General features: G+C 62.0%; 104 protein-coding genes and 1 other RNA gene (1 of these 105 running past the window's edge). 27 read left to right on the forward strand and 78 right to left on the reverse strand.

From position 1 onward, the window contains the following. The 12 genes from DLM86_RS22660 to DLM86_RS22715 form a co-directional block, all read right to left on the reverse strand. Positions 1-2678, reverse strand: a 2678-nt coding sequence (locus DLM86_RS22660) for a VWA domain-containing protein (RefSeq protein WP_110842356.1), incomplete at its 3' end; no start/stop codon positions are given. Beyond that, complete coding sequence (locus DLM86_RS22665; RefSeq protein ID WP_110842357.1) at positions 2662-4626, reverse strand: vWA domain-containing protein; 1965 nt, start codon at positions 4624-4626, stop codon at positions 2662-2664. The genes DLM86_RS22660 and DLM86_RS22665, both read right to left, overlap by 17 nt. A 33-nt stretch (positions 4627-4659) precedes the next feature. Continuing rightward, entirely contained in the window at positions 4660-5562 is a 903-nt protein-coding gene (locus DLM86_RS22670; protein ID WP_110842358.1) for a DUF58 domain-containing protein, read from the reverse strand. After that, positions 5559-6548: an AAA family ATPase gene (locus tag DLM86_RS22675; protein WP_110842359.1), complete on the reverse strand. Its 990-nt coding sequence runs from the start codon at positions 6546-6548 to the stop codon at positions 5559-5561. Before DLM86_RS22675 ends, DLM86_RS22670 begins: the two co-directional genes overlap by 4 nt. A 19-nt stretch (positions 6549-6567) precedes the next feature. Continuing rightward, positions 6568-8286 carry a coiled-coil domain-containing protein gene (locus DLM86_RS22680; protein ID WP_110842360.1) on the reverse strand — a complete coding sequence of 573 codons (1719 nt, stop codon included), beginning with the start codon at positions 8284-8286 and terminating at the stop codon, positions 6568-6570. Positions 8287-8345: 59 nt separating this feature from the next. Next, positions 8346-9185: an ABC transporter permease gene (locus tag DLM86_RS22685; protein ID WP_110842361.1), complete on the reverse strand. Its 840-nt coding sequence runs from the start codon at positions 9183-9185 to the stop codon at positions 8346-8348. After that, a complete protein-coding gene (locus DLM86_RS22690; RefSeq protein WP_110842362.1) occupies positions 9182-10108 on the reverse strand; it encodes an ABC transporter ATP-binding protein in 927 nt (308 codons plus the stop codon). Before DLM86_RS22690 ends, DLM86_RS22685 begins: the two co-directional genes overlap by 4 nt. Next, on the reverse strand, positions 10105-12507 hold the full coding sequence (locus tag DLM86_RS22695) for a DUF4350 domain-containing protein (protein ID WP_110842363.1): 2403 nt from the start codon (positions 12505-12507) through the stop codon (positions 10105-10107). The genes DLM86_RS22690 and DLM86_RS22695 overlap by 4 nt, the downstream gene beginning before the upstream one ends. 246 nt (positions 12508-12753) lie before the next feature. Continuing rightward, positions 12754-13428, reverse strand: a complete 675-nt coding sequence (locus DLM86_RS22700) for a TerC family protein (RefSeq protein ID WP_110842364.1) — start codon at positions 13426-13428, stop codon at positions 12754-12756. Between the two features lie 212 nt (positions 13429-13640). Next, positions 13641-14849 (reverse strand): tRNA uracil 4-sulfurtransferase ThiI, encoded by a 1209-nt coding sequence (gene thiI, locus DLM86_RS22705; protein WP_281272183.1) that lies wholly within the window; start codon positions 14847-14849, stop codon positions 13641-13643. Further along, positions 14846-15991, reverse strand: coding sequence for a cysteine desulfurase family protein (locus DLM86_RS32805; protein WP_245954837.1), 1146 nt, complete (start codon positions 15989-15991; stop codon positions 14846-14848). The genes thiI and DLM86_RS32805 overlap by 4 nt, the downstream gene beginning before the upstream one ends. 136 nt (positions 15992-16127) lie before the next feature. Continuing rightward, positions 16128-16820, reverse strand: coding sequence for a lytic transglycosylase domain-containing protein (locus DLM86_RS22715; protein WP_110842367.1), 693 nt, complete (start codon positions 16818-16820; stop codon positions 16128-16130). A 217-nt stretch (positions 16821-17037) separates the two neighbouring features. On the opposite strand from DLM86_RS22715, the gene DLM86_RS22720 reads away from it, so the two are divergent. Beyond that, positions 17038-18126, forward strand: coding sequence for a sulfate permease (locus DLM86_RS22720; protein WP_110842368.1), 1089 nt, complete (start codon positions 17038-17040; stop codon positions 18124-18126). Between the two features lie 72 nt (positions 18127-18198). Then, positions 18199-18393, forward strand: coding sequence for a hypothetical protein (locus DLM86_RS22725; RefSeq protein WP_110842369.1), 195 nt, complete (start codon positions 18199-18201; stop codon positions 18391-18393). 69 nt (positions 18394-18462) lie between these two features. On the opposite strand, the gene DLM86_RS22730 is transcribed toward DLM86_RS22725, so the two are convergent. The 3 genes from DLM86_RS22730 to DLM86_RS22740 all read right to left on the reverse strand — a co-directional run bounded on the left by DLM86_RS22730 (position 18463) and on the right by DLM86_RS22740 (position 19778). Next, positions 18463-18894, reverse strand: a complete 432-nt coding sequence (locus tag DLM86_RS22730) for a hypothetical protein (protein WP_110842370.1) — start codon at positions 18892-18894, stop codon at positions 18463-18465. Positions 18895-18933: 39 nt separating this feature from the next. Beyond that, entirely contained in the window at positions 18934-19149 is a 216-nt protein-coding gene (locus tag DLM86_RS22735) for a DUF1540 domain-containing protein (protein ID WP_110842371.1), read from the reverse strand. A gap of 128 nt (positions 19150-19277) precedes the next feature. Then, entirely contained in the window at positions 19278-19778 is a 501-nt protein-coding gene (locus DLM86_RS22740) for a YpuI family protein (protein WP_110842372.1), read from the reverse strand. 199 nt (positions 19779-19977) lie between these two features. Here DLM86_RS22740 and DLM86_RS22745 point away from each other — a divergent pair, with 199 nt between their 5' ends. Then, a complete protein-coding gene (locus DLM86_RS22745; protein ID WP_110842373.1) occupies positions 19978-21804 on the forward strand; it encodes a S8 family peptidase in 1827 nt (608 codons plus the stop codon). Positions 21805-21966: 162 nt separating this feature from the next. On the opposite strand, the gene rnpB is transcribed toward DLM86_RS22745, so the two are convergent. The 18 genes from rnpB to yqfC all read right to left on the reverse strand — a co-directional run bounded on the left by rnpB (position 21967) and on the right by yqfC (position 38425). Further along, an RNA gene (rnpB, locus tag DLM86_RS22750) (RNase P RNA component class A) lies at positions 21967-22378 on the reverse strand. Between the two features lie 97 nt (positions 22379-22475). Then, positions 22476-23591, reverse strand: coding sequence for a Nif3-like dinuclear metal center hexameric protein (locus DLM86_RS22755; protein ID WP_110842374.1), 1116 nt, complete (start codon positions 23589-23591; stop codon positions 22476-22478). Next, a complete protein-coding gene (locus DLM86_RS22760; RefSeq protein ID WP_110842375.1) occupies positions 23555-24328 on the reverse strand; it encodes a tRNA (adenine(22)-N(1))-methyltransferase in 774 nt (257 codons plus the stop codon). Before DLM86_RS22760 ends, DLM86_RS22755 begins: the two co-directional genes overlap by 37 nt. Before the next feature lies 1 nt (position 24329). After that, a complete protein-coding gene (locus tag DLM86_RS22765; RefSeq protein ID WP_110842376.1) occupies positions 24330-25154 on the reverse strand; it encodes a hypothetical protein in 825 nt (274 codons plus the stop codon). A 116-nt stretch (positions 25155-25270) separates the two neighbouring features. Then, positions 25271-26386 carry an RNA polymerase sigma factor RpoD gene (rpoD, locus tag DLM86_RS22770; protein WP_110842377.1) on the reverse strand — a complete coding sequence of 372 codons (1116 nt, stop codon included), beginning with the start codon at positions 26384-26386 and terminating at the stop codon, positions 25271-25273. Positions 26387-26442: 56 nt separating this feature from the next. After that, positions 26443-28284 carry a DNA primase gene (dnaG, locus tag DLM86_RS22775; protein ID WP_110842378.1) on the reverse strand — a complete coding sequence of 614 codons (1842 nt, stop codon included), beginning with the start codon at positions 28282-28284 and terminating at the stop codon, positions 26443-26445. A gap of 39 nt (positions 28285-28323) precedes the next feature. Then, complete coding sequence (locus DLM86_RS22780) at positions 28324-28785, reverse strand: YaiI/YqxD family protein (protein ID WP_110842576.1); 462 nt, start codon at positions 28783-28785, stop codon at positions 28324-28326. Positions 28786-28882: 97 nt separating this feature from the next. Further along, positions 28883-29701, reverse strand: a complete 819-nt coding sequence (locus DLM86_RS22785) for a pyruvate, water dikinase regulatory protein (RefSeq protein ID WP_110842379.1) — start codon at positions 29699-29701, stop codon at positions 28883-28885. A gap of 120 nt (positions 29702-29821) precedes the next feature. Then, positions 29822-30571, reverse strand: a complete 750-nt coding sequence (gene recO, locus DLM86_RS22790; protein WP_110842577.1) for a DNA repair protein RecO — start codon at positions 30569-30571, stop codon at positions 29822-29824. 46 nt (positions 30572-30617) lie between these two features. Beyond that, positions 30618-30761, reverse strand: coding sequence for a YqzL family protein (locus tag DLM86_RS22795; protein WP_110842380.1), 144 nt, complete (start codon positions 30759-30761; stop codon positions 30618-30620). A 92-nt stretch (positions 30762-30853) separates the two neighbouring features. Next, positions 30854-31750: a GTPase Era gene (era, locus tag DLM86_RS22800; protein WP_110842381.1), complete on the reverse strand. Its 897-nt coding sequence runs from the start codon at positions 31748-31750 to the stop codon at positions 30854-30856. 123 nt (positions 31751-31873) lie between these two features. Continuing rightward, positions 31874-32299, reverse strand: coding sequence for a cytidine deaminase (gene cdd, locus DLM86_RS22805; protein WP_110842382.1), 426 nt, complete (start codon positions 32297-32299; stop codon positions 31874-31876). 25 nt (positions 32300-32324) lie between these two features. Then, complete coding sequence (locus DLM86_RS22810; protein WP_110842383.1) at positions 32325-33017, reverse strand: diacylglycerol kinase family protein; 693 nt, start codon at positions 33015-33017, stop codon at positions 32325-32327. Then, positions 33014-33565 (reverse strand): rRNA maturation RNase YbeY, encoded by a 552-nt coding sequence (gene ybeY, locus DLM86_RS22815; protein ID WP_110842384.1) that lies wholly within the window; start codon positions 33563-33565, stop codon positions 33014-33016. Before ybeY ends, DLM86_RS22810 begins: the two co-directional genes overlap by 4 nt. Before the next feature lie 12 nt (positions 33566-33577). Next, positions 33578-35821: an HD family phosphohydrolase gene (locus DLM86_RS22820; protein WP_110842385.1), complete on the reverse strand. Its 2244-nt coding sequence runs from the start codon at positions 35819-35821 to the stop codon at positions 33578-33580. A 41-nt stretch (positions 35822-35862) separates the two neighbouring features. Further along, positions 35863-36831 (reverse strand): PhoH family protein, encoded by a 969-nt coding sequence (locus DLM86_RS22825; protein WP_245954838.1) that lies wholly within the window; start codon positions 36829-36831, stop codon positions 35863-35865. 62 nt (positions 36832-36893) lie between these two features. Next, positions 36894-38084, reverse strand: coding sequence for a sporulation protein YqfD (yqfD, locus tag DLM86_RS22830; RefSeq protein WP_110842387.1), 1191 nt, complete (start codon positions 38082-38084; stop codon positions 36894-36896). A 62-nt stretch (positions 38085-38146) separates the two neighbouring features. After that, positions 38147-38425, reverse strand: a complete 279-nt coding sequence (gene yqfC, locus DLM86_RS22835; RefSeq protein ID WP_110842388.1) for a sporulation protein YqfC — start codon at positions 38423-38425, stop codon at positions 38147-38149. 357 nt (positions 38426-38782) lie between these two features. On the opposite strand from yqfC, the gene DLM86_RS22840 reads away from it, so the two are divergent. Next, the gene (locus DLM86_RS22840) at positions 38783-39196 is read left to right on the forward strand and encodes a DoxX family protein (protein ID WP_110842389.1); all 414 of its coding nucleotides are present in this window, start codon (positions 38783-38785) and stop codon (positions 39194-39196) included. 83 nt (positions 39197-39279) lie between these two features. Here DLM86_RS22840 and DLM86_RS22845 read toward each other — a convergent pair whose 3' ends face one another. The 10 genes from DLM86_RS22845 to DLM86_RS22890 form a co-directional block, all read right to left on the reverse strand. Further along, entirely contained in the window at positions 39280-40479 is a 1200-nt protein-coding gene (locus tag DLM86_RS22845) for a PQQ-dependent sugar dehydrogenase (protein WP_110842390.1), read from the reverse strand. An 18-nt stretch (positions 40480-40497) separates the two neighbouring features. Continuing rightward, positions 40498-40941, reverse strand: a complete 444-nt coding sequence (locus tag DLM86_RS22850; protein WP_110842391.1) for a hypothetical protein — start codon at positions 40939-40941, stop codon at positions 40498-40500. Between the two features lie 36 nt (positions 40942-40977). Then, the gene (gene floA / locus DLM86_RS22855; RefSeq protein WP_110842392.1) at positions 40978-41970 is read right to left on the reverse strand and encodes a flotillin-like protein FloA; all 993 of its coding nucleotides are present in this window, start codon (positions 41968-41970) and stop codon (positions 40978-40980) included. 51 nt (positions 41971-42021) lie between these two features. Continuing rightward, complete coding sequence (locus DLM86_RS22860; RefSeq protein ID WP_110842393.1) at positions 42022-43422, reverse strand: NfeD family protein; 1401 nt, start codon at positions 43420-43422, stop codon at positions 42022-42024. 189 nt (positions 43423-43611) lie between these two features. Beyond that, entirely contained in the window at positions 43612-44055 is a 444-nt protein-coding gene (locus tag DLM86_RS22865; RefSeq protein ID WP_110842394.1) for a GatB/YqeY domain-containing protein, read from the reverse strand. Between the two features lie 22 nt (positions 44056-44077). Next, entirely contained in the window at positions 44078-44251 is a 174-nt protein-coding gene (gene rpsU / locus DLM86_RS22870; RefSeq protein WP_010491812.1) for a 30S ribosomal protein S21, read from the reverse strand. A 121-nt stretch (positions 44252-44372) separates the two neighbouring features. Then, positions 44373-44720: a histidine triad nucleotide-binding protein gene (locus DLM86_RS22875; protein WP_110842395.1), complete on the reverse strand. Its 348-nt coding sequence runs from the start codon at positions 44718-44720 to the stop codon at positions 44373-44375. Positions 44721-44750: 30 nt separating this feature from the next. After that, positions 44751-45518, reverse strand: a complete 768-nt coding sequence (locus DLM86_RS22880) for a hypothetical protein (RefSeq protein ID WP_110842396.1) — start codon at positions 45516-45518, stop codon at positions 44751-44753. Between the two features lie 209 nt (positions 45519-45727). Continuing rightward, positions 45728-47275, reverse strand: coding sequence for an L-glutamate gamma-semialdehyde dehydrogenase (gene pruA / locus DLM86_RS22885; protein ID WP_110842397.1), 1548 nt, complete (start codon positions 47273-47275; stop codon positions 45728-45730). Between the two features lie 58 nt (positions 47276-47333). Then, a complete protein-coding gene (locus tag DLM86_RS22890; RefSeq protein ID WP_110842398.1) occupies positions 47334-48254 on the reverse strand; it encodes a proline dehydrogenase family protein in 921 nt (306 codons plus the stop codon). A gap of 181 nt (positions 48255-48435) precedes the next feature. Between DLM86_RS22890 and DLM86_RS22895 the strand changes: the two genes are divergently transcribed. Further along, a complete protein-coding gene (locus DLM86_RS22895; RefSeq protein WP_110842399.1) occupies positions 48436-49761 on the forward strand; it encodes a sigma 54-interacting transcriptional regulator in 1326 nt (441 codons plus the stop codon). Positions 49762-50128: 367 nt separating this feature from the next. Here the strand turns inward: DLM86_RS22895 and DLM86_RS22900 are convergent, their stop codons facing one another. From DLM86_RS22900 to DLM86_RS22920, 5 genes are all read right to left on the reverse strand, one after another. Next, entirely contained in the window at positions 50129-51247 is a 1119-nt protein-coding gene (locus DLM86_RS22900; protein WP_158289622.1) for a M24 family metallopeptidase, read from the reverse strand. Beyond that, the gene (locus DLM86_RS22905) at positions 51168-52172 is read right to left on the reverse strand and encodes a DMT family transporter (RefSeq protein WP_110842401.1); all 1005 of its coding nucleotides are present in this window, start codon (positions 52170-52172) and stop codon (positions 51168-51170) included. The genes DLM86_RS22900 and DLM86_RS22905 overlap by 80 nt, the downstream gene beginning before the upstream one ends. A gap of 196 nt (positions 52173-52368) precedes the next feature. Continuing rightward, the gene (locus DLM86_RS22910; protein ID WP_110842402.1) at positions 52369-53919 is read right to left on the reverse strand and encodes an extracellular solute-binding protein; all 1551 of its coding nucleotides are present in this window, start codon (positions 53917-53919) and stop codon (positions 52369-52371) included. 57 nt (positions 53920-53976) lie between these two features. Beyond that, positions 53977-54852, reverse strand: coding sequence for a carbohydrate ABC transporter permease (locus DLM86_RS22915; protein ID WP_110842403.1), 876 nt, complete (start codon positions 54850-54852; stop codon positions 53977-53979). Positions 54853-54880: 28 nt separating this feature from the next. Continuing rightward, a complete protein-coding gene (locus DLM86_RS22920; RefSeq protein WP_110842578.1) occupies positions 54881-55801 on the reverse strand; it encodes an ABC transporter permease in 921 nt (306 codons plus the stop codon). A gap of 346 nt (positions 55802-56147) precedes the next feature. On the opposite strand from DLM86_RS22920, the gene DLM86_RS22925 reads away from it, so the two are divergent. Next, a complete protein-coding gene (locus DLM86_RS22925; protein ID WP_146250274.1) occupies positions 56148-58466 on the forward strand; it encodes an AraC family transcriptional regulator in 2319 nt (772 codons plus the stop codon). 68 nt (positions 58467-58534) lie between these two features. On the opposite strand, the gene DLM86_RS22930 is transcribed toward DLM86_RS22925, so the two are convergent. Both DLM86_RS22930 and DLM86_RS22935 read right to left on the reverse strand, forming a co-directional pair. Next, positions 58535-59188: a FusB/FusC family EF-G-binding protein gene (locus DLM86_RS22930; RefSeq protein WP_110842405.1), complete on the reverse strand. Its 654-nt coding sequence runs from the start codon at positions 59186-59188 to the stop codon at positions 58535-58537. A 271-nt stretch (positions 59189-59459) separates the two neighbouring features. Further along, positions 59460-60236, reverse strand: a complete 777-nt coding sequence (locus tag DLM86_RS22935) for a class I SAM-dependent methyltransferase (protein ID WP_110842406.1) — start codon at positions 60234-60236, stop codon at positions 59460-59462. Between the two features lie 227 nt (positions 60237-60463). Here DLM86_RS22935 and DLM86_RS22940 point away from each other — a divergent pair, with 227 nt between their 5' ends. The 4 genes from DLM86_RS22940 to DLM86_RS22955 all read left to right on the forward strand — a co-directional run bounded on the left by DLM86_RS22940 (position 60464) and on the right by DLM86_RS22955 (position 63446). Then, on the forward strand, positions 60464-60697 hold the full coding sequence (locus tag DLM86_RS22940) for a hypothetical protein (protein ID WP_110842407.1): 234 nt from the start codon (positions 60464-60466) through the stop codon (positions 60695-60697). Positions 60698-60877: 180 nt separating this feature from the next. Then, the gene (locus tag DLM86_RS22945) at positions 60878-61855 is read left to right on the forward strand and encodes an ABC transporter ATP-binding protein (protein WP_110842408.1); all 978 of its coding nucleotides are present in this window, start codon (positions 60878-60880) and stop codon (positions 61853-61855) included. Further along, complete coding sequence (locus DLM86_RS22950) at positions 61852-62655, forward strand: ABC transporter permease (protein ID WP_110842409.1); 804 nt, start codon at positions 61852-61854, stop codon at positions 62653-62655. Before DLM86_RS22945 ends, DLM86_RS22950 begins: the two co-directional genes overlap by 4 nt. A 5-nt stretch (positions 62656-62660) precedes the next feature. Next, positions 62661-63446 (forward strand): ABC transporter permease, encoded by a 786-nt coding sequence (locus tag DLM86_RS22955; RefSeq protein ID WP_110842410.1) that lies wholly within the window; start codon positions 62661-62663, stop codon positions 63444-63446. A 65-nt stretch (positions 63447-63511) separates the two neighbouring features. On the opposite strand, the gene DLM86_RS22960 is transcribed toward DLM86_RS22955, so the two are convergent. Continuing rightward, positions 63512-64219 carry a class I SAM-dependent methyltransferase gene (locus DLM86_RS22960; protein ID WP_211326576.1) on the reverse strand — a complete coding sequence of 236 codons (708 nt, stop codon included), beginning with the start codon at positions 64217-64219 and terminating at the stop codon, positions 63512-63514. A gap of 80 nt (positions 64220-64299) precedes the next feature. Beyond that, positions 64300-64950, reverse strand: coding sequence for a DedA family protein (locus DLM86_RS22965; RefSeq protein ID WP_110842412.1), 651 nt, complete (start codon positions 64948-64950; stop codon positions 64300-64302). A gap of 211 nt (positions 64951-65161) precedes the next feature. On the opposite strand from DLM86_RS22965, the gene DLM86_RS22970 reads away from it, so the two are divergent. Further along, positions 65162-65350 carry a uracil-DNA glycosylase gene (locus tag DLM86_RS22970; RefSeq protein ID WP_110842413.1) on the forward strand — a complete coding sequence of 63 codons (189 nt, stop codon included), beginning with the start codon at positions 65162-65164 and terminating at the stop codon, positions 65348-65350. A gap of 45 nt (positions 65351-65395) precedes the next feature. Here the strand turns inward: DLM86_RS22970 and DLM86_RS22975 are convergent, their stop codons facing one another. Together DLM86_RS22975 and DLM86_RS22980 are read right to left on the reverse strand one after the other, a co-directional pair. Beyond that, entirely contained in the window at positions 65396-65719 is a 324-nt protein-coding gene (locus DLM86_RS22975) for a hypothetical protein (RefSeq protein ID WP_110842414.1), read from the reverse strand. Between the two features lie 162 nt (positions 65720-65881). After that, complete coding sequence (locus tag DLM86_RS22980; RefSeq protein ID WP_110842415.1) at positions 65882-67651, reverse strand: glycoside hydrolase family 35 protein; 1770 nt, start codon at positions 67649-67651, stop codon at positions 65882-65884. A 210-nt stretch (positions 67652-67861) separates the two neighbouring features. On the opposite strand from DLM86_RS22980, the gene DLM86_RS22985 reads away from it, so the two are divergent. The 4 genes from DLM86_RS22985 to DLM86_RS23000 all read left to right on the forward strand — a co-directional run bounded on the left by DLM86_RS22985 (position 67862) and on the right by DLM86_RS23000 (position 73782). After that, on the forward strand, positions 67862-68773 hold the full coding sequence (locus DLM86_RS22985) for a helix-turn-helix domain-containing protein (RefSeq protein ID WP_110842416.1): 912 nt from the start codon (positions 67862-67864) through the stop codon (positions 68771-68773). A 124-nt stretch (positions 68774-68897) separates the two neighbouring features. After that, positions 68898-70805, forward strand: a complete 1908-nt coding sequence (locus tag DLM86_RS22990; protein WP_211326577.1) for an FAD-dependent oxidoreductase — start codon at positions 68898-68900, stop codon at positions 70803-70805. Positions 70806-71192: 387 nt separating this feature from the next. Continuing rightward, positions 71193-73004, forward strand: a complete 1812-nt coding sequence (locus tag DLM86_RS22995; RefSeq protein WP_110842417.1) for a putative bifunctional diguanylate cyclase/phosphodiesterase — start codon at positions 71193-71195, stop codon at positions 73002-73004. A gap of 220 nt (positions 73005-73224) precedes the next feature. Further along, on the forward strand, positions 73225-73782 hold the full coding sequence (locus DLM86_RS23000) for a glutathione peroxidase (protein ID WP_110842418.1): 558 nt from the start codon (positions 73225-73227) through the stop codon (positions 73780-73782). Between the two features lie 115 nt (positions 73783-73897). Here the strand turns inward: DLM86_RS23000 and DLM86_RS23005 are convergent, their stop codons facing one another. Genes DLM86_RS23005 through addB form a run of 3 tightly spaced genes read right to left on the reverse strand, consistent with a single transcriptional unit; the run spans position 73898 to position 82655 of the window. After that, positions 73898-74974 carry a permease gene (locus DLM86_RS23005; protein ID WP_110842419.1) on the reverse strand — a complete coding sequence of 359 codons (1077 nt, stop codon included), beginning with the start codon at positions 74972-74974 and terminating at the stop codon, positions 73898-73900. Positions 74975-75032: 58 nt separating this feature from the next. Further along, the gene (gene addA / locus DLM86_RS23010; RefSeq protein WP_110842420.1) at positions 75033-79037 is read right to left on the reverse strand and encodes a helicase-exonuclease AddAB subunit AddA; all 4005 of its coding nucleotides are present in this window, start codon (positions 79035-79037) and stop codon (positions 75033-75035) included. Between the two features lie 24 nt (positions 79038-79061). Then, complete coding sequence (gene addB, locus DLM86_RS23015; protein ID WP_110842421.1) at positions 79062-82655, reverse strand: helicase-exonuclease AddAB subunit AddB; 3594 nt, start codon at positions 82653-82655, stop codon at positions 79062-79064. Positions 82656-82782: 127 nt separating this feature from the next. Here addB and DLM86_RS23020 point away from each other — a divergent pair, with 127 nt between their 5' ends. Further along, a complete protein-coding gene (locus DLM86_RS23020) occupies positions 82783-83013 on the forward strand; it encodes a cold-inducible protein YdjO-related protein (protein WP_110842422.1) in 231 nt (76 codons plus the stop codon). 189 nt (positions 83014-83202) lie between these two features. After that, positions 83203-83667, forward strand: coding sequence for a YdeI/OmpD-associated family protein (locus DLM86_RS23025; protein WP_158289623.1), 465 nt, complete (start codon positions 83203-83205; stop codon positions 83665-83667). Positions 83668-83978: 311 nt separating this feature from the next. Here DLM86_RS23025 and DLM86_RS23030 read toward each other — a convergent pair whose 3' ends face one another. From DLM86_RS23030 to DLM86_RS23040, 3 genes are all read right to left on the reverse strand, one after another. Next, positions 83979-84989: a LacI family DNA-binding transcriptional regulator gene (locus DLM86_RS23030; RefSeq protein ID WP_110842424.1), complete on the reverse strand. Its 1011-nt coding sequence runs from the start codon at positions 84987-84989 to the stop codon at positions 83979-83981. A 197-nt stretch (positions 84990-85186) separates the two neighbouring features. Continuing rightward, positions 85187-87223 (reverse strand): ABC transporter ATP-binding protein, encoded by a 2037-nt coding sequence (locus DLM86_RS23035; RefSeq protein ID WP_245954843.1) that lies wholly within the window; start codon positions 87221-87223, stop codon positions 85187-85189. A 4-nt stretch (positions 87224-87227) separates the two neighbouring features. Beyond that, the gene (locus tag DLM86_RS23040) at positions 87228-88985 is read right to left on the reverse strand and encodes an ABC transporter ATP-binding protein (protein WP_110842425.1); all 1758 of its coding nucleotides are present in this window, start codon (positions 88983-88985) and stop codon (positions 87228-87230) included. Positions 88986-89164: 179 nt separating this feature from the next. Between DLM86_RS23040 and DLM86_RS23045 the strand changes: the two genes are divergently transcribed. From DLM86_RS23045 to DLM86_RS23065, 5 genes are all read left to right on the forward strand, one after another. Then, entirely contained in the window at positions 89165-89998 is an 834-nt protein-coding gene (locus tag DLM86_RS23045) for an aldo/keto reductase (protein ID WP_110842426.1), read from the forward strand. A gap of 234 nt (positions 89999-90232) precedes the next feature. Then, positions 90233-91021, forward strand: a complete 789-nt coding sequence (locus DLM86_RS23050) for a prolipoprotein diacylglyceryl transferase (protein ID WP_110842427.1) — start codon at positions 90233-90235, stop codon at positions 91019-91021. Next, positions 91011-92420 (forward strand): radical SAM protein, encoded by a 1410-nt coding sequence (locus DLM86_RS23055; RefSeq protein WP_110842428.1) that lies wholly within the window; start codon positions 91011-91013, stop codon positions 92418-92420. The genes DLM86_RS23050 and DLM86_RS23055 overlap by 11 nt, the downstream gene beginning before the upstream one ends. A gap of 13 nt (positions 92421-92433) precedes the next feature. Further along, positions 92434-92880, forward strand: coding sequence for an HIT family protein (locus tag DLM86_RS23060; RefSeq protein WP_245954845.1), 447 nt, complete (start codon positions 92434-92436; stop codon positions 92878-92880). Between the two features lie 39 nt (positions 92881-92919). Then, entirely contained in the window at positions 92920-93306 is a 387-nt protein-coding gene (locus DLM86_RS23065; protein WP_110842429.1) for a hypothetical protein, read from the forward strand. A gap of 12 nt (positions 93307-93318) precedes the next feature. Here the strand turns inward: DLM86_RS23065 and bshB2 are convergent, their stop codons facing one another. Genes bshB2 through DLM86_RS23085 form a run of 4 tightly spaced genes read right to left on the reverse strand, consistent with a single transcriptional unit; the run spans position 93319 to position 96266 of the window. Next, positions 93319-93972 carry a bacillithiol biosynthesis deacetylase BshB2 gene (gene bshB2, locus DLM86_RS23070; protein ID WP_110842430.1) on the reverse strand — a complete coding sequence of 218 codons (654 nt, stop codon included), beginning with the start codon at positions 93970-93972 and terminating at the stop codon, positions 93319-93321. Positions 93973-93998: 26 nt separating this feature from the next. Beyond that, positions 93999-94349, reverse strand: coding sequence for a YojF family protein (locus DLM86_RS23075; RefSeq protein WP_110842431.1), 351 nt, complete (start codon positions 94347-94349; stop codon positions 93999-94001). A gap of 57 nt (positions 94350-94406) precedes the next feature. Continuing rightward, on the reverse strand, positions 94407-95783 hold the full coding sequence (locus DLM86_RS23080; protein ID WP_110842432.1) for a class I SAM-dependent rRNA methyltransferase: 1377 nt from the start codon (positions 95781-95783) through the stop codon (positions 94407-94409). A 51-nt stretch (positions 95784-95834) separates the two neighbouring features. Next, entirely contained in the window at positions 95835-96266 is a 432-nt protein-coding gene (locus tag DLM86_RS23085) for an NUDIX hydrolase (RefSeq protein ID WP_110842433.1), read from the reverse strand. A 223-nt stretch (positions 96267-96489) separates the two neighbouring features. Between DLM86_RS23085 and DLM86_RS23090 the strand changes: the two genes are divergently transcribed. Next, the gene (locus tag DLM86_RS23090; protein ID WP_110842434.1) at positions 96490-97458 is read left to right on the forward strand and encodes a Na/Pi cotransporter family protein; all 969 of its coding nucleotides are present in this window, start codon (positions 96490-96492) and stop codon (positions 97456-97458) included. Positions 97459-97492: 34 nt separating this feature from the next. Here DLM86_RS23090 and deoC read toward each other — a convergent pair whose 3' ends face one another. The 6 genes from deoC to DLM86_RS23120 form a co-directional block, all read right to left on the reverse strand. After that, the gene (gene deoC, locus DLM86_RS23095) at positions 97493-98191 is read right to left on the reverse strand and encodes a deoxyribose-phosphate aldolase (RefSeq protein ID WP_110842435.1); all 699 of its coding nucleotides are present in this window, start codon (positions 98189-98191) and stop codon (positions 97493-97495) included. Continuing rightward, complete coding sequence (locus DLM86_RS23100) at positions 98188-98622, reverse strand: NUDIX hydrolase (RefSeq protein ID WP_110842436.1); 435 nt, start codon at positions 98620-98622, stop codon at positions 98188-98190. The genes deoC and DLM86_RS23100 overlap by 4 nt, the downstream gene beginning before the upstream one ends. An 86-nt stretch (positions 98623-98708) precedes the next feature. Continuing rightward, positions 98709-100058: a tRNA (N(6)-L-threonylcarbamoyladenosine(37)-C(2))-methylthiotransferase MtaB gene (mtaB, locus tag DLM86_RS23105; RefSeq protein ID WP_110842437.1), complete on the reverse strand. Its 1350-nt coding sequence runs from the start codon at positions 100056-100058 to the stop codon at positions 98709-98711. Positions 100059-100063: 5 nt separating this feature from the next. Continuing rightward, on the reverse strand, positions 100064-100828 hold the full coding sequence (locus DLM86_RS23110; protein WP_110842438.1) for a 16S rRNA (uracil(1498)-N(3))-methyltransferase: 765 nt from the start codon (positions 100826-100828) through the stop codon (positions 100064-100066). Positions 100829-100982: 154 nt separating this feature from the next. Then, positions 100983-101657, reverse strand: coding sequence for a site-2 protease family protein (locus tag DLM86_RS23115; protein ID WP_110842439.1), 675 nt, complete (start codon positions 101655-101657; stop codon positions 100983-100985). Beyond that, entirely contained in the window at positions 101658-102692 is a 1035-nt protein-coding gene (locus DLM86_RS23120; RefSeq protein ID WP_110842440.1) for a 50S ribosomal protein L11 methyltransferase, read from the reverse strand. Positions 102693-102981: 289 nt separating this feature from the next. Between DLM86_RS23120 and DLM86_RS23125 the strand changes: the two genes are divergently transcribed. Next, positions 102982-103194 (forward strand): hypothetical protein, encoded by a 213-nt coding sequence (locus DLM86_RS23125; RefSeq protein ID WP_110842441.1) that lies wholly within the window; start codon positions 102982-102984, stop codon positions 103192-103194. 43 nt (positions 103195-103237) lie between these two features. Here DLM86_RS23125 and DLM86_RS23130 read toward each other — a convergent pair whose 3' ends face one another. Beyond that, on the reverse strand, positions 103238-105211 hold the full coding sequence (locus tag DLM86_RS23130; protein WP_110842442.1) for a sensor histidine kinase: 1974 nt from the start codon (positions 105209-105211) through the stop codon (positions 103238-103240). Positions 105212-105419: 208 nt separating this feature from the next. Between DLM86_RS23130 and DLM86_RS23135 the strand changes: the two genes are divergently transcribed. Beyond that, positions 105420-106007 carry a guanylate kinase gene (locus DLM86_RS23135; RefSeq protein WP_110842443.1) on the forward strand — a complete coding sequence of 196 codons (588 nt, stop codon included), beginning with the start codon at positions 105420-105422 and terminating at the stop codon, positions 106005-106007. 107 nt (positions 106008-106114) lie between these two features. Here the strand turns inward: DLM86_RS23135 and cls are convergent, their stop codons facing one another. The 3 genes from cls to DLM86_RS23150 all read right to left on the reverse strand — a co-directional run bounded on the left by cls (position 106115) and on the right by DLM86_RS23150 (position 110343). Beyond that, positions 106115-107557 (reverse strand): cardiolipin synthase, encoded by a 1443-nt coding sequence (gene cls / locus DLM86_RS23140; RefSeq protein ID WP_110842444.1) that lies wholly within the window; start codon positions 107555-107557, stop codon positions 106115-106117. A 48-nt stretch (positions 107558-107605) separates the two neighbouring features. Further along, a complete protein-coding gene (locus DLM86_RS23145) occupies positions 107606-108703 on the reverse strand; it encodes an AI-2E family transporter (RefSeq protein WP_245954847.1) in 1098 nt (365 codons plus the stop codon). A 176-nt stretch (positions 108704-108879) separates the two neighbouring features. Continuing rightward, positions 108880-110343, reverse strand: a complete 1464-nt coding sequence (locus tag DLM86_RS23150; protein WP_245954849.1) for an MDR family MFS transporter — start codon at positions 110341-110343, stop codon at positions 108880-108882. A 127-nt stretch (positions 110344-110470) separates the two neighbouring features. Here DLM86_RS23150 and DLM86_RS23155 point away from each other — a divergent pair, with 127 nt between their 5' ends. After that, positions 110471-111034 carry a PadR family transcriptional regulator gene (locus tag DLM86_RS23155; RefSeq protein WP_110842446.1) on the forward strand — a complete coding sequence of 188 codons (564 nt, stop codon included), beginning with the start codon at positions 110471-110473 and terminating at the stop codon, positions 111032-111034. A gap of 12 nt (positions 111035-111046) precedes the next feature. Here the strand turns inward: DLM86_RS23155 and DLM86_RS23160 are convergent, their stop codons facing one another. Continuing rightward, positions 111047-112456, reverse strand: a complete 1410-nt coding sequence (locus DLM86_RS23160; protein WP_110842447.1) for an MFS transporter — start codon at positions 112454-112456, stop codon at positions 111047-111049. Between the two features lie 25 nt (positions 112457-112481). Continuing rightward, complete coding sequence (locus DLM86_RS23165; RefSeq protein WP_110842448.1) at positions 112482-112760, reverse strand: HesB/YadR/YfhF family protein; 279 nt, start codon at positions 112758-112760, stop codon at positions 112482-112484. Between the two features lie 299 nt (positions 112761-113059). On the opposite strand from DLM86_RS23165, the gene DLM86_RS23170 reads away from it, so the two are divergent. Further along, positions 113060-113563, forward strand: coding sequence for a GNAT family N-acetyltransferase (locus DLM86_RS23170; RefSeq protein WP_110842449.1), 504 nt, complete (start codon positions 113060-113062; stop codon positions 113561-113563). A gap of 89 nt (positions 113564-113652) precedes the next feature. Here DLM86_RS23170 and DLM86_RS23175 read toward each other — a convergent pair whose 3' ends face one another. Then, on the reverse strand, positions 113653-114414 hold the full coding sequence (locus DLM86_RS23175) for a DeoR/GlpR family DNA-binding transcription regulator (protein WP_110842450.1): 762 nt from the start codon (positions 114412-114414) through the stop codon (positions 113653-113655). 24 nt (positions 114415-114438) lie between these two features. After that, a protein-coding gene (locus tag DLM86_RS23180) for a rhamnulokinase (protein ID WP_110842451.1) crosses the window boundary here: on the reverse strand, positions 114439-115343 show its 3' portion. 568 nt of this gene lie beyond the right edge of the window; 905 of the gene's 1473 nt are visible here — the last part of the coding sequence; the start codon falls outside the window, past its right edge; the stop codon is at positions 114439-114441.

Here is a 115343-nt window from a genome sequence, read left to right on the forward strand (position 1 = left end):
GGGCGCGCGGCCGTCGCCGGCGGGGCCGCTTCGGCGGCGCGCGAGCGGAGCCGCGCAAGCGCGGCCGCGGCGGTGCCGGAGGCGGCGGGCGCCGCGGAGCGGGCGCCGCGCGCCGGCGCGAGCGCGCGGGCGAGCCGGCGCCACGGCACGTGTAGGCGCCGCACGGCGACGTCCGCGAGCCAGAGCGCCAGCGCGGCCGCGAGCAGCGCGCGCGACAGGTCGCGGACGGTGCGCTTCGGCGACGCGGAGGCGGCGAACGCCTCCTCCGGCTTGTCGAGCGCGAGCACGCGGCCGCCGGTCAGCTCCGCCAGCTTCGCGAGCTTCTCCGCCCCGCCCTCCAGCCCGCCGATCCGGTATTCCGGAGAGTACGGGATGACGAAGCCGGTCGTCACGCCGGCTCCGGTCCGTTCGCCCCCTTCCCCGGTCCGTTCGATGCTCGTCAAGTAGACGCCGGGCTTCGCCCCCGGCAGCGTGCCGCCGTATTCGCCCGGCGCCGTCGGCTCGAGCGCCACCTCCGTCCGGTTCAGCTCCTCGTCGGTTACGATCGCCTTCAGCTCGCCGTCGTAGCCTTCGCCGCCGCGCACGTCGAGCGTCGCCTCGCCGCCGTTCAGACGGTTCGTCACCTCGTAAGGGGACGATTGGAACTGCGGGAACGTCCACTTGACGATCCGGCTGAAGACGTCCGGAAACCGGCCCCAGCTCACCCAGTCCCCCGACCACTTGCCGGTCAAGTCGCTCGTCCACGCGACCGCCTTGCCCGCCCCGTACTGCCAGCGGGCGAGCAGCGGATCCGGCTCGGGACTGGCAAGCGCCACCTCGGCCGTTTCCTTCGGCGTCGTCGCGATGTACGCGTTGATCGTCGGCAGGCCGCCGGCGAACAGTCCGTTCCATTCCGCCGCCTGGCCGATCGCCGGGACGAACGGCTGGTCGACGATGTACGTGCGCGAGACGAGAACCGCCTCCCGGCTGAAAATCGCCGGTACCGTGCTCTGATCGTTCGTGAAATAGTAGCGGCCGTTCGCGAGCTGCGCAATCTTCTCCAGCAGCTGCGTGTCGGCGCCGTCGCCGATCGCGACCGACGACAAGGTGATGTTGTCGCCGACCATGTTTTCGGCCAGCGCTTCGTAGCTTTGATTCGTCGCCGACTGGCCGTCGGTCAGCAGGATGATATGTTTGCGCTGCGCGTCGACGTCCCGCAGTTTCGCGTACGCCTGCTCCACCGCCGTATATATCTCCGTTCCGCCGTCGGCGGCGATCGAGTTGATCTTATCCGTCACCGCCTTCGGGTCGGTGAGCCGCTGCGGCTCGACGACCCACCACGGCGCCGAGTCGAACGCCAGCACGCCGATCGTGTCCTTCTCCCGCATCAGCTGCACGGTCCGCGACGCCGCCTCCTGGGCGAGCGCGATTTTGTCGCCGGCCATGCTGCCCGATTTGTCGATGACGAGCATGAGCGCGAGCGACGGGATTTCCCGCTTGCCCCGCAAATCCATATAGACGGGCAGCGCCCGCTCGATCGGCGTCTTGAAATAACCGCCGAGCCCGAAGCTGTGCTCGCCGCCGGTCATGACGAGCCCGATGCCGTAGTCGCGCACCGACTGCTCGATCATCTCCATCCGCTTCTCGGACAGCCTCGTCGCCGGAACGTCGGCCAGCACGATCGAATCGTAGCCCGTGTAGTCGGTCAGCTCCTGCGGGAGCATCTCCGGCGGGACGACGTCGTACGGGACGAGGCCGGAATCGAGCACGCCGGCCATATTCGCCGCGGCTCCGGGCGTTCCTTCCACCAGCAGCACCTTCGGCGGGCCGGCCACCCGGCTGAACGCGTACGCCGCGTTGTTCGACGATACTTCGTCGCCGTCCGCGTACAGCTCCGCCCGGTACCGGTGAAGGCCCTGCTCCTTCGCCAACCCGCGCAGGGCGAACCGGTTCGTCCCTTTCTCGAGATCGACCCGCTCGGCGGATAGTTCCCGGTTGTCCTCGTAAATCCGCAGCGTCCCGGTCCCCGCGAACGTGCTCGTCACGGTCGCCTCCAGCGCATACTGCTCCGCCTGGTACAGCTTCTCCGGCAGCGTCAGGGCGTCTACCGAGGCGTCGCGGCGCTCCTTCGGCGGCAGCGGGACGACGTCGACGGGTATGCCTTTATCCCGCAGCAGCTTCCCCTGCCTCAGCACGTCCCCCACGTTCTCGCCGCCGTCGGACAGCAGAACGATGCGAGGCGACGCGTCGTCCGGCAGCATCGTTTCCGCCAGCTGGAGCGCCCCGTCCAGACGGGTGAACGTCTTGTCGACCGCGCTGCCGAACGCGAATCCGGCGACGCCGGTCTCGTCCGGGCTTTTCTCGATCGCCGCGTCCAAGCCGGCCGATACGACGCCGGCCGCGTCGTCGTCCGCTTTGGCGGCGCCCGCGTGACGGATCCACGTCTCGATTGCGGCGTCGTCGGCTATGCTGTCCGACCGGTCGGCGACGAAGACGACCGCCTGGCGCTCGATCGTGGAGAAGCTTTGCAAGCCGGCGAGCGCGAGGACGAGAAGAAACGCGACGGCGCCGCGCAGGCCGACGGCGATCCGTTTGCGCCATCCGGACAGCCGGGTCGCCGTGCGCCACACCCAGACGATATAGGCGGCGGCCGGCGCCAGCAGCAGCAGCCATAAAGCCGATTCAAACCGAAGCCCCACGCCGGTACACCCCCCATTCCCATACGACGAAAGCGAGCGCCAGCACCGCAAGCCAGCGCCAGAGCGCGTACGGCGCCCCACGTTCGGCCGTCGAGTCCGTCAAGTCCGCCGCTCCCGTCCCGTTCGTCTCGCCGCCGTTTGACGCATCGGGACCGAACGACAGCGGCGCGGCCGCCCGCCCCGATTCGCCCGGATCCGGCATGACGCCGAGCCACCGGGTTTGGACCGTATGGCCGGCTTCATCCTTCTCCACGAGCCGGTAAAGGCCCGGGATAGCCGGTACCGGCTGGACGGGCGACGGCCGGCCGGACGACGTTTCGATCTCGGTGCCGGCAGCCGCTCCCCCGTCCTCCGCGACCCATTCGGCGGAGGCGGCGCGCGGCGACACGGCGATTTCTTTGCGCTCGCCCGCGACCGCGCGTCCCAGGCTGCCGCCTTGGGCCGAAGTGAGCCATTCGAGCGCGTTTTGCACGAATACGGGAAACTCGGGCCGCAGCGGCCAATCGGTCCGCTGAAGCGCGAACGCGAGCGCGATGCGCGGCAAGCCGTTCTCCTCGCCCGCGTAAACGAGCGGCACGTTTTGCGCCGATACGATCGGCTTCCCCCAGGATAGCGACTTCGGGAGAAGCGCGGAAGCGACGTGGGTGTCGCGGAATTTCAAATACCGGGTCGCCGGATGGTCGCCGACCGTTATCGCTCCCGCCGGCACCGGCACTTCCGTGCCTTCGAAGCCGGATTGGACGTACAGAACCGGCTTCGACGCCAGCAGCTTTTGCCAGGACTCCGAGGCGAGAACGGACGCGTCCACGGCATCGATCGCGATCGCGTCCGGTCCGTTTCCATCCCTCGCCGTATCGATCCATGCTTGCGCGTCGTCCGGGGCGAGCTTCGTCACTTCGGCGCCGGCCAGCTGCAGCGCTTTTTCGAGGAACAGGTTGCCGGTTCCGACGCTCAGCACCTTCTTGGGCCGATCCCCTTCGAGAAACGCGTAGGACACGTCGTCCGCGCGCATCGCGTCGGCGCCGCCGGCGTCCAGCTTGTACCAATCCGCCGCTACGAGCCGCTCGAAATAAACGGACGCCGTCTTGCCCGGGTCGACCGTCGCCTTTCGGACTTCGGCCAAGCTTCCGCCCGCGTACAGGGAAAGCTCGACGGCGGCGGGCGCGTCGCCCCAATTTTTAATCGTGGCGACGGCCGTGACCGCGGTCTCCCCGCTCTCGGACGTCGGGGCGCGCTTCACCCCGAATTGGGCGACCGACACGTTGCCGGGCGCGGCCTTCCCCGCCTCCTCCGTCGACACGACCGTTACCGGCACGTCGAACGACAGCCCCGTCGCCGGCTCCGCGAACTGCCCGTCCGTAAACACGCGAATTTCCGCGTCCGCATCGCCCCGGGTCAACGCGGCCGCAAGCGACATCGCCTCCTTGTACGCCGTCTTCCCGTAGGACGGCTCCACTCCCGCGATCGTTTCGCGAAGCGTGCCGATGTCCGTCTCCCTCGTCAGCAGCACGTCCGCCTGCCCGCCCATCGCGATGACGGTAACCGCGCTTTCCGACGCGTCGCTCTCGATCCAGTCCGTGACGAGCCGCTTCGCCCGCTCGAGCCGGCTTTCCGGCTCGCCGCCTTCCGCTGCGGGGGCTGCGGCCGTCATGCTTGCGGACCGGTCCAGCACGACGACCGCATGCCCCTTCGCCTTCCGCTCCGACCATACCCACGGCTGCATCAGCGCGAGTACAAGCATCGCCGCGACGAGCAGCTGGACGATCATAAGCAGCCGGGAGCGCAGCTTCTGCCACGGCCGGTTCGCCTCCAATTCTTTCAGCACGCGGTTCCAGAGCAGATGGCTGGAGACGGGCGTATCGATATAATTGCGCTTGAACAAGTAAAGCAGCACGATCGCCGGCAGCGACAAGCCGAACCATAAGGCGGCGGCGGAATCGAAATGCATGGGCGACTACCTCCTTCCGGACGGGATTCGGGACTATTGCAGCACGCCGCTCTTGCGCATCGTGACGGCGAGCCATTCGAGCGCGGGAACGTCGGTCGGCGCGATCGCGTACGCGATGCCCCGTTCGTGACAAAACCCGCGCAGCGATTCCGTGTACGCCCGGAGCGCCTCCCGGTACGCTCCGAGCACGCCGCGCGACATCGCGACCTCCTTGCCGATGCCCGTCTCGACGTCGATCAGCCGCAAATCCCCCTCGTACGAAGGACGCAGCTCCTCCGGCGACAGCACCTGCACGACGACGACCTCCTGGCGGGCGGCGAGCAGAAGGCGAAGCGTCTCCCGAACGCCCGATTCGTACAAGAAGTCGGAAAACAGCCACGTCATCCCCGGCCGCCGGGGAAGCTCGCCGGGCTGCGACAGCGCCCGGTGAAGGTCGCCCTCTCGTCCCGCCGGCGCATCCGCCAAGAAGCGGAACAGCCGGTGGGCGGACGACTTGCCCCGCATCATCGGCAGCGTCGCGGCGACGCGGTCGCCGAACAGCCCGGCGCCGACCCGGTCGTACCCGGCCAGTGCCATGTAGCCGATGCACGAGGCGAGCGTCTTCGCATAACGCAGCTTGTTGGCCCCTCCGGACGACTCGCCTCCCGTATCCATCGATGCGGACACGTCGACCCACAGCCGCACCTGCAGCTCCTGCTCGTCGTGAAACAGCTTCACGAACGGCTTGCCGCTTCGTCCGTACGCGTTCCAGTCGATTTGGCGAATATCGTCGCCGGGCGCGTACAGCCGGTAATCGGCAAAATCGAGCGACGCCCCTTGCTGACGCGACCGGCGCCGGCCCTGCATCGTTCCGCGGACGCGCGTTTTGGCCATAATCGACATCCGCTCCAGCCGGACGAGCATCTCCGTGTCCAGTCCGAGCGCCTCGCCGCTCATCGGCGGGACTCCAAGGCGGCGAGCACGTCGCGCAAGATCGCGTCGGTCGATTTCCCGGCCGCCTGGCCTTCGAAGTTGAGAAACAACCGATGCCGCAGCGCCGGAACCGCCACCTGCTCCACATCGTGGAACGAGACGTTCAGCCTGCCCGCGCACAGCGCCCGCACTTTGGCCAGCGATACGATCGACTGGATGCCGCGCGGACCGGAGCCGTACTGGACGTACCGCTTGACCGATTCCGGCGAATCCGGCTCGTCGGGATGCGTCGCCATCAGCAGCCGGACCGCGTAATCGAGCACGTCGTCGGCGACGAGCATATGCTTCGCCGTCTCTTGAATCGCCGCGATCGCTTCCCCGTCCGCGGCTTTTTCCGCCCGCACCGCCGTAGGCGACGTCGTGCGCAGCACGATTTCCTTCAATTCGTCCTTCGTCGGGTACGAGACGTTGATTTTGAGCAGGAACCGGTCGAGCTGCGCTTCCGGCAGCGGGTACGTGCCTTCGTTCTCGAGCGGATTTTGCGTAGCGAGCACGAAAAACGGCTTCGGCAGCGAATACGTTTCGGAGCCGACGGTCACCGTCTTCTCCTGCATCGCCTCGAGCAGCGCGCTCTGCGTCTTCGGCGTCGCCCGGTTGATCTCGTCGGCCAGCACGAGGTGTCCGAACAGCGGTCCCCGCTGGAACCGGTACGTCGTCTCGCCCTGTCCGCCGAACTGGATGACGTTCGTGCCGGTAATGTCGGCGGGCATCAAGTCCGGCGTGAACTGGATGCGCGAGAACGACAGGTCGACCGCGTCGGCGATCGTCCGTACGAGCATCGTCTTGCCGAGTCCCGGTATGCCCTCCAGCAGAGCGTGTCCGCCGGCGAACAGGCACCACAGCATCTGCTCCACGATGTCCTTCTGGCCGACGATGACGCGGCCGATTTCCCGACGGATCGCCTCCACCGTCTCGAGCTGCCGCCCGAGCTGTTCCTTCGATTCGATCATGATCGATTCGCTCCCCTCGTCACCGGTTCGGTTGAATTTCCGTAAAATAGTCGCGCACGAGCTGCTGCATCGTCTGCGGCAGCTCGGACCGGCCGAGCGACCGCGTCGCTTCCGTCTCGTATTCCTTGTACACTTCCTCGTATGGCCGCGAAACGCCGTCGACGGCGGGGGCGGACCCGCCTTGCTGGATGTCGCCGACGCCCGTTCGCGACGGGCCGCCGTCGACCTGCGTCTCGCCGCCTCCGGTAGGGGTGCGCGGCGTGCTCACGAGGCCGCGCGAGCCGCTGCCCGTACCGCCGGCGAGTCCGCCGACGCCGCCGCCCGCTCCCCCCGGGGTGCCGCCGGCACCGCTGCCGCTGCCCGAGCCGCCGCCCGTACCCGTGCCGCTCCCGGAGCCGCTTCCGCTGCCGCTGCCCGAGCCCGGCTGCGCGCCGCCGCCGCCCCCTTGGCCGGGCGTCGCGCCGCTGCCGGCGCCGGGGACGGCTTGCCCGCCCGCCGGCGGAGCCGCCGCGGCGATGCCGGCGGCCATACCGCCCGCGCCCCAAGCGGACGGCGGGGCGATGCCCTGCGCCAACATCTGCTGAGCCGCCTGCAGCCCGGCCTGCGCGATTTGGCCGCTCAGCTGTCCGGCCTGCGCGGCAAGCTGCAGCTGCGAAAGCTGCGAGGCGATCGATTGCGCAAGCGCTTCCTGAAGCGCCCGCAATCCTTCCTCGCTCAAGCCCGCTTCCGCGCCCGCCCCGCTTTGCTCCCGCGCTTCCGCGGCCAGCGCCGCCAGCGCCTCCTGCAGCTTGCGCCGCACCTCTTCGTCGGTCGCCGCCGCCGTCGTCGCCAGCTTGTCGAGCGCATCCGCCAGCTCCCGCTTCTGCTCCGGCGTCATCCGCGCCGCCTCCCGTCCGAACGCGTCCAGCGCGGCGTCGAGCCCTTCGCGGTTCAGCGACGCGAGGCTGGCGCCGGCTTCCTTCAAAGCCGGGTTCGCCTCCCACGCCTTCGCCCACTGCTCCGCCTGCCGCATCTCCTTCTTCCAGGCGTCCTCCTGCTCCTTCAGCTTCTTCATCGCCCGCTCCATCTCGTCGAGCGCTTCCTTCGCCGTATCGCTGTCGCGCAGTCCTTGCTCGAGCGACTCGAGCTCGCGGCCGAGCTTGTCGAGGCCGATCGGGGGCAGCTGCTGCGACTTCAGCTCCTCGCGCTTCTGCTCCGCCTGCTCGGCCTGCTCGGCGATCCATTGCTTCTCCGCCTGCCGCTTCGCGATCGCGTCGTCCATCGGATTCGGCCACGCGAGCAGCAGCACGAGCGCGACCCCGAGTGCCGCGGCCGCCCCCGCCGTCTTCGGCTGGCGGGGAAGCGGCAGCCGCGCGGACGCCTCGCGGGCGAACGTCTCGGCGAACCGAAGCGCCTCCTCCCGCTGCAGCCGAGCGACCGGCGAATCCGATCCGCGGTGTGCGAGCGCCGTGCCGATCCGCTCCTCCAAGCCGCCGACCCGGTCCATCACGCCGGCGGCCTCCCTCTCTCCCGGAGGACGGAACGCCGCTCCGACAATACCCGCCGCGACGCCGATCGCGACGAGACCGGCCGCCGCGTAGCGGACGTGGGCGATCGGCGCGAACCGACCGACCGTCGCGAGCGCGACCGCCGCCGCGGCTCCCGCGAGCAGGCCGATCAAGGCGAACCGGACGACGCGCAGCACGATTAGCCGTCTGCGCACGCGGGCGACATGCTGCAGCAACTGTTCCGTATGCATGGGACATCTCCTTTCGAGCGTACGGCTTGGTCAGACTCGGCTTGGCCCGAAGTCCGCGATTACAGCGTCCGCTTCTTCCCGCGCGGCCGCAGGAAGCGGATCGCGAGCAAAATCGCGACGATCGAGATCAGGACATGGAACGGCACGAACAAATGCCACAGCTTCAGGCCGGCCCAGCCGTTGCGAAAAAATTCCTCCGAGAAATTCGGCTCGAAAATGCTGATCATCGCCGCCATCGGATTCACTCCGATCAGCAAACCTGCAAGCTCTCTTGCCGAACTGTTCGTCACCGCCATGATGAAGATCGCCGCCAGCCCCGTAAACACGTACAGGAACAGCCCGACGCCGTACGTGACGATGAGCGAGACGACCGTCTTTTTGAGCAGCGTCGAGAACAGCACCCCGATCGAGCCGAGCGCGATCATGACGAGCACGTAAAAGGCGAACACGGACACGAGCTGCCCGGGCGATATGCCGCCGAACAAAAACACGATGCTGTAAACGGGCAGCGTCGCGAACACGATCAAAAACATGAAGCTGAGCGCCGAAAACAGCTTACTCAAAATAATCGTCGCCGAGCTTTGCTGCGTCGTCAGCAATATGTTCAGCGTCTGCTTCTCCCGCTCTCCGCTAATGACGCCCGCCGTCAAGCCCGGCGCCATGAAGCAGACGAGCACGAGCTGGGCGCCGCTCAAAAAGTAAAACAGCATCCGGCTCGACTCCGGGTTGAACCCGCGGACGCCGCGGTTGTGCATCTCCATATAAATGTACCCGAGCGCGAGAAGCCCGATGACGATCAAATAGGCGAGCAGCGCAAGCGGCGAACGGATCGTGCGCATGCGCAGCCGGAATTCTTTTTCGAGCACGGGATTGATCCACTTTTGCCTCCAGGCGCTCATGCCCGCACCCCCTTCGTAATTTCCAGAAAGACGTCTTCCAGGTCCGTCTGCGCCTCGCTGAACGACAGCACCTTGTAGCCGCCGGAGACGAGCAGCTTGAGCAGCTCCCACTGCTCCTCGTCCCGACCGCCGAAATGAACGTGCACGCCCAGCTCGTCGTGCAGGACGAGCGATACGAGCGGCAGCTCCTTCAAGAAGGCGACCGCGTCCTCCTCGCGGTCTACGAACCGGATATGCAGCACCCGGTTCGCCCGCATCCGCTGCTGGATGTCGGTTACTTTCCCTTTCGCGAGCAGCACTCCGTTCTCGATAACGCCGATTTCGTCGACCATCTCGGCGAGCTCCGGCAAAATGTGCGACGAGATGATGATCGTCTTGCCCATCGTCTTGAGCTCCTTCAAGATTTCCCGCATCTCGATGCGCGCCCTCGGGTCGAGACCGGACGCCGGCTCGTCGAGAATGAGCAGCTCGGGATCGTGGACGAGCGAGCGCGCCAGACAGAGCCGCTGCTTCATGCCGCGCGAGAGCGAATCGACGTAGAAGTCCGCTTTATCGGTCAAATTGACGAGCTCGAGCAGCTGCGGAATGAGCTTGAGCCGTTCGGAACGCGGAATGCCGTAGCTGGCGCCGTAAAAGTCCAAATACTCCGTCGTTTTGAAATTGTCGTAGACGCCGAAGAAGTCCGGCATATATCCGATCAGCCGCCGCACTTCTTTCGGGTACTCGGTCACCTCGTACCCTCCGACTTTGGCCGTCCCCGAAGTCGGAAGAAGCAGCGTCGCCAAGATGGACATCGTCGTCGACTTGCCCGCCCCGTTCGGGCCGACGAAGCCGAACACCGTTCCTTTGTCGATCGTCAGATCGAGACGGTTGAGCGCGGTAAAGTTGCCGTACGTTTTCGTCAGCTCCCGGATTTCGATCATCGCTTGACAGCTCCTTCCACGGTCAAATCGGGGTAATTGAACCGGCCGCCGTTTTGGCTGTTCGTTACTTTAAGACGAATGCCGTTGCCGCCCGTCAACGCTTCCTTCAGCTGCTCGGCGGTCAGCTCCGTCTTCCCTCCCTGCAGCGGGGCCCACGATTGCTTGCTCTCGTTCCACAGCTCCACCGCGAACGACGGCTGCTGCGCCATCGACAGCGTCGCCTTTTCGAACTGCCATTCTTTTCGTTCGGGAAGCCGGAACACGATCGTAAAGTCGCCCTTGCCCACGTCGATGCCCCCGTTAAAGTACGAGCTCATATGCGTGACGTTGCTCGTCTCCACGAACGGCGTAAGAATGCCGCGCGGGATGAACACCCGATCGCCTTGCACGAAATCGAGCTTGAGCCGCTGCACGAACATGTCGATCCGCTCGCTCGCGACCGGCTTGCCGTCGATTTTGAACAACGCTTCCTTCGACTTCGCGAAACCGATCAAAGTCGGCTCGAGCTGACGAGAGTTGACGGGGCCGTTCCATTTCGACTGGGAGTAGCTGTTCAATAGCGACCGCTCGCGCTGATTCATATCCCGATTGCCTTGATAAGGAAAAACGTAGTTCCCCCAATCTCCACCCGGCATGCCGGGGGAAGCGGCCGGCGACAATTGGAACGGCTTCTTCTCGCCCGGCTTCATGTCGCCGATGCGAACCCATTGCGAGCCGAAGAACAGTCCCGCTTCGTACAGATCGCCTTTTGTCAAGTTCGTCACTTCGCCCTTGACGCCCGAAGCGTCGATAGAGATCGAATAGTCGAACTTGCCGGCATCGGACACCGCTTCCTGCGCGCCGAACGCCTTGCGCACCGACCAGAACGGCACGTTCTCGAACGAGGCTACCGTCCGTTCGGCGTCCGTGCGAATAATCATGTCGGCGTTGCCGCCCTGCAGCGTGCGTCCGTCGTTGACCATAAACGGCGAAATGCTCCGTTTGCCGCTCCATTCGATCTCGTAGTCGCCCCCGCTCGGGACGAATACGGACGAGGCGGCCATCCGCGTCGCGCTGCCGGTCCCCGAAAGCTCGTTGACGGCGAGCGTCTGAGCGAGCGTCGAGCCGCGGTCGGAGGCGCCGACGGCATAGATGAGCACGCTCGTCACGACGGCGATGGACGGGATGGCGAACCACGCCCATTCCCGGCGGTCGATTCGTTTCAGCACCAAATAGAGCGCGGGCGCCACCACGATCGCATAGACGAGAAACAGCAGCGTCAGCACGCCGTAAGCGGGAGGGACCAGCTCCGGGAACTGTTCCAGCGCGTTGTTCAGCTCCCACATATTGTCCCACGCCCCCATGGGGCCTCTGCTCGCTCCGTTCGATACGAGGGAGCCCGACAGCAGCCGTTCCCATATCGCCGGGTTCCCGGTCCACGAGGCGACGGGTTGAAGAGCCAGGTCGTAGGCGACGTATGTAATCGAACCTTGACCATGCCGCTTTTCGACGATGAGCGGAACCCCTTTCTCCGCATACAGCGTCTCCCCATCCTTCACCGTCGCCGACGACACCGTGAACGCACCGTTCAGCGGCAGCTCCTTCCCCGTCGCCCTTGCGAACTCGTCCAACGTCGTGACGGCCGTCGTCCCCGACACGGTGACGGGCGACCATTCGCCGAACGCCGCCGCCGTCTTCGCATAGCCGGCCCCGCCGGCGAGCACCAGCCTGCCTCCGCGCTCCGCCCACGCCGCGATTTGCTTCGCCTGCTCCGGCTTCAGCGCGTCGGTCGGCGCGTCGTTGAACGCGATGACGTCGAGCCCGTCAAGCATCGTCGCTTCCCACGGGAAGTCGGCGATCGGCAGCCTCACGGTCTGGACCTGGTACCCTTTCTGATTCAGCAGCGACAAAAAGTTGAGCGTATCCGGATCGCGCGCCACGACGCCCACGAAGAGCGTTTCGGGCGATATCGGCTTCGTCTCGATCGATACGTTGCCTTGCGAGAACGGAACCGGCGAGCCTTGATCGACCCCTTTGTCGTAAAAAAGGACGATATTGTTGTTGGCATTCATCATTTTGCCGGGCAGCGTCATCCAGACGACCTTCGTCGTTTGCCGCGGCAAATCGACGTGCTGCGCGTATACGACGCTTCTCCCGCCGTTCGGGTCTCCCGTCATCCGCACGGCCAGCTCGCCGGACACGTCGTCACCCTTGTTCGTCAACGTAAACTTGACCGGAAACCATTTTCCGTTTTTCATTTTGCCGTCGATGCCGGGCTCGACAACGATGTCGATCGGCCCTTTTTGCGCGAAAGCCGTTTCGACGGCGGCAGCGGCGAACGCCGCCCATAGAACCGCGACCATCAGCGCGGCTCCGATCCAGCGGGCCCACCGGCTCCGCCCGTAGATGCGATTATCCACTTCGGTTCCCCTTTCCGTTTCCCCTGCCGTTCTTCCTCCATTATAGACGAAGCCGGCGCGAAAAGGTTACATGGGCGGACAACCGTATCCGTAATCCGACAAGTGCGAAGCCGTGTCCGCCCTGAACGGGGTTCGAAGCCGCCGTTGTGCCGGGCGCGGACCATGACGTCGGTTGGGCCGACGAAGCCGCGAAGCAAAAAAAACAACCTCCGGACAGCTCCGGAGGTTGTTTCGCTTCGGGAACGCTCAAGCCGGCCTGCCAGCGGCCGAATGCGTCCGTTTCCATATGAAACCGGCGAGAATGACGAATACCGTCGTCACGACCGGGATGACCCAATGCGCGGTGTTGTTGTGATGCAGGACGTACTGCTGCATTTTCTCGTCGCTGACGAACATTTCGCCCGACGTATAGCCGAGAATGCCCGCGCCCGCGTAGACGAGAATCGGGAACCTGTTCAGCAGGTTCATGACGAGCGTGCTGCCCCAAATAATGATCGGAATGCTGAGCCCGATCCCCAAAATGATGACCGGGATGTTCCCTTCGGCCTTCGCCGCGATCGCCAGCACGTTGTCGAGGCTCATGACGAAGTCGGCGACGATGATCGTCCAGATCGCCTTGCCGAGCGATGACGCCTCCTTGACGTGTGCGTGGCTGTCGTCGTCCGCCAGCAGCTTGACGGCGATCCAGAGCAGCAGCAGCGAGCCCGCCGCTTGGATGTAGGGCACGGTCAGCAGGTAGACGGCCACGACCGTCAAGACGAGACGCAGGCCGATCGCGCCGAACGCCCCCCACCAAATCGCCTGCTTCCGCTGATGCAGCGGCAAATTTTTGCTGGCGAGCGCGATGACGACCGCATTATCCCCGCTCAGCACGATATTGATCAGCATAATTTGCAGAAACAGCAAAAACCAATCCAACATGAGCAATCCTCCCGCTTTGAATCGCATGAAAGCATAAGCCGCCGCCGACCCCCGCCGGCGAACGGGAAGCTATACCGGAACCGTACGGCCGCGACGCGAAAACGTTTCGTCGGATACGACGGAAAATCGCATACATTGTACCTTATTCGACGCGGGTACAGGCTATGCGAATGAAATCGTCCTCGGAACCGTCCACGGAATCGCCGACCTCCTCAAAACAACCGGTCTTCCTCGGACGACTTGTCGTCGGGCTTGATCCACATCGTCTCCGTCTTGTCCACCGCCTGGCGAATCGCCTCCGGAAGCCAATCCTCCATCCATTCCTCCTGCCGCTCGACCACCTTCAGACTCGGATTCGTCGAAGGCGATTTCGGCACGAACAGCGTGCAGCAGTCTTCGTACGGAAGAATCGAGATCGGAAACGTTTCGAGCTTCTCGGCGATCGTCATAATGTCGATTTTGTCCATCATGACGAGCGGCCGCAAAACCGGGAGCGTCGCGGCGCGTCCGATCACGTTCATGCTGGCGAGCGTCTGGCTGGCCACCTGTCCCAAGCTTTCGCCGGTCACGATGGCGAGCGCCTCGCGCTTCTCGGCCAGCTGCTCCGTAATGCGGAACATCGCGCGGCGCATTAGCGTAATGAGCAAATTTTCGCGGCACGTCTCCTTCAGCCGGGTTTGAATGTCCGTGAACGGGACGAGATGGAGCATGATCGAGCCCGCGTAATCGGACAGCACCCGGGTGAGGTCGATCACCTTCTGCTTCGCCCGTTCGCTCGTATACGGGTAGCTGTGGAAATGAACCGCCTCGATGCGCAGCCCCCGCTTCATCGCGAACCAGCCGGCGACGGGGCTGTCGATGCCGCCTGACAGCATGAGCATCGCTTTGCCGTTGCTGCCGAGCGGGAAACCGCCCGGTCCGGGGACCGATTCGGAATAGACGAACGTTTCGTTTTGGCGTATTTCGATGCGCAGCTCGACGTCGGGATCGTGCACGTCTACCTTGAGCCCTTCGACATGCTGGAGCACGTGTCCCCCGACAAGCCGGTGCATTTCGAACGTATCGTGCGGAAATTGCTTGTCGACGCGTTTGACGCTCACTTTGAACGTCTCCGGCTTGACCGGCAGCCGGCTCATCGCCCGGAGCGCCGCCTCCCGGATCGGTTCAAGCGCGGACTCGGTCTTGATCGCCGGACTGAACGACAGAAGGCCGAACACCTTTTCGAGCGCCTTCGCCGCAGCCTCGAACCGCTCCCCGTTCAGCTCGACGTACATGCGCCCGTACGATTCCGTCCGCAGCACCGCGTTCGGGAGCGGCTTCAGCACCCGTTTGATTTGCTGCACGATTTGGTTTTCGAAGCGGGCCCGGTTTCTTCCTTTCAGCATGAGCTCGCCGAAGCGGAGCAATATAACGTCGTTCACCGGTACCTCCTTAGCTGTTCCACCGTTTGCTGCAGCGCATCCGCCAGCCGGTCGATTTCGGCCGCCGTATGGTCGGCCGACATGCTGATGCGCAGCCCGCTCGACGCCCGCGCGCGATCCGCCCCGCAGGCGAGCAGGACGCGGCTGGGCCGGTCTTCGCCCGACGAGCAGGCGGACTTGGTGGAAATATAAATGCCGTGCTCTTCCAACGCATGCACGACGACCTCGGACTTGAAGCCCGGCGCGGAAACGTGCACGATGTGCGGGGCCATGTCCGTCTCGGTCGCGGAGCCGTTGTAGACAAGATCCGGAATCGATTGGAGACGGTCCAGCAGCTGCCGGCGCAGCTCCATTAGCCGGGCGAACGCCGCCTCTCTTCGTTCCATCGTCATCCGGAACGCTTTGGCGAGCCCGACGATGCCCGGCACGTTTTCGGTGCCGGACCGGTCTCCCCCTTCCTGCCCGCCGCCAATCAGAATCGGCTGCAGCGTAACGCCTTTGCGCCGGTATAGGAAGCCGTTTCCCTTCGGTCCGCGAATTTTGTGAGCCGACGCCGAGAGCAGATCGATGCCCCATTCGGCCGGCTGCACCGGAATTTTGCCGACGCTCTGCACGGCATCGACGTGGAACAGGACGCGCGGCTTGTCGCGCAGCGCGGCCCCGATTTCGCGGACCGGCTGGATCGTGCCGATCTCGTTATTGACATGCATGACGCTGACGAGAATCGTGTCGTCGCGCACCGCGCCCAATACGTCCTCGGCGGTTACCCGCCCCGTCCCGTCCGGGGTCACGTACGTCACCTCGTAGCCGAGACGCTCGAGATAAACGCAGCATTCAGATACGGAAGCGTGCTCGATGGCGGTGGTGACGATATGTTTGCCCCGTCCTCCGTGCTGCAGCGCCGTTCCGATTACGGCCAAGTTGTTGCTTTCGGTGCCCCCGGAGGTGAACACGATTTCGTCGGGATGCGCTCCGAGCAGCCTGGCGACTTGTTCTCTAGCCTTCGCGAGCAGACGCTCGGCGTCGATCCCGATCCGATGGATCGAGGACGGATTGCCGAAATGGCGATCCATCACTTCCCGCACCGCATCGACGACTTCCTCGTATGGAGGGGTTGTGGCGCAATGGTCGAAATATAGCATCCGTCTTTCTCCTTTATTTCACTCGAAATCCGCGGCCCTCGCCCGAGACCGACAGCAAAAAAGACGATCGAGCCGGTTTCGAGAAAAACCGGTCGATCGCTCCTCGCCCTCGGCCCGTCGCACGGTCCGCTTATGGCTATAGCGCCGCATACTGCAGCTTCGTATCCAATACCCGGCGGACGTAGCGCTGCGTCTCCTGGGGGAGCAAATGCAGCTTGTCCCGCAAATCGGCGTCCGTCCGGATGCCGAGCCTGTCGACTCTGCCGGGGCCCGCGTTGTAGGCGGCCAGCGCTACCGCTTCGTTGCCGTCGTATTTGCGCAGCAGGCCGGACAAAAACCGGGTGCCGCCATCTATATTTTGCGCCGGATCGAAAGGATCGGATACGCCGAGCCCTTCTCCCGTTCCGTCCATTAGCTGCATAAGCCCTTTCGCCCCCGCCGACGAAACCGCGTAAGGATTAAACGACGATTCGTGATGGATGACCGCCTTGATCAGGCTGGGCTCGACGCCGTACTTGGCGCCGGCTTCCGCCACCAGCGGATCGTAGGCGCCCGGCCTCGACGGTCCGTAAGCGGAGCGCTGCATGCTGTGCAGCGCCGTATTGGCCGTATAGGCCGCCATCGGCAAGCCGGCCGCACCGGCGCGTCCCCCGTTCGACGCGGAGGCGTTCCCCGCCGACGGCTCGGCCGACGCGGTCGCGAGCAGCGAGTCGAGCAGCGTCAGGAAGTCGGAGGAATCGGCGGAGGTACCGCCGGATGACGACAGCGGATTGCCCGGTTGGAACTGAAGCCGCAGCAGCTGTTGGATCATTCTCGGATCGATGCTCATGGTCCAGCCTCGTTTCGACAAGTAAGTTCTCACCTATTGTACACCGTTTTCGTCCGGACGAACAGTCCGTAGTTCGGAGTCCGCTTATGGAAATGCCGCTTTATCAGTTTTTCTTATCGATTCGTAAAAATAGGCTGATCCGCGTTCACCCGGTAGGCGACGTTCCCATATCGTAACTAAGGAACCGGTAAACCGGACCGAATAGGAGAGGATTGCTGTGGTGCTTGGCATTATTGCGTTTGCAACCGCCTTTTTTTTCGCGGCCAACATAGGAGCGAGCGGTACGGCAGCCGCCATGGGAGCGGCATACGGGGGAGGCGCGCTGCGAAGCCGGACCGCGGCCGTATGGCTTGTCGCCGCTTTCGCGGTAGCGGGAGCGATGCTGGGCGGCGGCGAAGTCGTCACGACGATCAGCAAAGGGATTATCCCGGAATCGATGATCTCGATCGAGGCGAGCGTCGTCATCCTGCTGTCCGCCGCGATCACGCTGTTTTCCGCCAATCGGATCGGGATCCCGCTGTCGACGAGCGAGGTGGCCGTCGGCAGCATCGTCGGCGTCGGGATCGCGTTTCGGAACGTGTATTGGGGAAACGTCGCCTTTATGGTCGCGGTCTGGATCGTCCTGCCTTTCGCGGCGTTCGCTATCGCCTACGCGCTCGGCCGGGCGTCGCGTCCGGTCGAGAGACTGCTCGCCCGCCTTCTGCCCGGCGCGGCGCCGAAGCTGCTTTCGGCTTGCCTCATCGCGATGGGCTGCTACGAAGCGTTCTCGGCCGGCATGAATAACGTCGCGAACGCGATCGGGCCGATCGTCGGAGCGGGGCTCATTGGAACCGGCGCGGGAATCGCGCTCGGCTCGCTGTTCATGGCGGCGGGAGCGATTGCGATGGGCGGCCGGGTATTGGAGACGAACGGCAAAAAAATTACGAAGCTGACGCTCATGCAGGGCAGCGTCGTTTCCTTCACCTCGGGGACGCTCGTCATTATCGCCTCGATGTTCGGCCTTCCCGTTCCGCTGACGCAAGCGACGACGATGGCGATTATGGGCGTCGGCACCGAGTCGATCGGCACCTCCCTGTTCCGGCAGCCGATCGTCAAGCGCATTTTCCGGGTATGGCTGTACTCCCCTTTGATCGCGATGATCGTGTCGCTGCTGTTGATGGAGACGGTGCTCCACGGCTCGTTTTGGTTAGCCTTCGCCATCGTAGCGTCACTCGCCTTCACGCTCGCGCTGCTGCTGCGCAAAACGAAGCTGCCCGCCGAAACGGCGGAATGTTACGCGCGACAAGCGGAGAAGCCGCTTCCTTGAAAAGGGAATACCGGCGGCATCGATGGCGCATACTGGTAGTAGCTCGATTCGCGCGCAAAGGTGGGAACAGCCTTGCTGGAATGGATAAACCGGATCAACCTGCTATGGACGTTCGTCTTTTTGCTTGCCGGCCACGCCTTGCTGTATTATTCGTTAGGCAACGCCGATTGGTTTACGCTGGCGCTGCTCGCCGCCCTTGTCGATACGGGCGTCGTAGCGGTCATCCAGACGCTCGGGCGCATTACCCGGAAGCAGTCGAACGATTGAGTTTCGCCGCGGGAAGCGGCACACGACGAAAAAGCACCGAAATCGGTGCTTTTTGCGTTCCACGAATCGCTACGTATAATAAGGAACCAACACGAGATACGAAATGAGGGCGATACCGCCGATAACGACCGACCATGCGCCGAGCGAGCGGCTCCCCTGCACGTAAGCGATGATGCCCAGGACGATCGCCGTTCCGCCCATAAGCGCCGGATAAACGAACAGCGAAGCGATCGCCAGCGCCAGCGCGATCCAGCCGATCGTCTGACCGCCCGTTCGCACCGTCGAGCCTTCCTCGGAGCGGGTGGCGACTTGCTGTACCGGCTGAACCGGTTCGGCGTCGGTCCGGTTGAGCGCGTTCCGGTTCGCCCCTCCGAGCATCGCGGGAGGCGCGACTTCCGTCGCGTATTCCTCGTCGTACGATCGTCCGGATTCCCGGCCGATCTGCTCGCGCTTGTTGTTGTTCAGCGCGTCGTCGAATTCGTCGAAACGTTCGTTATCCATGGAGCCAACCTCCCGAAAGACGCCGCTTGAAGCTCGTCTTTATTTTTTCGGCTTGAACGTATGGCAGCACGTGGCGGATGAAGCGGGAGCGTGATCTTGATGATCCGAATCGAAGCTTTCCCCTGCGAATTCTTCGTCGAACGTCGCTTTTGCGTGCCGGTCGATTTCGATCATGATCGCGTCGGCCTGGCAGTTGTTGTTCTCTCCCCAGAACGCGCAGTTCGAAACGCTGCATTTCACCAATGGCTTTGCCATCGATCCTCACCTCCATTCACAAGGTTCCCGAACGGAAGCCCCCCTATCCGAGGAGGTCAATCCCAACTTCGCCGCCCAACAAAAAAAGACGCGGCCAGATCCGCATCTTTCGCCTTTCTTCTATTCGATTATACCCGTTCGCCCTGCATCCGGCGCTGCGTCATATAATCCGTCTCGTAGTAGGACAAGTCCTCGCGAAGCTCCTCGAAAATTTTGGACAGCTCGATCGTCAGGTTGCGCGCTTCGCGGCTCGGCTTTTTGCGGAACCGGATCGCATCCTGACCCGTGTACGCGTACCGGCCGTCCTCGGAATAGCATTCGTTCTTCGGATAAAAGAAGCCGTTCACGCAGTTGTGGTACACGTCGTACAGCGTCCGTTCGGCGAAATCTTCATTGAAGTTCGGCCGGCGCAGGCTGACGCCGAGCTTCTCGTAGGCGACTTCGCAGAAGACGAGCAGGTGGCGCGTATCCGACAAGTAGCCGCGGTAAAATTCGTCCATCGCCGGATCGTTCTCGGTCAGCAATTGCGGCAGGCTGTAATGGTTCAAGAAAAGCTCCATCTTGGCGATGGCTTCTTTTAATTTCGTCCGGGACGTTTCGCATAAATTTTTCACTTGGCCCGTTGTCATTTCATTGACCTCCTCATATGTCGGAACGGTTCGCGGGGAACACGTTTGCTAGCACACGCCATTTCTTTCATCGTATCATAATTCGCCCTGAAAAGTAAGCCGATGCTGCATCCAATTTACCGCCAAGAGCGGCCATGCATAATTCGAATTCGACAGCCTCACCTTAAAGAAAATAGCTGAATTAGGAGGACGCCGATCCATGTGGAAAAAAGTAGCATCCGCTTCTTTCATTATCGTATGCGCGCTGTTCCTGTTCTCTTCGGCCAACCGGACGCGGTCGCCCGATTCCGCCAATCCTTCTCCCGAGCGCGAGCTGCAGATCAAGCAATCGATGCTCGAGCGGGACGTAAGCATGACGGAACAGCTATGCCGGACGCAATGCTCTCTCGACTTCAAAGAGACGCTTCATCAATTAAAACCCGGATCGACGGGCGATGTCAAGTCCGCCTTGGACGACATGCGGAGCCACCACAAGCATATGGAATATTTGGAATGGAGCGGCCCCGCCGGAACGGCGCCCGTCGGTTCGGGCCATGTTCCGGAATCGGTACGGGAGCCCGTCGAAAAGGCGCTTGACGAAGCAAGGAAAAGCGTCAAGGCGGGCAAGCCGTACCAGTCGGACAAAATCGGCGAAGGCGGCGAGCAGCAATACGTCGTCATGGGCGAGCCATCGGCCGACGGCTCCTCGTCGCTCGTCGGGCTCGTACATCAAGATATTTTGCAGAAGGTTGCGATCGACGCGCGCAAAAATTTGCGCATCGTCCCGTATCCGAGCGATAAACGGTGGAAAATCGAATCGGTCGATTCGAATACGCTGAAAGATGTGAAGGTCGATCACCCCGAAGATAACGAAGGAACGAGCCATTACCACGTCAATCAGATCGTCGTCAAGTTCCGCCGCGAGCCGACCGAAGCCGAGTTGAAGCAAATCGTCGCGGAAATCGGCGCCTCCTCGAAGGAAAAGCTCGGCTATACGTACGTTTTCGAATCGTCGCATATGGAAGCGAAGCAGCTGATGGACTATTTTCAGAAATGGAACGTCGAATACGCCGAGCCGCACTTCCTTTACTTGACGAACGAGGCGGTCGAGCCGAACGACATGCTCTACTCGCGTTACCAATGGAACTTGCCGGCCATCGAAACGGTGCCGGGCTGGGACGTGACGCGCGGCAGCGAGGAGGTGGTCGTCGCCGTCGTCGATACGGGCGTCGACCTGAACCATCCCGATTTGAACGGACGCACCGTCGAAGGCATCAACATCGTCAGTCCGAACAGCCTGCCGATGGACGACGTCGGTCACGGCACCCACGTCGCCGGGGTCATCTCCGCGCTGGTGAACAACCGCGAAGGCGTCGCGGGCATGTCTTGGTACAACCGGGTCATGCCGGTCAAGGTGCTGGACGAGACGGGCGCGGGTTCGACGTATTCCGTCGCGCAAGGAATCATTTGGGCGACCGACCACGGGGCCAAGGTGATCAATATGAGCTTGGGCAACTATGCGGACGCGCAGTTTTTGCACGATGCGGTTCGGTACGCGTACGACCGCGACGTCGTGCTCATCGCGGCGAGCGGCAACGACAATACGGAGCGGCCCGGCTACCCCGCCGCCTACCCGGAAGTGTTCGCCGTCGCCGCGACCGATGCCAACAACCAGAAAGCGTCGTTTTCCAACTACGGCGACTACATCGACGTCGCCGCGCCCGGCGTCAATATCGCCAGCACGTACCCGGACAACCATTACGCCGCGCTGTCCGGCACATCGATGGCGAGCCCTCACGTCACCGCGCTCGCGGCGCTCATCCGCTCCGTCAACCCGTTGCTGACGAACGAAGAGGTGATGGACATCATGCGCCGTACGGCGAACGATATCGGCGACAGCGGCAAGGACCGATATTACGGCTACGGCCAAATCGACGTCGTCAAGGCGGTGTCCCAAGCGGCTCAGACGCGTGAGTCGCTTACCTTTTGGCCGGAATGGTTCGAGCGCGAGGCGGCACGGCTCGCCCGCAAGTACAAGGAATCGTAACGCATCGTGCGAATAGGTACCGCAAACGCGGAAAAAGGCGGCCGACGGCCGCCTTTTTCCTCTATGTATCCGGCAATTAGAGTGGCGCGATGCCGCTCCCTGCCGATGAATCGTCGCGAGCAAGAGCGATGGATCGCTCGTTCTCGTCTTCGTCGTGGCATGCCGGAAAGTTTGCCGTAAGCCGGGTTCTGTACTTCCGGTGGTCGTAACGGGCACCACAACCCTCCCACCATCGAAGTGACAATCATCTATCTAGGTCCGGCATTGCTGCCGGACTCCAGCGACCAACCCGAACGCGCCTCGGGCAAAGGCTGCGGAATCGGCCAAGCCGTCCGCCGCGTTCTCTTCGGTCTTGCTCCAAGTGGGGTTTACCAGGGAATAAGTCGCCATATCCCCTCGTGGTCTCTTACACCACGGTTCCACCCTTGCCTGTTCGCCTTGCGGCGCCATCGGCGGTCCGTTTCTGTGGCACTATCCTTCGGCTCGCGCCGACTGGACGTTATCCAGCACCCTGCCCTGTGGAGCCCGGACTTTCCTCCCGTGCGAATGCACCGGCGATTGTCTGTCAAACTTTCCGAGACTTTTCCTAGTATACCGAACGGCGGCGCGCGCCGCAACCCTGTTTTGCTGTCAATGGAGGCGAATGCTGCTAATCGGACGTACCGGCCGCGTCACATCAGCCGGAACGTCTCGGTATCGACGGCCGAAGCGACGGCGCGCGTCGACGATTTCATCTCGTCGAGCCGGGCTTGCAGCCATTCGGCGACGTGCTTCTTCAATATTTTCTCCGCATTGTGGCCGGGGTCGACGATCGCCAGTCCCGCCGCCAAGGCGTCCTGCGCCGTATGGTAGTCGATATCGCCGGTGACGAGCACGTCCGCGCCCGCGAACATGGCGTGGCGAACGTACCGGCTTCCCGAGCCCCCCAGCACCGCGACCTTCTTCACCTCGCGCGCGGGATCGCCGACGACGCGGACGAACGGCACGTCGAACGCCTGCTTCACCTGCTCCGCGAACGCGTCGAGGCGCGCCGGGGAAGGCAGCCTCCCGACTCGTCCCAAGCCGAACGTCCGGCCGGTCAATTCCATCGGATACAAATCGTACGCCACTTCCTCGTACGGGTGCGCCTTCAGCATCGATTGAACGATGCGCTTCTCGGCGCTTTGCGGGACGACCGTCTCGATGCGCACTTCCCGGACGCGCTCCAGCTTGCCCGGCTTGCCGATGAACGGGTCGGTGCCCTCCGAAGGCAAAAACGTGCCCGTGCCCGGAATGTTGAAGCTGCAATGACTATAGTGGCCGATTCCTCCCGCTCCGGCGGCGAACATCGCTTCGCGCACCTGCTCCTCGTGCGTTTCGGGGACGAAGACGACGAGCTTCTTCAGCTTGTCCGTATGGACGTCCTCGAGATGGCCGACGACGTCGAGGCCGAGCGCCCGCGCCATCATGTCGTTGACGCCGCCGTCCGCCACGTCCAAATTCGTATGCGCGATGTAAACGGCGATATCGTGCTTGATCAGCTTCTCGTACAGCCGGCCGGCCGGCGTGTCCGTCTGGAGATGCGCAAGCGGCCGGTAAATGATCGCATGATGCGCCACGATCAGCTCGGCCTTCAGCCGGATCGCCTCCTCGACCACCTCGTCGGTGACGTCGAGGGCGACGAGCACCGTCGTGATGTCTTTGCGCAGCGAGCCGAGCTGGAGCCCGATTTTATCGTCGGGCACCGCATAATGTTTCGGCGCCAGCTTCTCTACGAGCTGGACGACGGTTTGGCCTTTTGCAAACATCGCATAACCTCCTTGATCCGGTCGCGTTCGGCTTCGAATTCCTTCCGCCGCTGCGCCGCCGCTTCCGTACCGCCCCGAGCCATCCCTTCGGCAATCCGGTCCAGCTTGTCGGCTTCGGACGCCCATTTGCGGAAAAACACGTCGTTCGGCCGAAGGGTCAAATAAGGGCCGAAACGGACCAGTTCGTCCGACTCCAGCATGCCGCATCCTTCCAGCGGACGCGGACGGTACAGCTCGGCGTTGGCGTGTAACGGCTCGGGATGACGAACCGCCGAAAGCACCTCGTAATATTTGCCGTCCTCTTCCACAATCGTCTCGTCCTCGAGTACCCAATCGTGAGCGGTCAGCCAGCGCCGGACTTGGTCCTCGGCCACGTTCGGCTGCAGGACGAGCTTGCGAACGCCGGCCAGCTTCGCCGACCCTTCCTCCAAAATCGTCGCGATCAACGATCCGCCCATGCCGGCGATCGTGACGACGTCCGCTTCCCCGGGCCCGATGACGGCAAGCCCGTCTCCTTGGCGGACGCTTACGACGGAGCCGAGTCCCGCCAGCTTCACTTGCTTATCCGCGGCCGCGAGCGGTCCCGCGTTAATTTCACCCGCCACCGCGAACGAAACGCGCCCCCGCTCGGCAAGGTACACCGGCAGCAGCGCGTGATCGGATCCGATATCCGCCAGCCTGGCCCCTTCGGGGACGTAGCCGGCTATCGTTTGCAACCGTTTCGACAATTTCACCATGTCATAAAACCCACTCGATCCATTTTTTTCGTAATGTAAACAGCACGACGCCGGCTACGATCAGCTTGCCCAAAAACAGCAGCTGCAGCAGCGAGCCGTCGGCCGCCCCGGCGTACAGCGAATACGCCTCCGGCATCCACCAAAGCGTAAAGCAGACGAGCAGCAGCACCGCTCCCGTCGATTTGCTCGCCCGATGAAGCAGCCAGCCGAGCCAGCCGAAGACGACGCAGACCGGCAGCCAGCTGAGCTGCGCGCCGATCCAATCAAGCTCCGTGCGGTCGCGAAGCACCCAGGCGTAGACGAGCATCAGACCGGCCCAGCCGCAATAATGGAACAGTCCCATTCGCGACGAGAGCCCGACGATAATCCAGACGAAGCTGCAAAATGCGACGTATGCCAGCAGAAGCGGCGGCTCGTCCATCCCGTATGCGCGTAGCAAATAAAACCCGGCGCCAAGCAGCGCAACCGATCCGAGGCCGACAAGACCGTAGCCGATCACCGGATTGTCCTTCCCTTTCCAGAGCCCGTACCCGTAGCAGCCGGCCACGATGGCGACCGCCGCGGCCATTTGCAATGGAAATCGAAAAGAGTTAAAATGAAGAACAATAAAGGCAACGAGAGCCATCAGGCCGAATCCGAAAAACCAAATTTTCCAATTGCTGTTTTTGATGGAATTTTTCGAAACGCCCAGCTTGTGCGAGTCGCGCTCCCCCGGGTTGTCGTCATACAGATTCAGCAAAAAATCGCAATAATGCTCGGGCAGCAGCCGGCTACGCCGCCAATGCTCGATTTCGCGAACGATGATTTTTCGTTTGTCCTGTTCCATTTCGGGTCAAGCGCCCTCCCACGATCTCAAGCATCCCCGCCGGGGTGAAGCAACAAAGACCTCGCTGTAGCTGTTCGTTACAGAAAGGTCTCCGGAGTACGTCCTGTCGCAATCGTTTATTCCAAAAAGTCTTTCAACCGCTTGCTCCGGCTCGGATGCCGCAGCTTGCGCAGCGCCTTCGCTTCGATTTGGCGAATGCGCTCGCGGGTGACGCCGAACACTTTGCCGACTTCCTCGAGCGTTCGCGTCCGGCCGTCGTCGAGGCCGAACCGAAGACGAAGCACGTTCTCCTCCCGCTCGGTCAACGTATCGAGCACGTCCTCCAGCTGTTCCTTCAGCAGCTCGTAGGCGGCGGCATCCGCCGGCGCGAGCGCTTCCTGATCTTCGATGAAATCGCCGAGGTGCGAGTCGTCCTCTTCCCCGATCGGCGTTTCGAGCGAAACCGGCTCCTGCGCGATTTTCATAATCTCCCGCACCTTCTCGGTGCTCAGATCCATTTCCTTCGCGATTTCCTCCGGCGTCGGCTCGCGGCCGAGCTCCTGCAGCAGCTGACGCGATACGCGGATCAGCTTGTTGATCGTCTCCACCATATGGACCGGAATCCGGATCGTGCGCGCCTGGTCGGCGATCGCCCGGGTAATGGCCTGCCGAATCCACCACGTCGCGTATGTGCTGAACTTGAACCCTTTCATATGGTCGAACTTCTCGACCGCCTTGATCAGGCCCATGTTCCCTTCCTGGATCAGATCGAGGAACAGCATCCCCCGTCCGACATACCGCTTGGCGATGCTGACGACGAGACGCAAGTTCGCTTCCGCCAGCCGGCGCTTCGCTTCCTCGTCCCCTTTGCCGATCCGCTTCGCCAAATCGATCTCGTCGTCGGCCGAGAGCAGCGGTACGCGTCCGATTTCTTTCAAATACATACGAACCGGGTCGTTGATCTTAATGCCGGGAGGCAGCGACAAATCGTCGTCCAGATGAAAATCGTCGTGCTCGTCTTCCTGGCCGATCACCATGTCGTCTTCCGCCTCGTTGCCTACATCGATGCCAAGTTCGGACAGGTGCTCGAAAAATTCATCCATTTGCTCGGGATCCTGATCGAACGGAGCCAGTTTCTCCATAATATCTTTGTAAGTCAAAGAAGACCGCTTTTTCCCCAATTCGATCAGCTGTTCTTTGACCTGCTCGAGCGTCAGTTCCGTTTCCAGTTCGGTATGTTGATCGTTCGCCATATCCAAGCTCCCTCCTCCCTAAAATGATCAACGCTCCAACCGGTCGCCGTGAAAGGTTACATCGCTTTCAGTTGATTCTTTAGGGCTATTATCTCTATTGCGATCCGCGCCGCGCCGATGACATCCCCCGATTTCTCGACACGTACGCGCTCTTGTTCCATGCGCTCAATCGCTTGCTGCTGCCGATGCTTGCGAATTTCTCTTATATAGTCCTCGATCACTTGCTCGTTGATCCCCTGGTCGGACTCCGTCATCAGAATCGAGCTGGCGAGCCGCTCCAGCTTATCGTCCTGAAGCGCCGTCAAGTACCGGCTGGCGTCCGGCTCGAATCCTTGCGCGTAGTAGGCATATAAATAAGCAGCCATCGCTGCATGAGCTTCGTCGTTGAAGGCGTCTCCGAGCCGCTCCTGAACTTGCGCCGCCACATCCCGGTCGTGCATCATCACGTACAGCAGATGCCGTTCGGCTTTGTCGTACGCAGGCTTCAGCTTCGGCAACGGGACGGAATCGGTCCCGTCATTCATAACAGTATTCCACGAAAAATCGTTATTATCCCCGCTTCGGCGCTTTTTTTGCTGCTCCTCACGGATCTCGTTCGTCTCCTGCTTCATCGTTTCGAACGACGAAATCGAGCTGAATTCGTTCGCCAGTTCCTTCAAATGATGCTCGCGGACGGTCGGGGATTCGATATGGGCGATCACTTCGCGGATGGCGGTCCGGACGTACCGAAGCTTCGCTTCGTTATCCTGCATGTTGAAGTTGCGCCGCAGGTGAATCAGCTTGAACTTGTCGGTCGGCACCGCGGCCTCGATGATGTCCCGGCGAAATTTCTCCGCTCCGAACGATTCGATATACTCGTCGGGATCGAGACGATTCGGCAGCAGCGCCACTTTGATGTCGAGACCGGCCTTGGCCAGTATGTCGAGATTTTTGTAGGCGGCTGCCTGCCCCGCTTCGTCGCCGTCGTAGCAGATGACGACCTGCTCCGCCGAACGCCTCATCATGAGGGCGTGGTCTTCGGTCAGCGCGGTTCCCATCGTCGCGACGCCGTTATGAACGCCGGCCGACCAAGCTTTGATGACGTCGGCGTACCCTTCGAACAGGACGATGCGCGACGTTCGCTTGATCTCCGCGCGGGCCGCGTGGAAATTGTACAGCACCCGGCTTTTGCGGAACAGCGACGTCTCCGGACTGTTCAAATATTTGGGCTGCTCGTTGCCCATCGTCCGTCCCGCAAAGGCGATGACGTTGCCCCGGGCGTCCCTTATCGGAAACATGACGCGATTCCGGAACTTGTCGACGTAGCCGCCGCCGGACGATTTGGCCGCAATCAGCGCCCCTTTCTCCATAAGGGGCAGCGAAAACTGCCGCTGCTCGAGATATTGCGCCAATACGTCCCATCGCGGCGGCGCATAGCCGATCTGGAACGTCTCGATCAGCGAATCGGTAAATCCTCTCGACCGCAAGTAGTCGAGCGCGGCTTTCCCTTCGGCCGAGTTGTTCAAAATATAATGGTACAGCTTCGCGGCGAATTCGTGCCCTTTGACGATTTGGTCCCGTTCCTGCTGCCGTTCGGCTTGCTCCGGCGTCTGCTGCTCCCAGCCGAAGTCGATGTTCGCCTCCTCGGCCAAGTGGCGCACCGCTTCGCCGAACGTATAGCCCTCGATCTCCTGGATGAAGCGGATGACGTGGCCTCCGATACCGCATCCGAAGCATTTGAAAATTTGCTTCTCCGGATTGACGTTGAACGAAGGCGACTTTTCCGAATGGAACGGGCACAGCCCTTTCAAGTTCCGTCCGTGCTTCGTCAAATGCACGTACTTGCCGATTACGTCGACGATGTCGTGGTGCTTTAGGACTGCCTCGATGATGTCTTCGGGAATGCGTCCGCTACTCATCCTAATCACCTTCTTGCAAAGTACACGTATACGTATTCGCTAAAATGCCCCATTTTCCTGCAACCGAGACAAAACTTTTGTCAAAGTTTGTAGAAACGATTGCCGGTCCTCGTCGGTGAACGGACGAGGGCCTTTGCCGTACTTTCCCGACCTTCTCTGCTTGGCCCGCTCGTGTCGGGTTTCCAGCAAAAAATCGATCGTTCGGTCGGAGTAAATCTGCCCCCGGTTGGACAAAACGATCGCCTTCTTCGCCAGCCCGATCGTCGCCAAGCCGAAATCTTGCGTCACGAGGACGTCGCCGGCGGAAACGCGGTTCGCGATGTACAGATCGACCGCCTGATCGGACCGGTCCACTTGAACGACGGAAACCCCTTCCCCCGGCTCGAGCCGATGGTCGTAAGACGCGACCATGACGACCGGGACCCCGAATCGGGCCGCGGCTTCCGTAATTTCGGCCTTGACCGGACAGGCGTCCGCGTCTACGATAATGCGAGCCCCGATAATTACCACCAATTTCCTTTCGTTCTCTTCCGTAATATTATATACGATGAAGAAATAAAAAATCCTGCTTCGCTTTTCAATTTGCGTTTCAAGCCGATTACCGGCGCAGCATGCCCAAAATGATGCCGGCCGTCTCCTCGACCGCCTTGTTCGAAACGTCGATCACCTTGCAGCCGACCTTCGCCATAATGTCGCGGGCGTAGGCCAGCTCCTTGTTGATCCGCTCCACCTGGGCGTACAGGGCCGTGTCCGACAGCCCCAAGCTTTTGAGCCGTTCGCGGCGAATCATGTTCAGCTTGTCCGGGTCGATGACGAGCCCGATCACCTTGTCCGGCGATACGGTGAACAGCTGCTCCGGCGGCTGCAGCTCCGGCACGAGCGGAACGTTCGCCACCTTGAACTTGCGGTGGGCCAAATACATCGAAAGCGGCGTCTTCGACGTGCGGCTTACGCCGACGAGGACGATGTCGGCGAGCAGGACGCCGGTCGCGTCCCGGCCGTCGTCGTATTTCACCGCGAATTCGACGGCCTCCACCTTTTTGAAATAATCTTCGTCCAGCTGATGAATCAGTCCGGGCTGATGAAGCGATTCCCGATTGAACGCCTTCTCCAGCGTCGTAATGATCGGTCCGAGCAAGTCGATCGAGACGAGCTTCCGCTTGCGCGTCTGGGCGATCAAATAATCGCGCAGCTCGGGCACGACGAGCGTGAAGACGACGATCGCCTGCTCCTTGGCGGCATCCGCCACGACGCGGTCGAGACCGGCCCTGTCGACGACATAAGGCGCCCGGCGAATGTCGACCGGATTCGGGTGGAACTGGATGGCGGCCGCCTTCAGCACCGATTCGGCCGTCTCGCCCGCGGAATCGGACACGACGTAAACGATCGGCTTCGGATTCGGATGAGTTCGGTTCATGGCATCACCGTTTCGCAAAAAAATCCCGCCTGCCGAAGACAAACGGGTTGAAATAAAAACGTTTTCGAAAAATTGTATCAAATCGTACGAAAAAAAGCAAATTCGGCGTAACCGGTAACGCTATAGTCCGTACTTCTCCATCTGGTCGAGAAAATGCCGCGCCTTCCATTTCACGTCGAGGTGCGCGTCCAGCAGTTGGCGGATGCACTGCTTCAGCTGGCTTTTCGTCGACTCCTTCACTTCGGTGCGGCCGAGCCGGCGCACGTCCATGCCGAGAAACAGCCGGAGCAGCTTGAGCGTTCCTTCCGGCAAAGGAATCGCCGACACGTCGGCGCTCCGGCAGCGCCCGCACACCGTGCCGCCCATCGATACGCTGAGCCACATCGGCCCGTCCTTCGCCCCGCATGAAACGCATTCGTCGAGCACGGGCCGGTAGCCCGCGATGGCTAGCATTTTCATTTCGTAGATATGTAAGACGATTTGCGGATCTTTCCCTTCGTCCATCGCGTCGAGCGAGCCCTTCAGCTGCTCGAACAGCGAGGCGTTCGGCTCGTTGTCCCCGACCGTCTTTTCGGTCAGCTCCATCAGATACGACGCGTATGCCGCCTTGTTCAAATCTTCCCGAAGCCGATGATACGCGTTCCATATTTCTCCGGCGTTGAGCGAGCCCATCTGCTGCCCCGTGCGGAACAGGACGAACTCGCCGTGCGTAAAGGGCTGGGCGATGGCCGTATGGCGGCTTTTCAGCTTTTTGGCGCCGCGCGCCATCACCCCGATTTTGCCCGCTTCCTTCGAGAACAAGGTCAATATTTTGTTGCCTTCCCCGTAGTCCATGCTGCGGATTACGATGGCCTCGACCCTTACCAGCACAACCATTCCCTCTTCCCCGCGAGAGATCGCCGTCACGCTTGTATGATCAGCTCAATAATTCCAAGTCGTCCGGAATGATGTCTTCCTCTTCCTCCGGCTCCACTTTCGATTGATGGTCGATTTCCTTATAAAGCAGATACGATTCCACATCTCCAGTCATCGTAAAATACTTCCACGAAAAGTCGCGCATTGCGTATCATCCTTTCAATGAGGAAATATTCTGCTATATACCCCATAGGATGATCGTTACGCGTCGGGAGTATCCATGTAAAAACTGGCGGGTCAGTCGAGCCGGAAGCCGAGATCCTTGAGCACGTGCTCGCGGTTGCGCCAATCCTTCTTCACCTTGACCCACAGCTCGAGAAAAATTTTCGAGCCGAGCAGCGCCTCGATGTCGCGGCGCGCCTGCTGGCCGATTTCCTTCAGCATCGCTCCCTGCTTGCCGATGACGATCCCTTTCTGCGAATCGCGCTCGACGAAGATGATGGCGCCGATGCTGACGACCCCGTTGTCCTCCACCTTCATGCTTTCGATGGCGACCGCGATCGAGTGCGGAATTTCTTCGCGGGTCAGGTGCAATATTTTTTCGCGGATCAGCTCGGCGCAAATGAACTGCTCCGGGTAGTCCGTCACTTGATCGGCGGGATAATATTGCGGCCCTTCCGGCAAATAGTGGCCGATTTGCTTCAGCAAGGTCGACACGTTGTTGCCCTGCAGCGCGGAAATCGGGACGATTTCGGCGAAATCGTACAGGTCCTTATACGTCGCGATGATCGGCAGGAGCGCTTCCGGGTGCACTTGGTCGATTTTGTTCAGGACGAGCAGGACCGGCGTCTTCACGCCTTTCAGCTGCTCGATGATGAACCGGTCGCCGCCGCCGATCCCTTCCGCCACGTCGACGAGGAACAAAATCGCGTCCACCTCGTGAAACGTGTTTTCCGCCACCTTCATCATGAAGCTGCCGAGCTTCGATTTCGGCTTATGGATGCCGGGCGTGTCGAGGAAGACGATTTGCATCTCATCCGTCGTATAGACGCCTTGAATTTTGTTGCGGGTCGTCTGCGGCTTGTCGGACATGATGGCGATTTTTTGGCCGATGACCTGGTTGAGCAGCGTCGACTTGCCGACGTTCGGCCTGCCGATGATGGCGACGAAGCCGGATTTGTGATTGTCTTTCATAGGGTCCTCCCATCAGTTGATCGATCGTTATCCCCGCCCAGGAGGAACATTGTCGTTGTCGTCGTATTCGCCGCGCGATCGAGCGGTCGGTTTTAGAATGCCCAAACGCGCGCCGATGCGCCGCTAGGTGACTTTCCCCAAATCGCGCGGACCGAAAGCGCCCGGGAGCAGCGCGCCGACCGTCGTCTCGGCGATATCGCCCTTCACGTTCGCCATATAGACGGGCATGTCGGGCGGGCACAGCTCGATCATCACCTGCCGGCATACGCCGCAGGGAGAGATCGGGCCGGACGTGTCGCCGACGACGGCGATCGCCCGGAAGCTGCCCGGCTTGCGCCCGTCGGCTACGGCGCGGTGAAGCGCCGTTCGCTCCGCGCAATGGGTCGGGCCGTAGGCGGCGTTTTCCACGTTGCAGCCGTAATGGATCGCGCCTTGATCGTCCAGCAGCGCGGCGCCGACGCGGAAGCCGGAATACGGCACGTAAGCGCGCTCTCTCGCCTCGAGCGCATGGCGGATCAGCTCGCGTACGTCCGGCGTTTCGTTGCTCATCGTCGAAATGCCCCTTCCCTATCGTTTACACCAAATAAAAAGCCAACGCCGTCATCGCCGATCCGATGACCGCCCCGGCGGCAAGCGACGGCAAATGGCGGCTTTGCTTGTCGTACAAGACGAACAGGAGCAAAATCGACAAGCTGTAGCCGAGCAGTGCGATCAGCGTATTCGCCGTCAGCAGCGCGATCCACGTCGCGATGGCGAACGACACGGCCGCCAGCAAGCTTGGCCGCAGCGGCAGCCGTTTCTCCGAAAATCGCGTCTGCGCCACGATGACGGTCAACGCGACAAGCGCGATAAGCGTCCATATCAGTCCCGGCGTCAGCTCGCTTTCGGCCGTGCCGGCCTGCCGGATGAGCCGGTCGATCGGCTCGTAGAAGACGACCATGCCGACAATAGCGGCAAAAACCGCCGATACGAGAACGGCGGCCGCGGCTACGTCTTTGGCGATTTTCGCCAGCGGATGCCGGTCGGGCATCGCCAGGTCGACCGCTTTTTCGACGGCGGTATTGATCAGCTCGCAGACGATCACGAGCGTTACGGCAAGAAGCACGAACAAAATTTCCGTCTTCGGCAGCTTGAACACGATCGCCAAAACCAGCGAAAGAACCGCCACCGAAAAATGAAACTGCATGTTTTGCTGCGTTGCCAAGGCGTATTTCAACCCCTCGTACGCATACCGGAAGCTTCGGCGAAACTTTCGGACGTCTCTCACCGCGTCAGTCCCGCCTTCTGCAGAACCGCCTCCTGCTTCCCGAACATGATGCGCTCCGACTCCGCGTCGGCGTGATCGTAACCGATCAAGTGGAGGAAGCCGTGGACGAACAGGAAGCCGATCTCCCTTTCGACCGAATGCCCGTATTCCTCGGCTTGCGCGATCGCCCGCTCCGTCGAGATGACGATATCGCCGAGCGGTTCGACGAACGTATCGTCGTCGTCGTTCCCGTCATCCGCTTCGTCCGCTTCTCCGCCGATTCGCTCGTATTCGTCGTCGCCGTCATCGCCGCCGTATAAAATTCCCGGCTCGTCCTCCACGCTCTCCACCATCGAGAACGACAGAACGTCCGTCGGCTTATCCAGGTTCCGGTAGTCGCGATTAAGCGCGCGGATCGCTTCGTCGTCGACGAAGCTGAGCGCGACCTCCCCGCTTTCGACGCCTTCCGCTTCGGCCGCAAGCTTCAGCAGCTCGTTCAGCCTGGCGACCAGCGGCTCGCCGATCTCGAGGGCGTTTTGTTCGTCGTTCCATACCAATCTTACCGTCATCCGCGATTCTCCTTACGCTTGTTTGACTTCCTTGCTTTCCGTTTTGGCCGGCGCGTCGGCCGGATATTCGATGCGGGAATGAAAAATGCCGAGAAGCGTTTCGTTCAACGTTTTGGCGATCGTATCGAGCTCTTTCAGCGTCAAGTCGCATTCGTTGAATTGGCCGTCGTCGAGCCGGTCCTTAATAATTTTGCGCACCATCGTATCGATCTGCTCGATGGACGGATTGCGCAGCGAGCGGACCGCCGCTTCGACGCAGTCGGCGATGCCGACGATGGCCGCTTCCTTGGACTGCGCCTTCGGCCCCGGATACCGGTATTCCTCCTCGGGAATCGGCTCGGCGCCTTCCTCCTGCTGCTTCTTCGCCTTGAAATAAAAATATTTCAACAGCGTCGTGCCGTGATGCTGCTCCGCGATATCGCGAATCGGCTTCGGCATGTTGTATTCCTTCAACATTTCCGAGCCGTCCCGGGCGTGGGCGATAATGATCGATTTGCTCAAGCTCGGCTCGATATGATCGTGCGGATTTTCGATATTCGTCTGGTTTTCGATGAAATAACTCGGCCGCTTCGTCTTGCCGATGTCGTGGTAAAACGATCCGACCCGGCACAGCAGCCCGTTCGCGCCGACCGATTCGGCGGCGGCCTCCGACAAGTTGCCGACCATGACGCTATGATGGTACGTGCCGGGCGTCTCCGTCAGCAGCTTCCGCAGCAGCGGATGGTTCGGGTTGGACAGCTCGACGAGCTTGAGCGGCGACAAAATGCCGAACGATACTTCGAAAAACGGCATTAAGCCGATGACGAGCACCGCCGTCAGCAAGCCCGAGGCGACGGCGAAGCCGAACGACAGCATAATTTCGTTGCGCGTGTATACGTTATCCAGGAATATGAGCGACACGATCGTCACCGCGCCGAACAACGACACCATGACGCCTGCCTTCAAGATCGACGCCCGCTGGTTCGCCCGCTGGATCGCGAATACCGACGTAATGCAGACGACGAGCGCCACGAGGCCGTATCGGAAATCGAACAGCTCCTCGCCCTTTACGTTGTATATGACGCTCGACAGCAGCGCGAACAGGATCGAGGAAATGAACGCGATCGGCATTCCGATCAGAATGGCGATCAGCATCGCGCCCATCGCCACCGGCGCCAAATAGCCGATGTTCGCATATTCCAAGTTTTGCCCCAGCGCCACGATCTTCATTCCGGTCACGTTCAACACGTAGATCAGCACGAGCATGAGCAGCTGCACGTTGTTGTGGCGGATCGGCTGCTCGCTTTGGCGAACGTACATATACAAGGCGAGCACGAACAGCGCGCTCATCATGGCGAGGCCGAGCTGCGGCCAATAATTCACTTTTTCCTTGAGCAGGTCCATATCTTTCAGCCGGCCGTACGTCTCCTCGGTAACCCGCTCTCCCTTATGGACGAGCACGTCCCCTTTGTTGATATAGACCGGCTTCGTGTTTTCCCGCGCTTCCGCCCGTTCTTCCTCGGTCGCCTTCTGATTCGAAAACTTGTTCGGCGTAATGACGAAACGGGCGATCTCCTGTACCATCTCGCGCGACGTGTTCTTGGTCAGCGGCGACGTATTGACGAGCTCGGCGACGCGCGTGCGCGCCGTCTGGGCGTTCGTCAGCTGGTCGTTCATGAGGCGGACGACGACGTCCCGCGCGACGGGCTCCATCGCGTCGAGATCTTCCTTCGTCAGCCGCGGAAATTTGAAGTACACTTCCTCGGGAATCCGGTACTGCTGATCGCGCAGCGCCGTCTTCACCTCGTTCAGCAGCCCTTCGTTCCCCGGCTCCCCGACCTTGATCGACGCGTACAGCATTTCGGCGTGATCGTTGTACATCGTCGGGAACACGTTGCGGAATACGTTGACTTTATCGGTCGTGGACAGCTGGTCGTCCGCGTTGATTTGCCGCAGCTTCTCGAAAATCGCTTCGACCAGCGTTTCGTTTTTCATCGGCAAAATGGAATAGACGGGCTGCACCCGTCTTGCCGCTTCTTCCTTCGCTTTTTGCGTTTCGATCGCATTTTCGATCTGTTTCGTCGCGTAAATCGTCTTCTCGCTGACCGAGCCGATCTCGATATCGTACGTTTGCGGAATCAACCGGTTGGCGACCGCCATGTAAAACAACAGCCCCAACAAAACGAACAGCAGCAAACGGATGCCGGCGCTTGTTTTCCAGCCGTCCGTCCGATGCGCAGGCTTCCCTTCGATGGAAATCCGCTCGTTTCGAACCACTCTTCGTTCAGTCCTCTCTTTCCCACGGAACGATAAGCCGATCAACCGTTGGATTCTTTTTCTTGCTGGTAGGCGACGATAATCTTTTGGACGAGCGAATGGCGGACGACGTCCTGTTCGTCGAATCGGACGATGCCGATCTCCTCGATCGGCTTCAGGATGCGCTCCGCTTCCACGAGTCCGGAGCGGGTGCCGCGCGGCAGGTCGATCTGCGTCTTGTCGCCGGTGACGACCATCTTCGAGCCGAAGCCGAGCCGGGTCAAAAACATCTTCATCTGCTCGGGCGTCGTATTCTGCGCCTCATCGAGAATGATGAACGAATCGTCCAGCGTCCGACCGCGCATGTAGGCGAGCGGCGCGATCTCGATCAAGCCGCGCTCGAGCGATTTGGCCACCTGCTCCGGCCCGAGCACGTCGTTAAGTGCATCATACAACGGGCGCAAATAGGGGTCAACCTTTTCCTGCAGATCGCCCGGCAGGAAGCCGAGGCTTTCCCCCGCCTCGACCGCGGGCCGCGTCAGCACGATCCGTTTCACGTGTCCTTCCTTCAAGGCGACGACCGCCAGCACGACGGCCAAATACGTCTTCCCCGTTCCCGCCGGCCCGATGCCGAAGACGATGTCCTTCTTGCGGATCGTCGAGACGTAATGGCGCTGGCCGATCGTCTTGACGCGGATCGGCTTGCCGCGGTACGTCGACGCGATCTCGCCCTTGAACAAGTCGAGCAGCTGGTCGGCCTTCATCTCCTTCGCCAGCTCGATCGCGTACAGGACGTCCCGTTCCGTGAGCGGGTATTGATTGCGGATAAGCGTCAGCAGCACGTCGAACAGCTGCTCGAGCCAGCGCAGCTCCTCCGGGGAGCCTTGAACCGCGAGCTCCGCTTCCCGCGTATAAATGGTCGCGTTCGTTTCTTTTTCGATCAGGCGCAAAAACTTGTCTTGCGGTCCGAACAGCGCAAGCCCCTCCGCCACGCTGTTCAAGGTGATTTTCAACCGGTTCCCGTTGTCCAAAAAAGCCTCAGTCCCTTTTGTCGTCGTAGTCGCATGCATCAAGACCGCCCCGGCCGTCCGCCTTACGGAACGATCGGCAATTCGACGGCGATCGGTTGCTCGATTTCGAAAAGCACTTTCATATAAACTTTACCATTGTCCGACTTTTCATGCAAAATAATCTTTTCCCCGCGCCATACCGCGTCCGCTCCGGCCGCCGCCACGACTTCCGCCCGCGCCTGGTCGAGCGCGATCGTTTTCGCCGTTTCCGGATCGAGCGGGATTTCCTCCAGCCGCGATTCGAGCAGCGTCTCCTTGAGCCAGCCGACGGGCAGGCTCCAGCCGCGCCATTGGAGCGTCTTGCGCTCGGGAATCGTCTCGAATTGCGGAAACGCCGGGTCCCCGTAGCCGGACAGCTGCAGTCCGCGGTTGCCGATGACGAGGTACGACCGTTTCTTCGATTCCCCCGTATACACTTTCCGCTTGAGCACGAGCGGAATTTCGACCGTCGCTTCCTCCCAGACGATGCCGCGCACCGTACCTTGCGCCACGACGGTTTGCCGGTTCGCATCGTCGCCGATATAGCCGGATATGAGAATGTCGCCTTTGCTGACGTTCGTATTCGGGCGGACGAGCGGCTTGCCCTTCTCCGCCAATATTTGCGTGACGAGCGCGTCTTTCGCCGCGACGAGATGTCGCGGGCTCATGAGCGGCCGTTCGTCCGGGCGGGCCGACTCGACGATTTTGATATGGACGCGCGTCCCCTGCACGTCGACGCCGACCCACGACGTGCCGGGCAGCTTCAGCTGCAGCTCGCGGGAGAGCCTGTCCGGATCGGGGAGGCGGAACTTCCATTGGAACCGGTATATGCCGTATTCGCGAGCCGCCTGCACGATGTCGCTCCGGGCGATCTTGTCGTTCCCTTCGATATCGACGCGCCAGACGAGCATCGAGAGCACGTAGATGGCGGCGAAGAAACCGACGATGCCCGCGATGAACATTTTGCGTCGGCCCAGCTTGTCCAGTGCGAAAGGAAGCCCGTACCGCTCCCGGATGCGCATCCGGGCCCGGCTGCCCGTCCGCTTCGCGAGCGAGCGAAGCTTGAAAAAGTCGCGGACGAGCACGCACAGCTCCACCGCGTCTTGATCGGTGCGGCGAATGTCCCAGACGCCGAACCGTTCCGTCGTCAGCGCGTTCAACAGCTTTTCCATGTTTCGGCCGCGAAGCTCGAGGCGGACGTAGCCGCGCAGCCGGTTGAGCAACGTCGATTTCACGGAGGCTCCTCCTTTGGGTAAGCCCGTCCTTGAGAACGGGCGAAACGTTTTTGGGCTTAAAATCAATCCGAGTATCGGATATCCGATATGACTCCCTCGATAAACACTTCTTCCGGCAGGATGGCGCGAATGACGAGCTGCTTCCCGCGTATTTCCAGTTGTCCTTGGGTAAGGCCGAGCTTGAGCGTATCGCTGGAGAAATGGAGCACGCCGCGATGGTTCTCGATATACAGCTGTCGGTTGCCGATCATCGTGAAGCGGGGAAGATCCAACACGACGTCTTGGGGCAGGTCGAGCAGTTTGGCCGTTAATTTGCTGAAGCGCCGGTTCCATTGCAGCATGTTCCGCGGTCCTCCTTGCCGTATAACCGTAGCTTCTACCACCATATGCCGGAGCGGGCGAAAAAAGACCCCGACGGGCGCAGCGGCGTCTCCAGAACAGCCATACCGCGCTTTCCGACCCGACGTTCTGCGCTGCGATCGAAGCGGCTTCGGGACGGCTTTCTCCGACGGGGAGGACGGGGACTGCAGCTTTTCTCAAATATTCCTTGACAGGAATATTCCTAATGGGGTATATTAAAGGTGTGAAAAGGCACAACGCCGCGAAGAAAGGAGGAATCGGGGCGGAACGGCGGCGTCCGGCCGAAGGAAATCGGCAATGCAAAACTTTAACCATTCAAAATCAAGGAGGAATTTCCAATGAAAAAAACGAATGTTTCGTACTGGTGCTTTACCGGATTGTTGTCCATCCTGATGGGAGTCGGCTCGATCCCGGATATACTGGCCGTTCCCGACGCCGTCGCCTTGTTCGAACGGTTAGGGTATCCCGTCTACTTGCTCCCGTTTCTCGGCATCGCCAAATTGCTCGGAATCGCCGCGATTCTCGTCCCCGGCTTCGCCCGTGTGAAAGAGTGGGCTTACGCCGGACTCACCTTCGATCTTCTCGGCGCCATGTACTCCAGCATCGCCTCGGGCGACCCCGTGCTCGGCTCACTGCCGTTCCTCGTCGGCTTCGCCTTGATCGCCGGCTCCTACACCCTCTCGCATAAAAGAAGACGGGACCGCTCCGCGGCAACCGTCGAAGCGCAAGAGCCCCGGCTGCAGACGGCATGATAGGACAAATGAAAAAGGACGCTGCATCCTCTGCAGCGTCCTTTTTCATGTTCGTTCGTCGCCGCCTTGCGGGCGGAAACCGGTCATTCGGGTCGGAAGCGGAGAAGCTTGTCGTCTCCCGGCTTCGGCGTACCGCGGCCGTCGCGGTTGTTGGTGAATACGTACAGCGAGCCGTCCGGCCCTTCCACGACGTTGCGCAGGCGACCGAACCGTCCTTTCCACAGCGATTCCGTCCGCTCGACCTTCGGCTCGGAGCCGGGGTCCAGCGTAACCATGAGCACCTGCTCGCCGCGCAGCCCGGCCACGAGCAGACGCCCCTTCCACGGCCCTTGCGTGACGAACGTCATGCCGGACGGAGCCCACGAATCCGAGCCCGAATGGACGAGCGGCTTGCGCAGCGGCGTTCCCGACGGAACCGGCTGCTTCGGCTCGGTCTGATCGCCCTCGATGAGCGGCCAGCCGTAGTTGGCGCCCTTCTCGATGACGTTGATCTCGTCCTTGTACGTCTGGCCGTGCTCGGAGCTGAACAGCTTGCCGGCGCCGGGCTGCCAGGCGAGCCCTTGCGGGTTCCGGTGGCCCATGCTCCAGACGGGCGATTTCGGGTCCGGGTTGTCCGCCGGAACCGTCCCGTCGGGCATCAGCCGCAATATTTTGCCGGCCAGGCTCCCCGGCGCCTGCGACAGCTCGCGCTCCTCCGCGTCGCCGACCGTCACGTACAGCATGCCGTCCGGTCCGAACCGGATCCGGCCGCCGTCATGGTTGCGCTGTCCGGGCAAATCCGCCAGCAGCACGCGGTCCAGCCTCGCCTTGCTCCCTTCGACGACGAGCCGAAGCACGCGATTTTTCATCGCGCCGTTCATCTCGTACGAATGGTAGGCATACAGGTACCCGTTCTTCGCGAAGTCCGGGTCAAGCGCGAGCCCGAGCAGCCCCCCCTCCCCGCGGCTGACGAACGGCGGCTCGGTAAAAGCGAAAACCGGCTCCGCCTGCAGCTTGCCGTCGGACGCCAACAGCCGGATCGCACCCGGCCTCTCGGTGAAAAAGAGGCGGCCGTCCGGGGCGAACGCCATATCCCACGGCACGTTCAGCTTGTCGGCGACGATCTCGGGCTCCTTGTACGGGATCGCGCCATCCTGCCGCGCATCCGGCGAACCGGACGCGGGCGCGTTCGCGACGGGGGCCGGCGCCGGTGCCGCATCCCGCTTCCATTCCATGCACCCTGTCAAAGCGAGCAGCGCCGCTACCGCCGAGACGCCGCGCGCCTTCCATCCGAATCGGTCCATGACCGCCCTCCCTTTCCGTTACCGGATTTTCGTTCCGAACGGCCTCTTGGCGCGCGGCGGGCCGAGCACCTCCGCCCACATCATGCCTCGGACCGCTTCCTCCTCCGACAACGGCGCCGCTTCCGAAGCGCCTCCTTGAGCGGGCGAGTCCGCGCGAGCCGCGGAGACGGACGCCGCGCCGCCACCGCGGGGCTCCGGCCGCTCGTCGTTCTCCGAATCGGAGCGAGCCGCCGGTCCCGGCCGGAACGTTTCCTCCGCCGCGCCCTCTCCGCGCGACTCCTTGGGACCGTCATACCGGGGCGACCCGCCGAACGTCGGCATCATCGGATTCGGCTTGCCGGACGACGGCCCTCTCGCTCCCCCGCCGTTCGCGCGTCTCTTGGCGAGCGCCGTCAGCAAAAATCCGCCGACGACGACGATCATCCCCAAGTAGTCCTTTACGAACTCGAACAGCCGTTCCATTCGATAGCGCCCTCCCTTCCGGTTACCTGCTTAGGCTTACATCGAATCTTTGTCGGTTTTGTCGGGCTGGCCCATTTTGCCGAACGAAGACCGCATTTGCGTATCCGCATCGAGGTTGCGCATGTTCATGTAGTCCATAACGCCGAGCTTGCCTTCGCGCAGCGCCTCGGACATGGCGAGCGGCACCTGCGACTCGGACTCGACGACTCTCGCTCTCATCTCGACGACGCGCGCCTTCATCTCCTGCTCCTGCGCGACCGCCATCGCCCGGCGCTCCTCGGCTTTCGCCTGGGCGATCCGCTTGTCCGCCTCGGCCTGCTCCGTCTGCAGATGGGCGCCGATGTTTTTGCCGATATCGACATCGGCGATGTCGATCGACAAAATTTGGAACGCGGTGCCCGCATCGAGCCCTTTCCCGAGGACGGTACGGGATATCATGTCCGGGTTTTCCAGCACTTGCTTGTGGGTGTCGCTCGAGCCAACCGACGTGACGATCCCTTCGCCGATCCGGGCGATGACCGTCTCTTCGCCGGCTCCGCCGACGAGCCGGTCGATGTCGGCCCGCACCGTCACCCGCGCGCGCACCTTCACCTCGATGCCGTCCTTCGCCACGGCGGACACCATCGGCGTTTCGATCACCTTCGGATTGACGCTCATCTGGACGGCCTGCAGCACATCCCGGCCGGCCAGGTCGATCGCCGCCGCCCGCTCGAACGAAAGCGGAATTTGCGCCCGCTGCGCGGCGATCAGCGCATTGACGACGCGGTCGACGTTGCCCCCGGCCAAATAATGGCTCTCGAGCTGGTTCGTCGAAATCGGTAGCCCCGCCTTATGCGCCTTGATGAGCGGATTGACGATCCGGCTCGGGATGACACGGCGCAGCCGCATCGCGACGAGCGTGAAAATGCCGACACGCACGCCGGACGCGAGCGCCGATATCCACAGCATGACCGGCACGAAGCTGAAAAAAACGGACAGCACGATGATCGCGAGTGCCGCGATCAGCAGCACGAACACATAAGATTCCATTGTCGGTTATGTCTCCTCCTCGAAGCATGCCGGGAGTTCTCCCCCAGCGCTTCATACTGGTTTGACGACTACGCGGTTCCCTTCGATCTTGACCACTTGAACGGCTCGGCCCGGCTCGACGAATTCGCCATCGGTCTCGACGTCGACCCGTTCGCTCCAAAATTCCGCCGTGCCCGCCGGCCGGAGCGGCGTGACGGACGTGCCGAGCGCCCCGAACAAGTGCTCCTTCGAATCGTGCGACACGTAGCCGAGCTCGGACTTCAATTCGTCGCGCAAAATAAACTTGTTCCAAATGCCCCGCCGCTTGAACAGCCTGGCGACGATGTAGACGACGACGGCGGCCAGCACGGTCGAGATGCCGAGCGACAGCAGCGCATGCCCCGTGTCGAATGCGGCCATGACGACGCCGCCGATAATCGACACGATGCCGAGCACGCCCAATAGGCCGAAGCTCGGGACGAACATCTCCGCGACGAGCAGAACGACGCCCGCCACGAACAGCACGATATGCTCGATGCCGGCGAATCCGGCCACGTAATGGCCGAAAAAGTAAAGCGCGAAGCCGGTCAAGCCGAGTATGCCGGGCAAGCCGAAGCCGGGGACGAGCAGCTCGATGGCGACGCCGGCGATGCCGACGAGCAGCAGCACGGTCATGACGACCGGGTGAACGAGAAAGCGGGCCAGCTTCTCCGCGCCGCTCGGCTCGAATTCGACCACCGTCGCTCCTTTCATCCCGAGAAACGCGATCGCCTCGTCCAACGTGTCGGCGATCTTCTCGGCGTATCCGACTTTCACCGCCTCTTCCGCCGACAGCGAAACGATCTCGCCCTTGCCGGCCGTCCGGCCGATCGGCGGCATGTCGACGACGGCGTTTTTATCGACCATTCCTTCGGCGATGGCCGGGTTGCGTCCGCGCAGCTCGGCGGCGGCGCGCATTTCGCTCGCCCAATGCGATACGACTTTGGCGCTCTCCACCTCGTTGCCCGCTCCGTCCACGACCGCCGCCGCCCCGAGCGTGCTGCCGGGCGTCATGACGATCGTCTCCGCGTTCAGAGCGATGTAGCTGCCGGCCGATACCGCCCTGCCGTTCACGAAGGCGGCGGTCGGGATCGGGCTCGTGCGGATCAGCTCGCCGATCTGCTCGGCGGAATCGAGACGTCCGCCGAGCGTGTCGATGTCGAGCACGACGAGCGAAGCCGCGGATTCGATCGCCTCGGCGAAAGCGCGTTCGAGAAAGCGCTGCAAGCCGCTTTCGACCGTCTGCTTGACGGGGACGACGTAGACGAGTTTGCCGGACGAGGCCGGCAGCGACTCGGCCAGCGTAGACGACTTCCCCGAGGAAGCGGCTTGCACGCCGATGCCGAGCAGCACGCCTCCCGCCAGCACGACCGCGACGAGGGCGAGCGCGAGCAGCATCGGCCGCGGCGGGCGCCGCGATAACCGGTTCGACATGGCTCCTCCTTCCATGGCGGCTCGAAACCTGCTACCGCCATTATGCACATCCTTTTGGTTTGTTCTACGTACGCGAGAGCATAATGTTTCAGCGAATCGCCGGAACGGATGACGGATTAAACAAAAAAACACCCCGGATGGGAGTGTTGTTTTTGCTTTTGGTCGGTATAGGTCTAGCTCATCCGGCTATCAAGAAAGAAGCTGCTGCACGAGCTGATTTACCAGCTTGCCGTCGGCACGGCCTTTCACCTTCGGCATCAATGCGCTCATCAATTTGCCCATGTCCGCTTTGGAAGATGCACCGGTTTCTTGGATGGTCTGCTGCACGATAGCATGAATTTCTTCCTCGGTAAGTTGCTGCGGCATGTATACGGCAATGACTTCGATTTCTTTCTTGACGGTCTCGGCGAGATCGTCCCGGCCCGCTTTTTCGAATTCTTGGAGGGAGTCTTTGCGCTGCTTGATCTCGCGATTCAGAATATCCAGCACTTCGTTGTCGTCCAGCGTCTTCTTTTGATCTATCTCAACGTTTTTAATCGCCGATCGAATCATACGGATGACGGAGAGTTTGAACTTGTCCTGATTCTTCATCGCTTGCTTCATATCTTCGTTCAATCGTTCGCTTAAGCTCATGAAAACGAAATCCTCCTAGAACTTAAAACTTTCTTTTGCGCGCGGCCTCCGACTTCTTCTTGCGCTTCACGCTAGGCTTCTCATAGTGTTTGCGCTTTTTGACCTCCGCCAAGACGCCGTCTTTCGCAATGGAACGCTTGAAGCGACGAAGTGCAGCATCGATGGTTTCATTTTTGCGAACACGAGTTTCGGACACTAGTTTTCCCTCCCTCCGAACAGACCGTCCAAGACGAAAACACGGTTTATCAAACTACATTATATGTTAAACCGAAAGGGGGTGTCAACCTGCCCGGATGTACCCAGATGTTGGCCCCGTTTTACGCCTTGACGTTCAAGCCTCCGAGCTTCTCTCCGCCCAGGATGTGCACGTGGATATGGTACACGACCTGGCCTCCGTTCGGCCCGACGTTGTTGACGAGACGATAGCCGCTTTCGGCGATGCCGAGCTCGGCCGCCACCTTCTTCGCGGTGAGCAGCAGCTCCCCGAGCAGCTCGGCGTCTTCGTCCTGCGCCTCGTTCATCGAGGCGATATGCTTCTTCGGTATGACGAGCACGTGGGTCGGCGCCGCCGGCTGAATGTCGCGGAAGGCGAGAACGCGGTCGTTTTCGAAAACTTTTTGGGACGGGATGTCCCCGTTGACGATTTTGCAAAAAATGCAGTCCATGGCGGCGCTCCTTTTCGTTCGACTCGATTATTAGAACAAGCGGATGATGACCTGCGACAAAAACTCCATCTCCAGACGCTCGGTCATGAAATCGACGATCAGCTTTTGCTGGCGCTGCGTCGTCGCTTCGTCCTCTGGATTTTGCTGCAGCTTCTGCTCCGACTCGATCAGCTGGTCGCGCAGCCAGACGAGCTCCTCCTGCTGCTCCTGCACCGTTTTGACGAGCTTTTCCAAATCCTCCGTCTCGAGGACGAGCTCGGTCATGTAGTTGTAGCAGCCTCCGAACAAGTTCTCGTCCTTGTAGAACGCTTCGTCCGGATATTGCGTACGCACGTACTGCTGCAGCGCCAATCCGATGAAATGCGCGGTCACGTCGGGCTTGCAGTTCATTTTCAAGTAGCGAAGGAAGCCTTGCGGCGAATTGCCGTCCGGGTTGCTCAAGTCCGGCTCGTGCCCGTACGACTCTTTGTAGATCCACGTCAAAATTTTGAGCTCCGACCCGGTATAGATCCGGTGAACGAGCAGCTCGTGCAGGTCGTCGCGCAGCCCCTCGATGCTTTCGATCGAATCGCAGTAATGGACGAGCTGGTTGAACAGCAGGTTTTTATAGTTAAGCAAATCCTGAAAATCTTTCTCGTGTTCGACGCGCGAAAGCAAATTGAACAAGCTCTGCTTCAGGATGGCGACGTTCGAGCTTTCGGCGAAAATCGGATTGTTCACCATATGCTCGTCGTTCGCCATAAAATAATCGACGACGTCGTTCACGTCCTGGACGCCGGTATACGTTATGTTAGCCATGAAAAACGGAGACTCCCTCCCGGTGGATTGGACAACCAATTCCAATGATAACAGAAATCGGTCGCCCGTGCAGCAAATGTTCCGGCGATTCGCCCTTTGGCGATCCTTCCCGTAGTGTACCCCGCCGCGTCCGTTCCGTTGCAACCGCACGAAATCCCCGGCCGCGAGCCCGCGTGCCGGGGAAACGATTCGATGACCGACGATCGGCTTTACAGTTTTTCGGAAACGACCTTCGCCTGCAGGAACAGCTGCAAATAGTCGCGTCCTCCGGCTTTCGAATCGGTGCCGGACATGTTGAACCCGCCGAACGGGTGGACGCCGACGAGCGCCCCGGTGCATTTCCGGTTGAAATACAGGTTGCCGCAATGCATATGGCGCCGAGCGTACTCGAGCTGGCTCCGGTCCGACGAGAAGACGGCGCCGGTCAAGCCGTACTCGGTATTGTTGAAAATGTCCACCGCCTGCTTGAACGACTCGGCCCTGCACACCGCGAGCACGGGTCCGAATATTTCCTCCTGCATGATGCGGGCGCCGCTTGCGACTTCGGCGAACACGGTCGGCTCGATGTAGTACCCTTCCCCCGCCGCTTTGCCGCCTCCGGCGACGAGCCGTCCTTCCGTTTTTCCGATTTCGATATAGTCCAATATTTTCTCGTACGCCCGCTCGTCGATAACCGGACCGATCGCGGCGTTCGTCTCCGGAAGCCCGACGGCAAGCGCCTTCGTCTTCTCGACGATGCGCCGAAGCACGTCGTCGTACACGTCCTGATGCACGATGGCTCGCGAGCCGGCGGAGCATTTCTGCCCTTGGAAGCCGAAGGCCGACTGGACGATCGCCGTCGCCGCTTCTTCCGGGTCGGCGGAGGCGTCGACGACGATGCCGTCCTTGCCGCCCATCTCGGCGACGAGACGTTTGATCCACAGCTGGCCCGGATGCGTCTTGCCTAGCCGCTCGTGGATGCGCAGTCCGACGTCGCGCGAGCCGGTAAACGAGACGAACCGGGTGTGCGGATGGTCGACAAGATAGTCGCCGATTTCCGCCCCCGAGCCGGGAACGAAATTGAGGACGCCGGCGGGAAGCCCGACCTCGCGCATCAGCTCGACGAACTTGGCGGCGATAACGGGGGACGTCGAGGCCGGCTTGAGCAGCACCGTATTGCCGGTCGCGATCGCGGCCGACGTCATCCCGGCCATGATGGCGAGCGGGAAGTTCCACGGCGAGATGACGATGCCGACGCCGAGCGGAATGTACGTCAGCCGGTTGTCCTCGCCCGGCAGCGGGACGAGCGGCTGGTCCTGCCCGAGCCGGATCGCCTCCCGGCCGTAAAATTCCAGGAAGTCGATCGCTTCGGCCACGTCGGCGTCGGCTTCCGCCCAGTTTTTGCCGACTTCGTAAACGAGCCAGGCCGCGTATTCGAATTTGCGCCGGCGCATGATCGCCGCCGCCTTGAACAAGTAGCCCGCGCGGACGGACGGCTCGACGAACCGCCACGTTTCGAACGCGTAGCGGGCCGCGCGCATCGCGTTCTCGGCGAGCGTCTTGTCGGCCTGGGAGACGACGCCGACCACTTGGCTCGTTTGCCCCGGGTTTTTCGAGTCGGACGTCCGTTCGGTAAAGACCGCTTCGCCGTCGATGTAGAGCGGGTATGCGCGTCCGAGCCCGGCTTTGACCGATTGCAGCGCGCTCTCCATCGCCCGGGCGTTGGCCGGTACGGTAAAGTCGGTAAACGGTTCGTTGCGGAATTCGATCATGCTCATGCGGAAAACCTCCCTTGGTTTAGGAAACGAATTCGTTATTAGGAAAAGAAACATCCCGTTACGATTTGAACATCGATTTCATGACGAACGCGACGTTGGCCGGGCGCTCCGCGAGCCGGCGCATGAAGTAGCCGTACCAATCGTTGCCGAACGGGACGTACACCCGCATCGTATATCCCGCGCTCGCCAGCTCGAGCTGGCGCTGCGGCCGGATGCCGTACAGCATCTGGAATTCGAACTGCGACAGCGGAATCCGGTTGCGGGCGGCGAACGCGATCGTATGCTCGATCACGTTGTCGTCATGAGTCGCCACCGCCGCGTAATGACCGTTGGCCAAATGGGTTTCGATCAGCTTGATGAAGCTGCGGTCCACGTCCGCCTTGTCGGGGTAGGCGACCTCGGGCGGCTCCTTGTAAGCGCCCTTCACGAGCCGCAGGTTGGGCGCATAGACGGAAAGCCGCGCCAAATCGGCTTCGCTTTTGTACAAATACGCCTGAATGACGAGGCCGACCGTATCTCCGTACCGCTCCCTCAGCCTGCAGAACAGCTCGATCGCCGGCTCATTGTGCGCGTAGTCCTCCATGTCGATGCGGACGAAATTGCCGTAGGCCGAAGCCCGGTCCAAAATGCGGCGCATGTTGGCGAGGCACAGCTCCGGCGACAAGTCGAGCCCGAGCTGCGTCAGCTTGAGCGACAGGTTGGAGCGCACCCCCGAGCGCTCGATTTCGTCGAGCGTGTGCAAACACGCCTCGGTCGAAAGCTCGGCCTCCTCGACCGTGCCGACGAACTCTCCCAAATGGTCGAGCGTCGCGACGATGCCCTGCTCGTTCAGCCGCTTCACCGTCCCGATCGCTTCGGAAACGCTTTCACCCGCGACGAACCGCTTCGCTCCGAAGCGCAGGCCGTATTTTTTGGCCGTCCGGTTGGCCATCCGGTTTTTGGACAAATAAAGAAGCGCGTTTCTCATCATCGACTCCATCGCGATCCACCTCGCACTCTCTCGTTGTGATTAAAATTGGACACGTATTCGTGTATGTGTTTAATTTTAAACATATTATGATTATATTTTACACACATGTCACCGAACAATCAACCCCAACTTGCGGCGTTCTCCGTTTTTTGCCATAATCGATTCAAAGAACGGCGGGAGGAACGGATGTATGGACGATATTTCGGTCGTGCCGAAGCGGGCGGACCCGTTTTTCGCCGCTTTGCTCGAATCGGTCGGCGACGCGGTGACGATGGTCGATCCGAACGGCGTCGTGCTGCATTGGAACGAAGCGGCGGAGCGATTTTACGGCATCGCCCGGGGGGATATCGTCGGCAGACGGATCGGCGATTTTTTCCGCAAGGAATCGGTCATGCTGTACCAAGTGATGGAGAGCGGCGCACCCGTGCGCGACGTGTATCATGAGCCGAAGCCCGGCGTCCACGTCATCTTGAACGCGGTGCCGGTAACGGACGAGACGGGCGCGCTTCTCGGGGCGGTGTCGATCGAGCGGGACATTACGAATTACGTGAGGATGAGCGAGGAGCTGTACCGGAAGCCGGACGCGGAGTCGAACGGGCTCGATACGGTGCTGCCGTCGTCCGGCGACCGGGACGAGCAGGTGCGGCTGATGGCGGCCCACGACGTGCCGCTTCTGCTGTCCGGCGAGGCGGGAGCGGGCAAGCGTTCGATCGCGATGTGGATTCATCGGCGGAGCGGAGCGAACGGGCCGTTCGTCGCCGTCGCCTGCGGTGCGGTGCCGGGCGGTTTGCTCGAAACGGAGCTGTTCGGCTACGCCGGCGGGCCTTACGGCGACGCCGGCAGCGAGCGTCCCGGCAAGCTGGAGGCGGCGGCGGGCGGGAGCGTCTACATCAAGGACATCCACCTCATGCCCGCGCCGGCCCAGGAGAAGCTCGCCGCGGCGCTGTCCGAGCGTGCCTTCGCCCGGTCGGGCGGCTCGGAGACGCTCCCGCTGACGTGCCGCATCTTCGCTACGGTGCCGGACGATGCGGAGCGGTTCGTCGAGGAGGGTACGCTGCTGGCGAAGCTGTTTTACGCGTTCCAGCTGTATCGCGTTCCCCCGCTGCGCGAACGGAAAGCGGACTTGCCGCAGCTGTGCCATCTGCTTCTGAGCGAAGCGGCGAAGCAGATGGAGAAGCCGGTCCCGACGCTCCATCCCGAGGCGATGGCGGCGCTCGCGATGTACGACTGGCCCGGCAATTTGCCGCAGCTCAAAAACGCGATGGAGCACGTCATGATCGTCGCCCGCGGCGCGGAGGCGACCGCCGCCGATTTGCCGGCGTCGATCCGGATGACGACGCTGTCGGGGCTGACGCAGCCGGCGATCCCGCTGACGCTCGAATCCGAGGAGATGGAGCGGACGCGCATCGAGGAGGCGCTCCGGCGGACGAACGGCAACAAAGCCGGAGCGGCGCGGCTGCTCGGCATATCGCGCGGGGCGCTGTATTACAAGCTGCGGCAGTACGGACTGGATTGACGGGTTTGGGGGGAGGCAAACGCACCTTATTTCCATCGAGCCGGATCGTGTACAAATGTACCTTATTTCCTCGAAAATCGGTCAGGCGGTGCTAGTGCGGACAAAATAGTGTACAAACGTACCTTATTTCCGCCAATCCCCCACTGATTGAACCGTATAGTGTACATATGTACCTTATTTCCGCGAAAAATCGGCCAGGCGGTGTTTGTGCTGACAAAATAGTGTACAAACGTACCTTATTTCCGCCAATCCCCCACCGATTGAACCGTATAGTGTACATATGTACCTTATTTCCGCGTAACACAAAAACGACCAAAGACGGCCCTCGCGGCCGTCCTTGGCCGTTTTTTTACAACCTCCCCGCCTCTTACAAGACGAGCAGCTCCTTCGTCACGTCGGCGTTCAACGACTCGCAGCCGTCCTCGGTCGCGATGACGATGTCCTCGATGCGGACCCCGAACTTCCCGGGCAAGTAAACGCCCGGCTCGATGCTGAATACCATGCCGGGCTCGATCGGCAGCTCGTTACCCGCCTGGACCGCCGGCTCCTCGTGGATGTCGATGCCGAGCCCGTGACCGGTTCGGTGCGTAAAATACGCGCCGTAGCCGCCGGCCTCGATGACGCCGCGCACCGCGCGGTCGACGTCGCCGAGCGTCGCGCCGGGCCGCACCGCCTGCATGCCGGCTCGCTGCGCCGCCTTCACGAGCGCGTACACGTCGCGCTGCTCGGCCGACGGCTCGCCGACCGCGACCGTGCGGGTCATGTCGGAGCAGTAATGCCGCAGCTTGCCGCCCGTGTCGACGACGACGAAGTCGCCGTCGCGCACGACGGCGTCGCCCGGCGCATGGTGCGGGTTCGCCCCGTTCGCGCCCGCCGCTACCGTCGGGTCGAACGACAGCTCGCGCACGCCCTCGGCACGCCACAGCGCGATCAGCTCGTCGAGCAGCTCCGCCTCGCGGGCACCTGCCCGAACGCGTCGCAAAAACGACGTCATGACCCGGTTCGCCGCCCCCGCCGATTCGCGCAGCAGGTCGAGCTCGAACCGGTCCTTCACCCGGCGAAGCGCGCCGAGCAGCCCGCCGCCGCCCGTCCAGCGGACGTTCGGCCGGTGGCGCATCAAACCGAGCAGGTGGCCGCTCGGCCACGCCTCGTCCACCGCCACCGTGCCGGCTGCGCCGAGCGCCCCTGCCAGCAGCGAAGCGGCATCGTCGCCGTCGCGCCAGTAGAGAGCGTCGAGGCCGACGCCGCCGAGCTCGCCCCGGTGCAGATCGGGCGAGACGAGCACCGGATCGCCGTCACGCCGAACGGCAAGCGCGACGAGCCGCTCGTGCGGATCGATCCAAACGCCCGTGAAATAGTACAAATTCGCCGAAGACGCGACGACGACGGCATCCGCCTCCGTTCGCTCAAGCATCTCCCGCAGCTTGCGCAGCCTTGCCCCGTAAGGCGTTCCGTCGTTCGGCCTCCTCGTAATCGCCGTCTCCATCCTTCCCATCCTCCTCCTTATGCGATGCCGCATCTCCTCGGCCCGACGCAGCTCCGTTCGCCATGAACATAAAGATCCCGATCAGGACGATCGCTCCCCCCGCCGCCTGCTCGACCGTCACCCGCTCCCCGAAGACGAAGTAGGCGAGGATCGACGTGCCGACCGGCTCGCCCAAAATCGCCATCGAGATCGTCGAGGCGCCGACGCGATGGACGAGGCCGTTCAGCACCGACTGCCCGAGCAGCGTCGGCACGACCGCAAGCGCCGCGAACAGCGCCCAGTCGCGCGGCGCGTACCCGGCGAGCGGGACGCCGGCCGCGAGCGCATAGACGAACAGCGCCGCTCCGCTTGCGCCGTACGCGACGAACGAGAACGCCGCAAGCGGCAGCTCCGCCCGGAGGCGCTGCCCGATCAGGAAAAACGCCGTGATCGCCCCCGCCCCGAGCAGCGCCATCGCGTCGCCGAGCAGCGCTCGTCCGCCCGCCTCCATGTCGCCCCAGCCGATAACGAAGCTGCCGGCTACGGCGAGCACCCCTCCGCCGATCGCGGGCCGGCTCAGCCGTTCGCCGAACAGCAGATACGCCCCTGCGAACGAGAACAGCGGCTGCAGCGTCACGAGCACGGTCGAGCTGGTCACCGACGTATACCGCAGCGATTCGAACCATAGCAAGTAATGGGCGGCGAGCATGACGCCCGACAGCGCCGTCCACCCCCACTGGCGCCCGCTCATGGAAGCGAGCGCTCGCCGGTTGCGGCTCGATGCGAGCAGCAGCGGGGCGAACAGGAGCGCCGTCATCGACATCCGCCATGCCGCGATCGCGGCCGAAGGAGCCTCCGCCAGCTTGACGAAAATCGCCGAGGTGGACAGCGCCGTGACGCCGATCGCCAGCGCGGCGGCGGCAGGCCAAGATAAGTTTCGTTTCAAGTCGCAAGCTTCCTTCCGTTTTACATGTCGTTCGTTCCCTTCCGACCGCGAAGCTACCCTATAACGTATTCGTCAGAGGCGGCCGATTTCCCTCTCCGGCGAATAACGCCGCAAAACGGGCGAAGACGGCCGCCCGGCTCTCGGCCGGACCACCGTCTCCCCATTGACGCGAACCGCGGCCCGTACGGGCATGCCGTCATTTCCCGGCGGCCTTCTCCGCGTAAGCGTCGTTCATTTCTTTCACGATTTTTTGCAGGTTGGCGTCTTCCTTCAGCTTGGCGATGAAGGCGTCGTACGCTTCGATCTTTTCTTGGCCGAGAATGACTTTGACGCGCATGTCGTCGACCTTCTGCTTGATGTCCGGCATCAGCTTCGTGTTCGCCTCGGAGATGAGCCCGAACGACGGGTTCGGCACGACGATTTTTTTGCGTTCGTTCAATATGTTCTGATTCCGGCTGTAAATCTCCTTCGACGTCGTCGACGGATCGCCCAGCACCTGCTCGTCGCTCAGCTTAAGGAAGATGTACTGGAAGCCGGCTTCCACTTTATCCGTCTTGAACTGCTCGGTCGGCACCTTCAGGCCGTTCTCCTCTTTGAAGTGGACGCCTTTGACGCCGTAGTTGGCCAGCTCGTTGCCTTCCGGGCTGTAGCCGTAGTCGAGGAAGGCGAGCAGCTTTTTCACCTTCGCCTCCGGCACTTTTTTCGGAATAAGGAAGTGGCCGTAGAACGGCGCCCCCGACGGGACGAATTTGTTGCCTTGCGGGCCGGCCAGAGCCGTCAGCGGAATCAAGTCGGCGTTCGGATCGATTTTGCGGATTTCGACCGTGCGCGTGAGCGCGTTGTTCATGGCGTAGCCGGCTCCGCCCGCCTTGCCGCCCTGCAGCGTATCGTTGATTTGGGAAAATTTCATGATCGCGAAATCGGGCGGGAACAGCCCCGCGTCGTACGCTTTTTTGAGCCATAGAAGCGCTTCGCGCGACGCGTCCTCGGTAATGATCGGCACGAGCTTGCCGTCCCGCAGCTTCCAGGCTCCCTGCGTATCGTTATACACGTTGTAGACAAAGCCCATGTACGCCGCGCTCGCCGAATACGGAATCGTGTCGGCTTTGCCGTTGCCGTCCGGATCGCGCTCCTTGAACGCCTTGAGCACGTCGAACAATTGGTCCATCGTCTCGGGCACCTTCAGCCCGAGTTTGTCCAGCCAATCTTTGCGCAGCATCGGGAAGACGCCGCCGCCGTGAGACGGGTAAAAGCGCGGGACGGAGTAGTTTTTGCCCTGCAGCTTCGACGTTTCCCACATTTCCTTCAATGCGGGGTTGGACAAATGCTTGTAGTCTTTAATAAACGGCGTCAAGTCCCAAAAAACGCCCTGCTTGATCAAGTTGCGGATTTGCTGGTTGCCCAAATCTTCGACGAACGTCAAGTCCGGCAGGTTGCCGGAGGCGTACAGCACGTTGAATTTGTCCTCCGCCGTCGTCGTCGGCACCCAGTCGATTTTCAGCTTCGTGTTCGTCCGTTTCTCGAACTCCTTCACGATCGCGTTGTTGTCGTCGGGAAACTCGGTCGCATAGCTGAGCGTGTTCATCGTAATTTCGGTAACGTCCGCCTTGGCCGGAGCCGTGTCCGCCCCCTTCGAATCGCCTTCCTTGCCGCCCGGCGAGCCGCCGGAGCTGCACGCCGAAGCGACGAGCGATACGCCGAGCAGGACGGCGCCTGCGGTTTTCCATCCGCTGTTGTTCTTGATCATGTCGCGGTGACCTCCTGTACTTGTTTTTCATTGTACATCATTCCTGTACGTATGTGATCATTCTTTGACAGAGCCGACCATTGCCCCTTTGGCAAAGTGCTTCTGCAAGAACGGATACACCAGCATGATCGGCAGCGTGGCGATGACGACGGCGGCCATCTTGAGCGTCTCCGTCGGCATTTTCCGGTTCGTATGGAAATCGGCCACGTTGGCGTTGGACGAAGCGCTCGGATCGACGAGCATATTTTGCAGAATCACTTGGAGCGGCCATTTGTGCTGATCGTTGATGTACATGACAGCGTTGAAAAACGTGTTCCAATACCCGACCGCGAAAAACAGTCCGAACGCCACGAGCGCGGGCACCGACAGCGGCAAAATGATGCGGAACCAGATGCCGATTTCGTTCGCCCCGTCGATGCGGGCCGCCTCCTCCAAGCTGTCCGGGATGCTGTCGAAAAACCCTTTCATGAGCAGCACGTACCATCCTCCGGTCAAGGAAGGGATGATGAGCGACCAGATGCTGTCGATCAACCCGAGCTGCCGGACGACCAGGTAAGACGGGATGAGGCCCGGCTGGAACAGCATCGTGAACAGGACGGCGAACAGGATGACCCGGCGGAACCGGAGCCGTTTCCGCGATACGGCGTAGGCGAGCCCGGACGTGACGATGAGGCTCAGGACGGTCCCGGCCGTCGCCAGGAAGGCGCTGTTGCGGATCGCGTTCGGAAACGTATCGGTCGACATCAAATACCGGTACGCCTCGAGCGTCCAATCGGTCGGGAACAAGATGAGCGGCTGCCGGTAATATTCGACCGGGTCGGTGAAGGAAAGCACGACCGTATAATAAATCGGAAAAAGCGAGATCAAGCTTACGATCGTCAAAGCCGCAACGTTGCCCGCCTCGAACAGCCGATCGCCAAAACTTCCGCGCATGCGCGTTTCCCTCCTTGGAAGTTGCGGATTAATAGACGCCTTCCTCGCCGAACTTTTTGGCGAGCTTGTTGGCGGCGACGACGAGGACGATGCCGACGACCGATTTGAACAGGCCGATCGCCGTGCTGTAGCTGAATTCGCCCTGCTTGACGCCGTTGCGGAACACGTACGTGTCGAACACCTCCGCCACGTCCGATACGGCGCCGTTCATCATCAGGTACACCTGCTCGAAGCCGACGTCCATCACCGACCCGAGCCGCAGGATGAACAGGATGACGATGACGTTGCGGATGGCGGGCAGCGTGATGTGCCACATTTTGCGGAACCGTCCCGCTCCGTCGACGACGGCCGCCTCGTACAGCTGGGGATCGACGCCGGCGATGGCGGCGAGGAAGATGATCGTCCCCCACCCGGCCTCCTTCCACATGACCTGTGCGGTCAGCAGCCCCCAGAACAGATCCGGGTCGGTCAAAAACCCGATCCGGTCATGGCCGAATTCGGCCAGCAGCTTGTTCACCAGCCCTTCGGACTGCGACAGCATCAAGTAGGTCAATCCCGATATAAGCACCCAGGACAAAAAGTGCGGGATGTAGACGACCGTCTGGACGAACCGCTTGAACACGAGACCGCGCAGCTCGTTCAGCATGAGCGACAGCACGATCGGCAGCGGGAAGAAGAAGACGAGGTTCATCAAGCTGATCATGAGCGTATTGCGCATGAGCAGGACGAAATCGTCGTTCGAGAAAAAACGCTGGAAATGCTCGAAGCCGACCCACTCGCTGCCCCAAATGCCGAAGTAGGGCGAATATTCCTGGAAGGCGATCACGAGGCCGCCTACCGGCAAATACTTGAAGACGAGAAAGTAGACGATGCCGGGCAGCGCCAGCAAGTACAAATATTTGTCCCGCGCCAGATCGGCGAACAATTTTCGGGACGGGGAGCTCCGCATCGAGGGCGGCGTCTCGCCCGTTCGCCCGGCGTCGCGATGGGCGGGTACCGGATTCGTTTCGGCTTTCAATTCGGCTGTTCCCCCTGTCGGTTAATGGCCCGGCCGGCGTCGGGCGACTCCTTGCCCGCCGGATGGCCCCATCGTAGCTTCGCCCGGCCGTTTCCGGCAATAATAATGTTTTGCCCGGGCGAAACCGCGGCGCGAAGCCGATTTCCGGCGATAGCATAGTTTTGCAACCCGTTGTAAGACGGGCGAGCCATCGGCTACAATAGGGAAAACGAGGTTACGCTTTGCGGACGACGATCGAAACGCGAACGAACCGCAATCGGAAAGGAGCGGCGTTTTGGTGAAAAACACGGGGTTCCGCAAAGGAACGTTTTATTGGAATAACCTGGTGCTCGTACTCGTCGCCGCCTGCCTTCCGGCGCTGCTGATCGGAATCGGCGTGTACAACTTGGGCGGAGGGCAAATCGTCCGCAAGCTGAACGAAGCGCATCAGACGCAGCTGAACCAGTCGATCCAGCGGGTCGACGAGACGTTGTCCCGGCTCGAGCTGTTCGCCGCCCAGCTCGCCTTCCATCCCGACTTCGACGAATCGTTGAACGAGCGCAATTTCTCCGAGCAATTCCAGATGACGCGCGACTTGTTCCGCTCGCTGTCGCTTATGAAGGAAGGCAATCCGCTCGTGTTCGACGTCTCGCTATATTTGGAAGATTCCGGCAGGCTGATCAGCGATCATTGGGGGGTAAGGACGATCGCGAACGACGCGGACCGGGAATCGTTCCGCCGGCTGCTCGGGACGAAGGGCAAAATCGCCTGGACCGACGAGCTCAACTCGCTTACGCCCGGCGAAACGCCGTACAAGGGCGTCGTGACGAAGCTGTACGCTAAGGGCGACGAGACGCCGTTCGGCGCGTTTTTCATCTATATCCGGCCGAGCGAGTTCGACCAGCTGATCCGCCGTTTGGCGTCCGGCGGTGGAACCGCTTTCTTGACGGATCGCGACGGACGGATCGTCGCGGCGGACGATTCCGGAAGCGCAGCCTTGCAGGAGGCGCTCGTTCGCCGCATGACGCCGGCGTCGGCGTCCTCGAATACGTTCGTCTCCGATTGGGAAGGGAGCCGTTATTCCGTCTCCTACGGCCAGCTGTCGCGGTTCGGCAACGACTGGACGTACGTGTCCGCCACCCCGCTGACGAACATTACCGCGCCGGTCAGCGCCATGTCGCGCATGATCGTCGCCGTCGGCGGCTTCGGCCTCGCGCTGGCGCTGCTGCTGTCGTGGTTCGCCTCGAAGCGGATTTATAACCCGATCCGCAAGCTCGTCGGCCTGTTTCATTCGACGCCGGCGAAGGAGTCGGGCGACCGGGGCCTGAACGAGATCGCCTTCATCGAGCGGCAGTGGAAGCGGCATCTCGACGAGAACGAAGCGCTGCAGGGCCGGCTCCGGCTTTCGCTGCCGTCGCTTCGGGAAGCGTTTTTGATGCAATATTTGCAGGGACGGTTCGTCGCGCTGTCCGAGCGCGAAATTGTGGAGAAGCTGCGGCAGTACGACTGGCGCATCGAGGGGAAGCGTTTCGCGGTCATGGCGGCGGTGCTGTACGGCCGGGAAGAGCCGGAGAGGAAATATACGTCGAGGGACGCCCAGCTGATCGATTACGCGGCGACGAACATTATCCAGGAATTGTGCCGGACGGCCAGCGTCCATGCCCAGGCGATCAACTTTCAAAACTCCACCATCGGCGTCATGCTCGTGCTGGACCCGGCCGAACCGGCCGCGGAAGCGCGGCGAGCGCTGCTCGGCTTGGCGGAGAACGTCGCGGACACCGTCAGCGGCCTCCTCAAGGTCGGGGCGGCCGTCGCCGTCGGGAAGACGACGGACAAGGCGCTCGAGCTGCCGGAGCTGATGGACGAGGCGGCGAAGGCGCTGCGGCTGAGAGACCCGAACGTAGCCGCCGACGTTCTCGACGTCGACGATATTATGCCCGCCCTCGGCCAGCCGGTCGAGTTTCCGCTCGAGCTGGAGCGAGACGTCATTCAAGCGATGCGCATGGGGCTCGGCGAGGAGGCGTCCGCGGGGGTGCGCGAATTCGTGGAGGCGATCCGGCGGAGCGGCGGTACGCAAATGCACGTCCAGCAAGGGATGCTCAAGCTGCTCGGCAGCGCGTACGACGCCATGCTCCGTTCGGGGGTCAATCCGGACGTCGTCTACGGCGGCGCGCATCTGTACGAGGAGCTGATGGGCATTCGCCAGCCGGAGGAGATGGCCCGCTGGTTTTCGGCCTCGGTCGTCGGTCCGTTCGTCGGCTCGGTCGCCTCCGCCATCGATCCGGAGACGCGGTCGATCGTCGACCGGGTGGCGGAGCAGCTCCGGCTCGAGCTTGCGTCCGACGTCTCGCTCGACCTGTACGCCGACCGGTTCGGCATAAGCCCGTTCAAGCTGAGCCGCGCCTTCAAGCAGGTGACGGGGGTCAACTTCATCGATTATTTGACGGGGCTCCGCATCGAGAAATGCAAGGAGCTGCTCGTCACGACCGACATGAAAATCAACGATATCGCGGAATCGCTCCAGTACCAGCCCTCTTACTTGATCCGGCTGTTCAAGAAAAGCACGGAAATGACGCCGGGCCAGTTCCGGGAAAAGCATACCCGCGTCGTAGGCTGACGGCGCAAATAGGAAAGCCGCCGGAACGCATCTCCGGCGGCTTCTTCACGTGCGGAATTCGGTTGAGCTTATCCCGTGACGGCGCGAACGAATTTCTCCAGCGCGTCGACGTCGGTCACGTTGCGGTTGCAGGCGTCGCTGCTGACGCACAAGTAGTTGCCGAGCGCCTTGTAATAATCGGGCGAGGCGTTGGCCGGCTTCGTCTTGGCGATGGCGGTGAACAACGCCACTTCCTCGTGCCGGTTGCACAAAAAGCAGACGCTTTTTTTGTTCGCCGGCGTAAACTTCCCTTCGATGCCGATAATCCGCCCGTCCAGCGGGTAGACGAGAAACATTTTATTCGTCGCGATGTCCGTCCATCCCAAATAGGTGACATAGCGGAAATCGATCGCGGCCAAGTCGGGAAGTTTCAGCTTTTTGTTTTTCGGAAACAGCTTCTTGAGCTGGTTGTCCGTCACTCGATCGAACGGCGCCAAGTAAGGCTCCAAGCTGCGCAAATAGTGCTCGGCATCGTTCGCCGTCCGCAGGTCGGCGATGTTCTCCAGCATGCGCCTTTGAAACGCCGTCGCCTCCGGAAACGCCTCGACCACTTTCGATTGCGCGCCGAGCCGTACCGACTCCACCACCTTCGGGTCGGATACGGTGCTGCAGGTGTGCTGCAGCAAGCCGGCCTGCTTCCGGATCAAGTTATAGTGATGGTTTCTAATAAATGGATGTTCCATGCTTCGTCAGCCCCTTATTTTCGTATTCGAACGCAATAAGGTGCAAAGCCCATTATTAGAAACGATAAAAGCTATTATTGGGCGACAAAGTGTTGCTTGCTGTCCGGCCCCATGCAAAGTATCGCCCCGATATCAGGCTTTGCACGAGTCGTTGCCGAGTCTGGCAAACTGTTTTGCCATGCTTACCGACCTCCCTTGCTACCCGCATTATAAAAGAAATCCGGCAGAGCCGCAACCGTTCCGGCCGCCGCCGTCGTCGGACGAATCGCGGCTACGGCTTGACGGCGGCCCATACGGTCCACCGGTCTTTCTCCTCGATCGCGCCTTTCGCGGGAAGGCGCGCCCGGATATGGGCGATGAGCCGCTCCAGCTCGTCGTCGGACAGCTCGTGAAGGATCGAGCGCCCCTTTCGGCCGCGCCAATCGTCGGCGATGTCGGCGGCGGAGCCGTACGACCGGCGAACCTCCCACAGCTTCGTCTCGCGGATGGCGCCGAAGCCCGCTCGCGCAAGCGCCGTTTCGACTTGCGCCGAGTCGTGCCGGCGGGCCGTTTCGACCGCCGCCAGCTTCGGATACAGCTCGAACAGGAAGCCGCGAATATGGTCGGGGCCGCCCGGCAGCAAGCAGTCCTCCGGCGTCCGGTCTTGGACGAGCAGCGTTCCCCCCGGCCGCAGCAAGCGATACGCTTCGGCGAAGCAGGCGAATAAATCGGATACATGATGGATGAGGGCTCGCTCGAGCACGAGATCGACGCAAGCGCCGGGCAGCCCGGTAGCCGCCGCTTCGCCGCGGACGAACCGGACATTCGCCAGGCCGGCGCCATGCTCCGCAGCCGCGGCCAGCATCCCCGCCGAGAAGTCGACGGCTATGACCTCCTTCGCCCCCATGCCGGCAAGCGCCCTCGTGTAAATGCCTCCACCGCAGCCGATGTCGGCTGCACGCAAGCCGCGCGCGTCGACAAGCCGGCCGATCGCTTCGGTCCAACCGGCGTCCGCCGAACGCGACGCATACGTCCCCCGGTTCCGTTCGTCATGAAAATCAATCGGCATTCTGGACCCTCCCGATACCGTCTCACGCAAATTGTTTCATTGTATGAAACTTAGTTTTGTTTAACGAAATTATAAAACCAGTATACTCCCTGATCGTCCCGCTGTAAAGCGATCACAACGGGCTCGGTTGTCCTTTTTTTGAATTTTACAAATATTCTAACTATTATTTACACGGCCTTAACAATTCGATGGTACGATGGAGGTACATCAGACAAGGAGGCGTTTCTATGAACCTAGTGGTTATCGGCCTGGTCGCCCTGATGGCGGCGATCGCGATCTCAAGCTCGTTCCGTTCCTCGGACAGCCGCGGAAAACGGCGGACGAAACGACGCGCCGGCTACGATTCCTCCTCCTCCTCCTCCTCATACGATTCCGATCCGGGATATGGAGACGGCGGGTGCGACGGAGGCGGAGACGGCGGAGGCGGCGGCGGAGACGGCGGAGGCGGCGGCGGAGACTGACGTTACGGCGGACAGTCCCTATAGCTTCGAAGCAAGCAGACGGAGACGGTCTGCTTATTTGACGTTTCCGCGCAAGGGAACTTTTGTTTTATTCATCTTCCCCCCTTGTTGAACGAATCGCCGTTCGCGCACAATAGGGAGTGCTTCAAAAATGACGAAACGACAGGAGGCGAAAGGCCAGTGATATCCGTAGAAGGGTTAAGCAAGTCGTTCAAAGTCGCCAAACGGTCGACCGGGCTGCGCCAGGCGGCGAAATCGCTGTTCGTGCGCGACTACACGGTCGTCAAGGCGATCGACGGCATCACGTTCCAGATCCCGTCGGGCGAAATCGCAGGGTATATCGGGCCTAACGGAGCCGGCAAATCGACCACGATCAAAATGTTGAGCGGGATCCTCGTCCCAGACGCCGGCACATGCACCATTATGGGGTACACCCCATGGAAAGACCGTACCGCTTACGTAAAGCATATCGGGGTCGTGTTCGGACAGCGAACCCAGCTCTGGTGGGACGTGCCCGTCATCGACTCGTTCGAGCTGCTCCGGGACATCTACAAAGTGCCGGACGCCGAATTCAAGCGAAACTTCGATTTGCTCGTCGAAACGCTCGAGCTGCAGCCGATTATCCACACCCCCGTCCGTCAGTTGAGCCTCGGCCAGCGGATGCGGTGCGAAATCGCCGCCTCGCTCCTTCACGGCCCCGACATTTTATTTTTGGACGAACCGACCATCGGGCTCGACGCCGTCTCCAAAATCGCCGTCCGGCAGTTCATCAAAACGATCAACAAGGAAAAGGGCGTGACCGTCATCTTGACGACGCACGACATGAACGACATCGAGGCGTTGGCCGACCGGATTCTGCTCATCGGCAACGGCAGCCTGCTGTACGACGGCACGCTTCAATCGCTGCGCACCCGCTTCGGCGCGGGGAAAACGATTACGATCGATTACCGCGAATCGTCCGACCCCCTCGACATTCCCGGGACGACGCTCGTCAGCCGGTCGGCGGAACGGGCCGTTCTCGCCGTCGATACGGAGCAAGCGAAAATTTCGGACGTCATCGCCCGGCTGTCGGCCCGCGTGGAGCTGCTCGACGTCGCCGTCGAATCCCGGCCGATCGAGGAGACGATCGTGCGGCTGTATAAGGAGTACCGCATATGAAGCCGTATTGGTCCGTTTTGAAGCTGCGGCTGTTGAACGGCATGCAGTATCGGGCGGCCGCCTTGGCGGGCGTAGCCACCCAATTTTTTTGGGGATTTATGTACATCATGATATTCGAGGCGTTCTATGCCCAAGCGGTCGCCCGACCTCCCATGTCGCTTGCGGAGCTCGTCACCTACATATGGCTGCAGCAGTCGTTTCTCGCGTTCATCGCGCTCTGGTTTCGCGACAGCGAGCTGTTCCAGCTCATTACGACCGGCAATATCGCCTACGAGCTGTGCCGGCCGACCGGCCTGTACGGGTTCTGGTACGCGAAGCTGCTGGCGCAGCGGCTGTCCAGCGCTCTGCTGCGCTGCTTTCCGATTCTGGTCGTCGCGTTTTTCCTGCCCGAGCCGTACCGGATGACGCTCCCGCCGAACGCCGCCTCGTTCGCCGCGTTCGTGGCGGCGCTGCTGCTCGGCGTCCTGCTGCTCGTGGCGATTTCGATGTTCATTTATATATCGGTATTCGTGACGATGTCGCCGATGGGGTCGCTCCTGCTGTTCGGCGTGATCGGCGAGTTTTTCGCCGGCATGATCGTTCCGATTCCGCTTATGCCCGACTGGATGCAGCACATCGCGAACATGCTGCCGTTCCGGCTGGCGGCGGACTTCCCGTTCCGCGTCTACTCCGGCCATATCCCGCCGCGCGAGGCGCTCGCCGGATTGGCTGTTCAGCTCGGCTGGCTGGCCGCGCTCGTGCCGCTCGGGAAGTTTGCGCTCGACCGGGCGCTCCGGCGAGTCGTCGTACAAGGAGGCTGACCGGGATGACGTTATATTTCCGCTATTTGCTCATTTTGTTCAAATCGCAGATGCAGTACCGGACCTCGTTTTGGCTGCTGTCGTTCGGCCAATTTTTCATCCCGTTCTCGGTATTCGCCGGCTTGTACTTCCTGTTCGACCGGTTCGGCCAGATCAAGGGGTGGAGCTTCTACGAGGTGGCGCTGTCGTTCGGGGTCATCCATATGGCGTTCGCCATCAGCGAATGCTTCGCCCGCGGCTTCGACGCCTTCTCGTCTCTCGTCGCCGCCGGCGACTTCGACCGGCTGCTCGTCCGGCCGAGAAGCACCGTCGTACAGGTGCTCGGCTCGAAATTCGAGTTCACCCGCATCGGCCGGCTGGGCCAAAGCTTGATCGTGCTCGTCTGGGCCGTAACGAGCCTGCCCGTCGAATGGACCGTCTGGAAAGCGTTCACGCTGCTGCTGATGGTCGCGAGCGGCGTATTCATCTTCACCGGCATTTTCATGCTGGCCGCCACGCTTTGCTTTTGGACGATTCAAGGGCTCGAAGTCGCCAACATTTTTACCGACGGCGGCCGGGAGATGGCGCAATATCCGCTTAACATTTATCAGAAATGGGTGTCGCGCTTTTTCACGTTCGTCATCCCGTTCGGGTGCGTCAACTATTTGCCGCTGCTGTACTTGCTGGACAAGACGGAAGGCGGCTCCCCCGTCGGCTATATGCTCGCGCCGCTGGCGGGCATCGCCTTCATCGTCCCGTGCCTGCTCGTCTGGCATATAGGCGTGAGGCATTACCGATCGACGGGGTCATGAGCCATCGTTCCGAGCGAAACCGTCAAGGTCGCAATCCTTGACGGTTCCGCTCGGAGCCGAGCTCGTTATCCCTTTATGGAAGGCGCGCCGCCGTGCTTATACCAAATGCCGGCGAACTCGGGCACGGACGACCACCCGTTGCGGGCCACCCGCCGCGATACGTCCTCGCCGAAGAAAAACGCCGTCAGCTCCTCCGCCTCCTCGGAATCGTCGAACCGATAATCCAACGGTACCTCGATGCGCGTATACCCGTATCGATCCTCCAGCAGCCGATAGTAGGGCTGCAGGAAGCCCGGCGGAGCCGGACGGCCGGTCCCGGTGCCCAACGTTTCGATAATGACGGACGTCCCGTCCGGTCGCAGCAGGCGGCGCACCTCCCCGATCATCCGCTCCGTGTTCCGTTCCCAGTCCGGAACGTCCGCGCTTGCCAAATAACAAAACGTCCAGCCCGCGATCGTCAAATCGACGCTGGCGTCCGCCAGCGGAATCCGCCGGTGGTCGGCGACGACCGTCCGCCAGTTGGCGAGCCGCAGCGAGCGAAGCTTCTTCTCCAGCACCGCCAGCATGGCGGCGGAGGCGTCCGTGCAGACGAGCGACTTGGCTTCCGGGGCCATCATGCAAGCCAACCGGCCGGTTCCCGCCCCCAGGTCGGCTACGTCCAGCCCGCGCCAGTTCCGGATCGCCCGAATCGGGCCGGCCAAGCTCGGCTGCTTGCCGATCAGCTTGTCGTAACGGTCCGCCTGATCGCGGTAAATGGATTCGTGCGAAAACAACAAACATCCCTCCTTTTTCGTTCGATCCGAGCGTAAGCGATGACGCAGGGACAACGTCAAGATGGATGTTATCGTCGCGATCATTTCGTCGTTTCGCCGGACCTCTCGAGCGGACGGGAGCCGTTCGCCCGAAGCCGCGATGCGATCCCCGCCCGGTGCCGCTTCAGCAGCAGGAACGCCGCCGCCGCGACAGCGAGCGCGATGATCGCGAGGGTGGAGTAGCGGGAGATCGCGTGAAGCGCCGTTTCGATATGTTTGCCGAACAGCACCCCGACCGACACGTAGACGATCACCCAGAGCAGGCCGCCGATAAAGTTATAGATGAAAAACGTCCGCGGCCGTACTTTCAATATCCCCGAAACGTAACCCGTAAAATGCCGCAGGCCGGGAATAAAGTAGCTGACGAAAATGAGCTTGTCGCCGTACCGGTCGAACCAGCCGCTTACTTTCGCGATGCGGTCCTTGTTCATGAACACATATTTGCCGTATTTGTCGAAAAACGGCGTACCGAGCTTATAGCCCAAATAGTACGTCAGCGTCGTTCCGGCGATAGCTCCTATATACGAAAAAGCGATAATGAACGGGATTGCGGAAATCCCAAGCGTCGACAGATGACCGGATACCGCCATGGCCAGCTCGCCGGGAAACGGCAGCGCCATCGATTCGGCGAACAAGCCGAAAAACAAAACGAAATAGCCGTACTGCTCAAACAAGTTGCCGATCCATTCCATCGTTACGCTCCTCAAGGGGAAATTTGTCGTTCTACCCCAAGTGTAACGAAACGGCGGCTCCTTCAAACCGAACCGGAGATCGGTTTTCGAACTGGACCTTGGTCTCGCAGGAATCCGGACCGGCGCATCGAAAAACCGGCCGGACGATTGACGAGTTCGCGGCCGGCGGGCTAAGCTAGAAGGAGCTTATTCCGTTTGACGAGAGGGTACGATGACCGAACCGACGAAACGAATCGACTGCCTGAAATGCCGTCATTATTATGTAACATGGGATCCGAGCTTTCCGCGGGGATGCCGGGCGTTCGGCTTCAAGACGCAGACGATGCCGAGCGTTGCGGTGTTGTCGTCCTCCGGCAAGCCGTGCATGAACTTCGAGCCGAAGGCGAAGCCGCGCGCTTGAACGGACCGAAGCCCCGTCCGCCGGACGGGGCTTCGTCGTTCGCGATCAAATATAGGGCAGCAGCGACAAGGCGACGAAGCTCGCGAGCGGCAGCACGACCCGGCGGAACCGGCGTCCCGGGAAAAAGTACGGCGAATAGTAATAAGGCGAATAGTAAGGCGGGTAAGGGGGATAGAAGCCTCCGTAATAGCCCGGATAAAAAGCCCGGTACCCCGCCCCTTCCTCCGGCCCGATCGGCACGGCCAAGTACAGATTGTGTTCGTCGACATGCTCGATGATGCCGTCCACCGTATACCCTTCCGCCACCTGGACGCGAACGTACCGGTACAAATGCTCCTTGCAAATCGAATGCGCATCTTGAATATGCATCGATCACACCTCCACACCACCCATGATATTCACCTATACCCGAATGGTTCCGGTAAGGTGAGGCGGCGATTCGGAAGCGCGATCGGAGGCGGTACGCATCGGACGCAACGCCGAAAAGGAGACGCGTATCGCGCCTCCTCGCTCGTGGTTTGGGCATCACCTTTATTCCGGCGCCTTCTCCGTCGGGCCCAGGTCCGGCTCCGCCTTGAATTCGACTTCCGGCGCTTCGCACCCGTGAAGCTCGAACACGACGACCTCGTTCGTTCCCGGGCGAAGCAGCGGTCCCGGCACGTACAAGCTTTTTTGCGGGCCGACGTTCCAGTACCGGCCGAGGTTGAAGCCGTTCACCCAGACGACGCCCTTCGTCCAGCCCTCCAGATACAAGAACGTATCGGCCGCTTTCTCCGCTTCGAACGTCCCCCTATAAAAGGCAGGCTTATCTTGGGGACCGACGTCCGAATACGCCACCTTCGACAAATCGTCCAGCGGAAGCGTGCGTACGGTCCAATCGAACAGGAACTGATAGCCGAACCGGACGCCTTCCGTCACGCCCTTCGGATCGCGCAAATACGATCCGTAGTTGATCCGCCCCATATTCTCCACGAGCAGCGTCAGCTCGACGCCTTCCGCCGGCACCTCGAACGACAGCTTCGTCTCCTTGTTCCACCGCTCGATCGTGCCGATCGGACGGCCGTCCACGAAGACGAGCGCGCGGTCGGCGACGTTTTGCACGTTCAGCTGGTGGGCCGGACGCGGACCGGAGATGCGCGTCGTGTACTGGATGAACCCGTAATTTTGCCCGTACGTCTCCATCGGCTCGGGGCAGGTCGAACGGATCGGCGACGACAGCGCGTCAAGGTTCGCGAACAGATCGGCTTGGCCGGTCATGCGCACCCGGCCGTAGGCCGCCTTCTCGGCCGGCGCCGGCAGCGGCGTCTCGGGAACGTCCGCGTACCGCGAAAGCACCTCGCGCACTTTGAAGTATTTGGCCGTCGGCTCTCCCGCCTCCGTCAGCAGCACGTCGTAGTCGTAGCTCGTAATCGTCGGCTGGTACTGATCGGGCGCGGGGCAGTTCGCGCCGTTGTAAAAGCCGAAGTTCGTGCCGCCGTGGAACATGTAAAAGTTGACCGAGGCGTCCTCCTTCAGCATCTCCTCCAGCACGTTCGCCACATCGCCGCCGTCGCGCGTATGGTGATGCTCGAACCAATGGTCGAACCAGCCGTTCCAATACTCCATGCACATGACCGGCTCGTCCGCCTGGTACTCGCGAAGCTTCGCGAACGACTCGCCTACGCGCGAGCCGAAGTTGACGGTCGCCAGCACCCCCGGCACCGTCCCTCCCTGCAGCATCGCGTCCGTCGGCCCGTCCGACGTGAACAGCAGCACATCGACGCCCCGTTCGATCATGCTTTGGCGCAAATGGTTCAAATACCGGATGTCGTTGCCGTAGCTGCCGTATTCGTTCTCGATTTGCATCGCGATAATCGGCCCGCCGTTCGTCGATTGCAGAGGGACGAGCCGCGGCAAAAGCTCGTCGAAGTAGGCGTCCACTCTATCGAGAAACGGCTTATGATAGCAGCGCAGCTTCATCCCGGGATCGGCGAGCAGCCAGGCCGGCAGGCCGCCGAATTCCCATTCCGCGCAAATATACGGGCTCGGGCGGACGATGACGAACAGGCCGAGCTCGCCCGCCGTCCGGATGAACCGCTCGATGTCGGCGATGCCTTCGAAATCGAATCGTCCGGGCTGCGGCTCGTGCACGTTCCACGCCACGTACGTTTCCACCGTATTGAAGCCGCACGCCTTCAGTTTCAACAGACGGTCCCGCCAATATTCGGGCACCGTGCGGAAATAATGGATCGCCCCGGACAACAGCCTCACCGGCTTGCCGTCGTATACGAACCGGCCGCCCTTCGTTTCCAATGTCGCCATTCGTCTTCCCGACCTTTCGTTGTACGTTGGATGGATTCGTATCTCTCTATCATCATAAATCACCGGGCGAATTTGACACCATGCGCATACCGTCCGTTTTTTTGACCATTTGTGCCGGACGAACGGGACGTTGTGTGGTACGATATTCGTAGGAAACGGAAAGCGCCGAATCGGTCGAGCTTCGGACGGAGGATGGAGGACGGAAGACGGATGGACATCGAAATGTACTTTCCGAACATGACGAGCACGCTGCAGCTGACCGGGTGCGGCTTCGGCGTCAAGCCGCCGGGCTGGTCGTACCCGACCCACCACCACCACCTGTTCGAGCTGCTGTACTGCTACGGAGGAGAAGCCGAGCAGCACGTGAACGGGCGCGCGTTCCCGCTGCGCGAGGGCGATTGGCTGCGCATCAAATCCGGCGTACGGCACCGGACGGACAACCGGTCGGAGACGCCGTACTCGTTTTTCAACATTCATTTCGACGTCGACGACCCCGAGCTGCGCAAGCGGCTCAGCGGCTCGGACTACGGGCTGCTCACCCGCGCCGAAGCCGAACGCACCGGACTCCCGGTCTATATTCGCCGCATCGAGACGATCTTGACCGAAGGGCTGGTCGATACGCCCGGCGGCATGAGGGAGAAAATCGCGCTGACCCGCCTCTCCCCCGGCCGCCGGCTCGAGCTTCAGGCGTACGTGCTGCTTCTCATCGGGGAAATCGCCGATTCGGCCGGAGCCGAGCCGCTTGCCGCCTCCGTCTCGCCGGAAGCGGACCGGAAAACCGGGTTCACCGCCTTCGAGACGGATATCGCCCACGCGGTCGAGGAGCGGCTGCAGCGGATGGCGTCGTCCGGGGCGGACGACTCGATCGCGCGGATCGCCGACGAGCTGCATATTAGCCGCAGCCAATGCACGAAAATATTCACCAAAGTGTACGGCGTCTCTCCCCGCCGCTACGTCAGCCGGTTGATCGAAACGAGGGCGAAACATTTGCTCGTGACGACCGGCAGGACGGTCGAGGACATCTCGCTCGAGCTCGGCTTTCGCTCGCTCAGCCATTTCTCGCGGCAGTTCCGCCGGTGGACCGGCCTTTCACCGCTCCAATACAGGCCGAAGCGGCAGTAGACGGCGGAAGCCGGGCGGCGGCTCGAGACAAGTAGACCGATAGTCTATTTTCGGATAGACTGTCGGTCTATTTTGCGCTACAATGGAGTCATATCGGTTGCAGGAGGAATGTCCGGTGAACTTGATGCGCCCCTCCACCCGCAAAAAACGCGACCACGTCATCGAGACGGCGCTCGGCCTTTTCATGGAGAAAGGGTACGAGAACGTCTCCGTCGACGATATCATTGCGGCAACGCATACATCCAAAGGCACGTTTTACCATTACTTCAATAGCAAGGACGACATCGTCGCCGAAGTCGGCGAACGGCAGCTCGCCATCGTCGAGCAGTGGATGAAGCGGACTCCGGCGCAAGTGCAATCGCTCGAAAGCCATATCAACCGGCTGTTTCTCGATTTGGCGGCCGGCATCGGCGCGTACCCGAGGCTGTACCGCAGCTTGGCCGCGCTGTCGCTTCACAACGACAACTTGAACCGGAAATACCGGGAGCAGACGGACGCCCTGTACAACGCTCTGCTTCGCTGGCTGCCCGACCCGGAAAAAGCGAGCCTGCTGCTCAGCGCCTATACCGGCATCGTCCTGAAATGGTGCATGAGCGAGGGCGCCGATCTCGAGCGGATGATCCGCTCCGAGCTCGCCCTGCTGTGGGCCGGCTTGCGCACGAACGAACCGGCGGGACCGCTCTCGGTCTCCGCAAACCCGAAGGAGGAACCCCCCATGAAAATAGCCGTCATCGGAGGCGGATTGGCCGGCTTGACCGCGGCCGCCTATTTGTCCGAGGAACCGGGCGTCGAAGGCGTCCTGTTCGAGCGAAGCCCGCAGCTTGGCGGCCGCGCCTTCACGTACGAGAAGGCCGGCTTCACGCTCAACTACGGCGCCCATGCCGTCTACGGCATCGACCGCCACAAGCTGACGACGCTCGAGAAGGAGCTCGGCTTGTCGTTCAGCAGCAAGCAGGTCGACAAGCGGAAGGTCATGTACGAGAAGCACGATCAAATTACGCCCGCCCCGCTCGACTTCGTCAACCTGATGAAAACCGAGCTGCTGAGCACGATGCAGAAGGTCCGCTTCGTCGGCGAAATTTCGGCGATCATGGCGAACATCCATCAGATGAAAAATTACCGCACGCTGGGCGATTTCCTCGCCGATTCGAACGCCGACGAGGACTTGAAGGAGCTGTGGGAGCATCTCGTCTGCTCCAACTTCTTCATCACGCCGGAGGACGCCCGCCGGGTATCGGGCGCGGTCATCAGCGAATATTACCATAACCTGTTTCTGTCCATGAAGCCGGTCAACTACGTGCTCGGCAGCTGGGCCGTCATCACGAACCAGCTCCGGGAGAAAATCGACATGTCCGGCCGGTGGGAAATCGCCATCCAGGAAGGGATCGACGCGATCCGCTACGAGGATCGCAAGTTCGTGCTGACGTCGAAATCGCGCGAGCTCGCCTTCGACCGCGTCGTCTTCGCGATGCCGGTGCAGCAGGTGATCAAGCTGCTGAAAGGAACCGCATGGGAGCCGTTCCTCGCCCCGTACGAATCGAACACCGCGACCGAGGTCATGGTGTACGACGTCGGCTTGAGCCGGGTCGTCGCCCGCCCGTTCTCTTACATCAGCGACATGAACAACAAGATGTTCATCAGCGACGTGTCGGCCACCGACCATACGCTCGTGCCGGAGGGCGGCCAGCTGCTGCAGGGCATCGCCTACTTGCATGACGAGTTCGAGAACGAGGACGCGCGCAAAAAATATCTCGAGCAGCGCACCGAGCAGATGGAGCAGCTGTTCGACCGGCATTACCCGGGTTGGCGCGACGCGATCGCCGTCAAGCGGGTGTCGAAAAAAGCGATGGTCGCGAGCGTCAAAAATATCGCCTCCAACAAGCTGCTGCCGAACCGGGTCGAGAACGTGCCGTTTTACTTTTGCGGCGACGGCTGCGTCGGCAAGGGCGAGCTGGCCGAACGCGCCTTCGCGAGCGCGCGCACCGTGGCGAAGTCGATATTGAAGGACGTCCGCCAGCCGGCGACGGTATAAGGAACAAACGGACCGAAAGGCGAAACGTTCGCGCTTTCGGTCCGTTTTGGTTTTGTTCCGACGAAGCAGCCCGGCGCGATAACCGGGCCCGCGCGACCGTCCGAACCCGGTTGTCGCGCCGGGCTACCGAATGCTTCGGAGCTTTCGTCCCGGCCAATGGAAACCGGCGTATGCGCCAAGCCCGGCCGTGCGCACAATCGATCGTTGGACCCGCTCGTTGCGCCGATTCTCGTTAATCCGACAAAATCAGACGATTTTTCATAGAATCTCCCATGAAAATAAGGTATACTGGAGAAGAAATTCGACAAGGTACGAGCTTCTCGCCTTCGTCGACGTAACGAACGCGTAATCGTCGATCCAATCATCGCAAGGAGTGTAGCACGCCGCATGAACCAAAAAAACGCCAAAGTGTTTGCCATCGGACATTCCATATTCCCCGTGGTGCTGCTGCTCCTGTTCGTCAGTCAAAAGCAGTTCGTGCTGCTCGCCCTTGCGGCGTTGTCGCTGTTGTTTACGATCTTTTTGCTGCACCGGGCGTTTACGGTCCGGGACTTGAGCCAGCTGCTGCGCATGCCGGGTCTCGCCGCCATCGTCCTCGTCGACATGGCGATCGTGACGCTCGTCTACATATTGCCCGACTGGTCTCCCGGGGTCAGTCCGACATGGCTTCTGCTCTTCCTTCTTCCGCTCTACGCGACCGAGCTCGGCAAGCGGACCGCGCTCGTCCTTTGCGCGCTCGGCGTCGGCGAGATCGTGCTGTTCCGGCTCGTGCAGGGCGGCCCGCTGTTCTCGCTCGATACGGTCATGAACATGCTCGCGATGATCGTCCTGATCGTGCTCGTCGGCCGAACGTCGGACAACCTGGTGCGCATGGCGTACTACGATCCGCTCACCGAGCTGCCCAACCGGGAAATGTTCAAGGACCGGCTCTCCGCCGCCTTGACGAAGCGGAGCGCCCGTCAAAAAGGGCTCGCCGTCATTTTTCTCGATCTCGACCAGTTCAAGCATGTCAACGATACGATGGGCCACGAAACGGGAGATTCTCTCCTGCAAACGGTTGCAGAGCGCATCCGAACCCATATCGACAACGACATCATGCTCGCGCGCATGGGCGGCGACGAATTCGCGCTGCTCGTCCCCCATCTGGCGAGCACGGACGAGGCGACGCAGGTGTGCAACGCGATCATCCAAAGTATGGGCGAGGCGATTTTTCTCGGCCCGCACGAAATTTATTCGACGACGAGCATCGGCATCGCGCTGTACCCGAACCACGGCACGACCGCCGATACGCTGATGAAAAACGCCGAAGCGGCGATGTACCGGGCGAAGCAGCAAGGGCGCAACAACTTCCAATATTACATGGCACCCGAGAAGACGGAAGCGCAAATCGAGCGGTTCGCCATGGAGGCGATGCTGCGCAAGGCGCTGGAGAGGGACGAGCTGCTCGTCTACTACCAGCCGCGCATCCATACGAAATCGGAGAAAGTCGTCTGCGTCGAGGCGCTCGTCCGGTGGCAGCACCCGACCCTCGGCGTCGTCCCGCCGAAAGACTTCATCCCGCTTGCGGAGGAAACCGGGCTGATCGTCCAGCTCGGCGAGCAGGTGCTGCGCAAGGCTTGCGCCCAGATCAAGAAATGGCAGGACGACGACATCGGCTTGGACGAGCTGTCCGTTAGCGTCAACCTGTCGCCGCTGCAGTTCCGCCAGCAGCATTTGCCGGCGGTCATCGCCCGCATTTTGCGCCAAGCCGGGTTGAAGCCGCAATATTTGGAGCTGGAAATTACGGAAAGCGCCGCGATGCAGAACGTCAACCGGAACATTCTCATGCTGCGGGAGCTGAAGGAAATGGGCGTCAAAATTTCGATCGACGACTTCGGCACCGGCTACTCGTCGCTCAGCTACTTGAAGAAGTTTCCGATCGACGCGCTCAAGGTGGATCGCTCGTTCATCAGCGGCATTCACGAAGACCCGGACGACGCCGCGATCGTCAACGCCATTATCGTGCTGGCGAAGACGCTCAAGCTGAAGGTGACCGCGGAGGGCGTCGAGACGGAGGAGCAATACCTGTACTTGCAGCAGCACCATTGCGACGAAGCGCAAGGCTACTTGTTCGGCAAGCCGATGCCACCCGAGACGTTCGAGGAATGGCTGAAGCTGAACATGACGGAGCCGGATCTGATCTTGTCTCCGGAAAATTGAGCCGCCTTCGCCGCTGCGTACGCTATGCTGCGGAAATCCCCGGAACGGGCCTGATGCCAGGCTCTCCGGGGATTTTTTTGTCGCTGCGGACGCCCGAAAGGCCGTCGTGCCTCTGGCTTATTGGCGATACCTATTCATCCTATTCCCTCTATATATTGGACTGATGAAAGGAGCCGCCGTATGATGGACTTGAACATTCCGGAGAGGAGGACAGGAAACCGTGTCCATCTACGATATTCAAGTGAACGGCATGGACGGCCGGCCGGTCGAATGGTCTGCGTACCGCGGAGCCGTGCTCCTGATCGTCAATACGGCGAGCCGGTGCGCCTATTCCCGCCAATTCGCCGGCCTTCAGCGGCTTTACGACACGTATCGCGATCAGGGCTTCACGATACTCGGATTTCCGTGCAACCAGTTCAACGACAAGGAACCGGACGAAGGACCGGCTGTTCGGCTGTATTGCGAACAAACGTTCGGCGTCGCGTTTCCGTTGTTCGCCAAGACGGAGGTGCGCGGACCGTCCGCTCATCCGTTGTTCCGGTATTTGACCCGGCAAGCGCCGTTTCGGGGCTTCGACCCGGAAAGCCCGGAGGAACGGAAGATGGAATGGTTTTTGAAAGAAAAATACCCGGACATTTATGCCGGGGACGGGGTCAAATGGAATTTCTCGAAGTTTTTGATCGGCCGGGACGGGCGCGTAGCCGGCCGGTACGAAACGACGACGGAGCCGGACGACATCGAGCCCGCCATCCGATCGCTGCTTGCCGATCGGGCTTGAAGCTTGTCGGCGCCGATGCGGGAAATTCGCGCCTGGCGACAGCGCCGTTGCGGCGTTACGGAACGCGAAAGCGGCAGCTCGGGACGATAGGCGTCCGTGCTGCCGCTTTCGTTCATTACAGGAAGATCCAGCCGGCCAAGCCGCAGGCGACGCCCCCGACGACGACCGAAGCGGCGACGAAGCCGATGACGCGCGGCGGGAACGCCTTGGCCACCATAAGGAGCGACGGCAGGCTGACTGCCGGAAGCGTCAGCAGGAGCGCCGCGGCCGGTCCCGCTCCGAGGCCGAGCGATTGCAGCGACTGGATGATCGGAATTTCCGCCGCCGTCGGGATGACGAACAGCATGCCCGCGACGGAAAAGCCGACGATCGCGAGCACGCCGTTCGCGTTCGCTTCGCCGACCGCCGGGAACAGCCAGGCGCGCGCCGCGCCCAGGACGAGCACGGCGACGACGTAGGCGGGCACGACGCTTACCGCCATCGCTCCGATCGCACGCAGCCAGCGCACCGCAAGCGGTCTCCGCTCCTCCTGGGGGGCGTCGCGTTCCGGCAGCAGCTCGTCCGGCACTCGTTCGCCGCGAGCGAAACGGTTGGCGAAATAGCTGACGCCGAACACGAGCAGCAGGCCGAAGCCGATGCGGAGCAGCGTAAACTTCCACGACAGCACGAACGTCATGAAGATGAGCGTCGCCGGGTTGAGCACCGGATTGCCGAGCCAAAACGCCAGCGCCGCGCCGACCGACACCCGCTGCTTGCGAAGGCCGACGGCAAGCGGCGCGGCGCAGCACGTGCACATCATGCCCGGCAGCGAAGCGATGCCGCCGGCCAGCGTGCTGCCGAACGTCGTCCGCCCGAGGACGCGCAGAAGCCATTGCCTTGGGATCAGCACCTGCACGAGCGAGCCGAGCACGATGCCGAGTACGGCCGCTTGCCAAACCGCTTTGTAATACGATTTCGCGTAATCCCAGGCCGCCTGCCAGGACGGGGGCGGCGCCGCCCCTTCCTTGCCGGCGACGATCGAGGAGCCGATCGAGTGCTGGGTTGCGGCCTTGATCGCTTTTTGATAATACGGCCACCATTTCACATAGGTGAGACCGATCACGGCGATCAGCACGAACAGCACGACGAGCAGCGCCGTCCGTTTGCCGGAATCGGACCCGCGTCCGCCCGCGGACGGTGATACGGAATTCATCGGTTCATTTCCCCTCGTCTCACGCGAATCGCGTGAGCTTCTTTCCTATCAGCTTGCCCTATTCCAGCGTTACGATATGAGGCCCGTCGAAGAAAAACAGCACCTTCTCCTTTACCGGCCTCCGCCAAATGTCTCCGATCGCCTTCGCGTACAGCGAGAGCTGCACGCCGTAACGCTCCTTCAGCGTCTCCAGCCGATTGCCGTACACGGCGTCCGTCTTGTAATCGAGGAGCACGAGCTCGCCGTTTTCCTCGAACAGACAGTCGATCACCCCTTGCACGAGCACCGTCTCGCCCCGCACCGCCTCGTCGGCCTCCGGATATACGTCCTCCGCCGGCAAGCCGTAGCTAAACGGCACTTCGCGGTATACGTTATCGGCGCGAAGCAGCCTTCTCCCTACCTCCTCGCAGAAAAACGAAGCGACGACGGCCGCGTCGATCGCATCGCGATGCTCGTCCGGCAGCAGTTGGCGGGCGACCATCGCGTCGACCGTCGCCCGCACCGTCTCTTCGGTCACGTCGCCGTGCAGCGGCACATGCTGCATGACGGCATGATAAGCCGTCCCCCGCTCCGCCGCCGTCATCTCCCGCTTGCCGAGAAACTGCGGCCGGCGGGTCAAGCCGAGCAGCGGCGCCTGCGACGGACGCGAGCTTTGCGGCTCGTCCGCCGGGGAGGCCGGCGACTCGAGAACCGGCCATGCGGCCGCCTCCCCGTCGTCCCGTCCGAACGTTCGCTCGGCGAGCCGCTTCAGCTCGGACACCGACGTTTTCGAGAACAGCGCCGACGCCTGTCCGTACCGGTACGACCATTCGAAGCGCCGGTCGAGAACGGCGGCCGCGCCTCCGGCTGCGGCGTCGCGCCCCGTTGCGGGCGGCACCGGCTCGAGCTGGGCGACCGCCTCCATCCGTTCGTCCGCGAAGCGCACCTCGACGGCGGCGGCCGCTTGGGCGAAGCCGATCGACGGGACGACGCCGACCCGCCATTGCGACGGCTCGTCCGCCAGCGCCGCGGGCACGCGATACGCGTCCGCGCCGCCGCTCCAATCGCGCAGCGCTCGCGCCTGCGGATGGCGGATGAGCGCCGGCCCGAGCCAATCCAAGTAGCAGCGCGCCTTCGCCATCTCGTAGGCGGGCAGCTGCCAGCCGGGCTCGTCGCGCATGCGGCTCCACGCCTGCGCCGATTTCTCCATCGACTTGACCGTGCCGACGAGCACCATTTTTTCCTTCGGCCGGGTAAGCGCGACATAAAGGACGCGAAGCTCCTCCGCGATCGTCTCCATCTTCATCCGCCGCCGGATGGCGAGCATCGGAAGCGTCGGACAGGCGACGCGGGTGTCGGGATCGACGTACATCGGCCCGAAGCCGAGCTCCTTGTGGAGCAGGAACGAGCCGTACAGATCCGTCTGGTTGAACGTCTTGCCGAGTGCGGCCACATAGACGATCGGGAACTCGAGCCCTTTGCTTTTGTGGATCGACATGATCCGGACGACGTCCTCCTGCTCGCCGAGCGCCCGGGCCGCTCCGAGGTCGGCGCCGCTGTCGCGCATCCGTTCGACGAAGCGCAAAAACCGGAACAGTCCCCGGAACGAGGTCGACTCGTACTGGCGGGCCCGGTCGTACAGCGCGCGCAAATTCGCCTGGCGCTGCAGTCCGCCGGGCATGCCGCCGACGAAATCGTAAAAGCCGGTATCGCGGTAAATCGTCCAGATCAGCTCCGCGAGCGAGCCGTTGCGCGCATCGGTGCGCCATCCGTCCAGCTTCGCGAGAAACCGCGCCAGCTTGTCGCGAAGCTCCGGCGCTTCGCCGGTCGTTCCGTTCGCCGAGCCCGCCGTTTCAGGATCGGTCTCTTCAGCCCCGGCGAACGCCAAAACGGCTTCGTAGTACGGCTTGCGCTTGGAGCGGACGCGCACCATCGCCAGCTCCGCCGCCGTCAGCCCGAACATCGGGGAGCGGAGAACGGCCGCGAGCGGAATGTCCTGATACGGATTGTCGATAATTTGCAGCAGCGACAGCATCGTTTCCACTTCCGTCGCCGAGAAGTAGCCCGCGCTCAAGTCGGCGTAGGCGGGAATGCCCGCCGCCCGCAGCTCGTCCATGAATACCGGCGCCCATTGCGACGTCGAGCGGAGCAAGATGACGAAATCGCGGTAAACGGCCGGCCGAAGCCCTCCCGTACCGCGGTCGTGCACGAGGAACGGCTTCTCCCCGTCCATACCGGTCAGACGCCGGATTTGCGCGGCGATGAAGCGCGCTTCGAGCTGCGCCGTCTCCGCCTGCTGCTCCTCCTGCTCCAAGCTCGACCGGCTCGCTTCCGCCGACTCCGGCGCTTCGTCCGTCTCATCGCCGTCGTACGAGGCGGCTGCAGCCTCCTCTCCGTCGTCGTCCGCCGCCGCATTCCCCCGATCGATCAGCACCAGCTCCACCGCAAGGTCTTCGGGGCTGTCCGGGTACGAAGCGCCGCAGACGAGCCGGGCCGCCTCGTCGTACTCCATTTCCCCGACCCGCTCCGTCATGACCTGCTTGAACACGAAGTTGACGCCGTCGACGATTTGCCGGCGGCTGCGGAAGTTGCGGGCGAGGTCGATTTTGCGCCCTCCGGTCGGGTCGTCTTCCGACGACGGCTCGAACGCGCGGTACTTCGCCATGAACAAGCCGGGCTCCGCGAGACGGAACCGGTAAATGCTCTGCTTCACGTCGCCGACCATAAACCGGTTGCCCGGAGCGGGACGCGAGATGAGCGCGACGATCGCTTCCTGGACCGAGTTCGTGTCCTGGTATTCGTCGAGCAAAATTTCCGCGAACTGTTCGCGGTACTGCTCGGCCGCCTCCGACGGGACGAGCGTCCCCGGCTCCGAATCGGGCGCGCGAAGAATGTCCAGGCAGTAATGCTCCAGATCGGCGAAATCGACGAGTCCTTTGGCCGCTTTTTTCACCCGGTACCGGTCCCCGAACTCGATGACGATTTCCGCCAGCTTCCGGACGATCGGCGCCATCGCCGCGAGCTCCGCCGCGTACTGCTCCGGCGTCCGCTCGAACAGCTCCTCGCGGATGTCGCCGAACCGCTTCTTGACCCGGTCGCGCAGCTGCTTCGTCTGCTCCTGCAGCTCCTTGTCGTAGTCGGATCCGCGGCAAGCGTTCAGCTTGCCGAACGTCGTCGCCCGGAACGCTTCGAACAGCGCCTCCCACGACACGTCCGCCGCGAGCAGAGCCGCTCCGATCTGCTCGAGATCGTCCTTCACGTTCGCCGCGTACGGAGCCGGCCCGCCCGGCATGCCGGTCAGCCGCAGCGCCTCCGCAAGGACGCCCTGCATCCCCTGCAGCTCCATCTTCACGTCCGCGACCAGCGTAGCGAGCCATGGATTGGCGACTTCCCCGGCCGTCTCGGCGTCGACCGCCCCGGCATCGAAGCGGGCCGCCGTGTCGAGCAGCCAGCGATCGGGCCACGGATGGCTCCGCGAATAATCGTACAGCTGCTGGATGAGCCGGAACAGCGCGTCGTCTCCGCGCTCGCCCCCGAAGGCGTCGGCGAGCCGCCAAAACTCGTCGTGCTCCCCGCCCTTCGCATAGTGCTCCTCGAGCAAGTCGCTCAAAATGTCTTGCCGCATCAGCTCCGCTTCCGTCTCGTTCGCGATGCGGAACGCCGGATCGAGCCGGATGCGCTGATGATGGCGGCGGATGACGTCGAGGCAGAACGAGTGCAGCGTCGTGATCGAGGCGCGGGGAATGAGCGCGATTTGCCGGCGCAAATGGTCCGAGCCGGGCTGCTCCAGCAGCTTCTTCTCGATCGCTTCGCGGATTCGCTGCCTCATCTCGCCGGCGGCCGCGTTCGTGAACGTCGCCACGAGCAGCCGGTCGACGTCGACCGGGTCGCGCTCGTCCGTAATGCGGCGGATGATCCGCTCCACGAGCACCGCCGTCTTGCCCGAGCCGGCGGCAGCCGCCACGAGGATGTCCGACCCGCGGAGGCGAACCGCCTCCCACTGCTCGTCGGTCCAGCTGCTGCCTTCCGGCTTGGGCGTCCGGGGCGGACGCGCTCCGGATATGTACGTATCGTCGTTCGTCATGCGCGGTTATCCTCCCTGTCCTCGCTAGGCGTCGCTATTATGGGCTTCGGAAGCCGGAGCCGCTTCGCCGATCGTCTGCCAAACCGTATCCTTGTCGATCCGGTGCAGCTTCCGGTAATCGTTTCCTTCGAACAGCGGCTCGAACTGGCAAACCGGCTTGTACGGGCAAAACGTGCAGGCGAGCTTCGGCCCCATCCGGAACGGCCGTATGTCGACGCACCCGTCCGTAATCTCCTCGCCGATCCGCCGGATCGTCTTCCGCACGAACCCTCGAAGCTTGTCCCACTGCGGCTCGGTGACGACCGACGACACCTTCTGGAAGCCGCCGTCCGTTTTGAGCGCGACCGGGACGAGCTCCGAATGGCCGCTTCGCTCCCGCAGCGAGCCGTCCATGAGCCGGACCGTCTCCGCATCCTCGAGGACGAGCCCTTTCATTTTGAACCGCTTCAGCATTTGCGCGGCCGCCTCCTCCGGAGACAGCGCGTTTTTGCGGACGAGCAGCGGATTGTGCACGTGGAAGTACAGGACGCCGGCCGGCGTCGCTTTCGCGCCGATCCACCGCTCCGCGTGCGTCAGGACGACGTCGAGATACGTCAGCATCTGCAGCGACATGCCGTAAAACACTTCGGCCAGCCGGAGCGACGTGTCGCTCGACTTGTAATCGATGACGCGCAGCAGCACGCCCTTCTCGCTGTCGGCCCGGTCGACGCGGTCGATCCGGCCGACGATCTGCATCCGGCAGCCGTTGTCGAGCTCGAACTCGAGCGGCGGCAGCGGCTGGTCCGGACCGAAGCCGACCTCGAGGCCGATCGGCACGAATTCGCCGCGCCGGGCGTGAACGCCGAGCACAACGCTGGCCCGGCCGACGATTTGCTTCAGCTTGCGGGCGATATAGCCGTACCGCTTCGAGCTGAGCAAGATTTCGCCCTGCAGCCGCGGCGCCAGCTCGTCCACGACCCGCGACGCCCGCTCGAAGCATTCGTCCGCCGACAGCGCGCCCCAGTCGACGCCTTCGCGCTGAAGCTCGAGCGCGATCCGGCTGAGCGCGGCGTGGAACAGCTGGCCGATGTCCGGCGCGTCGAGCCGGTACACGCGGCGCTCCGCCAGACGCAGCCCGTGCGACGCGAACTGCGAGAACGGGCAAGCGACGAACCGCTCCATCCGCGACACGCTCGCCCGCAGCAGCTCGCCGTACAGCTCCCGGCTGAGCGGCGCGGGCAAAGGCTCCTCGCGGTTCGTGAACAGCAGCGAGCGCAGCGTACGGCGAAGCCGTTCCCGCCATGCCGGTCTCGCGCACATCCAGTTGTAGACGTCCCACCACGACTCCGCGATCGGGACGCCGCGCATCCATTGGCGCAGCTGCACCGCCAAATGCGACAGCGCCTTGTCCGGACGGACCGCGTATTCGTACGGATCTTCGCCGGGCGCTTGTTCTCCCACCGGCGGATCGGTCGCGAGCAGCCGTTCCTTGACCGTCGGGAACATCGTTTTGAACCGCTTCACGATTTCCGACGGCAGCAGCGACTTGCCTTCCTCGTCGGCGAGCGGATAGCTGATCCAGAGCGAATCGGACGGCGTCGTCAGCGCGGCGTACAGCAGGAACGGCTCGTCCAGCAGCTTGCGCCGGCTCCCTTCCGCCAGCTCCAGCCCGGCCTCCGTCAGCCGCTCGCGCTCGGGCTCCGACAAGACGCCGTCCTCCTCCGGCTTCGCCGGCAAGACGCCGTCGTTCGCCCCGAGCACGAACATGTGCCGGACGGCGCCGGATCGCGTCCGGTCCATCGTGCCGACGAGCACTTGGTCGAGCGACGGCGGCACGAGGCCGAGCCGGACGCTTTCCAGGCCGGCGTCGACGAGGCCGGCGAACCGTTCGAGCGACAGCGTCTCGTCGCCCAGCACCTCGACGATCTGGTCGAGCAGATCGACGACGCTGCCCCATACCTGCGCATGCTCGCGCGCCTGCTCGGGCCGGCCGTCGGCGAGACATTCCCGGCTCCACCGCTCCAGCTTCGCCGGCGCGTCGACCGATTCGAGGAACCGGTACAGCGCCTCCGCCATGCCGCGAACCGAATCCGCCTCGCGCAGCCCTTCTTCGAGCGCCGCCAGCGGCTTGACGACGATGCGGCGCAGCCGGTTCATCTCGGCGTAAAACCGTTCGTCCGCGCTCCCCGACTCTTCCTGCACGTCATCGAGCATCGAGCCGACGCGGTACGTCCAGTCGCGCGTCTCGGTCCAGCGCGAGCCTTGGATGCCGGCGGCGAGAACGTAGTTTTCGAGCCGGCACATCGCGTCGCGCAGCCGGGCCGTACGGGCTGCGGACGATGCCGCGTCGTCGTCGCGCACGAGCGGGAACAGCAGATCCGTCTTCACGCAGCGGAACACGGCGTCGTTGCGCCAGTTGCCCGCCGCGACCTCGAGCCCGGAACGGATCAGCTCGACGACGGGGTGGTGAAGCACCGATCGTTTCTTATCGAGGAAGAACGGAATGCCGTAGTCGGCGAACGTCACGGCGAGCAGATCGGCATAGCTTTCCGGGTTGCGCACGGTCACGGCGACGTCGCGCCAGCGGCACCCTTCGTCGCGGACGAGCCGGACGATTTCCCGTGCGACGCCCTCCGCCTCGGCGCGCCGGTTGACCGCCGCGACCAGCTTGATCTCCGCGGTGCCGCCCGGCCCCGACACGCCGCCTCCGAACGGCTTGGCGCCGCGAAATTCGAGCGACCGTTCCACGTGCGCGAGCTTCGGGCTTCGCGCAAACCGCGGCGGCGTGCCTGTGAGCGTCACGGACGGCTCTACGGCCGCCCCGCGCTCCTCCGCGATCCGCTTCAGCCGGACGAGCGTACGCGCCGTCGGGTGGAACAGATCGAGCTCGTCCGGCACGTCCGACGCCCCGTAGTCGCGGTCGACGCACAGGCTGACCGCAACGTCCCGGCTGCACGTCATGAGCTCGCCGATCACCTGCATCTCCTGCGGCGTAAACCCGTAAAAGCCGTCGATCCAGACGCGGGCTTCGCGCGCATAAGCCGATGCGGGCAGCAGCTCCGCGAGCTTCGTCAGCAAATGCTCCGAATCGATATAATGGTTCGATAATCGCTCCTCGAACCGCTTGTAGACGAACAGCAAATCGTTCAGCTTGCCGATCGGCAGGCCGGCTCCGTTCGCCGGGTCGTCGGACCGCTCCGCACCGCGGACGAATTGCTCGAGGCGTTCGGGCGTTATACAGTACCGCCGGAATTCGCCGTACATCCGGTTCAGCCGGTCGATGAAGCCCATCTGGTCGGAACTCGCGCGAAATTCGGCCAGCTCGTCCGCGTAACGGTGCAGCAGCTCGTACAGCAGCATCTTTTTGCCGCTGTCGTCGATATGGACGCGCGCCGTGCCTCCCGCCTCCTGCATGATGCGGAACGCCAGCCGGCGGAAGCTGAGCACCTGCGCGCGAATCGTGCCGCCGAGTCCGGGCGTCGAGACGAGCGCATGCTCCGCCTGGAACGTCGCCTGCTCGGGCACGAGCAAAACAAGCGGAGGGCCATCGGGCTCCCTCCGCAGCAACTCTCTGATATCGTCGAGACAGCGGCTCGTCTTGCCGCTGCCGGAACGGCCCAATATAAACCGGATCGCCATGCCAGGCCTCCTGTATGAAAACAAATGTTCTTATCGTATTGTATCATATTCCGCTGCGGATGTCTGCCCGCATCGGATGATCCCGATCCGTTTTGGGGATGCTGTAGGGCGGGAGGTGTTCGATCCAATGGAGACGGAAATGGACGTCCCGAAGCCGGAGGTCGCCCCGGTACCGATTTGGCGGTGCCGCAACGCCGAATGCAAAGCGTGGGTGCGCGAAGAGCTGGCCGATTCGGCGTCGCCCGCCTGTCCGCTTTGCAAAGGAGCGATGGTGCGAAGCATCAAGCATTTGCCGAAGCTGGTCAAAAAAGCGAAGTCCGCCCGGAAGAAAAAAGACGAAACGTCTTGGCTCCACTGAAGCCGTACCTCGACGGACACGAATGCCGCCTAGCGAGGACGAAGCCGACGGAAACGATCCGTCGGCTTTTCCCGTTATTCCCGCGACGATCGGTTGCGCCTCCCCCGCGGATTCGGAGCTCCGGGCGCATGATTTATGCTATACTTTTCGTACGGTTGTCCCGATCTTTACATGGAAAGGAACGAATATATGCGCCCATTCGAAGCGGTTCTCATCCGCCCCGAAGGCACCGGCACGTGGACCTACGTCAAGGTCCCGTTCAGCGTCGAGCAGGCGTACGGCACAAAAGGCCAATTCAAGGTGAAGGGGACGGTCAACGGCGTTCCGCTGCGCGGCTCGCTGATGCCGAACGGAGACGGCACGCATTATTTGGTCGTCAACCGGTCGGTCCGCGAGGAAGCCGGCGTAACGGCGGGGGACGTCGTCCGGGTGGAGCTCGAGGCGGATCTTGACGAGCGCACCGTCGACGTGCCCGGCGACTTGCTGGCCGCGCTGGACGCCAATGAGGCGGCGGCCGCCTTCTTCGTCAAGCTGTCGTACTCGCACAGGAAGGAATACGTCGAGTGGATCGTATCGGCGAAAAAGGATGAAACCCGTATCCGCCGGATCGGCCAAGCGATCGAGATGATGGCGCAAGGCCGGAAAGCGAAGTAAGCCGAGCCGCGAAACGGATGATTCGCTGACTCCTGCCGGTTTCCGAGAAAAGGAAGCGATGACGACCGCCGAAAACGGACTGGGATTGTATTCGCTCTCCGGCAAATCGCCCTGCCGGAAGGCGCCCGGCTTTCGTCGGTCATAGCGATTGTGCCGCGCCAAAACTTTGGGCTGCTATCCAGCCTTCGTACAGGGAGGTCCGAACGCCTCCAGCATGCATCAGCTGCGCAAGCCTCTGTCAGAACGCCAGAAAGACCGCCGGCGAGGGCGGTCTTTCTCTGTATATTCCCGTACGTCTCGTTCGCCCCCGATTACACCATGCGCGGAAAAGCGGTCGATTCGCGGACGATCAGCTCGGGCTTGAGCACGATCCGCTCCTTCGCCTGCTTCCGGTCGCGAATGGCGCCGATCAGCACATCCATTACTTGCCGGCCGATGTCGGGAATCGGCTGCGATACCGACGTGAGCGGCGGATCGACGATGCCGGCCAATATCGTATTGTCGAACCCGACGACCGACAAATCCCACGGGATCGACAGCCTCCGCTCCTTCGCCGCCTGCACGACGCCGATAGCCAGCAAGTCGTTGAAGGCGAATATCGCCGTCGGCGGCTTCTCCGAGTCGAGCAGCTCGAACGTGCGGCGCTTGCCCGCGTCCGGCGAGGAGGCGCTCTCCGCGACGTAGTCCGGCTCGAAGGCGATGCCGGCTTCCTCGAGGGCGTGCCGGTAACCGCGGATCCGTTCGCTGCCGCTCCGTTGGGCCAAGTCGTCGGACAAAATCGCGATGCGGCGGTGGCCGAGACTGACCAGATGGGACGCGCCCAAATAGCCGCCCATGAAATCGTCGATCAAAACGCTGTCCGATACGACCGAGGGCATATCCCGCGCGACGAACGCGAGCGGAATTTTTTGATCGATCAGCCCTTTCAAGATCGTCTCGTCGCTTAGTCCCGTCGCGATGATGATGCCGTCGACCCGCTTCTGCTTCAGCAGCGTCACGTACGACGCTTCCTTCTTCGGATTGTTGTCCGTGCTGCACATGACGAGGTTGAAGCCCAGCTCCTGCCCGCGGTCCTCCACGCTTCGGGCGAGCTCCGCGAAAAACGGGTTCGCCAAATCGGGAATGAGCAGACCGATCGAGAACGTGCTTTTACCGGTCAACGCCGACGCAACGACGCTCGGCTGATAGTCGAGCTCCTTCATGATCTCGTGGACGCGCTCCCGCGTATCGGCGCTGATCCGCCCCGTTTCGTTGATGACCTTGGAGACGGTCGCGATCGACACGCCCGCCGCCTTCGCAATATCGTATATCGTCGTTTTCATAGAACCGCGCCTCCCCCAAGCACCCGTATGATCGTTTCTCCTATTATAACACTTGCGGGAGCAAATCATAGTCGCGGAAGACGAAAATTCGGTCCGATTTTTCGAAAATTGTACGCTTTTTCATAAGAATGCCCCGGTTAATCGCTTACCTCCGGCAGCCGCCGACACCAAAACCCGCACATCCCGAGGGCGACGGGCTACGTCGCATTCGCGGCGGCGCCGGGCGTCGAGTCGGAGGCGGAAGCCGGCGCAACCGGAGCCGGCTCCCCTTTTTGCAGCCGATACATGTTGAAGTACCGGCCTTGCCGCGCCATCAGCTCGTCGTGGCTGCCGCTCTCGACGATTTCGCCGCGATGAAGCACGAGAATGCGGTCCGCGTCCTTGATCGTCGACAGCCGGTGCGCGATGACGAACGTCGTCCTTCCGGCGCAAAGTACCCGGAGCGCGTTCTGGATCAAGCCCTCCGTCTCGCTGTCGATGCTCGCGGTCGCCTCGTCGAGAATGAGAATCGCGGGGTCGAAGGCTAGCGCCCGCGCGAACGAGATGAGCTGGCGCTGGCCGGCCGACAGCGTGTTGCCCCGCTCCACGACCGGCTCGTCGTAACCGTGCGGCAGCTTCTCGACGAAGCCGCTCGCGCCGACGTCGCGCAGCGCCTTGCGGATCGTCTCGGGATCGATCCGTTCCTCGTACAGCCCGACGTTGAACTTGATGTCTCCCGTGAACAGGAACGGATCCTGCAGCACGATGCCCATATGCCGGCGCAGCGCCTGCTTCGGCATCGCCGTCACGTCCTCGCCGTCGATCGTAATCGTACCGCGCGTCGGCTCGTAGAAGCCGAGCAGCAGGTTCATGATCGAGCTTTTGCCGGAGCCGGTATGGCCGACGAGCGCGATCGTCTCGCCCCTGCGCGCTTCGAGCGAGATGTTGCGCAGCACGTAATCGTCGCCGTTGTAGGCGAACCAGACGCCGTCGAACTTGACGTTGCCCTGCGGCCGAGGCCGATCGGGCGCCGACTCGTCCTCGACCGGCGCCCCCTCCCGGTCGAGCAGCGAGAAGACGCGCTCCGCGGAGACGATGGCGCGCTGGGCGTTGGTCAGCTGATCGAAGATGCCGATGATCGGCTGGAAAATGCGCCCCAAATAGTCGATGAAGGCGTAAAACACGCCGAACGAAATCGCCGTCTCGAGCGACCGTCCGCCGAAATACCAGATGACGCCCGCGGTAAGCAAGCTGCCGGTCAAGCCGACGATGTTCCGGGACGACAGCGAGAAAAGCCGCATCTGCTTGAGCTGGTTCGCGTACCGGTCCTCGTTCAGCGTCTCGAACTCGGCGACGCGGTCCTTCTCCCGGCGGAACGCCTGGATCATCGGCATGACGTTGATCGATTCGTTCAGCATCGCGTTCATGTCGCTCAGCCGCGCCCTCATGACCGTGACGTAGCCTTTCGAATATTTCAGATGGATCGCCATGACGACGACGAAAAACGGAATGAGCAGCAGGCAGAACAGCGCGAGCCGGACGTCAAGCAGGAAGATCGCGACGTAAATGCCGATCAGGTTGACGCCGCTTACGACGAACGTCGCCATGAAGCTCATGAACAGATCGCGGATCGCCTCCGTATCGTTCGCGATGCGGGAGACGACCTGTCCGACCGGCGTATTGTCGAAGTAGCGGACCGAGATGCGGTGAATGTGCGTCATGACGTCGGTGCGCATTTGCCGGATGATCGTGAGCGCGGTCGTCTGGAGCATGTACGACTGTGCGAACGTGAGCAGCCCCGACAGTGCGAGCAGTCCGACGTACAGGACGAGCAGCCGGACGATCGGCGCGAACTCGCGGCTGTACAGCGCCAGCACCTCGTCGTTCGTCAGCCGCGTTCCGCCGGGGACGGAGCCGTCTTCCAGAACGAACGACGTCCCTTCCTGACGAATCGCCACGCGTCTCCAATCCGCCCCGGGCTCCGTGCCGTTCGTCCAATCTTCCCGGACGTACGCTTTGCCGCGAATGTCGACGAACGCGGTACCTTCGGGTACCGCCGACGGCGCCGTCTCGTACCAGCTTTTCGATATGGACAGCAGATGGCCGTCGATAATCACTTTCGCGATATAGGGGCCGGCGAGCTGCGTCCCCACCGCCCCGCACAGCAGCAGAAGGGCGATGACGATTCGCGCCTTGTACAGCATCGCGTAGCGCATCAATCGGCGGGCTACGCCGGGCTTGCGTTCTCGTTCCATCGGTTCACCCCTTCTCCAGCTCGTCCAGCAAATTCGATTCCATCTGCTGGCGGTCGTATTGCTTGCGGTACCAGCCGTTCCGCTCCATCAGCTGCTCGTGCGTTCCGTCCTCCGCGATGCGCCCTTCGTCCAGGACGACGATCCGGTGCGCGTGGCTGACCGCGGAAAGCCGGTGTGTGGCGATCAGCGTCGTCTTGCCTTCGCGCTCGGCGCGGATGCTGCGCAGGATGCGGCTTTCCGTCCTGGCATCGACTGCGGAGAGCGCGTCGTCGAGCACGAGAATTTCCGGGTCGGCGATCAGCGCCCGGGCGATACCGAGCCGCTGCTTTTGCCCGCCGGACAGCATGACGCCGTATTCCCCGATGATCGTATCGAGGCCGTCCTTCATCTGCTTGACGTCGTCGGCGAAAGCGGCCATCTCGACCGCCCGTTCGAGACGATCGTCATCGGCAGCCGGATTGCCGAACCGGATATTGTCCCGGATGCTCTTCGACAGCAGCAAATGCTCCTGCGGCACGTAGCCGATCCAGCTTCTGATCCGATCGGCGGATATGCGGTCGATCGGCGTTTCGGATATGCGCAGCATCGATCCGTCGAGCGGATATTGCCGGAGCAGCTGCTTGAGCAGCGTGCTCTTGCCGCTGCCGGTCTTGCCGACGACGCCGAGCGTCTCCCCTCGTTTCAGCTTGATCGTGACGTCCTTCAGGCTGTCGTCCTCCGCTCCCGGATACCGGAACGTCAACCGGTCGAACTCGATGACGTCCGGCTCGATCGAATCGACGGGACGCTCCGGATCTTGAACGTCGGACGTCTGGCGGAGCGCCGCATCGACCCGGTCGGCCGACGCGCTTCCGCGCTGCAGCACGTTGATGAATTCGCCGAACGAAATCATCGGCCAGATGAGCATGCCGAGATAAATGTTGAACGAGACGAGCTGTCCGAGCGTCAGCTCGCTGTGGAACACCAGGTAGGAGCCGTAGCCGATGCCGATCGCGTAGCTGATCCCGACGATCGTCTGGATGACCGGCTGAAACAGCGAGCCGACGAACGCGACCTTGCGGTTTTTGTCCATCACCTCGCCCGTCACGGCGCCGAACGCTTCGATGTCCGACTTCTCCTGCACGTAGGAGCGCAGCACGCGCAAGCCGGATATCGATTCCAGCGCGTGGTCGTTCATCCGGCCGAACGCGGCTTGCGCCGCCATGAACCGTTTGCGCATCCGCTTGCCGAGCACGTTGATCGCGACGGCCAGAAACGGCAGCGGCACAAGCGCGGCGAGCATCAGCTTGTAGTCGATCAGCGCGACCATCGTGACGAGTACGACGGTCGTGCCGGAAACGGTGCTGACCAGCGTCAGCACGCCGTAGCCGGCCGTGTTGCTGATCGCCAAAATATCGTTCGTCGCGAGCGCCATCAAGTCTCCGGTCCGGTTCCGGTGGAAAAACGACGGCGCCATTTTCGTCAAATGGGCGAACAGCCGGTAGCGGAGCGTCTTCTCGAGCAGGAACGAGTTGCCGAACAGCATGTAAACCCAGACGAAATTCAATACATAAAGCAGCAGCCCGAGCCCGATCAGAAACGATACCGTCCGGGTCAGCTCCGGCCCGGTAAGCGTATCCAGACGGATGCTGTCGATAACGTTTCCGATCATCCGCGGCGGAATGACGTTCAGCACGTTTACGAGCGTCATGAGGACGATCGTCGCCGCGTAACGGGACCAGCGCCGCTTCAAAAACCATTGCAGCTTGACGATAAAATTCACGGAATCACCCCGGGCTCCTCGCCCATACGGAACATATGTTTGCTTTCGCGTCCACTCATTATAACGCAATGTGAATAATGGGTAAAGGCATCCTCCGATTTGATTCGCCCGCTCTACAATGATATCGTAAATGGGGAACGGACAGTCCGTAATCAATCGACGAAACGGAGGATGCATCGATGGCGAAGCATTTGACGGATACGACAACTCTTCATAACGGCGTTGCGATGCCTTGGCTCGGACTCGGCGTCTGGCGGGTGGCGGAAGGTCAGGAGGTGGAGCATTCGGTTCGGACCGCGCTCGAAGTCGGCTACCGCAGCATCGACACGGCGGCCGTCTACGGCAACGAGGAAGGCGTGGGCCGGGCGATTCGCGACAGCGGCGTGCCGCGCGAGCAGCTGTTCGTCACGACGAAAGTATGGAACGCCGATCAAGGCTACGACAGCACGCTGGCCGCTTATGACGAAAGCTTGCGCAAGCTCGGCTTGGATTACGTCGACCTGTACCTGATCCATTGGCCGGTCAAGGGCAAGTACAAGGAAACGTGGCGAGCGCTCGAAAAGCTGTACGCGGACAAGCGGGTCCGGGCGATCGGCGTCAGCAACTTCCACGTGCACCACTTGGAGGACTTGCTGCAAACCGCCGGCGTGAAGCCGATGGTTAACCAGGTCGAGTACCACCCTCGGCTCGCCCAGCGGCCGCTGCTCGCGTTTTGCAAGGAGCATGGCATTCAGATGGAAGCGTGGAGTCCGCTCATGCAGGGCAAGGAGCTGCTCGAGCACGAGCTGTTCGTCGAGCTCGCCGCCAAGTACGGCAAGACGCCGGCGCAGGTCATTTTGCGCTGGGATTTGCAAAACGGCGTCGTGACGATTCCGAAATCGGTCACGCCTTCGCGCATCCGCGAAAACGCCGACGTGTTCGACTTCGAGCTGTCCGCCGAGGACGTCGCCCGGATCGACGGACTCAACCTCGACCGCCGCGTCGGGCCGGATCCGGACAATTTCGACTTTTGAGAAGCCGGGCCCGGTCGCGCCGCCGACCGGGCTTTTTTTGCGTCCGTCCGCTTTCCGGAAAACAGATTTACATTGTACCATGCGGCTTCCGTCCGGCAATGGGAAAAAACGGTTAAAGGCGAAGTCGCCCGGCGGCGGAAACGGTGCGGTTTGAAGCGCTTTCGCGGTGTGCTATAATTTTACATATTCGACGCATGCCAGGCGGCACGCTTCGGCGGACGAAGGAGGAACGGCATGACTTTCCCGCTCTATCTCGATATCGGCTTCGCGAAGCTTCACCCCCACCCCGTCTTCGAGACGCTCGCCTATTTCGTCGGCTTCCGCTTCTACTTGCTGACGCGCAGCAAGGGAGCGATGCCCGCTTCGAAGGCGATCTGGATTATAGTCGCGGCGATTCTCGGCGCCGCCGCCGGCTCGAAGCTGCTGTATTGGCTCGAAAATCCGGCGGAGACCTGGACCCGCTGGAACGACTACGCCTACATGATGGGCGGCAAAACGATCGTAGGCGGCTTGCTGGGCGGCCTGATCGCGGTCGAATGGGCCAAGAAGCGGGTCGGGGTGACGCGCTCCACCGGGGACGACATGGCCGTGCCGCTCGTCGTCGGCATCGCGATCGGGCGGATCGGCTGCTTCCTCGCCGGGCTCGACGACCATACGTACGGCACGCCGACCGGCTGGCCGACCGCCATCGACTTCGGAGACGGGATCCCCCGCCATCCGACGCAGCTGTACGAAATCGTCTTCCTGCTCCTGCTCGGCGCCGGCTTGTCCGTCCTGAGACGAGGCGCGCGGACGGGCGCTTGGCGGCTGCCCGACGGCGCCCTGTTCCAGCTGTTCATGGCCGGCTACTTGCTGTTCCGGCTCGCGGTCGACTTCGTCAAGCCGACGCCGCATCCGTTCGCCGGGCTGAACAACGTCCAGCTCGCCTGCATCGCCGGTCTCGTCTATTACGCATGGCTGCTGCGCCGATGTCCGGCGCATGCATCAGCCGCAAAGGAGAGCGCCTCCCCTTATGCCGAATAACCGCCCTTATTTGTTTTACGAGCTGACGAACAGCATCTGCTCCGTCTGCCTCCGCAAAGTCGAGGCCAAGATCGTCATCGAGGACGAGCGCGTCTATATGCTCAAGACGTGCATGCGCCACGGCCGCGAGAAGGTGCTGATCGCTAGCGACGCGGCGTACTATAAAAAGTGCCGCGAGTTTTTGAAGCCGGCGGAAATGCCGCTCCGCTGGAATACGCCGGTCCGCTACGGCTGCCCGTACGATTGCGGCTTATGTCCGGACCACGAGCAGCACAGCTGCCTGACCCTCGTCGAGGTGACGGACCGGTGCAACCTGCAATGCCCGATCTGCTACGCGGAATCGTCCCCGCATCGCGAGTCGTTCCGGTCGCTCGAGCAGATCGAAGCGATGCTGGACGCGATCGTGCGCAACGAAGGCGAGCCCGACGTCGTGCAGATCAGCGGAGGCGAGCCGACGATCCATCCGCAGTTTTGGGACATCCTCGACATGGCGAAGCGAAAGCCGATCAAGCATCTCATGGTGAACACGAACGGCATCCGTATCGCCCAAGACCGGGAATTCGCCCGGCGGCTGGCCGACTACATGCCGGGCTTCGAAATTTACCTGCAATTCGACAGCTTCGAGGCACACGCGCTGCGGGAGCTGCGGGGCGCCGACCTCCGCGACGTTCGCCGACGCGCGGTCGAGCATTTGAACGAATTCAACGTCTCGACGACGCTCGTCGTCACGCTCAAGAAAGGGCTGAACGACGCCGAGATCGGCGACGTCATCCGCTACGGGCTGAAGCAGCGCGCCGTTCGGGGCGTTACGTTCCAGCCGATCCAGGCGGCGGGACGCACCGAGAAGTTCGATCCGGCGACGGACCGGCTTACGCTGAGCGAGGTGCGGCGGCACATTATCGACCAATCCGGCGTCTTCCGGCCGGAAGACATCATTCCGGTGCCGTGCCACCCGGACTGCTTGGCGATGGGCTACGCGCTCAAGCTCGGAGACGAGGTCGTGCCGCTGACCGGGATGATCGATCCGAACGTGCTGCTCGAGGGAGGACGGAATACGATCGTGTTCGAGCAGGATACGTCGCTCAAGGACCGCATCTTCGAGCTGTTCTCGACCGCGCACTCCCCGTCGTCTTCGGCGCTGTCGCTCAAAAACTTGCTCTGCTGCCTGCCGATGGCGGCCGTGCCCGATCATATCGGCTACGATAACGTGTTCCGGGTCATCGTCATGCAATTTTTGGACGCCTACAACTTCGACGTTCGTTCGGTCAAAAAGTCGTGCGTCCATATCGCCCACCCCGACGGGCGGATCATTCCGTTCGATACGTACAATTTGTTCTATAGAGACGGTCGCGAGGAGATGCTGAATACGATTCGGGAAGAAATCGCTCCCGCCAAGTGACGGCGGATCGATTATGAATTCTTTTACGGAGGGGGAATTCGCGGAGATGAAACCTTGCCCGTTTTGCTGGCCGCTCGTGAAGCGCGAGGCGATCGCCGTCGGCGAGCATTGCGTGACGGTCCCGAGCGTCGATCCGATATTGGCCGGCTCCTGCATGATCGTGCCGAAGGCGCACCGCGAAACGGTGTTCGACTTGACCGAGGAGGAATGGGCCGATACGTACCGGCTGCTTGCGGAGGCGAAAGCGCGCATCGATCGGGAGTGGAGCCCCGACGGCTACAACGTCGGCTGGAACTGCATGCCTGTCGGAGGACAGACGGTGCCACACGCGCACCTGCACGTCATCCCGCGGTTCCGCGACGAGCCGCTCGCCGGGAAAGGCATCCGCCATCATCTGAAGCAGCCGTCGAACCGGCGCACCGCGGGGCCGGCCGCGAAGTCCGACGCCGGCGAACGCTGAGTCGGGCCCGCACGAACAATCCGAAAAGGAGCGAGAACGATGCCTGACCGTGATCCGAGCGATCCGAACGTGCCGAACCGTCCGAACGATCCGAACCATTCGAGCGAGCCGAAGGAAAGCGCGCCTCCCCCGGAGACGGAGATCGTCGATACGAGCGCCCCGCCGCCTGACGACAAAGGCCGCAAACCGTGGAAGGGCGGCAAAGTATGGGCCGGGATCGGGCTCGTGGCGCTGCTGCACCTGCTTTTGCTGGCCGTCCCGGTCGCCTTCTTTTTCATCGGCGTCGCCCAAGTCGTCTACGTCGTCCCCGCCCTGCTCTGGTTCCGCAAAGACCCGGCCATGATGCAGGGTATTCTGATCGGCGCAGGCATAACGTTTTTGTTGAACGCGGCGTGCTTCGGCATCGTCCTGTTCAACTTCTCCTGATCGGCGACGCCTTCAGTCGAACCGGTACGTCCAAAACCGCTCGCGGCTCCACCGGCTGCGGGCTTGCTCGTCTTCCTTCAGCAGGATGCCGGACATATGCTGAAACTGGGAGCGGTGCGCCTGCAGCGCGTACCGCTTCAGGTCGGCGAACTCGGAGACGTCGACGACGGTATCCGGCTCGCCGAGCGCTTCCTCGCACCCTTTCGCGAACGCGACGCAGAGCACCCGCGGCCTCGCCTCCTTCGGCATCCCGGCGACGGCGGCGATGACGGCCGCTCCGCATGCGTCATGATCCGGGTGCACGCTGTACCCGGGATAAAACGTAAAAATCACCGAAGGATTCAGCTCCTCGACGACGTCTTGGATTCGCCGGACGAGCGCGTCCCGGTCTTCGAACTCGATCGTTTTATCGCGATACCCCCACATTCTGACGTCCGCGATGCCGATCCGCCGGCACGCCTCCTCCAGCTCCTGCCGGCGGATCGATGGCAGCGTAACCCGATTCGCGAACGGCGGAACGCCCATATTCCGCCCCATTTCGCCCAATGTGAGACAGACGTACGTGACCGGCACCCCGTCCCGGATTTGTCCCGCGACCGTCCCCGTCATACCGGTTTCGTCGTCGGGATGCGGAAGCACGATTAAAATATGCCGCTGCCGTTCCATGTTCGCTCCCCCTTTTCCTCGTCCCATTAAAACGGTTCCCGGCCGAGCTGCAGGCCGACGACCAGCTTGCCTTCCGCGTCGTGGCCCGCCAGCAGCAGCCGTTCGCCGCCTGCGTCATACTCCCAATGGGTTAACCCTTCGGAGTATACCCAGCCGTTGTTTGTCGTCTTTAATCCGACCCGGTACGGGCCGCTTCCGGCAATCGTCCCTCTCGTATACCGGACAATGGCGTTGGTCATGAAGGTCGACGCCGTAAATTTGGCGCTGTCCAGATGGGAGGCGTAGGCGCCCGTCGTCATTTCCAGATGCAGGTGCAAATCCCTGTCCTTCAACGCTTCCAAAACGCGCTGCACGTCTTGCGGTGTTATCGGCTCCATGCCGTCCCCTCCCTTTCGGTACCGTTCGTATGCTTCATGCGATGTCCGCCCGCGCGATTAACGGGAACGGACTTCGAAAATGGCGAACTTCAAATAATCGCCTTCGTCCACGCCGAGCAGACGGGGATGATCGTAGCCCGCGCCGCGGAACTCGATAAGCCGCAGCACTTTGCGCGCATCCGTCGCCGCCGCTTGAATCGTTTCCAGGAACAGGTCGGGACGCACGTGGTACGAGCAGCTCGCCGTCACGAGAAAGCCGCCTTCGTTCACGAGCTTCATCGCGTGCAGGTTGATGTCTTTGTACCCTCGGCAGGCGCCTTCGACGGCTCCCTTGTTTTTGGCGAACGCGGGCGGATCGAGAATGACGACGTCCCATGTCCGTCCGACCGCGCCGAGCGGCTTCGACGTATCGACCTTGCCGCCCGTCTGGCCCGCGGCGGCGCGCGTCCGGCGCTCCTCGACGCCCTTCACCTGCTCGCGCAAATAATCGAACGCGTCGGCGACGACGAACTCCACCCGCTCGGCGAACCCGTTGCGCTCGACGTTCCGCTTCGCCGTCTCGATCGCGTGCTCCGAGATGTCGAGGCACGTCACCTTTTTCGCGCCGGCGCGGCAGGCGTTGATCGTGAAGCTGCCCGTATGCGAGAAGCATTCGAGCACGGTCGCCCCGTCCCAATACGGGAACGTGACCGGCTTGCCGTTGGCGTTGACCGGCACGAGCCGCTTGCCGCCGTCCGCCTCGTCCTCCCGCTCCTCCAGCCGGATGCCGCTCCGATGGCCCCAGCCGGTCATCAGCTTGCCGATCGAAGCGCGGTTTTCCCTCTGGTCGAAAAAGTAGCCGGTTTTTTGCCCTTGCTCGATGTCGACCTCGATGCGCAAACCGTTCTCGACGATGTCCACGTAACGCGGGCAGTCTCCGTAGAGCGGTCCTTTGCGCTGCTCCAGCCCTTCCAGCTCGCGAACCGGCACGTCGCTCCGCTCGTAAATGCCTCGCGGGCGAAGCAGCTCCGCCAGCACGTCGACGATGACGTCCTTGCGCCGCTCCATGCCGAGCGACAGCACCTGCACGACGAGCACGTCGTCGAACCGGTCGACGACGAGACCCGGCAGGAAGTCCGCCTCCCCGTAGACGAGACGGTAGGCGTTCGTATCCGACACGAACCGTTCGCGATGCTGCAGGCAGCGTCCGATCCGTTCGGCGAAAAAGGCGCGGTCCATCTCCTCCAGCGGCGAATAGGAGACGACGCGAACCCGGATTTGCGAATTCGGGTTGATGTAGCCGTAGGCGAGCGTTTGCCCCGTATGGGTCGTCACCGCCACGATGTCGCCGGGCTCGAATTCGCCCTGCACGCTTTCGATTTCGTTCGCGTATATCCACGGATGGCCTTGCTCCAGCCGTTTTTTTCGTTTGCGGTCCAGTATGACCGATGCCATAAACGTTCCTCCACCGTTGTCGTTATTGGCGGCGGCGCCGGACGAGCGGCGTCACCATCCGAAGCTCTCGAACCAGATGCGATCGTGGTTTCGCGCAAGGGCGCTCTTGACGTATGGGATGACCGTCTCCGGCAAGTCGCCGAGGGGAAACCATCTCAGCTCCTCGCATTTGTGCGGCTCCTTGTTGACGATATCGCCCTTCCACGATTTCACTTTCAAGTAAAAATCGATCCATTCCGAAGACGTGTTTTTACGGTGCATGACGCCGACCACGTCGATCCCCGACGGATCGATGTCGACGCCCGCCTCCTCGCGCGCTTCCCGGATCGCCGCGGACACGACCTCTTCCGCCCCGTCGATCCGGCCGGCCACGACGCTCCACATGCCGTCCATAAAGCCCGTATTTTTCCGTTTCAGCAGCAGCACTTCGTCGTTGCGGTAAAACAACACATGTACCGAGCCGTAAAAAATCGGTTGTCCCACGTTCTCCCCCCGTACGACTCCTGTCGGCTTCCGAACAGGACCCGAATGTGCGCCTCTGGCCGACTTTTCCCCCAGTCGACCTTTTATATAAGGTACCTTCTTCGCCGGCCGGCACGTTTCTTCCGCTCCGGCCGGTCCCCGCCATCGCCTCTCTCGCCCTGCTTGTCATGCCCGTCCTTCGCCGCACATAACATGTACAAACGGCACCAAAAAGGAGACTCGCATGATCGCGTCTATCGTCCTCCCGATGCTGGTCGGACTCGGCATCTTCCTGACCGGCATGAAAGTGATGGAGCTCGCGCTCCACCAATGGGCCGGCTCGTACTTGACCGGACTCGTCGAACGTTTCACGCGCACGCCGGTACGCGGCCTGCTCATCGGCACCGGCGTAACCGCCGTCCTGCAAAGCAGCAGCGCGATCACCGTCATTACGATCGGACTCGTCAACGCCGGCATCATGACGTTCCCGAAAACGCTGGGCATCATCCTCGGCGCGAATATCGGCACGTGCATTACGACCGAGCTGATCGGCCTCAACTTGACGAAGCTGGCCTTCCCGCTGCTGCTGACCTCGGGCTCGGTCTGGCTCGGCACGCTGCTCCCATGGGGCGGCTTGCGCTCGTACCGGCTGCATCGCACGCTGCATCATATCCGCTCGCTTTCGCTGGCGGTCAGCGGGTTCGCCTCCGTCATACTCGGCGTCGAGGTGATGCAGACGATCGTCCCGGCGCTGCAGTCGCGCGGGCTGTTCGGCTGGTTCGTCGAGCACGCGCAGCGCAGCGTGCTGTGGGGCGTCGTCGCCGGCGCCGTGCTGACGGCGATCATCCACAGCAGCGCGGCGACGATCGCGATGACGATGGGACTCGCCGCCGTCGACGCCATCCCGGTCGAGGTCGGCATCGCCATCGTGCTCGGCGCCAACGTCGGCACGTGCGCGACCGCGCTGCTCGCCGGCATCGGCGGCAGCCGGAACGGGCAGTTCGTCGCCTGGTCGCATATCGCGCTCAACGTAGGCGGCGCCCTGCTGTTCCTCCCGCTGCTCCACGTGCTCCATGAGGCGTCGGCGCTGCTCTCCTCCCGGCCGTCCGGGCAAATCGCCCATGCGCAGACGATCTTCAACATCGTCAGCTCGCTCGTCGCGCTGCCGCTCTGCTACTTGCCCGCGCTGCGGAAAGTCGGGGAGCGGCGGTAGCCGTCCAACGCGCTCCGTCCTCCCGCGTCCTCGCTCAATAGCCGGCCGAGCCGCCGCCGGCGCCGCTTACGATCGCCACGCCGGAGCTCGTGCCGAGACGCGTCGCCCCGGCCTCGATCATCGCGATCGCGGCCGCCCGGTCGCGTACGCCGCCCGACGCCTTCACCTGCACGCCCGGCGATACCGCCGCCCGCATCAGCCTCACGTCTTCGACGGTCGCTCCGCCCGGGCCGAAGCCGGTCGACGTCTTGACGAAGTGCGCTCCGGCTTCTTCCGCCAGCCGGCAAGCCGTCCGCTTCTGGTCGTCGGTCAAAAAGCCCGTCTCCAGAATGACCTTCACGATCGCCTTGCCCTTCACCGCCTCGACGACCGCGCGGATATCGTCGCGAACGTACGCTTCGTCGCCGGCGAGCAGCGCCCCCACGGCCAGCACCATGTCGATGTCGGTCGCTCCGAGCTCGGCGGCGCGGGCCGCCTCGAACGCTTTGACCTCCGGTAACGACGCTCCCAGCGGGAAGCCGACCACAGCGCTGACACGGACTCCGCTCCCTTCAAGCGCCTTCACGCAACGGGACACCCATCCGCCGTTCACGCAGACGCTGTAAAAGCCGAAACGCCGCGCCTCGTCGCACAGCTTGTCGACCGCCTCGGCCGTCGCGTCCGCCTTCAGCAGCGTATGATCGATATAAGCCGCAAGCTTGGCCGGATCGAAACCTTCCGTCTTCCCGCTCATCGTCCATCCACCTCGATATGTAAAGTGTCCAGTGCCTTGCGCAGCACCGAATCGTTATTGCCGTAGCCCGACGACGTCTGCCGCTTCCACGCCTCCGCGGGATCGAGCCATTCGACGCCGCGAATTTCCTCGACCTGCGCCTGCAGCTCGCCGCCTTCGGCTTCGACCAAATAGTAATGAACCTCCTTGTCGACAACCCCGTGCTCGGCATGCGTATATTGATAGTCGACTTGCTCCAGCTTCGCGACGATCCGGCCGACGATGCCCGTTTCCTCGCGAATTTCCCGCAGCGCGGTTTGCTCGATCGTCTCGCCCGGCTCCATCTTGCCCTTCGCCAGCGTCGTCTTGCCGTAGCGGTCCTGGATCAGCTGAATTTCCGTCCTGCCCTCGCGTGTGCGATAGACGACGCCGCCCGCCGATATTTCTTTCATCGCTCGTTTCACTCCCCCGAACAGAATGCAAGAAGGATTTCGCGCTCCGGCCGTTCGGGACGGAGGACGAAATCCTGTCTTGGTCATTACCCGTTAACCGCCGCCTTGCGGACGATCGGCTCCACGACGCGCACGAAGTCGCCGCGGCTTTCGTTGACGCCCGCTTCGGTCAGCTTCACCTTGCAAATTTGACCGATCATCTCTTCCGAGCCCGGGAAAACGAGATTGATATAGTTGTCCGAATAGCCCATGAGCAGGCCGCCGTCCGGCGCACCCTTGTACGTCCGCTCCGGAATGACCTCCAGCACGTCGCCGACATACCGCTGCGCGTAAGCGAGCTGCATCCGTTCGGACAGGTCGATCAGCTCGTGGACGCGCTCGTTTTTGATCTCCTCGTCGATCTGGTCCTCCATCCGCGCCGCCGGCGTCCCCGTCCGCTTCGAATACGGGAACACGTGCATTTCCGCGAACTGCATCTGCTCCATGAACCGATAGCCGTTGCGGAACATTTCCTCGGTCTCGCCCGGAAAGCCGACGATGACGTCCGTCGTGATCGCGACGCCCGGCATCGCGCGATGGAGCTTCTCGATTTTCGCGCCGAATTCGGCGGTCGTATATTTGCGCCGCATGCGCGCCAGCACCGCATCGTCGCCCGCTTGAAGCGGCACGTGCAGATGGCGGCACATTTTGTCCGACGCGTTCAGCACCTCGATCACCTTGTCGGTAATTTGACTCGCCTCGATCGAGCTGATGCGGATCCGGCTCAAGCCGTCGACCTTGTCGAGATCCCACAGCAGGTCCGCCAAGCCGTAATCGCTCATGTCTTCGCCGTAGCCGCCCGTATGGATGCCGGTCAGGACGATTTCCTTATAGCCCGCCTCCACCAGCATATGCGCCTGCTTGATGACGCTGTCCGGCTTGCGGCTGCGCATGAGCCCGCGAGACCAAGGAATGATGCAGAACGTGCAGAAGTTGTTGCACCCTTCCTGGATTTTCAGAAAAGCGCGCGTCCGGTCGGCGAAATCCGGCACGTCCAGCTCCTCGAATTCGCGCGTCTTCATAATGTTGCGCACCGCGTTGATCGGCTGGCGCTGCTCCTGGAACTGCTTCACGAGCGGGATGATTTGGTCGCGGCTTTGCGTGCCGATGACCAGATCGACGCCCGGTATCGCCATAATTTCCGCGGGCGACGTCTGCGCGTAGCAGCCGGTGACGGCCACGATCGCGTCCGGATTGCGGCGCACGGCGCGGCGAATGATTTGCCGGCTCTTTTTGTCGCCCGTATTCGTGACGGTGCACGTATTGATGACGTAGACGTCGGCCGTCTGCTCGAAATCGACCTGCTCGTAGCCTTCGTTTTTGAACAGCTGCCAAATCGCTTCCGTATCGTAAAAATTCACTTTGCAGCCCAACGTATAAAACGCGACTGTCGCCATCGGCGTTATCCTCCCATCTCTCCGGTTTCGTATAACAGGCACGTCAAGCCGACCAGTCCGGCCGTCTCCGTGCGCAAAATGCGTCTGCCGAGCTTGACGGACACGCAGCCGGCCTCCTCGGCCTCGCGCGCCTCCCGTTCGGTGAAGCCGCCTTCGGGTCCGATCACGAGCATGACGCTCATGCCGGCCGCTCCGCCGCCTCTCGCCGCTATCGCGCGCACGACCGCGTCCTTCAGCATCGTGCCGTCTTCCTTCTCGTAGCAAAAAAACGCCGCGTCCGCCTCGCGGACGAGCTGAAGCAGCTGCTTCCACGACCTCGGCGCGTCGACGGCGGGCACCCGGTTGCGGTGCGCCTGCTCGGCGGCTTCCTTGGCGATTTTTTGCCACCGCTCGAGCCGCTTCGTCTCCTTCTTCGCGTCGTACTGGACGACGGTCCGTTCGGACAGAAACGGAACGAAGCGAACCGCGCCGATTTCCGTTCCTTTTTGCACGACCGTCTCGAGCTTGTCGCCCTTCGGCAAGCTTTGCGCGATCGTCACGGCGATGCGCGGCTCCGCCTCCATCGGCAGCTCCTCGACGACGCGAAGCCCGATCCGGCCTTTCCCGATCTCGGTCACTTCGGCGAGCGCCTCCCGGCTCGCTCCGTCGCTCGCGATCAGCTTATCTCCCGCCTTCGCCCGCATGACGTTGGCGATGTGATGGGCGTCGTCGCCGTCGACGAACAGTTCGGTGCCGGACCATTGCTCCGGCGCCACGAAATAACGCTGCATATCGAATCCCCCCGCAGGACGAGCTTCCTTGCGCCGTCCGGCCGCCTGCCGGGAGAGCCCTCCTTCGAATCGTATAGGCTATGAGGCCAACTACCATCATACATCGTTTATTGTCGAATTTCTACTACCCGACATTGGAAGCGGATCAATCCGGCTATATGACGAACGAAACGATCCGGCTCATGCCGTAGATCAAGTCCCCTCCGATTGCGAACAGCGGCTGAATCGTCACCCGGTTGAGCGGAGGGATGAACACGAGCAGCAAAAAGACAAAAATGCCCCATTGTTCATTTTGCGCCATTTTCATCCGGATATGCGACGGCGCCAAATCCTCGATAATCCGGTAGCCGTCGAGCGGCGGCAGCGGGATGAGGTTGAAGATGAACAACACGATGTTCAGCTCGATCAGCCGTCTCAGGAACAGATCGACCGCCTTGACGACGCCGACCGAAGCGTTGTCCAGCACCCCGGTTCCGGCGAACACGTGGTACAGCACGACGCCCACGAACGCCAGCAGCAAGTTGCTGAGCGGGCCGACCGCCGATACGACGATGCCCATGAGCCGCGGATGCTTGAACCGCCCCCGGTTGACGGGGACGGGCTTCGCCCAGCCGAAGCCCGCGATCAGAATGAGGATCGTGCCGAGCACGTCCAGGTGCGCGCGCGGATCGAGCGTCACCCGCCCCATCTGCTTCGCCGTCGGGTCGCCGAACTTGTACGCCGCATACGCGTGCGCGAATTCGTGAATCGTAAAGGCGAGCACGAGCACGATCAGGATGAAAGGAAGCTCCTCCAGCGGATAGCGCAAAAAGCTGTTGATCCCGTCCACCTACAGCGTCACCTGCCGTTTCTTCGCGACGAAGGCGACCCAATCCTGATCCCGTTCCTTGCGCTCGATCGCGAAGCCGGCTTCGAGCAGCCCTTTCTCCACGTCGTCTTCCTTGTTTTTGTAAATGCCCGAGGCGATGTACGTTCCCCCCGGCTCCAGCACGTCGTAGACGTCCCGGATGAACAGCAGGATGATTTCCGCCAAAATATTCGCCACGACAAGCCGGACGGGCAGCTCCACGCCGAGCTCTCCGGCATTCGCTCGAGCCGGGGCCGTCTCCCCGCGGGCCGTCGCGGCCTTTGCCAGCCCCGCTCCTTGCAGGACGCCGAGCAGATCGCTCTCCTTGATGACGATCGTATGCTGGAGCCCGTTCAGCCGAACGTTCTCCGTTGCGCTCGAGACGGCGACCGGATCGAGGTCGAGCGCCAGCACCCGCCGGGCGCCCAGCTTCGCCGCCGCGATCGCGAGCACGCCGGAGCCCGTGCCGACGTCGATGACGTCGATGCCGGGGACGACCTCCTTCTCCAGCGTCCGCAAGCAAAGCGCCGTCGTGGGATGCGTCCCGGTGCCGAACGCCATTCCCGGGTCGAGCTCGAGGACGATTTCGTCCGGGCTCTCCGGCTCGTACGTTTCCCAGGTCGGCTTGATCGTCAGCCGCTCGGACAGCCGCAGCGGCTTGTAATACTGCTTCCACGAGTTCGCCCAATCCTCCTCGTCGACTTCGCGGGTTTTGACTTCCGCGGTGCCGACGTCGTAACCCAGCTCGTCTCGAACGAACCGGACGTGCTCCATCAGCCGCTCGATCAACGCCGGCACGTCGTCCGGCTCGGCGAAATACGCCTGCACGACCGCCTCCCCTTCCGGGATATCGTTAAGCGGAAGCTCGTACCATTGACCGAGCGACGTGTCGCGCTGCTTGTTCAGCGTGCCCGACTCCTCGATCGTCACTCCTCCCGCATTCATGTCGTGAAACGCGTTCGCGATCAGCTCCGCGACTTCCTCGCGCGTATGTATCGTAATTTCTTGCCAGCGCATCGTACGATTCCTCCCGTATCCTTGCTTCGAACGTCAGCCAATCCTATCCATTGTACACCATATCGGGATCGCTAGTAAAACGCGCCGCGGCGCGTTACGGGGGGCCGGGCGGCTTCGGAGCGCTTGACGGCGAGCGTCGGGGGCTGCGCATCCGAATACGCATCCGCGCATGCACAGCTGTGAACGAACGAGCGAACGCGCGGACGATACGAGCCTATCGTTCGCCGCCGTCCTCTGGTACAATGGTAAGGACTCTAAAGTCCAAAGCCCGCAAAGGAGAACGAACGAAATGCTTCGAAACCGGAAGCTAATCACCGATCGCGATTTCCAGGAAGCGCTGGAGGCGGAGACGTCCGTCCGCGTCTTCCGCGACGACCATATGATCGATTCCGGCGGGGTCATCATCCGTTTCGACGAATCGACCGTCGTCGTCCAGTCCGGGGTTAGCGAGCTCGCCTATCACCCGCGGGAGACGTGCGAATTTTTCGAGATGAAAAAATAAGGATCGTCGACAAAATAAAAGGCAAGCGACGATTCGCTTGCCTTCATCCCGCCGGGAACCGGATCGACAGCAGGTAATCGTCTCCGCCCGGCGACGATACCTCGAGCGTCCCGCCGATTTGACGCACCCGCTCCCGCATGCTGCTCAAGCCGAAGCCGAACGGGCGGTCGCCGTGCGGCTTGCCGTCGTTCCAGAGCGTGAACGTCACCCGGCCGTCGGCGTAAGCCAGCTCATACCGGAATTTGCCCGCACCGCCGTGGCGCAGGCCGTTCGTCAGCCCTTCCTGCATCGTGCGGAACACCACTTTTTTTTGCAGCGTGCCGAGCGCGGGCAGTGCCGAAACCTCGCCGGTCACCTCGATTCCCGCGGCTTCCTCCGTCGCTTTGGCCAGCTCGGACAGCGACTCCTCCAGATCGAATTCCGCTCCGATCGACTTCATCATATGGACGGATTCGCGAACGTCCTGCAAGCTTTTCCGGACAAGCTCGACCGACAGCTCCAGCTTGCGCAGCCCTTCTTCCTCGCGCCCTTTCTTCAGCAGAAGCCGGGCCGCGTCCATCTGCACGAGCGACGTCGTAAGCGAGTGGCCGACGCCGTCGTGAATGTCGCCCGCGATCCGGTTGCGCTCCTCGAGCACGTACATTTCCGCCATCGCTTCGGAACGCTCCCGAATCGATATCTCGAGCAGCCGGTTCGACTCCGCGAGCTCCGCCGTCCGATCCTCCACCATCCGCTCGAGCGACTCGGTAAACGTCCGGTGCTCGGCGCGGATGCGCGATATCCGGGTCAGCATCGCCATTCCGAGCGCGAGGACGAACAGCAGCACGCCGTAGCCGGCCGCGTTTTCCACGATATACGCCTCGGTCGTCGAATGAAGCGGAAACACCCGCAGCGACTTGACGTAGAACGAACCGCCGATATGGACGACGACGCACAAGACGGCCGACAGAATCCCCGTCAGCATCCAGCCGGTTTCCCGGTCGGCCAGCTTCCAGTAGCGGCGCACCGCGAAAAGGACGACCGCTACGCCCGACACCGTGAGACCGGGAAGCAAAAAGACCGTGTAAAGACGGTAATACGTTCTGAAATCGGTCATCAAGGCGATGACGGTAAGCGCGAACGCCCCGACGAAAAAATACGCGGCCAATACCCGGAACAGCGAATGACGGCGTCCTCCCGCGAATTGATGCATGAACAACTGAAAGGCGCCCGTAGCCGCGATGCCCGGCAGGTCGGCCAAGTAGACGAGCACCGGAGCGTGCGGCAGCAGCTGGAACGAGTACGATCGGAACAAATACCCGGCCGCGGCGCAATACGTGATGATCGCAAAGCTTAAATAATACGGGTCCCGCGGGGACCGCAAGTAAAGCGCCGTCGACGCGAAGCCGAGAAGGCCGAACAGCAGCACGTATAACAGGCCGACCGCGTCGTAGCGGATCATCTCCGCGAGCAGCGTCTTCCCGTCCCCGACGGCGTAGCTGCCGACGTACAGCGAGGGCCGCACCGGATCGACGTGGACGAGCAGCGTGCGAGGCCCGTCCTTCGGCTGCATCTCGTACGAGCGCCAGCCGAAGGACGGATGCATGAAACGGTCCGCTCCGTCGTTGTCCACCTCGCCGAGCTTGACGCCGTCGACGTACAGCTGATAGTGGCTTTGCCGCTTGACCCACAAGTACGGATCACGGGAGCCGCCCGTCTCCCCGGGCAGAACGATCCGAAGCCAGTATGGCTCCGGAGCCTCCCGCTTGCCATGCTCGGCTTGCAGCTCGGCGAGCGGCCTCCAAGCGACCGCACGGTCTTCGGGAACGCCGTCGCGGAAAGGGAGCTCGCCCGCGTACGCCTCCCAATCGTCCCCCACTCCGAAGGCGGCGACGTCGTCGGCTTCGCCCATCCGGCCGGGCAAGCCCGCGATCAGAAACGCGACGACGACGTAGAGCAGCGCGCCGATCCCGATAAATAGCGCGTATGTCCACAAGCCGGATCGGCCGCCGTCGACCGTCCGGTTCGGTTCCTTCATCGTATCCAACTCCCATTGTTCGAAAAAATGACCCCGATCATCCACTCATTCATTCATTATAGCACGCGAGCGGGGCGTTCGGCCGGAGAACGGCCTACTTGTTTGTATCGGAATTTTTGCTTCGATCCGATAGGGAATTTTCGCCTTTTGGCGAATAAGGTATATATCGCCGTATCTTTTGGCGGACGCCACAAAAGGAGGTAAGCCCATGTACGTACTGAAAGATAAAGAAATCGTCTTCGTCTTTACCGGTCCGACCGGTGCGGGCCGCAAAACGATCGCCGAAATGGCCGGCGCCACGATCCACATGAAGCAAGTGCTCTCCTACACGACCCGCGAGCCGAGACCGAACGAAGCGGAAGGCCGCGACTATCATTTCGTCGATCCGGACGCCTTCGCCGCCGCCGAGCGCAACGGCGAGTTCGTCGAGGTCGTGGACATCGACGGAGTCCGGTACGGCGTCAAGCATGCCGACATCGAGGCCGCGCTGCGGCAGTACGGCTGCATTTACCTCGTCTTGAACCGGTACGGCGCGGAAATATTGAAGGACGCCTACGGCGACAAAGTCAAGCGCTTTTTCATTTACGCCAGCCCCGATACGATCGTCGAACGGCTGAAAAACCGGGGAGACTCGGAGGATCGCATCCGGCGGTATTTGTCCCACTACGAGGAAGAGCTCGCGTACAAGTCCGAGTGCGAGCACGCTTACGAAAACATCGACTCTTCGCATACGATATACGACGTGGCCAAAACGCTGGAAAGCTATTTGCAGCGCGGCCTTCTCGACCTCGACTGACTTCGGTTCCGCCCGTCCGTCCGCACCCGCGCGGCGACGAACACGACAAGAGACTGCCAACGCCGTTTTGGACAGGGCGAGCAGTCTCTCGTTTTGTCGGACGCGGTTTACAAAATCGGCGACAGCAGCCGGGCGCAGGACTCGAGAAACCGGTTGCGGAGCGGGCGCTCCCGGTATACATCCTCGGTCAGCTGCGTGCAGTGCTCCTGATCGTCCAAAAAGATGCGCTGCAGCTTGCCGGCGGTTTCCGTGTCGTACAAGACGGCGTTCACCTCGAAGTTCAGCTTGAAGCTGCGCAAATCGATGTTCGCCGTTCCGACCGTGGCGACCCGCCCGTCCACGACGATCGTCTTCGCATGCAGAAACCCTTTTTCGTATAGGTAGCATTTCACGCCGACGGCGAGCAGCTCGCCCAAATACGACGTGGACGCCCAATAGACGAGCTTGTGGTCGGGCTTCGCCGGCAGCATGAGGCGGACGTCGACGCCGGACAGCGCGGCCATCTTGAGCGCCGTCATCAAACTTTCGTCCGGCACGAAGTAAGGCGACTGGATCCAGACGCTCTGCTTCGCGGCATGGACCATCTTGATATACACCTTCTTGATCTGCTCCCGGTCGTTCGTCGGCCCGCTCGAGACGATCTGCATGCCGACCTTGCCGGCGTGATCGATCGGACCGGGGAAATACGCCAGCTCGTCGGACATCTTCGTCCCGGACGCCAAGTTCCAGTCCAGCACGAACTGCATCTGCATCTGATAGACGGCGCTTCCTTTCACTTTCAGGTGCGTATCGCGCCAATCGCCGAACCGCTTGTCCAGTCCGAGATATTCGTCCCCCACATTAATGCCGCCGATGTAGCCGCACGACCCGTCGATGATCGCCAGCTTCCGGTGGTTGCGAAAGTTGATTCGGAAATTGACGTACGGAATTTTCGACGGGAAAAAGGCCGCCGTCTGGCCGCCCGCCTCCGTCAACGGCCGGAAAAACCGCCGCGACAAGCCGGTGCTGCCGATATGGTCGTACAAAAACCGCACCTGTACGCCTTCCTTCGCCTTGCGCGCCAGCGCCTCGACGAGCCTGCGGCCCAAGCCGTCGTCCTTCACGATATAATACATCAGATGAATGTGCGACCGCGCCCGTTCGATGTCGCGCAGCAGCGATTCGAATTTGCTGTTGCCGTCGGTGAAAATGTCGACCTCGTTGTCCTGCGTATAGAGCGACTGCCCGCCGGACAAGTTCATGTAGATCATGTCCTGATAATGGATCATCGCCGGATCGTGGAAATGGATTCGGCGAATTTCCCGCTTCTGGCTTTCGATCAAGGCGTGAACGTACTCGCGACGCTCCGCCTTGATTTTGTACAGCTTCCGGCGGCTCAAGTTTTGCCCGAGGAACAAGTAGAGCAGGAAGCCGGCGCCGGGCAGGAAGAAGAGCACCATCAGCCACGCCCACGTGACGCCGACGTTGCGCCGCTCCAGGAAGATGACCGCCGCGGCGAGCAGCAAATTGACAACGGACAATATCGTATACAAGTTTGGCGTGAAGTCCATTGCGTTACTCTCCTATGCCGGCTCGTCGTCCGCCGTCCCGTGAAGGGCTTATTCGTCGGTCGGCGGATGGAGCCGCAGCCGGATGAGACCGTAGACGTGAACGACGATGATTTTGGCGACCGCGTACACCGGAACCGCCAGCAGCATGCCGAGCGGGCCGACGAGGCTGCCGACGACGAGCAGCAGCAGCAGTATCGTCAGCGGGTGGATTTCCAGCTGCTTGCCCATAATTTGCGGCGAAATCAAATTGCCTTCGACCTGCTGCGCCACGACCGCCACGATGACGACCTTCAGCACCATGAACGGCGAGTCGACGAGCGCGACGATAATGGCCGGCACCGCGGCGAGGAAAGCGCCCACGTACGGGATGACGTTCGTAATCATCGCCGCGAGCGCAAGCAGGAACGCGTAGTCGACGCCGACGATCAAGTACCCGACGAGACAGAGCACGCCGACGATGAAGGCGACGATAATTTGGCCGCGTATGTACAGGCTGACCGTTTCGTCCATCTTGGACAAAATGTCTTTCGCGTCTTCCTTGCGCGATTTCGGCAGCAGCTTGAGCATGCCGTCGCGGATTTTGTCCCCGTCCCGCAGCAGGTAGAACAGGATGAACGGCACGGTGACGGCGAGGAAAAACACGTTCGCGACGAACCCGATCACCGATTTGAAGTTCGCGCTGAGCAGGTTGAAGCCGACGACCAGGTAGTCGGACACTTTCGCCGACAGCTTGTTGAAGTCGAGCTCGAAGCTCTCGGCGAACCGGGTGAACCATTCGCTCTCCGCGAGCTCCTGCCCTTTGCTGACCGCCGCCTGCAGCAGCGCCGGCAAGCTGTTGATCAGCTCGGTGAACTGCCGCTTCAGCACCGGCGCGACGAAGATGACGACGATCGTCACGAGCAGCGCGAAGAACAGGTAGATGATCAGGATGGCGAGCGAGCGCGGCACGTTTTTGCCCGTCAGCAGGTTGACGACGGGACGGAACAAGTAATACAAAATGCCGGATATGAGAATCGGGGCGAACAGCGTCTGGACGAGCACCTTAAGCGGGTAAAAAATAAAGTCGATCTTTACGCCGACCCAAATGATCAGGAAGACGAGAAGAATACCGTACCCGATCCGGAAAAATTTCGTTTGTGGCAGCATGTCAACACCAACCGGAACCAAAATGTGGAACGCTTCGACGTTACGGTTCCATTATAACAGGTTGGCGGGTGCGAGGACAGAGCGGCCCCGGACGGAAACCGAAGTTTCCGCCGGGGCCGGTACCGGAGCCGCCCGCGTGCGCCGACGCTCCCGCTGCGATCCGGGGAAGGCGCGGCTCAAGCCGCTCCCATACCTTTCGTCTCCGAAAGCAGCTTCGGCTTCAGCTTGCCGACCGTCAGGCTGAGCGGCAGCGCGACGAGGGCGATGACCGTCGCGATCAGGAACACGTCGTCGACGCTCATCGTGAACGAGAGCAGCTGGAGCTGGACTTTGTCCGTCACGCCGGACTTGACCAGATCGGTCGCATGTCCCGTCGAATACGAGGCGAGCAGCGACGTGAAGATGGCGATCGAGAACGAGCCGAACACGTTCCGCGTCCAGTTCGACATCGACGAGGCGTGCCCGGCCAAATGCGGCGGGATACGCTCCATGCCGGCGTTGCTCGCGGGCATCATGACCATGGCGATGCCGACGTTGCGCACGATCATCCAGAACAAAATGTACGAATGCGAGACGTCCACGCTGAGCCAGCTGAGCGTCAGCGTTCCGACGCCGAGCAGAGCGATGCCCGTCGTCAGCAGCCAGCGCGGCCCGATTTTTTCGTACAGCTTCGCCACGATCGGCATCATGAGCGCCATCGCGAGCGACGCCGGCAGCAAGATGAGTCCGGTATCCATCGGGGTGACCCGTTGAATGTTCTGCAGGAAGACCGGGATGAGCAGCATCCCCGAGTACAGGCTGACCGTCAGGATGCTGACGATGACGAGCGTCAGCGTATAGCGGCCGTTCGCGAGAACGCGCAGGTCGAGCAGCGGCGTCTCGGCGACGAGCTCGCGCCAGATGAACAGCGCGAGGAAGACGAGACCTGCGGCGAACAGCGTCACGATTTCGGCGGACGCCCATCCCCAAGCATGGCCTTGCCCCAGCGCGACGAGCAGCGAGGCGCTGCCGATCGTGACGGTAACGAAGCCGATCAGGTCGAACGACTTCGGCACCTTCAGCCGGTAATACGGAATGAAGCGGGTGACGCACAGAACGGAGACGAGGCCGACCGGGATATTGATCCAGAACAGCCATTTCCAGCTCCAGCTCTCGAGCAGCCATCCCGCGAACGTCGGGCCGATCGCCGGCGCCAGCATCGCCGAGACGCCCCACAGCCCCATCGCCATCGCTTGTTTTTCGCGCGGGATGACTTGATAGATGATCGTCATCGTGGCGGGCACGATCAAGCCGCTGAAGGCGCCCTGCAAAATGCGGAACACGACTAGGGAAGCGGGATTCCAGGCGAACGCGCACAAGGCGGACGCCAGCGTAAACCCGGCCAGGGCGAACAAATACAGCCGCTTGTAGCTGAATCGTTCGCCGAGATAGCCCGTAATCGGCGCGATCGTCCCCATCGCCAGCATGAAGCCGGTGATCGTCCACTGGATCGTGCCGAGCGTCGTCTCGAAATGGTGCTGCAGCAAAGGCAGCGCGATATTGATGGTGCTCGTCGCCAAGGTCGAGATGAACGACCCGCAAAAGATGGCGATCATGACCGGCCAAAACCGGACGCGGTTCAAAGCTTCGTTTTCACTCACGGTTTCTCCTCCGATTCGCTCGTATCCGAATTTGATTATATGTATCTTTTTACATATAATGAATAACGAACTTATCATATCTCCTTTTTGGCATTATGTCAAAACTGACATAGAAGGGAACGTCCGATTGAATACGCTATCGTACGGATTGCTCAGCCTGCTGTCGCTCAAGCCTTGCTCCGGCTACGATTTGATGCATCAATTCGAGCTGTTTTGGCCGGCGAAGCACAGCCAAATTTATCCGCTCCTCTCCGCCATGGAGAAGGAAGGACTCGTATCGTTCGAGCTTGTCAGCCAATCCGACAAGCCGGACAAAAAAGTGTACACGATTACGGATCGCGGCACCGCCGCTTTGAAGGAATGGCTGGAAGGACCGACCGGAGAGCCCGTCATGAAAGACGAGATGCTGCTGAAGACGTACTGCTTGTGGAACACGTCCCCGGAGAACGCGCTGCGCATGTTCGGCGAGCGGGAGAAGCTGTACGAGGAGAAGCTCGGCCGATTGGAAGCGAAGGTGCGCATGCTCGAGCAGGTCGCGAACGGCGACCCGGACAACCTCGAATTCCGGTCCCATTACTTCGGCATCTACATGCTGCTGAACAAAGCGCTCTCCAACACGCGCTCGAACCTGGAATGGTGCCGATGGGCGCGGGCCGCGATCGGGAAACGGATACACGAAGGCGGGGGATGATTCCCCCGCCTTTCATCGCGTATCGGCTTCCGGACGCTGCGCCGAAACCGCGGCCGTCCGCGCGCCGGCCGTCTTCCCGAATTGCATCAAATAAACGATCCCTACGACGACGATCATGAGTGCGAGAAACGCGAATACGTTGCTGTACAGCACCGCCTCCGCCGGCGGCACCGGGTTGAGGCGGAACGACGCCGTCTCGGCGTCGAGCGCTTTGCCGATGAGCGTCGTCGCCGTTGCGCCGGCGATGAAGTTCAGCATCGCGAACAGCCCCATGCCGCCCCCGGTTTGCTCCCTCGTCAGCGTCCGCGATATCGTGTTCGACATCGCGATCTGCATAAACGTCTGGCCGACGTTGCCGAAGACGAGGAAGACCGCGATGACGACGGGCGCCAAGCCGACGACCGACGACAGCGCCGCGAAGCTGAACACGATAAGCGAAGCGGCGATCGCGAACAAATAGCGGTTCCCCTTCTCGTCCGCCAGCTTTCCGCCCTTGCGTCCGAGCAGCGCGGAGGCGATCGCCGCGGGGAACATGACGAAGCCGACCGAAAGCGGCGACAAATGATTGACGTGCGCGAGCAGCTGCGGGGTCAGAAACGGCGTTCCGAAATTGAGCCCCGTCATCAGAAACGCGATCGCGAGTCCGAGCGAGAACGACTTGTTGCGGAAAATGGCCGGCTGCACGAACGGCTCGGCCGCATAGCGGATCCGGACGAGAAACGCGGCGAACAGCGCCGCCCCTGCCGCGAGCAGCGGCCAGCTGCCGAGCGTGATGGCGAGCAGCAGCGAGGCGACCGTCCCGGCGAGGAACAACCCGCCCCAATAGTCGATGCGGCGGGCCGTCCCCCGCTCGTCGTCCAAATATTTGCGGAAAAACGGCAGGACGAATATGGCCAAAATCGACAAGGCGAACAAATACCGCCAGTTGACGAGTCCGGCCACGAGGCCGGAGACGATCGGCCCTAGCGCCGAGCCGAGCGCCAGCCCGACCGCCGTCGTGCCGAGCGCGCGGCCCCGCTTCTCCGGCGAGAAGTAGCGGACCGGCACGATCATCGCGGTCGCCGGAATGACCGACGCCCCGGCCGCTTGGAACAGCCGTCCGGCGATGACCATCCAAAATTCCGAGGCGGACAAGCCGATGATCGAGCCGAGCGCGAACGCGATCAGCCCGATCGTGAGCAAATCTTTCAGCCGGTACTTATCCGCCAGCTTCCCGAACGTCACCGAGCCGATCGCGTAAACGATCATGTAGCCCGTCAGCATCCAGCTCACCTGGGACGGCGTCAAATCGAACTCCGCGCTGATGACGGGCAGCGCCACGTTGAACATCGAAGCGTTCATGACGGATATGATCAAAGTAAAGACGAGCACCCGCAGCAATTTGTCCGCGTGCTGCCCGCGTTGAATCGTCGGCGTCTCCATGCAGATTCCTTCTTTCTTCTATTGTTCAGGAGGTTCGCTTCAGCACGATTTCCTCCGCTTCGCAGTCGATGGTCAGGCTGCGGCCTTCCAAATACCAGACGTCCTGCTGTTCCATAAAAAACGAGATGCCGCCCGCCGTAGCGGCAATGGCCGGATCGCGGGGAACGTCCCGCGTAATGCCGAACGCGAACGCGTCCTCCCCGCCCCCCGCGTAGCGGACGAAAATGCGCAGCCGATCCCCTTCGCGTATGCCCCACTCCCGGGTAAAGCAGTCGACGGCCGCCTGCGTCACGTTGATGTTCATTCGAATCGCCTCCAAGTATGCATAGTCGTCTTCACAGGCTCCCCCCGAAACGCTTCCTCCTATTCGGCGGACGATCGCTTGCATGCATTTACAAACTTTTTAAATGATTATGTATATTTAGTATTATGCGCACTCCGCTCGTTTTTGTCAATGAAAACCAGCGATTCGGGCCGAAACGATATACGTACCGTATCACAAAAAATTTAAATGTTAGATTACTTGACATAAACATTGCGTTGTTGTTTCCAATCGTGCTATAAAGGGAAATATCGGAAATTTGCGGGGAGGTTTCGAAACGTATGGTCGTCCAAATCGAACAGCTGACATCGGTAGACGGCCGAATGGCCGAGCTTGCGGAGCTTCTGATCCGGGTCGTGGAGGACGGGGCGTCGATCGGGTTTTTGCCGCCCTTGGATCGTCATGAGGCGGAGCGGTTTTGGGGCGGCGTAATCCGGCCGGACGCCCTGCTGTGGGTCGCGGTGGCCGACGGCCGGATCGTCGGCAGCGTGCAGCTGCACCTGTGCACGAAGCCGAACGGCCTTCATCGGGCGGAAATCGCCAAGCTGATGACGCACCCCGTCTATCGGCGCAACGGAATCGGCCGCGCGCTCATGAGGGCGGCCGAAGAGCGGGCGAAGCTCGAAGGCCGGACGCTTCTCGTCCTCGATACGAGGGAGGGCGATCCGTCGAACTTGCTGTACGCTTCGCTCGGCTTCGTCCGAGCCGGGCGCATTCCCGGCTTCGCGAAATCCGCCACCGGGGAGTTCGACGCCACCGTCTTGTACTACAAAGCTATCGAGTGAACGGGTCTAAGGCGGCGACGGGTTACCCCGATCGTCGGGAAACGCAAAGCCGGCAAACGCTTCGCGGAAGCGCCGCCGGCTTTGCCGTCTTATACGGCCGTAACGGTCAGACCCCGTTCCTCGAGTCTCCGGATCGTCTCGCCGTCGAGCTGGCGATCCGTCACGATCGCCCCCGCCTCGTCCAAGCTAGCGACGTGCGCGAACGACTGGACGCCGAACTTGCTCGAATCGGCCAGCAGGTAGACGCGGTCCGCGATGCCGATCATCTTCTGCTTCACGCGGCCCTGCAGCTCGTTGGACTCGCTGATGCCGCGCTCCAAATGGACGCCCTTGCACGACAAAAAAGCCTTGTCGACGTGATAAGCGTCGAGCGACCGCTCGGCGAGCGGCCCGACGTACGATAGCGAGCGGGCGGCGAGAATGCCGCCGGTCGAGATGACCTCGATCTTCTCCTTGCCCGCCAGCTCCGTCGCCACCTTGATCGAATTGGTCAGCACCGTCAGCGGGATGTCCGGCAATATCGCGGCCATGTACCAGGCGGTCGAGCTCGCGTCGAGCACGATCCGGTCGCGCGGCTCGATGCGCCGGACCGCCTCCTCGGCGATCCGCTTCTTCTCCTCCGCCCGCGTCACTTCCCGCTCGAAGTACGGCGTCTCCGACGGCTGCCCGTCCTTGACGCTGACCGCCCCGCCGTGGGAACGCCGGAGCCTTCCGGCCGATTCGAGCCGGTCGAGGTCGCGGCGGATCGTCTCCTCCGTCACCCCGCACAGCTCGCTCAGCTCGGACACCCGGATGCTGCCCCGCTCGTTGACCAGCTGCACGATTTTTTCGTATCGTTCCGCGACCAGCATGCGTTCCCTCTCCCCTTCGATTGTCTAGGCAAGCCCCGTCACGCGGCGAAACGTTCCGTACGCGTCCTCCCAAGCTTCGCGGTCTTCCGGCTCGTAGACCGCAGACGGGAACGACTCGCGGATGACCGCCCGCGCCTCCCATACGTCGGCCAGCTCGCCGCGGGCGATCCACTGCACGGCCATGTTGCCGATCGCGCTGCCTTCCGCCGGCCCCGCCCATACCGGCTTGCCGATCGCGTTCGCCGACCAGCGGCACAGCAGCTCGTTTCGGATGCCGCCGCCAGTCATGTGGAGGCCGTCGAACGTCTTGCCCGATACTTGCTCGGTCAATTCCAGCACATAGCGGTATTTTAACGCCAAACTTTCCAAAATACAACGGACGAGCCCGCCCGGACCCTCCGGCGGCCGCTGGCCGGTTTCCCGGCAGTAGCCGCGGATTCGCTCGGCCATGTCGCCCGGCTGCAAAAACCGGGCGTCGTCGGGATCGATCCACGCGCCGAACGCCGGCGCCCGCTCGGCCAGCGCGACGAGCTCCGGGTACGTGTAGTTCGCCCCTTCGCGCTCCCACTGCCGCTTCGTCTCCTGCAAAATCCAGAGGCCCATAATGTTTTTGAGCAATCGATACGTGCCGAACGCGCCGCCTTCGTTCGTGAAGTTGAGCGCGAGCGCGCGCTCGTCCAGCACCGGCCGCTCCGTCTCCGTCCCCATCAGCGACCATGTGCCGCAAATCAAATAAGCGAACGACCGGCTCGCCGCCGGGACGGCGACGACGGCGGAGCCGGTGTCGTGCTCGGCGGCGGCGACGACGGGAATCGCTCCCACGCCGAGCTCCGCGGCTACCGATGCGCGCAGACGGCCCGCGTCCGCTCCCGGCTGCAGCACCGGACCGAACCAGGAAGGGTCGGCGCCGACCCCCGCGAGCAGCTCCT

It is taken from the genome of Paenibacillus flagellatus (assembly GCF_003217775.1).
Taxonomy (GTDB): domain Bacteria; phylum Bacillota; class Bacilli; order Paenibacillales; family NBRC-103111; genus Paenibacillus_AB; species Paenibacillus_AB flagellatus.

What these genes read in the sequence shown, in the direction of transcription:
- DLM86_RS22665 (WP_110842357.1), bottom strand. Translation starts at nt 4,626, where the DNA reads ATGCATTTCGATTCCGCCGCCGCCTTATGGTTCGGCTTGTCGCTGCCG.
- DLM86_RS22670 (WP_110842358.1), bottom strand. Translation starts at nt 5,562, where the DNA reads ATGAGCGGCGAGGCGCTCGGACTGGACACGGAGATGCTCGTCCGGCTG.
- DLM86_RS22675 (WP_110842359.1), bottom strand. Translation starts at nt 6,548, where the DNA reads ATGATCGAATCGAAGGAACAGCTCGGGCGGCAGCTCGAGACGGTGGAG.
- DLM86_RS22680 (WP_110842360.1), bottom strand. Translation starts at nt 8,286, where the DNA reads ATGCATACGGAACAGTTGCTGCAGCATGTCGCCCGCGTGCGCAGACGG.
- DLM86_RS22685 (WP_110842361.1), bottom strand. Translation starts at nt 9,185, where the DNA reads ATGAGCGCCTGGAGGCAAAAGTGGATCAATCCCGTGCTCGAAAAAGAA.
- DLM86_RS22690 (WP_110842362.1), bottom strand. Translation starts at nt 10,108, where the DNA reads ATGATCGAAATCCGGGAGCTGACGAAAACGTACGGCAACTTTACCGCG.
- DLM86_RS22700 (WP_110842364.1), bottom strand. Translation starts at nt 13,428, where the DNA reads ATGTTGGATTGGTTTTTGCTGTTTCTGCAAATTATGCTGATCAATATC.
- DLM86_RS32805 (WP_245954837.1), bottom strand. Translation starts at nt 15,991, where the DNA reads ATGCTATATTTCGACCATTGCGCCACAACCCCTCCATACGAGGAAGTC.
- DLM86_RS22715 (WP_110842367.1), bottom strand. Translation starts at nt 16,820, where the DNA reads ATGAGCATCGATCCGAGAATGATCCAACAGCTGCTGCGGCTTCAGTTC.
- DLM86_RS22730 (WP_110842370.1), bottom strand. Translation starts at nt 18,894, where the DNA reads ATGGATAACGAACGTTTCGACGAATTCGACGACGCGCTGAACAACAAC.
- DLM86_RS22735 (WP_110842371.1), bottom strand. Translation starts at nt 19,149, where the DNA reads ATGGCAAAGCCATTGGTGAAATGCAGCGTTTCGAACTGCGCGTTCTGG.
- DLM86_RS22740 (WP_110842372.1), bottom strand. Translation starts at nt 19,778, where the DNA reads ATGACAACGGGCCAAGTGAAAAATTTATGCGAAACGTCCCGGACGAAA.
- DLM86_RS22745 (WP_110842373.1), top strand. Translation starts at nt 19,978, where the DNA reads ATGTGGAAAAAAGTAGCATCCGCTTCTTTCATTATCGTATGCGCGCTG.
- DLM86_RS22755 (WP_110842374.1), bottom strand. Translation starts at nt 23,591, where the DNA reads ATGTTTGCAAAAGGCCAAACCGTCGTCCAGCTCGTAGAGAAGCTGGCG.
- DLM86_RS22760 (WP_110842375.1), bottom strand. Translation starts at nt 24,328, where the DNA reads ATGGTGAAATTGTCGAAACGGTTGCAAACGATAGCCGGCTACGTCCCC.
- DLM86_RS22765 (WP_110842376.1), bottom strand. Translation starts at nt 25,154, where the DNA reads ATGGAACAGGACAAACGAAAAATCATCGTTCGCGAAATCGAGCATTGG.
- rpoD (WP_110842377.1), bottom strand. Translation starts at nt 26,386, where the DNA reads ATGGCGAACGATCAACATACCGAACTGGAAACGGAACTGACGCTCGAG.
- dnaG (WP_110842378.1), bottom strand. Translation starts at nt 28,284, where the DNA reads ATGAGTAGCGGACGCATTCCCGAAGACATCATCGAGGCAGTCCTAAAG.
- DLM86_RS22785 (WP_110842379.1), bottom strand. Translation starts at nt 29,701, where the DNA reads ATGAACCGAACTCATCCGAATCCGAAGCCGATCGTTTACGTCGTGTCC.
- DLM86_RS22795 (WP_110842380.1), bottom strand. Translation starts at nt 30,761, where the DNA reads ATGCGCGACTTTTCGTGGAAGTATTTTACGATGACTGGAGATGTGGAA.
- era (WP_110842381.1), bottom strand. Translation starts at nt 31,750, where the DNA reads ATGAAAGACAATCACAAATCCGGCTTCGTCGCCATCATCGGCAGGCCG.
- cdd (WP_110842382.1), bottom strand. Translation starts at nt 32,299, where the DNA reads ATGAGCAACGAAACGCCGGACGTACGCGAGCTGATCCGCCATGCGCTC.
- ybeY (WP_110842384.1), bottom strand. Translation starts at nt 33,565, where the DNA reads ATGACGGTAAGATTGGTATGGAACGACGAACAAAACGCCCTCGAGATC.
- yqfC (WP_110842388.1), bottom strand. Translation starts at nt 38,425, where the DNA reads ATGCTGCAATGGAACCGGCGCTTCAGCAAATTAACGGCCAAACTGCTC.
- DLM86_RS22840 (WP_110842389.1), top strand. Translation starts at nt 38,783, where the DNA reads ATGAAAAAAACGAATGTTTCGTACTGGTGCTTTACCGGATTGTTGTCC.
- DLM86_RS22845 (WP_110842390.1), bottom strand. Translation starts at nt 40,479, where the DNA reads ATGGACCGATTCGGATGGAAGGCGCGCGGCGTCTCGGCGGTAGCGGCG.
- DLM86_RS22850 (WP_110842391.1), bottom strand. Translation starts at nt 40,941, where the DNA reads ATGGAACGGCTGTTCGAGTTCGTAAAGGACTACTTGGGGATGATCGTC.
- floA (WP_110842392.1), bottom strand. Translation starts at nt 41,970, where the DNA reads ATGGAATCTTATGTGTTCGTGCTGCTGATCGCGGCACTCGCGATCATC.
- DLM86_RS22860 (WP_110842393.1), bottom strand. Translation starts at nt 43,422, where the DNA reads ATGTCGAACCGGTTATCGCGGCGCCCGCCGCGGCCGATGCTGCTCGCG.
- DLM86_RS22865 (WP_110842394.1), bottom strand. Translation starts at nt 44,055, where the DNA reads ATGAGCTTAAGCGAACGATTGAACGAAGATATGAAGCAAGCGATGAAG.
- DLM86_RS22875 (WP_110842395.1), bottom strand. Translation starts at nt 44,720, where the DNA reads ATGGACTGCATTTTTTGCAAAATCGTCAACGGGGACATCCCGTCCCAA.
- DLM86_RS22880 (WP_110842396.1), bottom strand. Translation starts at nt 45,518, where the DNA reads ATGGCTAACATAACGTATACCGGCGTCCAGGACGTGAACGACGTCGTC.
- pruA (WP_110842397.1), bottom strand. Translation starts at nt 47,275, where the DNA reads ATGAGCATGATCGAATTCCGCAACGAACCGTTTACCGACTTTACCGTA.
- DLM86_RS22890 (WP_110842398.1), bottom strand. Translation starts at nt 48,254, where the DNA reads ATGGAGTCGATGATGAGAAACGCGCTTCTTTATTTGTCCAAAAACCGG.
- DLM86_RS22895 (WP_110842399.1), top strand. Translation starts at nt 48,436, where the DNA reads ATGGACGATATTTCGGTCGTGCCGAAGCGGGCGGACCCGTTTTTCGCC.
- DLM86_RS22900 (WP_158289622.1), bottom strand. Translation starts at nt 51,247, where the DNA reads ATGGAGACGGCGATTACGAGGAGGCCGAACGACGGAACGCCTTACGGG.
- DLM86_RS22910 (WP_110842402.1), bottom strand. Translation starts at nt 53,919, where the DNA reads ATGATCAAGAACAACAGCGGATGGAAAACCGCAGGCGCCGTCCTGCTC.
- DLM86_RS22915 (WP_110842403.1), bottom strand. Translation starts at nt 54,852, where the DNA reads ATGCGCGGAAGTTTTGGCGATCGGCTGTTCGAGGCGGGCAACGTTGCG.
- DLM86_RS22920 (WP_110842578.1), bottom strand. Translation starts at nt 55,801, where the DNA reads ATGCGGAGCTCCCCGTCCCGAAAATTGTTCGCCGATCTGGCGCGGGAC.
- DLM86_RS22930 (WP_110842405.1), bottom strand. Translation starts at nt 59,188, where the DNA reads ATGGAACATCCATTTATTAGAAACCATCACTATAACTTGATCCGGAAG.
- DLM86_RS22935 (WP_110842406.1), bottom strand. Translation starts at nt 60,236, where the DNA reads ATGCCGATTGATTTTCATGACGAACGGAACCGGGGGACGTATGCGTCG.
- DLM86_RS22940 (WP_110842407.1), top strand. Translation starts at nt 60,464, where the DNA reads ATGAACCTAGTGGTTATCGGCCTGGTCGCCCTGATGGCGGCGATCGCG.
- DLM86_RS22950 (WP_110842409.1), top strand. Translation starts at nt 61,852, where the DNA reads ATGAAGCCGTATTGGTCCGTTTTGAAGCTGCGGCTGTTGAACGGCATG.
- DLM86_RS22955 (WP_110842410.1), top strand. Translation starts at nt 62,661, where the DNA reads ATGACGTTATATTTCCGCTATTTGCTCATTTTGTTCAAATCGCAGATG.
- DLM86_RS22965 (WP_110842412.1), bottom strand. Translation starts at nt 64,950, where the DNA reads ATGGAATGGATCGGCAACTTGTTTGAGCAGTACGGCTATTTCGTTTTG.
- DLM86_RS22970 (WP_110842413.1), top strand. Translation starts at nt 65,162, where the DNA reads ATGACCGAACCGACGAAACGAATCGACTGCCTGAAATGCCGTCATTAT.
- DLM86_RS22975 (WP_110842414.1), bottom strand. Translation starts at nt 65,719, where the DNA reads ATGCATATTCAAGATGCGCATTCGATTTGCAAGGAGCATTTGTACCGG.
- DLM86_RS22980 (WP_110842415.1), bottom strand. Translation starts at nt 67,651, where the DNA reads ATGGCGACATTGGAAACGAAGGGCGGCCGGTTCGTATACGACGGCAAG.
- DLM86_RS22985 (WP_110842416.1), top strand. Translation starts at nt 67,862, where the DNA reads ATGGACATCGAAATGTACTTTCCGAACATGACGAGCACGCTGCAGCTG.
- DLM86_RS22990 (WP_211326577.1), top strand. Translation starts at nt 68,898, where the DNA reads ATGCGCCCCTCCACCCGCAAAAAACGCGACCACGTCATCGAGACGGCG.
- DLM86_RS22995 (WP_110842417.1), top strand. Translation starts at nt 71,193, where the DNA reads ATGAACCAAAAAAACGCCAAAGTGTTTGCCATCGGACATTCCATATTC.
- DLM86_RS23005 (WP_110842419.1), bottom strand. Translation starts at nt 74,974, where the DNA reads ATGAATTCCGTATCACCGTCCGCGGGCGGACGCGGGTCCGATTCCGGC.
- addA (WP_110842420.1), bottom strand. Translation starts at nt 79,037, where the DNA reads ATGACGAACGACGATACGTACATATCCGGAGCGCGTCCGCCCCGGACG.
- addB (WP_110842421.1), bottom strand. Translation starts at nt 82,655, where the DNA reads ATGGCGATCCGGTTTATATTGGGCCGTTCCGGCAGCGGCAAGACGAGC.
- DLM86_RS23020 (WP_110842422.1), top strand. Translation starts at nt 82,783, where the DNA reads ATGGAGACGGAAATGGACGTCCCGAAGCCGGAGGTCGCCCCGGTACCG.
- DLM86_RS23025 (WP_158289623.1), top strand. Translation starts at nt 83,203, where the DNA reads ATGCGCCCATTCGAAGCGGTTCTCATCCGCCCCGAAGGCACCGGCACG.
- DLM86_RS23030 (WP_110842424.1), bottom strand. Translation starts at nt 84,989, where the DNA reads ATGAAAACGACGATATACGATATTGCGAAGGCGGCGGGCGTGTCGATC.
- DLM86_RS23035 (WP_245954843.1), bottom strand. Translation starts at nt 87,223, where the DNA reads ATGGAACGAGAACGCAAGCCCGGCGTAGCCCGCCGATTGATGCGCTAC.
- DLM86_RS23045 (WP_110842426.1), top strand. Translation starts at nt 89,165, where the DNA reads ATGGCGAAGCATTTGACGGATACGACAACTCTTCATAACGGCGTTGCG.
- DLM86_RS23050 (WP_110842427.1), top strand. Translation starts at nt 90,233, where the DNA reads ATGACTTTCCCGCTCTATCTCGATATCGGCTTCGCGAAGCTTCACCCC.
- DLM86_RS23055 (WP_110842428.1), top strand. Translation starts at nt 91,011, where the DNA reads ATGCCGAATAACCGCCCTTATTTGTTTTACGAGCTGACGAACAGCATC.
- DLM86_RS23060 (WP_245954845.1), top strand. Translation starts at nt 92,434, where the DNA reads ATGAATTCTTTTACGGAGGGGGAATTCGCGGAGATGAAACCTTGCCCG.
- DLM86_RS23065 (WP_110842429.1), top strand. Translation starts at nt 92,920, where the DNA reads ATGCCTGACCGTGATCCGAGCGATCCGAACGTGCCGAACCGTCCGAAC.
- bshB2 (WP_110842430.1), bottom strand. Translation starts at nt 93,972, where the DNA reads ATGGAACGGCAGCGGCATATTTTAATCGTGCTTCCGCATCCCGACGAC.
- DLM86_RS23075 (WP_110842431.1), bottom strand. Translation starts at nt 94,349, where the DNA reads ATGGAGCCGATAACACCGCAAGACGTGCAGCGCGTTTTGGAAGCGTTG.
- DLM86_RS23080 (WP_110842432.1), bottom strand. Translation starts at nt 95,783, where the DNA reads ATGGCATCGGTCATACTGGACCGCAAACGAAAAAAACGGCTGGAGCAA.
- DLM86_RS23090 (WP_110842434.1), top strand. Translation starts at nt 96,490, where the DNA reads ATGATCGCGTCTATCGTCCTCCCGATGCTGGTCGGACTCGGCATCTTC.
- deoC (WP_110842435.1), bottom strand. Translation starts at nt 98,191, where the DNA reads ATGAGCGGGAAGACGGAAGGTTTCGATCCGGCCAAGCTTGCGGCTTAT.
- DLM86_RS23100 (WP_110842436.1), bottom strand. Translation starts at nt 98,622, where the DNA reads ATGAAAGAAATATCGGCGGGCGGCGTCGTCTATCGCACACGCGAGGGC.
- mtaB (WP_110842437.1), bottom strand. Translation starts at nt 100,058, where the DNA reads ATGGCGACAGTCGCGTTTTATACGTTGGGCTGCAAAGTGAATTTTTAC.
- DLM86_RS23110 (WP_110842438.1), bottom strand. Translation starts at nt 100,828, where the DNA reads ATGCAGCGTTATTTCGTGGCGCCGGAGCAATGGTCCGGCACCGAACTG.
- DLM86_RS23120 (WP_110842440.1), bottom strand. Translation starts at nt 102,692, where the DNA reads ATGCGCTGGCAAGAAATTACGATACATACGCGCGAGGAAGTCGCGGAG.
- DLM86_RS23125 (WP_110842441.1), top strand. Translation starts at nt 102,982, where the DNA reads ATGCTTCGAAACCGGAAGCTAATCACCGATCGCGATTTCCAGGAAGCG.
- DLM86_RS23130 (WP_110842442.1), bottom strand. Translation starts at nt 105,211, where the DNA reads ATGAAGGAACCGAACCGGACGGTCGACGGCGGCCGATCCGGCTTGTGG.
- DLM86_RS23135 (WP_110842443.1), top strand. Translation starts at nt 105,420, where the DNA reads ATGTACGTACTGAAAGATAAAGAAATCGTCTTCGTCTTTACCGGTCCG.
- cls (WP_110842444.1), bottom strand. Translation starts at nt 107,557, where the DNA reads ATGGACTTCACGCCAAACTTGTATACGATATTGTCCGTTGTCAATTTG.
- DLM86_RS23145 (WP_245954847.1), bottom strand. Translation starts at nt 108,703, where the DNA reads ATGCTGCCACAAACGAAATTTTTCCGGATCGGGTACGGTATTCTTCTC.
- DLM86_RS23160 (WP_110842447.1), bottom strand. Translation starts at nt 112,456, where the DNA reads ATGGAGACGCCGACGATTCAACGCGGGCAGCACGCGGACAAATTGCTG.
- DLM86_RS23165 (WP_110842448.1), bottom strand. Translation starts at nt 112,760, where the DNA reads ATGAACATCAACGTGACGCAGGCGGCCGTCGACTGCTTTACCCGGGAG.
- DLM86_RS23170 (WP_110842449.1), top strand. Translation starts at nt 113,060, where the DNA reads ATGGTCGTCCAAATCGAACAGCTGACATCGGTAGACGGCCGAATGGCC.
- DLM86_RS23175 (WP_110842450.1), bottom strand. Translation starts at nt 114,414, where the DNA reads ATGCTGGTCGCGGAACGATACGAAAAAATCGTGCAGCTGGTCAACGAG.